The following is a 113,584-nucleotide window of genomic DNA, read 5'->3' as shown; positions in this document are numbered from 1 at the left end:
CCGGACGAGACGGAAGCGTTCCTCGTCCCACGCCGGGTCCACGATGAGGTTGATCGCGACGTTGATGCCGAGTCGGCGCGCCACCTCCAGGGCACGGAAGTTGTCGTCGGGGGTGACCCGCTTGCGGTAGAGGTCCAGTCCCTCGGCGTCGATGGCTTCCATGCCGAGGAACATGTACTTCAGACCCAGGCGGGTCCACCGCTGGAAGACCTCTTCGTTGCGCAGCAGGACGTCGCTGCGCGTCTCCAGGTAGTACCGCTTGCGGATTCTGCGGCGCTCCAGTTCCGCGGCGATGGCGTGCCCGTGCTCGGGCCGGATGAAGGCGACGTCGTCGACGATGAAGACGTTGGGCTCCTGGATGCTCGCCATCTCCGCCCCGGCCGCCTCCGGCGAGGCCTTGCGGTAGCTGCGGCCGTAGAAGGTCCAGGCGGAGCAGAACGAGCAGTCCCAGGGGCATCCCCGGGTGAACTCGATGGATGCGCACGGGTCGAGTTCCCCGATGAAGTACTTGCGCCGATGGCGCATCAAGTCCCGTGCGGGCACGGGACTGTCGATGCCGTGCAGCATCCGGGGTTCGGGTCCACGGCCCGCCGGCGTGACGATTCCCGGCACGGTGTCCAGACCGCCGTCCCGGACGGCCGCCAGCAACAGGGGCACGGCCGGTTCCCCCTCGCCGCGTACCACCGCGTCCACGGCTCCTTCGCTCTGCGCGAGGACGTCCTCGGCCACGAAGGACACGCTGTGACCGCCGAAGAAGACGAAGCACCCCGGGTCGGCGCGCTTGGCCGCATGGGCGATGGCGATCGCCTCCGGAATGTTGGCGAGGTAGTTCAGGGACACGCCGAGAGCGTCCGGCCGGAAGGAGGAGAACGTGCGGGCCAGTTCCTTCTCGCCGGTCACCTGGAGGTCCACGATTCTCACCTCGTGACCCGCGTCGCGGGCCGCGCCGGCCACCCTCTCCAGGCCGAGCGGCTCCAGGCGCAGGAAGATCTCCGAGTACATCAGGGCGCTGGGGTGGACGAGGAGCAGGCGCATGGTCACCTCGGGGTCCGGCTGGAGGGAGACGAGGGCGGAAACGCTGCCATCGGGCCGACGGGTGCCGGACAGGAGGCCGGAACGAACGGTGCCGCGTCCCCGGCCGACGGACGCCGAGGCCCGTCGGCACAGGTGCCGGCGCCGAGGGCCAAGGACTTGTGTTCGTCGGACTCGGTCATGTCGCTCCTTCATACGTCCCGGTCGGCGTGGGCGGTCCCATGCCACTCCGGGCCGGCACCGACCCCCGGTACGACAGGAGGGCACCAGTACCTCCACCATCGCAGCAGCCCACCGGCCACGTCCCGCTCAGTGCATACGGAAGGGTGACCCCGCCCGCGGGGCGTGCGGGCGTCCCGGCGTCGGACGCGGCGCGGCGGTCTGTATAGTCGCCCCGGTTCCGGAAGGAAGAGGGGAAATGGCCTCGGGTGGGGTACTGCGACGGCGGTCGGTTCCGGGGCGGCTTGCGACCGCTGCCCTCGCCTTGACGCTCCTGGGTGTGGTGAGCCGGCTGATCGGCATGGCGGCCGGCAGTGCCTTCCCTGAGGAGCCTGTGGTGGACCTGGGACATGCCGGTCCATGGGTGGCGTCGTACGCACGCGCTGCCGCCGCCGGATCGTGGGGGGCGGCACTGGTCTGCTTGTCGTTGGTCGGCGTCTGCGTGGCACACGGCTTCGCCGCCCAGGCTCTCGGCGCCCTGCGGCGGTTCGTTCGGCGGTCGGGAGGCCCCTCCTCCTGACGGGCCACCGCCGTCCCGCGTGGCGGAGGGATGGCCCGGCAATGCGCAGGAATCGTGCGGGCGGCGTCGGTCGGCGAAAGGCGCCGGGGCCGTGTCAGCGGCGCGCCACGGCCACTCCGGCCGCGCCGATGGCAGCCCCCAGTCCGACGACCGCGAGGACACGCAGGGTCCTCTCCTTCAGGGGCGGGGTCGGCGCCCGCAGTGCGTCCCGCTCACGCGGGCGGGCCCCGGCTTCCGCACCCTCGGCGCGGGCCAGTTTCATCACCTCGGCGACGTGCAGGGCCTGCCGCCCGGTGCCGGCGTCCTTGATCTGCGTCTTGCAGGAGAAGCCGTCGGCGACGACCAGACAGTCGTCGTCCGTGTCCCGGACGGCCGGCAGCAGGGCCTGTTCACCGCAGTCCATGGAAATGTCGTACTTGCCGTCCTCGAAGCCCCACGATCCGGCGAGTCCGCAGCACCCGCCCTGGAGGTTCTGCACCTGGAGGCCCATCTTCTCCAGCAGGTTCTGCTCGGGGTTCATCCCACCGGTCGCACGCTGATGGCAGTGGCCCCACAGCAGTGCCTTGCCGTCGAGCTTCGGTGGCTCGATGCCGAAGGTCTGGAAGAACTCCGGGAAGTGGTAGGCGTTGTGGGTCAGCCGCCGGGCGTCGTCGTCGTGGGGCAGCAGTTTGGGCAGCTCGTCCTTGAAGACGGCCAGACAGCTGGGCTCCATGCCGACGATCGGGGTGCCGGCCCTCAGGTGCGGGCGCAGCGTGTCCAGCACGCGGTGCAGGTAGCGCTCGGCGGCGTCCAGGAAGCCGTAGTCGTACAGCGGCCGTCCGCAGCAGATGTGGTCCTCGGGCATGACGACCCGCCAGCCCGCCGCCTCGATCGCCTCCACGCAGGCCACGCCGACGCCGGTGTGGAAGTAGTTGTTGAAGGTGTCCGGGAAGAGGACCATCGGACGACCGGAGGGGTTGGCGGTGCCGCCCCGCCGGGCGAACCACTCCTGGAGTGTCATCGGCGCGAAGCGCGGCAGCGGGCGGCGGCGGTCGATGCCCGCGGCCAGCTTCGCGAGGCGGGCGAGCCCCGGCGTGTGCGTGACGAGGTTGGCCACCTCCGGCACGCGGGAGGCGATCCTGGCCGCCTGGTCGATGAATCCGAACGCGTAGGCGTGGCGGGGGCGCCACCGGCGGGCCGACTTGTAGTGGTGGTGCAGGAACTCCGCCTTGTAGGTCGGCATGTCCACGTTGACGGGGCAGTCGTTGGTGCAGCCCTTGCAGGCCAGGCAGAGGTCGAGGGCGTCCTTCACCTCGTTGGACTGCCAGCCGTCGGTGATGACGTCGCCCTTGAGCATCTCGTACAAGAGCCGGGCCCGGCCGCGGGTGCTGTGCTTCTCCTCGCGGGTCACCTGGTAGCTGGGGCACATCGTCGTCTCGGCCTGCGGCACGCGGCACTTGCCGATGCCGACGCAGCGCAGCGTGGCGTGGGCGAAGTCGCCGCCGTCTTCTTGGTAGGCGAACTTCACCGGCTGCCGGGGCGGGTTGTAGTCGGTGCCGAGCTTGAGGTTCTCGTCCATCCGGTAGGCGTCGACCACCTTGCCGGGGCTCATCTTGCCCTGCGGGTCCCAGATCCGCTTGAACTCACGCATGGCCTGGACGAGTTCCGGACCGTACTGCTTCTCCAGCAGTTCGCCGCGCTGCTGACCGTCGCCGTGCTCGCCGGAGACCGAGCCGCCCATGTTCACGCACAGGTCGGCGGCCTCCTCCATGAACGCCCGGTAGGTGGCCAGGCCGTCGGCCGTGCGCAGGTCGAAGCTGAGCCTGCAGTGGATGCAGCCCTGGCCGAAGTGGCCGTACATGGCGCCGGTGATGCCGTGGCGGTCCATGACCTTGCGCAACTCGCGGACGTAGGTGCCGATGCGGTCGGGCGGCACCGCGGAGTCCTCCCAGCCGGGCCAGTGGTCCTTGCCGCCGGGCGGGAACGCGGTCGATCCGAGGCCGCTCTCGCGGATCGCCCACAGGTGTTCGCTGGTGCCGCCCTCCTGCTTGCTCCTGGCGATGCGGATACGGTCGCGTGCGTAGCCCTTGTCGTCGGTGAGCCACCGTGTGAAGCCCTCCGCCCGGCTGACGGACTCCTCGGCGGTGTCCGCGCCGAACTGCACCACCAGCCACGCTCCGCCCCCCGGGCGCGGCAGTTCCTCGATGTCCTCCGCGTTCATGTTCTCCAGCTGCTGGTCCCGGATCAGCAGGTCGTCGAGCGCTTCGAGGCCGATCGGCTTCCACCGTTCGATGAGTTCGGCGCAGTGTTCGGCGGCGTCGGCGAGGTCGTCGTACTCGACCACGACGGTGGTGCGCTGGAGCAGGCCGGGCGTGAGCATGAGCGTCGAGCGCAGCACGGTCGCGCAGGTGCTCTCGGTGCCGACCAGCGCGCGGGCGACGTTGAACCCGCGTTCGGGCAGGAGTTCGTCGAGGTTGTAGCCGGACACCCGGCGTGGCACCTGCTGTTCGGAGTGGAAACCGGCCCGGATGGCGTCGGCGTACGTGTCGCGCAGGTCGCGCAGTGCGGCGTAGATCTCGCCCTTGCGGCCTCCCTCGGCGATGATCTCGTCCAGGTGCTTCTCCTCGTCCACGCCGACCCAGAAGCGTTCGCCGTCGTAGGTGACGACCTCCAGGGCGTGCACGTTGTCGCTGGTGCGCGGGCCGGGGCCGTACAGCTGCGACTGCACCGAATGGATGCCGCAGGAGTTGTTGCCGATGTTGCCGCCGATCACGCAACGGGAGTGGGAGGAGGGGTCGGGGCCGAAGATCAGGTTGTGGCGGCCGGTGTGGCGGTTGAGGTCCTCGTTGATGACGCCCGGCTCGCAGGTGACCAGGCGGCGGGCGACGTCCGTCTCGCCGATGCCGGTGAGGTACTTCGAGTGGTCGATGACGACGGCTTCGTTCACCGTCTCGCCGGACAGGCTCGTACCGCCGCCGCGACTGAGGACGGGCGCGCCGAAACGGTGGCAGATCTTGTGCGCCGCCACCACGTCGTCGAGGGTGCGGGGCACGACGACCGCGATCGGGACCTGGCGGAAGTTGGAGGCGTCCTGGGCGTAGAGCGCGAGCGAGCCGGCGTCGAAGCGGACCTCGCCCTCGATCGCCTTGCGCAGGGCCTGTTCCAGTTTGCCCACCTCGACGGTGTGGCGGGCCCGCGGCGGTCCCGCGATCTCCGGATGCGTCCTCGCCGGGATGTCGCGCGTCGTGCGGCGTGTTGCCTTCGCCATCGGGTTCAGATCTCCTTCGTACGCCTGGTCAGACTGGTTGCGCCGCGTAGACACGGTGGGGCTCGGCGTCCGCCCACTTGATCTCCAGGCCGAGGCCCGGTCGCCCGGGGTCGGGCCGCAGGGTTCCCTCTTCGGGGGACAGGGTGCCGTCGAACAGCAGTCGCTCCACGCGCACGTGGTCGTGGAAGTACTCGAGGTGCCGCAGCCGGCGTACGGCGCAGAACGCGTGGGCGGAGAGCGCGGGGGCGCAGTGGGCGGACAGGTCGAGGTGGCGCGTCGCCGACAGGCCCGCCACCTCCAGCAGCCCCGTGATGCCGCCGCACCGGGTGACGTCCGCCTGGAGGCAGTCCACGGCGGGGGGTTCCACGAGATTGACGAAGTCACGCGCGGTGAAGGCGTATTCGCCCGCCGCGATCTCCAAGCGCTCCGGGCCGCGGTCACGGAGCATCCGCAGTCCTTCCAGGTCGGCCGAGCTGACGGGCTCCTCCAGCCACCGCACGTCCCACTCGTCATGGAACCTGCGCGCCCAGTACAGGGCTTCCTTGCGCGAGAGGGCTCCGTTGGCGTCCGTGAAGATCTCCGTTTCGTCACCGACCGCCTTGCGCAGGGCCGTCAAACGGTGCGGGTCCCGTTCGGGCTCGCGGGAGGTCTTGAGCTTCACCCGGGGGATGCCCTGGCCGACCCATCCGGCGAGTTGGTCGGTGAGCCGGTCGATCGGGTAGTTCGTGAAGCCTCCGCTGCCGTACACCGGTACCCGGTCGTGGTGGGCGGGCAGAAGGCGTACCAGCGGCAGGTCGAGCAGCCTCGCCTTGAGGTCCCACAGGGCTACGTCGACGGCGGAGACGGCCATGGCTCCGACACCCGGGCGGCCCGCGTTGCGGATCTGCACGCCCATGCGGTGCCACAGCGCGGGCGGCGCGGTGACCTCCTGCCCGTCCAGCAGCGGGGCCAGTTTGGACACCACGAAGGAGGCGACCGACACATCTCCGTAGGTGTAGCCCAGTCCGCTTCTCCCGCCCGCGTGCACCCGAACCAGGACCATGGTCGTGGAGTCCCACTCGAGCGTGCCGTCCTGTTCCCTGCCGTCGGGGCCGTCGGTGGGCACCTCGAAGGCGTGCACGTCGACCGCGTCGATCCGGCATCCGTCCAGGTCCGCCACGCCGGCAGGGGTACGGCGGGTCACGGCCGCCTGCCCGGCAGATGCTCGGCCAGCTCGGTGATCTTCTGACGCGCCCCCTTGACGGCGATGCCCACTCCCTCCGGGTCCCGCACGGCCGCCTTGGCGGCCTTCTTGCCCTGTGTCTTCTTGATGTGCGGCGGGATGGGCGCGATCTCGGCGTCGACCTTGAACTCCAGCACCACCGGCCGGTCGCTGGACAGCGCCTCGTCCCAGGCCTTGCCGATCTTCTTCGGCTTGTCGCAGTAGATGCCCTTCAGGCCGATGAGTTCGGCGTACTTGGCATACGGGATGTCCGGGATCTCCTGCGAGCCCCGGAACTTCGGATCACCGGCCATGGCGCGCTGTTCCCAGGTGACCTGGTTGAGGTCCTGGTTGTTGAACACGCAGAAGACGAACGGCGCCGGGCCGGACAGCCGGTCCAGGTACCGCTTGACGGTGATCATTTCGGCCATTCCGCTCATCTGGAACGCGCCGTCCCCGACGAAGGCGATGACCGGCCGGTCCGGGTGGGCGAACCGGGCGGCGATCGCGTAGGGGGTGCCCGGCCCCATCGTGGCCAGTGTTCCCGAGAGTGAGGCCTGCATGCCTTTGCGCAGCTTCAGGTGCCGAGCCCACCAGTTCGTGCCGGAGCCCGAGTCGGCGGTCAGGATGACACCGTCCGGCAAGCGGGGCGAGAGCTCCGCGGCCACGGCCTCGGGGTTGATGGTCCCTCCGAAATGCTGGCCGGCCCGTTTCCGGCAGAGGGCGTTCCACTCAATGACGTCCTTCTCGATCTTCTCCCGCCAGCCGCGGTCCTCCTTGCGGTGCAGCAGCGGCAGCAAGGCTTTGAGCGTCTCCTTGGAGTCCCCGACGAGGTGAGCGTCCATCGGGTAGCGGATGCCGATCATGCGCCCGTCGATGTCGATCTCCACACCTCGTGCCTGCCCTTCGTCCGGGAGCCACTCGGAGTACGGGAAGCTGCTGCCGATCATGAAGAGGGTGTCGCAGCCGCGGATCATGTCGTCGCTGGCCTTGCTGCCGAGCAGTCCGATGGGGCCGGTGACGAAGGGCAGGTCGTCGGGCAGCACCTCACGGCCGAGCAGGGCCTTGGCCACACCCGCGCCGAGCAGTTCGGCCACCTCCACGACCTCGCTCTCCGCGTGCGCCGCCCCTTGGCCGATGATCATGGCGATCTTGCTGCCGGCGTTCAGAATGCCCGCCGCCCTGCGCAGCTCCCCCTCGTCGGGCAACAGGCGCGGGCGGCTCCAGCCGACGCTGGAGAACACCGAGCCGTGCTTCTTCGGCGGCGAGGGCTGGGCGTCCTCCTCCTGGATGTCGTTCGGGAGGATGATCGTGGCGACCCCGCGCGTGGTGAGCGCGGTCTTGAAGGCCCGGTCGATGACGTGCCGGGCCTGCCCCGGGTGCACCACCATCTGGCAGAACTCGGACACATCAGCGAACAATTGCTGAAGGGCGATCTCCTGCTGGTAGTGCGTGCCGAGGGAGAGCCTCTTCTGCTGGCCCACCACGGCGACGACGGGCTGATGGTCCAGCTTGGCGTCGTACAGACCATTGAGGAGGTGAACGGCCCCCGGCCCCGACGTGGCGACGCAGCAGCCCACCTCACCGGTGAACTTCGCATGCGCGCACGCCATGAACGCGGCCATCTCCTCATGCCGCGCCTGAATGAACTCCGGCTCACCCTTGGCCCGGTCGAAAGCACCCAGCAGACCGTTGATCCCGTCGCCCGGATAGCCGTAGACCCGCCGCACACCCCACTCGGTCAGGCGGCGCAGCACGAAGTCGGCGACTTGGTTCATGACGTACTCCCTCCGGGCACCTCTGTGCCGTCACCAGTGGGTGACCCGTGCCCCGGACGCGTAAACGGTGGGCACCGGTCCACCACTCGCACGGACCGGAACGGTGCCCTCACCCCTCTCCCCCCTCCCCCCTCACTCCCCTGGCGGCCGGTATCTCGCGCCCCCCGCGCACGGCCTGTTTCATGGCGGCAGAGGCGGGTGACTCCACGGCGCGGAAAAGACAACACGGTCCTGCGAGGACGCGGTGACACGTCCGCGCGTCATTGGACGGCGGCGTCCGATGCGGCCTTGCGGGCAACCTGCTCACCGTTCGCCCGGCGTTCGGCGACGGCGCCTCATGTGCGCCGCCGCACGTCCTCGCCGGCCCGACCCCCACGAGGCCCATGCCCGCCACAACCGCCGTCCCGCTCCCGCACAGCGACACCACCGCCGCGTCGGAGCCGTTCTCGGACCGACTCGACGCGCTGCTGCGCGAACTCGCGCGGCAGCCCCCGGGACCGCGGCGAACCGTCCTGCGGGACCAGGTCATCCATATGCTGTTGCCGCTGGTCCGCCGGGTCTCACGCCGTTTCCGGCGCCATGGAGAGGACCTCGACGATCTCGTCCAGGTCGCCTCCGTCGGCTTGATCAAAGCCGTCGACGGTTATGATCCGGACCTGGGGCACGCCTTCCTCTCGTACGCGCTTCCCAAGCTGACGGGTGAGATCAGGCGGCATCTCCGTGACCGCACCACGGCCGTGCGTCTCCCCCGTTCCCTTCAGGAGGCGAGCGGGCCGGTCTTCCAGGCGGTCGAGGAACTCGAGCAGCGGCTCGGCGGCGGCTCGCCCACCCCTGAGCAGATCGCCGAGCACACCGGGATGGAACCGGACCGGGTGCTGTCCACCCTGCGGGCGCTGCACGAGTGCCGCCCACGATCCCTGGACGAACCGGCGAGGTCCGACCAGGAGTCGCCGCCGGCCTTCTTGATCGGCTCCGAGGACGCGGCACTCGGCCGTGTCGTCGACACCGTCGCGCTGGTGACCCAGATGAGACAGCTCCCGGAGCGGGACCGCCGAGTCCTCTACCTGCGCTTCTACCAGGAACGGACCCAGCAGCAGATCGCGGACGTCATCGGCGTCTCGCAGATGCAGGTCTCGCGGATTCTGCGGCGTTGTCTCGGTCGGCTCCGAGACGCTCTTCTGGCGCCCGAGTCCGAGCCGTGCCCGGCAGGCGAGGAGAAGGTGCGGCGGAGGCCGGTCCGCGACCGGGCCGCCCGGTCACCGGGCCGGCCCGGTGCCCGACTCCGCACGACCGAGCCGGACCGTCTCACGCGGTCCGGTGGCGCGGCGCGCCCGGCGGCTGCGGCGTCCACCCCTGCTGCTCCTGCGGCCTCCACTCCGGCTTCGGCTCCCACTCAGGTTCCGGCTACGGCGTCCACCCAGGCTTTGGCCTCCACCCGGGCTTCGGCTTCTGGTCCGGCGTCGGCGGCTCCGGGCCACCTCGGGTCCGTCAGAAGGCAGCCCGTTCACGTCGGCCGTCCCGGCGTCCTCCCCGCGCGCGTCGCGGCTGTCACCGGGCGCCGGATCCGGCGGCGATCGCGATCCGGGCACATGCCGTGGCTGGAGCCGTACCGGAGGAACGGTGTCGAGTCACAGCGGCGCGCGGGGCACCGGAAGCACCACGCGGCCGCCCGGGGAGTCCCCCGAGTCACGTCCACCGCCGGATCCACCGCTGCGCCCGTCCACAGTCGGTGCCCGGGCGGGGCGGGGCGTTCCCCTCCCCCGGTGCGCACGGCGCGAGCGATCCCCTGCCCGACACCCGCTCCAGGGAGGTAAACGACGTGCAGCACCTCGGCAAACGCACCTGGGTGATCCCGGAAGGCTTCATCCCCGGCTCCAGCACCGGACCGGAGGAGATGCTCAGCCACGAGACCGCGTGCATCCTCAACACCGGTGACGCGGACGCCCACGTGCAGATCACCGTCTTCTTCCCGGACCGTGAACCCGCCGGACCGTACGAGGTCACCGTGCCCGCCCGGCGTACGCTCCACCAGCGGTTCAACGAACTCGCCGGCGACGGCGAGGTGCCCGTCGGCGCGGACTACGCGTCCGTGCTGGTGAGCGACGTTCCGGTGGTCGTCCAGCACACCCGCCTGGACAGTCGGCAGCCGGCGAACGCCCTGCTGTCGACCATCGCGTACTGCGCGGACTGACCCCGTGAGCCGCGGAAACCTCCTGCTCGGCGGACGGCCATGACGGCGTGGTCGGCGGGCGGCGGTGGGCGGAATCCGGGCGGGCCCCTGCGCGATCGGGTCTTCTCGGGTGCCCGGCTGTTCCTGCTGTCGGCCCTGCTGCTGGCGGGAATCGGTGCCTGTGGGCGGCTCATCGGGTGGGTGGCGCTGACGACGACCATCGGCCCGACGGCCTACCTGCTCCTCGCCCACCCCGGCACTCTGGTGTCACGGTGGCGTGCCGCCGTCGTGGGCCACTCCTCGGCGGTCGGCATCGGACTGGCGTGTCTGGCCGCGTTCGGCCTGTGGCGGCACCCGTCGATCGTCGAGCGGCAGCAGGACACCGCCGCGCAGATCGGCGCGCAGGCCCTGGCGGTGGGACTGACGCTGTTCACGCTGCACCTGCTCGACGCCCACCATGCACCGGCGGCGGCCACGGCGCTTCTGATCACCTCCGGCATCTCCCGTCCGGGGCCGCCCCTGTACGGAATGCTGACCGGGCTGGCCCTGGTGCTCACGGTCGCTCCCCTGTTGTCCATGGCCACCTCCGGCCGGGCGGACGGCGCGGGATGAGACCAGAAAGGCAGGCAACGCATGAGTCGCGCGCGTAGGCGTGGCACCGCTCTGCGCCGAAGGCGGGCCGTGTTCCTGTCGGCCCCGGCTTTGCTGGGCGTACTGCTGGCCTCGTGCGATGGGCCACCGCCCGCCGACCGTCCGGAGGTGCTGGAGCAGGTCGAGTTTCCGTTCGACCGTGCCGTGCGCAAGGCGCTCGACGAGGTGCCCGAGAGCAAGCTGTTCTCCGTCGACGTGCGTCAGGTCTCCGGGCCGGACCCGGTGTGGCGGACCGAGGTCGCCACCGAGGACGGCACGCTGCACGTCGTGCGGGTGGACGCCACCCTGGGCAGAATGCTGGGTACCTTCGTGCCGCCCGAACAGCCGCCCGCCCGGAAGGCGCGGACCGCGGAACTGGTGAAGGCCGCGAAGGTGCTGCCGGAAGAGGCCGCCGAGCAGGTGGCCGCCACGGCGGTGGAGGACCCGCGCTACGGCAAGGTCACCGCCGTGGGGCTGACGAGGGGCAGGGAGGACCAGCCCGTCTGGTCGGTCGGTGTCACGACCATCCGTCCGGAACACACGCACATCTACCAGGTCGACGCCGTGACCGGCAAGGTGGTCCGCAGTCGGACGACCGAGCCCGGCCCGCCGCTTTCGGCCACGGCTTCGCCCATCGAATGAAGGTGACCGCGTCATGGTGTCCGAGCCCGTCGTCCGTGTCGTGTGGGGAGCCACACTCACGCTGTTCCCCGATGTTCTGCTGCACCGTCTGCTCCGGACACCGCCGGGCCGGACGGGCCGGACGGCCGTTCGCGCGCTGGGCGTGCGCCATGTCCTGCAGGGAGCCGCCCCCACCCGGGGCCTGCTGTCACCCGCCTGGAGGACGGCGCTCGACGCGTCGCACGCCGTGAGCATGGCCGGCCTGGCACTGCGCAGCGAACGCTGGCGCGGCGCGGCCCTCACCGACCTCTGCGTGGCCTGCGCGTTCACGCTGAGCTCGGTGCGCGGTGCCCGTGCCGGACGCGTCGGCGACCGGCACGGGTGATGCCGACGGTTTCCGGTCACCCCCGCCGGGACAGCCCCTGCTCCATGGCGGAACGAGCCCGAAAGCGATCACAGATGTCCGATGTGCCCTGCCCTCCCCACGTCCTGCGGGAGTATTCCGTGCTCGCGGACGGCGAGCGTGGCGCTGTGGTGGATCCGGAGGGCAGGGTCGTGTGGCTCTGCGCGCCGCGCTGGCACAGCGACGCGGTCTTCTCGGCGCTGATCGGGGGCTGCGGACACTTCGCGTGGACGCCCGTGGACCCCTGGCATGTCTGGGGCGGCGCGTACCAGGAGGGCACGCTCATCCGGGTGCACCGGTGGGTGAGCGCGGACTCCGTGATCGAGTGCCGTGACGCCCTGGCCATGCCGGCCTCGCCCGACCGTCTCGTCCTGCTCCGCAGGATGCGGGTCATCAGGGGTGCGGCGCGCACGCGGATGGAACTCGACCCGCGTCCCGGCTTCGGCACGGGGCACCTGCGGGAACCCCGTCTGGAAGACGGTGTCTGGACGGCGACGGGCGGCGGGCTGCGGATGCGGCTCCTGGGGGCCCCGCGAGCGACGTGGGATCCCCGGGCCGGGTTGCGCGGCGACTTTCGCCTGGAAAGCGGCGACCAGCACGACCTCGTGCTGGAGCTGTCCACCGCTGCTCCCACCGGGCAGCGGCTCGACCCGGACGAGCTCTGGGCCCGCACCGAGCAGGAGTGGCGACGCGCCGTCCCGGACTGCTCTGCTCTCGCCGCCCCACGCGACGCCCGGCACGCGTACGCGGTGCTGCGCGGGCTGACCAGCGGCTCGGGCGGCATGGTGGCCGCCGCGACCACGTCCCTGCCGGAGCGGGCCAACTCCGGGCGCAGCTACGACTACCGCTACACCTGGCTGCGAGACCAGTGCTACGCGGGCCTCGCCGTCGCCGCGCACGGGCCTCACGAGCTCCTGGACACCGCCGTGGAGTTCACCGCCGGCCGTATCCTCGCCGACGGTGACGGCGTGCACCCCGCCTACACGGTCACCGGGGAGCCGATGCCGAAGGAGAGCCCTCTGTCACTGCCCGGCTATCCGGGTGGTGCCGACCGGATCGGCAACGAGGCGGCCTCGCAGTTCCAGCTCGACACCTTCGGCGAGGCCCTGCAGTTGTTCGCGGCCGCCGCTCGCCACGACCGGCTGACCAAGGACGCGCTGGATGCGGTGCGCGTCGCGGTCGACGCCGTGGAGCGCCGGTGGCGGGAGCGGGATGCCGGCCTGTGGGAACTGGAGGAACGGTGGTGGACGCATTCGCGGCTCAGTGTGGTCTGCGGACTGCGCCGGATCGCGGACGTCCTGCCCGGCGCGCAGGGCCGGCGGGGGGCCGAGATCGCCGAGTCCGTCCTGGCCGAGACCCGCCGGCGCTGCCTGCACCCGGACGGGTACTGGCGCCGCGCGGCCGACGACGACGGCCCGGAGGCGGCTCTGCTGGTGCCGCTGGCACGCGGGTGCATGGCCCCCGACGATCCCAGTACCGGGCTCACCCGCGCCCGCATCGAGGAGCGGCTGGCCCGGGACGGCTATCTCTACCGCTTCGAGCACCCGGGAAAGCCGCTCGGCGAAGCCGAGGGTGCCTTCCTGCTGTGCGGGTTCCACATGGCGCTGGCCACGCACCACCTCGGTGACCGGGTCGGCGCCTTCCGCTGGTTCGAACGTACCCGGACGGCCTGTGGACCGCCCGGGCTGTTCGCGGAGGAGTACGACGTACGTCAGCGCCAGCTGCGCGGCAACCTGCCCCAGGCGTTCGTCCACGCCTTGCTGCTGGAGTGCGCCGTCCGGCTCAACGACGCCTCGACCCTGCCCTTGTGAGGCTGTTGCCGCAGTCCGGCGGCGAGCGCGGAGCCGACGCCGCCGGCCAGGGCCGCACCCAGTGCGATCGGCCTGCGGTGACGTGACAGCCACAACTGCACGCTGTGCTCGTGGGCCTCGTCGTCGAAGACGCCGTGCGCGCCGTGGTCGCTGCCGGCCGCGCTGTCGACGGGCTCCCAGAGGTTGACCGGGCGGGACGGGTCGACGGGGTCGTCCGTCTGCTGCGAGTCGTACGCCGTTCGTGCCAGGTAACGGTCCAGCAGTCCGGCGGCGAAGCGCTGTCCGAGCAGGGTGGCGACGGTGGAGCCGCCCACCCAGTGCTCGCGCCGCGCCGCGTGGTCGGCCGCGTAGAGGACGCCCCGGGCGGCGACCTCCGGCTGGTAGACGGGAGACACCGGCCGCGGGTGCCGGGACAACCGGGACAGTACCCAGCTGAACTGCGGGGTGTTCAGGCCCGGCAGCTGCACCATGGTGACGCGCACGCCACTGCGCTCGTGCAGCAGCTCGCACCGCAGGGACTCGGTGAAGCCCCGGATGGCGCTCTTGGCACCGCAGTAGACGGACTGCAGCGGGACACTGCGGTACGCCAGCGCCGAGCCGACCTGCACGATGGTGCCCCGGTCGCGCGGCATCATCCGGCGCAGGGCCGCCTGGGTGCCGTGCACGAAACCGAAGTAGGTCACCTCGGTGGCCCGCCGGAACTCCTCCGGCTTGACCTCGGGAATCGTGGCGAAGACGGTCGAGAAGGCGGCGTTCACCCACACGTCGATCGGGCCGAGTTCCGCCTCGACCCGTTCCGCCGCCGCGTCGACGGCCTCGGCGTCCGCGACGTCGACCACCAGGGGCAGCGCGCGGCCACCCGCTTCTCGCACGTCACGGGCGGCGCCCTCCAGTCCCTCCTCGCCGCGGGCGAGCAGCGCGACGGAGGCGCCGCGGGCGGCGAAGGCCCGGGCCGTGGCCCGGCCGACGCCGCCGCTCGCCCCCGTCACGACGACGACCTCGGTCTTACCGCGCTTGTCGGTCATGACTTCCCCCGGCCCGGCAGGTGCTCGGCGTACTGCGTCACCTTCTGGCGTACGCCCTTGGCCGTGATTCCCGCCCTCTCGGGGTCGTGCAGAGCGGCCTTGGCGGCCTTCTTGCCCTGCTCGGCCATGATGTGCGGCGGGATCGGGGCGATCTCCGCGTCGACCTTGAACTCGAGCACGACCGGGACCTCGGAGGCCAGCGCCTCGTCCCAGGCGGCACCGATGTTCGCCGGGTCGTCGCACACGATGCCCTTGAGGCCGATCAGCTGCGCGTAGGCCGCGTAGGGGATGTCGGGGATGGTCTGCGATCCGGGGTACTTGGGGTCACCGGACATGGCGCGCTGTTCCCAGGTGACCTGGTTGAGGTCCTGGTTGTTGAACACGCAGAAGACGAACGGCGGGGAGCCGGCCAGGCGGTCGAGGTACCGCTTGACGGTGATCATCTCGTTCATGCCGTTCATCTGGAAGGCCCCGTCGCCCACGAAGGCGATCACCGGGCGGTCCGGGTAGGCGAACCGCGCCGCGATGGCGTACGGCGTGCCCGGCCCCATCGTGGCCAGGGTGCCGGACAGCGAGGCTCGCATGCCTTCGCGGAGTTTGATGTTGCGGGCCCACCAGTTGGTGCCCGAGCCCGAGTCGGCGGTCAGGATGGCGTCGTCCGGCAGCCTCTTCGAGAGTTCGGACGCGACGGCCTGCGGATTGATGGTGCCGTCGAAGTGCTGGGCGGCCCACCGCTCACACAGGTCGTTCCATTCGACGACGTTCTTTTCGATCTTCTCCCGCCATGACCGGTCCTCCTTGCGTCGCAGCAGGGGGATGAGCGCCTTCAGGGTCTCCTTGGAGTCTCCCACCAGATGCGCTTCCATCGGGTAGCGGATGCCGATCATGCGCCCGTCGATGTCGATCTCCACACCTCGTGCCTGCCCTTCGTCCGGGAGCCACTCGGAGTACGGGAAGCTGCTGCCGATCATCAGCAGGGTGTCGCAGCCGCGGATCATGTCGTCGCTGGCCTTGCTGCCGAGCAGTCCGATGGGGCCGGTGACGAAGGGCAGGTCGTCGGGCAGCACCTCACGGCCGAGCAGGGCCTTGGCCACACCCGCGCCGAGCAGTTCTGCCACCTCGACCACCTCGGCCGACGCGCGGGCGGCGCCCTGCCCGACGAGCATGGCGACCTTGCTTCCCTCGTTGAGGATGTCGGCGGCCTTGCGCACCTCGTCCGGGTCGGGCAGGACGCGCGGGCGGCTCCAGCCGACGCTGGAGAACACCGAGCCGTGCTTCTTCGGCGGCGAGGGCTGGGCGTCCTCCTCCTGGATGTCGTTCGGGAGGATGATCGTGGCGACCCCGCGTGTGGTGAGCGCGGTCTTGAAGGCCCGGTCGATGACGTGCCGGGCCTGCCCCGGGTGCACCACCATCTGGCAGAACTCGGACACATCAGCAAACAGGCGTTCGAGATCCACCTCCTGCTGGTAGTGCGTGCCGAGGGAGAGCCTCTTCTGCTGGCCCACCACGGCGACGACGGGCTGATGGTCCAGCTTGGCGTCGTACAGACCATTGAGGAGGTGAACGGCCCCCGGCCCCGACGTGGCGACGCAGCAGCCCACCTCACCGGTGAACTTCGCATGCGCGCACGCCATGAACGCGGCCATCTCCTCATGCCGCGCCTGAATGAACTCCGGCTCACCCTTGGCCCGGTCGAAAGCACCCAGCAGACCGTTGATCCCGTCGCCCGGATAGCCGTAGACCCGCCGCACACCCCACTCGGTCAGGCGGCGCAGCACGTAGTCAGCGACTTGGTTCATGGACGTCTCCTGGTCGGTTCATGCGGACAGTGCGCCTCTGGGTCCCTCCCCCCATCCGCCCATAAACCAGCTCGTGCCGGGCTGTTTTAGCGCTTTCGGGGCATACACACAGGGCTCCTACTCCTCCTCGTGGCCGCTGCGGCTTTCGGACTCCTCCGTTTCGGTCTCCCGCTGTGTCTCGTCGCCGTGTGACGACGATTCCTGGGCCCGCTGGGCCAGACCCAGTTCCATCCCGGCCACCGCGCAGTAGACCACCGACACCAGGAAGGCGGTCACCGGCCAGGCGAGCACGCCCCGGACGAAGTGAGCGGTGCCCCAGGCCAGCATCACCGAAGAGCCCACGGAGGCCAGGCTGAGCGAGACGCCCAGCGCCGTGACGGTGCTCGGTTCCTTCTCCAGCGGCTTGCGGAAGCCTCTCGACGCCAGCAGTTCGAGCACGCTGAACGCGACGGCCGCGCCCAGGGCGAAGTAGACGAGATGCGCTGCTCCGGGCACCTTGGCCTCGACGTTCAGGAGGCCCAGGGCGACAGTGACCGAAACGGAGAATCCGTAGGCCTGCCCGTTGTTGCGGAGCGAGGCCCGCATCCCGTGCGCCAGGTACCGGACATGCATGTCGCTGGTCTCCTCATGAGGTGATCGACCGACGTGTACCGCCTCGGCCTGCTCATTCTGCGCACGAGGCCGACCCGTCACCGCGGAACCCGGCGTGCCGCACGGGCGAGTCGCTCGGCTTGGGCTCCCCGGCCACGCACGGGCTCGCGGTGCCGGCGCCGTCCCGGCCTACATCTTCTCCTTCCAGCCCTTGCGGACCAGCCAGGCATTGACCGGCCAGGCCGTGAAGAACCCGAACACCATCGACACCTGCATCAGCATCCAGTAGGTCGCCGTCGTCTTGGGAAGCCCGGGCGCGAAGAGCAGTTCCTGATAGATCCACATCCCCAGGAACAGGCCTACCTGGAAGGCGACGATGGACAGCGTGTCCGCCTTGACCGCGGCCCAGATCCCCTTCGCGCGGCCGATGTTCCGCATCGGCACAATGGTGAAGTACTGGAAGACCACGCCCAGGACCCAGGCGAAGGCGAAGTCGAGCGCGAAGTCGGCGTAGAGCGCCTTGCCCGCGATCGTCAGGCCGGTGGCGAACAACCCGGAATCCCCGGCTATTTTGCATAGGGCAAACGACGCGGGGCACTCGGGTCGTGCCGGAAGAACAGCCCGAGGTGCTCGCAAGCCCCGGCCATCGCCTCCGTCGCGCAGGAAGCGGGATATGCCATGTTCACGACCCAGACTCACCGGACGACCGAGGAAGAACTCGTGCGCCGGATGGCCACCTGTCCCCCGGGTCCGGAGCGGGTGGAACTGCGAGAGGCCGTGATCAGAGCCTTCCTTCCGGTCGCCCGGCGAATGGCACGTCGCTACGGCTCGCCGATCGACAGTCGCGAAGACCTCTACCAGGTGGCCTGTCTCGGTCTGGTCAAGGCGGTCGACCGCTTCGACCCCGAACGTGGTCACGCCTTCCTGTCGTACGCCGTTCCCACCATCGACGGGGAACTGAAACGGCACCTCCGTGACCACACGTGGGAAGTGCACGTCCCCCGCCGCGTGCAGGAAAAGCACCGCCGGGTCCGCCTCGCCCAGGAAGAGCTCAGCCGGGCCGGGCATTCCCAGGGTGACGGCCTCCGCGAGTTGCAGCGCGTGGCCGGCATCTCCGAGTCGGAGGTTCGGCTGGCGCTCCGGGCCGACCGGGCGCGCAACCCCGTCTCCATCGACGAGCAGCGCGGCCCGGTGCGGAGCGTGTCCCTGGCCGACACCCTGGGCGCCGACGACCCGGCCCTCGATCACGTCACCGATCTCGTCGCGTTGAGCTCCCTCATCACCGAACTGCCCGACCGCGAGCGTCGCGTACTGAAGCTCTACTACCTCGATGCGCACACCCAGCGGGAGGTCGCGGCGATCGTGGGTGTGTCCCAGATGCAGGTGTCCCGGTTGCTGAGCCGATCCTGTGCCTTTCTTCGGCGCGCCATGACGGAATGCTGAGCGGGCGGGTGGCGCCCTCGCCGCTGATCCGGCACCGTGCGGGAACTCCGGCGCTCAGATCACCGATCCTCCGGCCGATCGCCCCGGCGTCTCATGGGGAGACGAGGAAGCATGGCCTCCGGCGTCGTCCCCCGTCCGGCGTACGGTCTCGCCACCGCTTCGGTGGAGGAGGTTCCGCCTGCGAAAGGCCCCCGGCACCCGCCGGGCGCGGCGCCGCGCGGTGGCGAGCCGGTGGCAGCCCGCCCATGGTGAGTTCCGGTCGGCAGGGCACGGCACCCCCTGGAGGTAGCGCGATGTGGAAACGCAGGAAGGTCGCTCGCGCGCAGGCCGCGGCACCTTTGGAGTTGTGCGACCTGTGCGCCGCCACGTTCCCGCGGAGCGAGGCGGTGACCGGGTACGTCACCGACTCCTCGTCGGCACATCCGACCTGCGACTGGTTCGACGGCCTGCGCCGGGTGACGGCCTGCGGTGACCCGCACTTCGACGTCATCAGGGAGCGGTACCGGCATCGGCCCTTCGTGCGTGAGGAGCTCTGGGCAGCCAAGGTCACCCTCGCGCTGACCTGCGGTCCACCGGTTCTCAGCTGGGAGGAACTCGGCTGCCGTACCGGGCTCCAGGAAGCGGAACTGCGTAGCGCCATCGCCTGGCACAACGAGCGGCTCAGGCACCGGACCGATCCCTAGCCGGCGGCTCGCAGCACCTCCCTGCCTTTGCTCGCGCGGGTGAGCTTCGCGCCGCCTGCCCCCACCGCCGTTTCGGCGACGTGCGGCGGGGGGACCCATGCCAGGCTCGGAACGGACAGTGGCGGCTGAGCACGCAGTGCAGTCGCCGCAGTGGCTACAGGAGGGCGAAGACACGGTGCCCGTGGCTGACGACAACGGATCGCCCCGATCCGCCACGCGCGGCGAGCGGCTGGTGAGCGTGCTCGACAAACGCCTGCCGGTCGGCTCCGCGGGCAAGGAGTTCCTACGCAAGGCGTTCCCCGACCACTGGTCGTTCCTCCTGGGTGAGATCGCCCTGTACAGCCTTGTCGTCCTCGTGGTCACGGGTGTCTACCTGACCTTCTTCTTCGACCCCAGCATGGCGGAATCCCCGTACACCGGCTCCTACGTACCCCTACAGGGCGTGATGACGTCGGAGGCCTACGCCTCCGTCATGCACATCAGCTTCGACCTCCGCGGCGGTCTGCTGATCCGTCAGATGCACCACTGGGGTGCCCTGGTGTTCGTGGCCGCGATCGGCGTGCACCTGCTGCGCGTCTTCTTCACGGGCGCCTTCCGGCGACCGCGGGAAGTGAACTGGACGATCGGCGTGACCATGTTCCTGCTGGCGATGCTGGAGGGCTTCTGCGGTTACTCGCTCCCCGACGACCTGCTTTCGGGGACCGGCCTGCGCACGGCCCAGGGCATCATGCTGTCGATCCCGATCGTCGGGACCTACCTGTCGTTCTTCGTCTTCGGCGGCGAGTTCCCCGGTGACGAGATCATCCCGCGTCTGTACGTGGCCCACATCCTGCTGCTGCCCGGGGTGCTCCTGGCCCTCGTAGCCCTCCACCTGACGTTCGTCATCTACCACAAGCACACCCAGTGGGCCCGGCCCGGCCGCACCAATCGCAATGTGATCGGCAAGCCGTTCTTCCCGCAGTACACCGCCAAGTCCGTCGGCCTGCTGTTCACCGTCGGGGGTGTCCTCGCGCTGATGGGCGCCCTGATGCAGATCAACCCGATCTGGACGTTCGGTCCCTACCGGGCCGACAAGGTCTCGATCGACTCCCAGCCGGACTGGTACGTGGGCTTCCTGGAGGGCGCGCTGCGCCTGACACCCGCCGCGGAGACGAACGTGGCCGGGCACACCATCGTGTGGGACGTCTTCCTGCCCGGTGTGGTGCTGCCGACCGCCCTGTTCGTCATCCTCTACAGCTATCCGTTCTTCGAACGGTGGATCACCGGGCCGATGCCCGAGCAGCACCTGTGCGACCGCCCGCGCGATCAGCCCACCCGCACCGCCCTGGGTGTCGCCGCCGTGTCCGCCTACGCCATCCTGCTCCTGGCCGGCGGGCAGGACGTGATCGCGCTCGTCTTCCGCATCCCGCTGGAGGTGATCACCTACACCCTCCGCACCGCCCTCTTCCTGGTGCCGTTCCTGGCCTACCACGCCACGAAACGGGCCTGCCTGGGGCTGCAGGCCGCCGACCGCCGACGCCTGCTGGAAGGTCTGTCGACCGCCGAGGTACGGCAGAACACGGACGGTGGCTACCAGCAGGCACGCACACTGCTTCCGCCGGCCGAGGCCTATCGCATCCTCGTACGTGCCGAGCCACGGCCACGGGCACACGGTACGGAGGTCTGGCGCTGGTTCCGCAAGCACCGCCTCCGCAACGCGCTCAGCCGGTGGTACTTCGGCGAGCGGGTCGAGATGCCCGCCACAGCGTGGCAGCGGCGCCGCGTCGAAGCCGTACGGGCCGGCCCCGGCGAGGCGGACGAGACCGGCGAGTCGTGAGCGAGGAGTTCCGGGCCGGACGCACGAGACCGCCGCGCGCGGCAGGACCGGCGAGAACCCCGCCCGCGGCGATCCGCTGACCGATCCGCTGCCGGACGTCGTGCTGCCGGACGTCGCGGGAGCGGTGGGACACACCGGCGTCCCGCCCCGCCTGGGATTCTTCTCGGACGCCTCTGTCTGCATCGGCGGCAAGGCCCGCGAGGTGGCACGCCAGGAGTGGAACGCCATTCCGGCGAACGGCCTGGAACTGACCGGCGTGTCCTACGGCAGCGTTCGCAGGCTTGGCGTCAGCACCTGGCGGCCGGTGGCCTCCATCGGGCAGCGCAAGCCGCTGGGCGGGCGGGAACGGGCGTCGGGCACGAGGACGTCGACGTTCTCGCGGCCGCAGGAGCACTGGGCGCCTCGGTCTCCGACCCCGGCCCGGTCGGGCTTCCGCCCCGCGGGCGCACCGGCCGGGGCCCGGGGCGATCCCTTGTCGACGAGCACACCGAGGCACCGGATCAGCGGACGCCCGGGTCACCGCCGCGCACCGCGAGGGGCAGGGCGTCCACGGCCTGGCGCTCCTCCCGTTGGATCCACGACCAGGTGACGACCGCCGCGGCGATGGCGAGGGGCAGCATGCCGACGATCATGGCGAGGCCCTCGGCCTGGTGCCCCGACGCGATCACCCCAAGGGCGGGGATGTCCAGCAGCGGCGCGGCGAGGAACAGGTAGAGACATCGACCGGGATCACTGAGGCGGTGCCGGGTGCGGGCGATGGCGGGCACCCAGAACACGAAGGCGGCCAGGAGCAGGGCCGCTTCCGACACGACGGTGACGCCGGTGGGCAAGGGGAGCACCAGGTCGGCGAGGACCACCCACGCGTGCACCAGGACCAGCAGCGGCAGGGCGAGGCCCGGAGGCAGGCTCACCCACTGCCACAGTGGCGCCCGCCGGGTGAGCCGCACGACACCGGGCACCACGGCGGCTAGCACGAGGCCCGACACGGCCATCATGGCCACGGCCGACAGGTGCGTTCCGTGGGTCGAGTGGTCCATCGCGCTCACTCCTCCCGCGCCGTCGTACCGCGTACCGCCAGCGCCGCGGCCACCAGCAGCAAAGGGCCTGCCACGGCCAGCAGCCACCAGCCGTAGATGAAGGACAGGGCGACGAGCAGGAAGCCGAACGCGGCGGGGGCCACCGCGCCTGCCGAGCGGTCCGGCACCCGGTAGCGGACGTGCTGGTCGGGGCCCGTGCGGGAGGAGGCGAGCACGAGGAGGGCGGCCAGTTCCAGCACCACGACGACGCTGCCCCACAGCCAGTACACCATCGTGTTCTCGCCGTACACCACGAGCACGGTGAGGAGCAGGGCGTTGAGCAGACCCCAGCCGGCCACGACCACGAAGGACAGATGCCGCTTCACGACCGGCTCCCGTCTGCGGCGGCTTCCTGCTCCTCGCGCTGCCGCAGGTCCAGCAGGGGCGCGAAGCTGGTGATGGGCGGCACTGGATGCTCCGGGGTGAAGTTGAACCTGGGGGGCGGCGACGAGGTGGCCCATTCCAGGCTGTGGCCGCCCCACGGGTCGTCCGGCGCCTTCTCCGCGGTCCCCAGCGTCCGCCGGCGCAGGGTCCACAGCACGTTGACGGCGAACACGGCCATCGCGGCGGCGAGGAAGGCCGCGCCGATGCTGGACAGGAGGTTCATCCAGCCGAATCCCTCGAAGGCCGCGTAGGTGACGACCCGGCGCGGCATGCCGAGATAGCCGAGGGCGAACATCGGCAGGAAGGTCACATTGGTGCCGATCACCAGCAGCCAGAAGTGCAGCCGGGTCGCCCCGTGCGCCAGCATCACGCCGGTCACCTTCGGGAACCAGAAGTACACCCCGGCGAACAGCCCGAAGGCACTGCCCGCGAACAGCACGTAGTGCAGATGGGCCACCACGAAATAGCTGTCGGTCACGTGGTAGTCGATCACGGGTGTGCCGACCATGATGCCGGTGAGCCCGCCGATCAGGAACTGCGGGATGAACGCCAGGGCGAACAGCATCGGAGGAGCCAGTCGCAGCCGTCCGCCGACGATGGTGCCGATCATGGCGAAGTACTCCACGCCCGCGGGGACGAGCAGCGCGATGGAGGCCAGCGAGTAGTAGTCGTTGGTCGCCTGGCCGGTGGCGAACATGTGGTGGCCCCACACGCTCATCGACAGCGCGGCGAACACGAGCAGCGACAGCACCGTGCCCGTGTAGCCGAAGAAGCGGCGCCCGGAGAAGACCGCGAGTACCTCGGCCACCGCGGCCAGGTACGGGAAGAACATCACGTACACGACCGGATGACCGTAGAACCAGAACAGGTGCTGGTATCCGATGTTCCACACATTGTGGTCGAAGATCGACGGGTCGGCTCGCCCGGCCGCGAGCAGGACGAGCGCCGCCAGCAGTGCCGGGAAGGCGCCGATCACCATCAGGGAGCTGGCGATCATCGACCAGGAGAACACCGGGAGGCGCAGCATCGTCATGCCGTACGTGCGTTTGCGCAGCACGGTCCACAGCACGGTCCAGCCCATGATGATGGTGCCGGTGGTGGACAGGAACACTCCCGCGATCCACAGATCGGACCCCACGCCCGGCGAGTTGATGCTGTCGGCCATCGGCGGATAGGAGAACCACCCGTCGGCGTGGGCCCCGAGCGGGGTCGCGAAACCCGACAGCATGACCAGGGCGCCGAGCGCGTAGAGCCAGTAGCCCAGCAGTGTCGAGCGCGGCATGGCGATACCGGGGGCCCCGATCTGCAGGGGCACGAGGTACACGCCCATCCCGAGCGCGAACGGGGTGAACACCATGTAGATCATGCCGGAGCCGTGGATGGTGAACAGCTGGTTGAAGGTGTGGGTGCTCACCAGATGCTGCTCGGGCTGGGCCAGCTGGGCGCGCATGGTCAGGGCGAGGGTGCCCATGGCCATGAGCAGCACCAGAGCGGTGCCCATGGTCAGCACGCCGATGCGCTTGTGGTCGGTGCTCGTCACCCAGCCCAGCCATCCGCCCGAGGACACCGGCCGCCCGCCGGTGTCCTCCTTCGTCACGGCGGGCGAGACCGTCATGCGGCGGCCCCCTGTCCGCCGCCCTGCAGCCAGCGGTCGTACTCCTCGGGCGAGACGGCCTTCAGCCAGAAGTGCATCTTGTAGTGGAGCTGGCCGCAGAACTCGGCACACTTGCCCATCCAGCGGCCTTCCTCGTCCAGGGTGACGGTGAAGGTGTTCATGTGGTCGGGGAACGCGTCCATCTTGTAGCGCAGGTGCGGGATCCACATCGAGTGGATGACGTCACGGGAGGTCAGGTGGAACTCCACCGGGCGACCGGTCGGTACCACCACCGTCGGCAGGTCGTCTCCCTTGCACGTCCCGTCCACCTCGCGCGAGTCGGGCGCCTGGGGGTAGCTGAAGTTCCAGCACCACTGGAAGGCCGAGACGTCGACCCGCACGGGCCGCTCGGCCGTCTGACGGTGCTCCCGGTTGTTCTGCCAGGCGGTCCAGGCCACCAGGAACACGGCGAACGCGGCCAGGACGCCCACGTAGTAGGTCTCGAGCCGCGGGCGTTCGGCACGCGCGGAGGGGGTCACCCGTCGCCCTGCCCGGCGCATGATGAGCGCGTAGCCGAACAGGGCGGCGACCACGAGGAAGACCACGGCGGCGACGATCGACTCCAAGGCGAAGGTCTCGCCGAAGACATCACGTTGCTTCACTGAGCCACCATTTCGAATCATCGGCGGCGTTCCGTCGAACGCCTCTGCCCGGGCACGTCCACCGTTCGAGAACGAGGCCATGCGGACATTACGGACAAGTCGCTAAAGCTGCGAGCTGACACACCGCCCACGGGGGTGCCCCGGGCGTTCACGCCTGACACCCGGCCGACCGAGCGCTTCCACTCCGGGTGAGTGGCTTCGCAGGGCGCGGGTTCGCCGACCTCCCACCCCGGCCGCCGAGGGATCGGTGCCGCGCTCCGCGGGGAGGTCCCCCGGCGTGACGGTCACCACTCGCGGCGTCGCGGTCAGGCCCCGGCAGCCGTCGCGTCGCCTGACGCCGGCCTGGAACCGCCTCCGCCGGACGGCCCCCGGCCCCCCACCAAGTGCAAAATTTGCCTGATGCAATGAAGGAACCCGCTCAGTCTTGCGTACTTCCCTGTGATCGAACCGCCCTACCTCTGGAGGCACCATGGGCATATCCCGAGCCAAGGCCGGCAGCGTGTTCACCGTCGGCGCCCTGGGTCTGACCATCGCCGCGCTGGCCTACCCGGCGATGCTCGGAGTGGAGAACACGGCCACGTCGCCGGACCGGATCATCGCCAACACCCCTTACGGGCCCCTCACAGAGGCCGATCGCGACTTCGTGGCCAAGGTCCGCGCAGCCGGGTTGTGGGAACATCCGCTGGGCTTGCTGACGATGCAGCGGGGCACGACGCCGGAGATGAAGGAAGCCGGTGAGCACTTGGTCGTCGGTCACGGCCGACTGGACGCCACCTGCCGAAAGATCGCCCCGGAGCTGAACATCACCCTCCCGAACCAGGCCTCCCCCCAGCAGCAGCAGTTCGTGGCCACCGTGGACGGCAGCACCGGCAAGGAGTTCGACTCCCTGGCGGTGAACATCATGCGCGTCACCCACGGCCAGATCTTCCCCGTCATCGCCAAGATCCGCGCCAACACCAGGAACACCCTGGTACGCCAGCTTGCCGACCAGGCCAACGACACTGTGCTCGACCACATCACCGTCCTGGAGAAGACCGGGCTCGTCAATCATGAACAGGTCAATCTGCAGCAGACCAGCCCACCCAAGATGCCCGAGGAGCAGACAACCCCGCCGCCCCCGCAACCGGGGTCACCGGTCCTCACGCTGAAGATTCCCAAGGGCCTGGAGGACCTCCAGACGAACGCTCCGAGTGCTCCCACCCCCTCTCCGGCGGCCGAAGGCTGACGGAGAGCCGCAGCCTCGCAGGGCGGCGGCCCGGTGGTCGGGCTCCGGCCTTTTCGTCTCCGGCAGGTTCGGGTACTCCGTGAGCGTCGAATTTCGGACACCCCCTGCACAGGAGACAACCAGGAGATCCCATGGCTACGATCAGCCCCATCGATCTGCAGAAAGCCCTCAAAGGGGCCGACTACCCGGCCAGTCGCGACGATCTGGTGAATCTGGCCAAGGAGAACGGCGCGGAGGACACACTCGTCGAGAGGCTCGCCGACGCCGGGGAAACGCAGTTCGACGGCCCGAACGATGTCCAGAAAGCAGTCTTCGACAACGAGTAGCAGGCCCTGCCCGAACGTCATCGCGTAGCCCGTCCGCTCCATGAGCGTGGCGGGCTGCTTCGTATCGCGCAGGACCGGAGTCCGGTCCCTCTTCCGCGAGCCGGGGCGGCCGTCCTGCGGGGTGTGCCCAGTCTGTGGGGGGGCGGTGGGCTGTTCAGCCGGTGTAGCGGCGGGCCTTCGAGTGGCGCTGGGATTCCTCGAGCAGGCGCAGTCGCCTCTCGACGGCCGGCGGGAGGACGCGCCGTTCGCGCACGAGCCAGGGCAGGGCCGCCGCGGCCTCGGCGAATGCCAGCAGGCTCGCTGTGTCGCGTGGCACCGTCTGGGCCAGGTACAGGGTGCGGCGCAGCGCGGGCCGGGCCGGACGGCGCAGCCAGGTGAACCACAGGGTGTTGCGGATGCCGTGCCGCCGCCGCAGGGTCGGGTCCCGGACGGCCGACGGCTGATGGTGGACGGTCAGGCGGTCCGCGTAGGTCAGCCACCAGCCGTTCGTTGCCAGGTCGGCGGCGAGCAACTCCTCCTCACCGCCCAGCCACAGCCGGGGGTGGAAGCCGCCCGCCGTTCGGAAGGCGTCCGTGCGCAGGACCGTGGCGGCGGCCAGGAAGGAGCCGAGGGCCGGGCCGGGCAGCCAGCTCGGCCCGGGGATGGGTGACTCGCGCAGTTCCTTCACGATCGGATCCTCGGTCCTGCCGGGCTCGACGACGATCCGGGCTGTGACCGCGCCGAGCGCGGGGTGCCGGTCCAGGAGGTCGGCCGCGCCGCTCAGGGAGCCCGGCGACCACCAGGAGTCGTCGTCGCAGAAAGCGATGTAGGGCGTGCGGACATGGCCTACTGCGAGGTTGCGGCCGACGGCGCCGAGGTTGCGGTCCGGACGCAGCAGCCGTACCTCGGGGTGGCGGCGCAGAACCGCGTCGGCGGTGCCGTCGACGGAATGGTTGTCCGTGACGATCACCGGTGGTTTCTCGGGGAGTTCGGCGAGCCGGTCCAGGGTGTGGATGAGTTCCCGGCAGCGGTTGTGGGTGATGATCACGACGGTGGTGCGTTCGTCGGTCATACCGCGGCTCCCGTGGTGTCGTCCAGGATCCGGGCGGCGCGCTCGACGTGCGGGGGCAGGGGACGGCGAGCGCGCAGGGCGGCGGGCAGACGCACGAGGGCTTCGCGCAGGGCCCGGCGGGCCGCGGGGTCGTGCGGGGCGTCGGTGGCCAGGTCGCGGGTGCGGGCCAGGGCGAGTGGCAGCGGGCGCCGGAGCCAGGCGGTGAGGAGCGCGTTGCGACGGATGACGGCCGGGCGGCCGGTGCGCGGGCGGGGGTCGGGGTGGTGGTGGGCGACCACTTCGGGGCAGTGGGCGACGCCCCAGCCGCGGGCGGCCAGATCGTAGGCCAGGAGGGTTTCCTCGCCGCCGAAGAACAGCAACGGGTGGTAGCCGCCCGCGTCGAGGAAGGCGGCGCGGCGCACGACCGCGGCGCAGGCCAGGAAGCCGAGCACCTGCGTTCCGGGCAGATCGGCGGCTGGGCCGAGAGGCGAGAAGGCGAGGAGGTCGTTGAGGGGGTCGGGTGTTTCGTCCGGGCCGACGAGGGTGCTGGCGGAGAGCAGGCCGAGCCGCGGGTGGGCGTCGAGGAGCTTGACCGCGGTGTCCAGGGTGCCGGGAGCCCACCAGGAGTCGTCGTCGCTGAAGGCGACATAGGGCGTGTCAAGGGCGCGGACGCCGTGTGTCCGGGCGAGGGCACCCTGGTTGGCGGGCAGCGAGAGGACCCGGACCTCGGGGAAGTCGCGGGCGAGCACGGTGGAGGTGTCGTCGGTGGAGGCGTTGTCCACCACGACGATGTCCGGGCGCTCGGTGAGGGCCAGCAGATGGCGGAGGGTTACCGCCAGACGGGCGGAGCGATTGCGGGTGGCGATGACGACGCCTACGGCTGGGCGGTCCATGAGCGGCTCGCGAAGTGATAGGGGGCGGTGGGATACACGGCGTTGACGAACCTGTGGTGGTGGCCGGGTCTGCGGTTCACGATCACGGTCGCGGTGTGTGGGTGTGACGGTGGCCCTTCCATGTTTCGTCACGCGGGGGCGCTCTGTGCCGGTCGGAAGTCCGGCAAGGGCAGTGTGTCCGCCGCGGACAGTACTTCCTGCGGGGTGATCCGCAGCAGGGCCGGGTCGGGCCGGGTGCCGTGGGGGTCGCCGGGTGGGCCGGGATGCCACAGGGCGCGGTGGCGCGGGTCGTCGGGCGGACCCCAGCGGTCCGGCGGTACCGGGCCGAACAGGGTGACGGAGGGTGTGGCCTGGGCGACCGCCACGTGCGCGATGCCGGTGTCGCCGCTCACCACGGCGCGCGCCCGCGCGACGAGCGCGGCCAGCCGCGTGAAGGGCAGCCCGCCGGTGAACAGGTCGCCGTCCGGCAGTTCCGCCTCCCGGGCGAGCGCCGCCACCAGGTCGTCCTCCCCCGGCCCTCCCGTGACCACGACCCGGTGGCCGCGCTCGCGCAGGGCGGCGGCGACGGCCGCGTAGCGGTCGACGGGCCAGCGGCGCGAGACCGCCGCGGCACCCGGGTGCACTACCACCGCGCCCGGGGCCGGGGAAGGTTCTCCGGGCCGGGGCAGCAGCAGGTCGGACGGGTCGGCGGGGATGCCGTAGTAGGCCAGCAGCCGGCACCATCGCCGCCGTTCGTGCTCCTCCGCGTGCCACCGGGGGCCGTCGATCTCCGGCATGGCGGGGTGGGCGAAGGCGAACAGCCGCCCGGGCCGCAGGTCGTGCAGCAGCCGGTGGCTGGGCGGTCCGTTGCCGTGCAGATCGACGGCGATGTCCGGTGGCGGTCCGTCCCAGTCCAGGCCGCTCGGCACGGCGCGGCCGGGGGCGGAGGCGGGCAGCAGCCGGTCCACGGCGCCCGTCGCCGAGGCTACGGGCGCCAGTTCGGCGGGCGCGGCCAGGATCAGCTCGTGCCGGGGGAAGGCGCGGCGCAGAGCGCGCAGCGCGGGGACACCGGCCAGCAGGTCTCCCAGGCCCAGGGCCCGCAGCACCAGGATGCGCGGTGATCCGGTGGTCGCGTTCACGCGGCGCCTCCCTCCCCCGTCGCGCCCCGTGCCAGCAGAGCGGTGGAAGAGCGTCCGTCGAGGTAGGGCAGGAGGACCGTCTGGCCACCCCATTCCTCCAGCAACGTCGCCTCGGGTAGTTCCGCGCCGGTGTAGTCCCCGCCCTTGACCCACACGTCGGGGCGCAGGGCGTCGAGCAGGCGTTCGGGGGTCTCCTCGTCGAAGACCGCGACCGCGTCCACGCAGGCGAGGGCGTGCAGGACCCGGGCCCGGTCGGGCAGCGGGTTCACCGGCCGGCCCTCGCCCTTGCGGAGCCTCACGGAGGCGTCGGAGTTGACGCAGACGACCAGGCAGTCGCCGATCTCCCGGGCCGCTTGCAGAAGCCGGACGTGCCCGGCGTGCAGCAGGTCGAAGCAGCCGCCCGCGGCGACGACGGTGCCGCCGGCGGCGCGGACCCGGGCGACGACGTCGAAGGGGTCGGCTCCGGTGTGCGGGGGTCCGTGCCGGGAGGGCGCCCGGTCTGCGGCACCCGCGTCGTCACCGTCCTGGCCGGCGTCACCGGCGGTCTGCTCGGCGCTCGGCGGGGACCCGAGGGCTCCCGCTCCGCCGGCCGCCACGAAGGCGGTCGCCGCGGTGACCGCGCCCTCCACGGCCTCCTGCACCAGCGCGCCGTCGGCGAGCAGTCCGGCGGCGGTGGCGGCGAACCGGTCACCGGCGCCGCAGGCATCGCCACCGTCCATCCGGGGCGCGGGGACCAACAGCGGATGGTCTCCGTACGACAGCAGGGCACCGCGGGAGCCGAGGGTGACCGCGACGGCACTGACCCGCCAGCGCCGTACGAGCCGGGCGGCTTCGCGGGCGGTGTCCCGCAGGTCGTTGTCCCTCGTCCCCGGGTGGTCGCTTCCGGGGTCCGGCGGGCCCGCCGCGGTCTCGGTGGCCGATGCGAAGGTGCGGGCCTCCGAGCGTGCAGGGGCGACCAGGCGGGCGCCCGGCACCGGGGGGCCACCGCGCGGGTGGGGGTCCCAGACCAGGGGTGGCCGCTCGCCGAGGACGTCCCTGAGGGCGTCGACGGCGCCGCGGCCGTAGTCGGAGACCAGGACGGCGGCGGCCGAGCGGACGGCGGCACGGGCCTGCGACGTCGCGTCGAGAACCCGGCCGGTCCCCCGGTCCAGGCGCAGCACCGGCCGTCCCTGGGCCAGAATGCGCGTCTTCTCCGGCAGCGGGCCGGTCACGGGCAGCGCGATGATCCGGACCCGGGGTTCGAGGAGCCGTCGCAGCGCGCGGCCGGCCGGATCGTCGCCGACACCGGTGATCAGGATGACGTCCCGGCCGTCGAGTGCGGCGAACCACGCGGTGAGCGCGGCCCCGCCGGGGCGCAGTCGTTCCGCGCAGTCGGCGACGACGGGCACGGGCGCGTCGGGGGCCAGCCGCTCGGCGTGGCCCGTCAGATCGCGGTCCAGCAGGGCGTCACCGACGACCACGAGAGGTGCCTTGCCGTCCATGTGTCACCTCCTCCTGCCGTCGACGCGTTCCCCGGTGCCCCGGGCTCCCTCCGGGTGGGGCTCCCGGGCGCGGGCCGCGCCGTTCACCGGGGTCGGGCCCCCGCGCTGCCCGTCCAGGCGGCCACGCATCGGCCGCTGTGCCTCGCCCGCCTGGTCCACGGCCGCGTCGAAGGCCTCGCAGATCATGTGCACGGCGACCAGATGCAGTTCCTGCACGGTGGCCGTGGAGGCACCGGCCACGCACAGGGCCTGGTCGCTGCCCGCGCTGAGCGGGTTGGGCGCGGGGCCGGTGAGGGCCCACACCCGCATGCCGATCGCGCGCGCCGCGTCGGCGGCGGACAGCAGGTTGGCACTGGCGCCGGATGTGGACAGCAGGATCAGGATGTCGCCGGTACGGCCGTGGGCGCGGACCTGGCGTGCGAACACCTCGTCGACGCCGTAGTCGTTGGCGATGGCCGTGGTACTGGAGGTGTCGGCGTGCAGGGCGAGCGCGGAGAACGCCGGGCGGTCGTCGCGGTAACGGCCGACGAGCTCGGCGGTCAGGTGCTGGGCCTGGGCCGCGCTGCCGCCGTTGCCCGCGGCCAGCAGCCGCCCGCCGTCGCCGAGGACGGCGGCGAGTTGTTCGCCCCACCGCTGGGTGATCCCGGCCGAGGCCCGGAACTCGGTGAGGGCGGCGAGAAGCTCGTCGCAGTGTTCGGTGACCGGTGTCGCCCGGGCGTTCATGACGCCACCTCCGTGGGGACTTCGTGGCCGGCGAGGGCCTGGCGGTAGACCTGTTCGGTGCCGTCGGCGACGCGCTGCCAGGTGAAACGGCCCATGACCCGCTCACGGCCGGCACGTCCGTAGCGGCGGCGCAGACGGTCGCCGCCGAGGAGTTCGAGTGCGGCGGCGGCGATCGCGCCGGGGTCGGCGGGTGGGACCAGCCGTCCGGTGTCGTGGTCGGCGACCGTGTCCCGGTGGCCGCCGACGTCCGTGGCGATGACGGGGACACCGCAGGCCATCGCCTCCAGGGGAACGATGCCGAACGGTTCGTAGACCGGGGTGCACAGCACCAGGTCCGCACTGCGCATCAGGGCGGGCATCCGGTTGGGGTCCACCGCGCCGAGCAGCCGGACCCGGTCGCGCACGCCGGTCTCCCGGGCGAGGCCGAGCAGGCGCCGGGCCTCGGGATCGCCGGCCAGTTGTCCGTCCGGCGGACCGCCGGCCAGGAGGAGTTCGGTGTCGGGGATGTGGGCCAGGGCGCGGATCGCCAGGTCGTAGCCCTTCCTGGGGACGAGCCGGCCGCAGGACAGCAGCCGGTGCCGCTGCCGACGCGGGGGCGTGTCGATGGCGGTGTCCGCCGGGACCTGGCCGGTACCCGGGTCGAAGGGGCCGGTGTCCCGGCCGACCTGGCCGGTATCCGGGAGGAAAGGGCCGGTGTCCGGGCCGAGGTGGCCGGCACCCGGGCGGGAAAGGCCGGTGCCCGGGCCGAGGTGGCCGGCACCCGGGCGGGAAAGGCCGGTGCCCCGGCCGACGTCGCCGGAATCCGGGCGGAAGCTGTCGGTGTCGACTCCGCACGGCACCACGGACACCCGCTTCACGGGAACGCCCATCCGGGCGAGTTCCCTCACCTCGTCGGTGCAGGTGGCCAGGATGCGATCGCAGGCGCGGCCCAGGCGCCGCTCGGCAGCGATGCGCTCGGGCGGGCTGGTGTCCGCCGTGCCCTGGTGGCGCCGCTTGACGGTGCCGAGGGCGTGGAAGGTGTGAACGACCGGGACGCCGTGCGGGCGGGCACCGATCAGGGAGGCCGTACCGGACATCCAGAAGTGCGAGTGCACCACGTCCGGCCGCCACCGGCCCCACACCCGCGCGAGGTACGCGCCGAACGCGGGCATGTGCTCGTACAGCTCGTCCTTCGGGAGAGGCTCGGCCGGACCGGCGGGCACGTGTTCGACGACGGCGCCGCCGGGCAGCGGGACCCGGTCGGGCAGGTCCTGTGCGTCGCGCCGGGTGTAGACGGTGACGTCGTGTCCACGCCGTGCCAGTTCCTCGGTGAGGCGGGCCACGTACACGTTCTGGCCCCCGGCATCGGCGCCGCCGAGTGCGGCGAGCGGGCTCGCGTGCTCGGAGACCATGGCGATCCTCATCGGGTCACCTCCTTCAGCAGCCGCTCCCAGTCGTCCAGGAAGCGGGACAGTCCGTAGCGGGCGAGCGCTGCCGTGCGCGCCCGCTCGCCGGTCGTGCGCGCGTACCGCGGGTCGGCGATGAAGTCCCTTACGGCATCGGTCAGTACGTCGATCCTGGTGGACACCACTCCGGCACCCTCCGGTACGGCTTCGGTGGCCTCGGTGGTGGCCAGGGCGACCACGGGCATCCCGAGGTGCATGGCCTCCAGCAGGGACAGGCCCAGGGAGGTCCAGCGGACCGGGTGGACGTAGACGCGGCACTGGGCCATCGCCGCGTGCAGGTCCCGTTGTGCCAGTTCGTGGGAGCGGCAGCGGCCGGAGGGCAGGCCGAGGTGTCCGGCCAGGCCCTCGGTGCCCATGCCGAAGACGTCGAGCGGCGCGGCGTCGGCGAACTGCGGCAGCAGGTCCGTGCCTGTGGTGCGGCCACGCCGCACCGGTTCGTTGACGACCACGGCGGCGTGCGGGAGTTCCCCGGTGAACTGCGATCCGGGGTCGACGATGCCGTGCTCGATCACGGTGGCCGGGAGGTCGCCGTTGTCCCACATCAGGCGGTTGAAGTGGGTGACGTGGCACAGGGTGACGCCCGGCAGTCCGATGGCCGGGTGACGGGTGTCGGGGACCTGTCCGTGCGGGGCGTTGTGCTCCAGGTAGACGGCGGGGACGTCCCGTCCGGGCCTGCGTCCGAGCCACTGCTCGGCCAGGTCCGCCTCGTGCGGGCGCTGCAGGATCACGACGTCGACGTGGATCTCGCGCAACTGCTCGGGCGGGACTTCGATCACGCTGTCGGGCCAGTCGAAGGTGCGGGCGCGGCCGAGGCCGTCGGGCCCGCGGCCGGGCGTGACCGGAACGACGTAGGTGTGCGGGCCCTGCACGAACGCGGTCGTCCAGGAGCCGTGCACATGCCACAGCAGAATCCTCACGGCTGCCTTCCCTTCTTCTCCCCCGCGACTTTCTCCACCGCCGCGACCACGTCGTGCGCGGTCACGCTCTGCAGACACGGGTGGCCCGGCACGGGGCACTCCCGGGCCCTGCTGTCCGCGCAGGGGGCGTTCTGATCTCCCAGCAGGACGTAGGGCACGCCGTAGGGCCGCCACCGCTCGGCGGGGACGACCGGGGCGAACAGGCAGACCACGGGGGTCCCGACCGCGGCGGCCAGGTGGCTGGGGCCCGTGTTGCCGGTGACCACCGCCCGGGCGCCCGCCAGGACGCCGGCCAGTTCCGGGGCGCCGGTGCGACCGCCCAGGTCGATGGCGTCCTCCCCCGCGACGTAGGCGGTCAGGTCGCGCTCGTCGGGCCCGCCGGTCACCACGACCCGGTGGCCGGCCGCGGTCAGTTCGCGTACGGCCTGCCCACAGCGTTCCGGGCTCCACGCCCGGGCCGGGACACTGGCTCCGGGGTGCAGTACGACGTACTCGCCCGGGCCGGTCAGCCCGGTGGCGGCGGGGGGTGGCAGCACGCGCAGCCGCCCGTCGTCGGCCCGGGGGAAACCGGCGGCCTCGGCGAGGTCGAGCATCGCCTCTGCCTCGTGGGCGTGCGCTGCGCGGTGGTGGCGCACGTCCAGGAGCGAGCCGGGGTAGTCCTCGCTGTCCGCGGCGATGTGCGCCACCCCCGCCAGGCGCAGCAGCAGGGCGGTCGGCAGCGGCGACTGGTGGAATGAGGTGAGGATCAGCGCCGCGTCCGCGTCGAGGGAGTCGATCAGCAGCTCGACCTCACCGCGCCCGACGGGCGGGGGCGTCAGGCCCACCCAGGGGGCGTCCCAGACGAGAATGTCGTCGACGCCCGGCAGCAGCCGGGCGGCGGGTGCGCCGCGTGGCCCGCACAGCAGGGTGACCGAGTCGGCGCGGGCGGCCACGGCGCGGATCGCCGGGCCGGCGAGCAGGACGTCGCCGAAGCTGTCCAGACGGGTGACGAGAGCCTTCACCGTGGCCTCCGTGGGCTGCTGGGGGCGGCTTCGGCGGACTGCCGTGCGTGACGGTGACCGACGTGCGTCCCCGCGGTGGACACGACCGGCTGCTCCGGGCCGGCGAGTGGCCGCCCCGGGTCGGACGGCTGTTCGTGTGCGGTGCCCTGCCGTGCGGCACGACCGCGCCCCGTGTCGGCGGGATCGTGCTCCGGCCGTCCGGCCACGACGGCGCGTACCGCGCCGAGCAGGTCCGGGGCGACGTGCGGGGCGGCGGCCACCTCCTCGGGACGGGTGGTGGCGTTCGGCACCAGGATGCCGTGCGCGCCGGCGCGGCGGGCGGCCTCGACGTCGGCGCCGATGTCACCGATGACGACGGCGTCGGCCGGGTTCAGGCACAGCCGTCCGGCCGCCCACAGAATCAGACCGGGGGCGGGTTTGCGGCAGGGGCAGCCGTCGTCCGGGCCGTGCGGGCAGACGGCCCACACGTCCAGGGGGCCGAGGAGTTCGTCGACGCGGTGGTTGACGCGGCGTACGTCCCGCGCGGTGATCAGGCCGCGGGCCACCCCGGACTGGTTGCTGACGACCCCGGTCCGGATGCCGCGGGCGCGCAGCAGGTCGAGTGCCTCCCGCGCCCCTTCGACCGGCCGGACCTGTGCGGGGTCGCCGTTGTAGGGGACATCGTGGACGAGGGTGCCGTCACGGTCGAACAGCACGGCCCCGACCCGGCCCACGGACGGAACCGGGTCCGTGGGCGGGGCCTCGATCGTCGTGTCGCGGCGGTTCATGGCGCCACCTCCGGCCAGGGCCGGGCGGCCCGGTGCCGCCACTGTCCCCTCAGCCGCTGCCAGGTCGCGGCCGGCGGGATGAGGACGCTGGTGGCGATCATGGTGATCACCTCGTCGCGGGTGCGCGGCCCCGGCCCGACACGGGCCCAGGTGAACTCGCCGGTCCCCGCGAGCCAGCCGAGCGCCGCGACCGCGGCGGCCCGCCGGTGCCCGGACGCGGCGAGGGCGCAGGCCGCCGTACCGACGGCCGTCAGGGCGAGGTGGGCGCGGATGCGGCCGCGCGGTGCGGCGGCCCTGTCCCACCAATCGGACCCGTGCAGCCGCCGCATCAGGGCATCGTCGGCGTTGCCCCGCTGAGCGCGCAGGGACACCCAGCGGTCGGCGGGCCGCACGGGGTGCCGGGTGGTGCGCCGCCCCTGCCGCACGCGCCGGCCGGCGTCCAGCAGGCGCAGGGCGATGTCGGCGTCCTCGCGGAAGGCGCGGCGGAAACGTTCGTCGAAGCCGCCGACCTGCTTCAGGGCATCGGTGCGGTAGGCCATGTCGGCGGTGATCCACCGGGCCGTGGCCAGACCGGCGGTACCGCGCTCCCAGTCCGTGGGAGGCCGCTCGTCGGGCAGCGGCACGGTGATCACGCCCTGGACCCCGGCGGTGTCGGGGGTCGTGCCCGAGAGGTCCTCGGCGAGCTGGTCACGCCAGCGCGGGCCGACCTGGACGTCGTCGTCGAGGAAGGCGACCCAGGGCGCGTCCACCGTGTGCCAGCCGGTGTTGCGGGCGGCGGCGGGGCCGCGTCCGCCACTGGTCACAACCCGGGCGCGCCGCCGCAGATCGCCGAGGACGCCGAGCGCGTCCTCCAGCCCTGCGGGGCGGGGATCGGGCCGGTCGTCCACGATGACGATCTCGTCGGGTTCCGGTCCGGTCGCGGCGGCGAGGGCGGCCAGGCAGTCGGCGAGGGTGTCGCGGACGAGGGTGGGGATCACCACGGCGTAGCCGGTCATCAGCGTTCCCTCCCCCCGGCGAACACCGCCCTCCTGCGCACCGCGAACGGTCCGAGCGCGAGCAGGTCGACCGGTGCGGAGCCGAAGCACTCCAGCGCGTCGCGCGGGTCGTCGACCATGGGCCGGCCGGCGGTGTTGAGGCTGGTGTTGACGACGACGGGCAGGCCGGTGTGGCTTTCGAAAGCGCGCAGCATGCGGGCCACCAGCGGCTCCTGCCGCTCGTCGACGGTCTGGACGCGGGCGGTGCCGTCGACGTGCACCACGGCGGGGATCCGCTCGCGCCAGGCGCGGTGCACGTCGTGCACGAACAGCATGTAGGGGCTCGGCATCGGACCCTCGAAGACCTCCTGGGCCCGGTCCGCCAGAACCATCGGCGCGACCGGCCGGAACTCCTCACGGCCCTTGACCTTGTTGAGCCGCTCCAGGTTCTCCGCCCGCCCCGGGTGAGCCAGCAGGGAGCGGTGGCCGAGGGCACGCGGCCCGTACTCGCTGCGGCCCTGGAACCAGGCGACGACACCGTCCCGGGCCAGTTCCTCGGCGACCGTCTCGGCGATGTCGTCGGGCCGCTCGTACGGGACGGCCGCCTCCTCCAGCCATCGCCGCAGCTCCTCGTCGCTCCAGCCACGGCCGAGGTCGGCTCCGGGCATCGGCGCGACATGGCCCTGGCGCGCGGCCAGGTACAGGGCGCCGCCGAGCGCCGTCCCGGCGTCTCCGGCCGCGGGCTGCACCCAGACGTTCCGGTACGGTCCTCGGGCCGCGATCGCGGAGTTGGCCACGCAGTTCAGGGCCACGCCCCCGGCCATGGTGAGGGAGTCGCCGCCGGCCTCGCGGTGCAGCCAGTGGACCAGGTCGAGGAGCAGTTCCTCCAGCACGCTCTGGGTGCTGGCCGCCAGGTCGGCGTGGTCCTGGTTCCAGTCCTCGCCCTTGGCGCGGGCCGGAGCGAGGGCGGCCCAGTCGACGTCCCTGGCCCGGAAGCCGCCGTCTCCGGTGGCGTGCACCTGTTCGCGCAGCTCCGGCAGGAAGCGGGGTTTGCCGTAGGAGGCGAGGGCCATGACCTTGTACTCGTCGCTGCTGCGCAGGAAGCCGAGGTGCTCGGTGAGCTCCTCGTAGACCAGGCCGAGGGAGTCGGGCAGCGCCTGGCTCGCCAGCGTGTCGAGCCGTCCGCCGGTCAAGCGGCCGGCCAGGTGCGAGGCGGCCTCTCCGCGGCCGTCGAGGACGAGAACGGCGCTGTCGGGGTGCGGGGAGGCGGGGCCGGCGGAGTAGGCGTGGGCGACGTGGTGGGGGACGAAGACGACCTTCGCCGGATCGAGCCCGGGAAGGGCCTCGGCCAGGAATTCGGGGGCGCGGCGGGCGTACTCCAGGCGCAGCGGGTCCCAGGGGTCGGAGAGCCCCATGTGCGCGGCGGGCCGGGCGAGGGCCGGGTCGAAGGAGTAGCTGACGGCGTCGAGCTCCTCCGGGCGCAGCCCCGCGTGCTCAAGGCACCAGCGTGCCGAGAGTTCGGGCAGTTCCCACGCCGAGAACGGAAGGGGCCGTTTGCCGTGCTTGCGGCGGCTGAAACGCTCCTCCTCCGCGGCCGCGACGGTCCGGCCGTCGACGACCAGCGCGGCTGCGGGGTCATGGAAGAGGGCGTTGATTCCGAGGATGCGCATCCGGGCCGCTCCCTGCTGTTCGGCAAAGTAGATCTGCGTGCCTGTAAGTGGCCGGGGTGAAGCTGACTCAAACACCCGAAGTCAACTTAACTGGTCTCGTAGAGCGATATTTGCCTACTTTTAGACTGCTGTTGTCACCTGGGTCCGGGCGAACCAGTCGATGGTGCGCGCCAGCCCTTCGTTCCACGTCACCTGCGGTTTCCACTGGAGCCACTGCTGGGCCCGGCGGGTGTCGGGGCGGCGTCGGCACGGGTCGTCGGTCGGACGCTCGACGAATCCGACAGGCGACGAGGAGCCGGTGAGAGCGACGATGTGCCGGGCCAGCCGGAGCATGGTGATCTCGTCCGTGCCTCCGATGTTGACGGGCCCGGCCTCCCGTGAGGCGGCCAGTGCGAGCACTCCGTCGACGGTGTCGTCGACGTAGCACAGGGACCGCGTCTGGCCGCCGTCACCGGCCACGGTGAGCTGCTCGCCCCGCAGAGCCTGCGTGATGAAGGTGGGCACGGCACGGCCGTCACCGGTTCGCATGCGGGGACCGTAGGTGTTGAAGATGCGGACGATGGCCGTGTCGGTGCCGTGCACCGCACGATGAGCGGTGGTCAGCGCCTCCGCGAACCGCTTGGACTCGTCATAGACGCTGCGCGGCCCGATCGGGTTCACGTTGCCCCAGTAGTCCTCGTGCTGAGGGTGCTCCAGCGGGTCGCCGTACACCTCGGACGTGGAGGCGAGGACGAAGCGCGCGCCGTCCGCGCGGGCCCGTTGCAGGGCGTTGCGGGTCCCGGTGCTGCCCACGTCGAGGGTCTCCAGCGGAAGCCGCAGATAGTCGGCCGGGGAGGCCGGGCACGCGAAGTGCAGGACCAGGTCGAATCGGCCGGGCAGGCGGTGCAGGGACAGCGCGTCGGTGGCGTCGCCCAGGACGAGGCCGAAGCCCGGATACCGCTCCAGATGGTCCACGTTGCTCCGCGATCCCGTCGCCAGGTTGTCGAAGCACACGACCTCGGTGCCCGCTGCCAGCAACCGCTCGCACAAGTGGGACCCGAGGAAACCGGCCCCACCCGTGACCAGAGCCCGACGCCAGTTCTCTCCCTCCATGGAGACCTCCCTGTTCTCGCCTGCCACTCGGATGCCAGCGGTGAGTAACCCCGCGGGCGCCGGCGCACACTCGGGGAAGTCAGGTGGAGCCGTCGGTGAACAGGCCGGCGCACTGTTCGTCGTCGTCACCGGTCAGCAGCAGCACCTCGTCGCCCGCCCGGAGCTGCGTGGATCCGCTCACCGGGACCAGGCGGCCCTCCCGAACGACCACGCTGATCCATGTGTCCTCGCCGATGTCGAGCTCGTCCACCCTGCTTCCCTCGGCCGTGGAGTGCCGCTGGACCACATGGCGGGAGACACCCTCCGGCTTGTCCCGCAGCCGGACGCCGAGTGCCCACGGTTCCAGTTCCACGGACCGCATCGGAACCCGGCACCGCCGGGCCACCGTGGGCACCAGTGAGCCCTGGACGAGGACGGAGAAGACGACGACCACGAAGATCACGTCGTAGAGGCGGTCGGCGTCCGGGGCGCCGGAGCTGACGATGTAGCTGCCGAGCAGGACCGGCACGGCCCCCTTGAGCCCGGCGAAGGCCAGGAACACCCGTTCCCCCGGGGTCAGGGTCATGGGCCCCAGCACCACTGCCATGACCACCGGACGGACCAGGAGAGCGAGCACCACGGCCAGCGCCAGTCCGTCCACCCACGCCCCTTCCCTGGCGAAGGTCCACAACGGCACGGTCAGACCGAGCATCGTGAACGCGACGATCTCGCCGAGACTGCCCAGAGCGGTGTGGAAGCGTTCGACCTCCTTCTTGTACGGGGCGCGGACATCCCCCAGCAGCACACCGGCGAGGAAGACCGCCAGGAAGCCCGAGCCGTGCGCGACCACGGTCACCCCGTACACGGCGAACGCGCCTGCGAGCGTGCGCAGCGGGTACAGCCCCTCGGCGGGCAGCGGCACCTTCTGGATGAACCACTTCAGCGCCCAGCCGCCGGCGACGCCCATGACCCCGCCGATCGCCATCTCCTGCGCGAAGAGCACGGCGGTGTGACCGGCGGTGGTGAGAGCCGATCCGGACGAGGTGCCCAGCAGCCCGGCCATCAGGGCGATGCCGACGGGATCGTTGAGGCCCGACTCGCCGGGCATCAGCGTCCCTGTCCGGCCGGTGATCTTCCGGCGGCCGAGCACGGAGAAGACGACGGCGGGATCGGTCGGTGCCAGCGCCGTGCCCAGCAGCAAGGCCGGCCGCCAGTCGAGACCCAGCAGGTAGTGCGCGGCGGCGGCGAGCAGCCCGGCGGTGGCGAACGTGCCGAGCACGCCGATCGAGAGGGCGGCCCGGGCTTCCGGCTTGAAGCGCCGCCATCCGATCTCCATACCGCCCTGGAACAGCAGCACCACCAGGGCGACGGTCACCACGTCCTGCACGGTTCCCATGGAGAGCCGCCGCAGGGACGGGAAGACGTCGACCGCGACGGCCGCGACCACCAGGAAGAAGACCGGGGCCGGCACGCGCGTGCGTTCGCTCAGCCGGTTGGAGAGCACGGCCGCAAGGCCGGCCACCGCTACGACCAGGATGGCCAGCCCGAACGACCACGTGCCCTCCACCTGCTGAGTTCCTTCCTGTTCTGGTCCTCGTCCACAGGGCTCCGGGCCCCGTCATGGGCTGCCGTCATGGAGTGCCGGGCGTCGGCAGGCGGCGGAGCCGGCGTCAGCTCGCCGGCGGCGCTCGCCCGCCGGGCCGCTGGTGACGTGTCCGTGGAACGAGACCGGTGGCCGCCCGCACCGACGGCACCGAGCGGGAGCAGTGCGCGCCGGTCCGGGCGGCGCGGAGCGCTCAAGCCCGGCGCCCACGTCCGGAAGGGCCAACGCCAGGGTCTCGGCCGATGCGGTGGGAGGCGACCGGTTCCGGCCTGCTCTGCCGACGACCTTGCCGTACGCCTGGGCCGCGGATCCGCGCGAGGCGTTGCCGATCATGCTGAGGAGTTGCCGATCATGCTCCCGATGGGGCAGCTCGGACGAGTGGACGGCCTCGATCCGTACTACGGCGGCAGTGTGACCGGGTCCATGAGCAACCTTCCACCCGGGCCGTTGAGACGCGCGGGCAGCCGCGTCTCCCCCGCCGCCAGGGGTTGTCTCTGACCGGGGCGGGGTCAGACGGGCGCGACGGGCGGGTCAGGACCCCTTTCCGCGGCCGGTCAGGGCGTCCCTGACACGATCGACCATGCCCGCCCCGGGGGCCAGCAGCTTGTTGGCGGGCGGGGTGTCCGGAGCGGAGGGGTGCGGCCGGGTCGGTGCGGTCTTCTTGGCGTGGCGCACCTTGTCCCCCAGCTTCATCAGCTCCTCCTTTGACGTCGCCTCCCGCAGCCGGGGGAAGAGATTGTCCTCCTCGTCGCGGACGTGGGAGCGGATTTCGGTCATCAGTTCGCCGATGAGCCGGTCGAACTCCGGGTTGTCGGCGTCGACGCCTTCGAGTTCCTTCATGGTCCGTTCGGCGCCTGCATGGTCCTCGATCTCCTTGTCGGCGACGGTGTCGCCGTCCGGCAGGAACTCGCGCACCGCCGGGTACAGGTAGGCCTCCTCGGCCACCGAGTGCCGCACCAGCTCGATCACGGCCTGGTCCGCGTACTCCTTGCGCTGCTTCTCGCCAGGGGCCAGGGCCTCGATCTTCCCGAACAGTTCCTCGACTTCGCGGTGATCGGTCACCAGCTCCGCGATGACGTCTCCTCCATGACCCATGGTTCGGTCCTCTCTCGTTCTCCGACAGGGCAACGCCCGGTGGGTATCCCTGCCGTCTCGCAAGCAAACGAGCCGGCGGACATTCGGAGCGGTGGTGGCACGGCGTAGTCGAGTCGCCCGCTCGCCCAGGTCCGCGGGGTCGGCCCGGCCCCTGCTCCAGGGCAGGTCAGGGGTGCCGCCCCGGCTGGACCGCTCCCACCTCGAAGACGTCGCCGCACACCCGGAACGCGTTCGCCGGTGTGCGCAGCGCCCAGGTGGATCCCGGTGGGTAGGCCTGCACCTTCGCGGCGCGGCGCCAGCAGGGTTTGTCGGTCACCCCATCGGCGACCGCATGCAGTGGTGCGTAAGCGCTGGTACCGGGTTTCAGTGTGACGGCCAGGGCTTTCGGTCCCTCGGACCCGCTCCGCCGTCCCTCGCGCTCTGCGGGCCCGCCGATGCGACGGCCGTCGGAGTCGAGCAGGGTGACTCCCGGGTAGCCGCGGAGAGAGCACGGTCCGCCGAGGACTCGGGCGGACGGCACAGGGTCGGCTGTTCGTAAGGGAGTGTGTGCGGTGCGCGCGGTGTCTGAGGCGGAGCGCCGGTCCCGTGTCGATGCGGGTCTGCGAGCCGGACGAGCGTCCGGTGCGTCCGTCGGCGGCGCGGGCCTGGAGTCAGAGGGCCCAGGGGGCGAGCCGCCGTGCCTCATGTGCGTCCAGGAGCTTTCCCGACGCGAAAGCTCGAGATGCCCCAGTGCGAGGGCCCGGCCGCAGGGTTGTTCGTCCCCCTCTGCCCGGCGCGCGTCCTCCCCCGGTTCTCGCGGCACCGCTGGGGGCGCCTCATCTCGCCTGTGATCTGGCAGGGAAGGCATGCTTCGGCGGAGCGGCGTGTGCGGACGCGGCTTGGGTGAGGGGCGGGTCCGCGCGCCCCGTAGTGAGGGGCCGCGCTGCACGGTGTCGGGTAGCGGACGGCCCTGGTCGCGGCGTGGTGGCCGGGTATGACGCGAGAGTGACCGGGCCGGTGTCTGAACGGCGACGCGCGGGAGCCGATGCTGACGCGCGTTCGGTGCGGCGTCGCCGACGACGTTCACCGAGGGGCGCGCGTCTTGGGTCCGTGGGCCCGGTGCGTCCTCTTCGGGGGCTTCGGGGGCAAACCCCGAAGCCGGGTCCGCCAGCCCCACGCGCAGTTGACTCAGACAGTGCTTCAGCAGCCTGGACACGTGCATCTGGGAGACACCGACGGCCTCGGCGATCTGCTGCTGCGTCTGGTCGCGGAAGAACCGGAGATACAGGATGTGCTGTTCTCTCGTGGGAAGCCGACTCAGGGCGTGCAGTAGTGACAGGCGCTCCACCACGAGGTCCAGTCGCGGATCACTGTCACCGATCAGGTCGGCCAGGGCCGGGCCGGTCGTGTCTCCGCCCTCGGGGCTCGAGTCCAGGGAGCGTGGGTGCCGCGCACCTTCCGAGCGCATCGCCTCCCGTACGGCTTCCTCGGGCAGGTCGCAGGCTTCGGCGATCTGCGCAGGTGTCGGCGCATTCCCCGCTGTGCGTTGTTGCAGTTCCTCCCGCGCCCGCCAGACACGCTGCCGGACTTCCTGGACCGGGCGGGGCAGGCGCACCAGGGCGCTCCTGTCCCTCAGGTGGCGCTTCACTTCCCCGGTGATGGTGGGCACCGCGTAGGACAGGAAGGCGTGCCCCCGGTGGGGGTCGTAGCGGTCGATGGCCTTGACGAGTCCCAGACAAGCGACCTGGAAAAGGTCCTCCGGGTCCTCACTGCCGGTGATGCGGAACTTTCCGGCGATGCGACGGGCCAGGGGCATGAGCTGACCGGTGACCCGTTCGCGCGCCACCTGGCGCTCGGGCCCGGGGGGCAGCGTGGCGACGCCGCACACCAGTTCATCGATGTGCTCGGCGGAGGAGAGCACGTCGCTCTGCTCGATAGGTTCAGCGAGGATGCTGTCGGGCTTCATGCTGATCCTCTGACTGTTGGGGAGTGGTCGACCTCACGGGTCCCCCCACTTCTTTAGCCTATGCAAAGGTCATCGTGTGCGCTCGCCGCGCGACCCGCAGTCGGACAACCGCCGGATGGGTTCCGCGCACCGCGTAGTGACCCCGCCCAAAGGGGCCACGTCAGGATCTGCCCGCGCAGAGGCGGGCCGGCAAGCAGGATGTCGTGTATCGAGCCGGCCCACGCGCCACCGGTTTCGTGGCCCGGCCCTGGTGAAACCCGGCCCCTAGTACGGCCGCCCGCTCAACGGCAAAGCGGCACCCACGGCACACGACCTACTGTGAGGCGATGGAGCATGACCACCTCTGTGAAGGAAATGCTGGACACCTACCCCGCTGACCTGGGCGGTGTAGACCGCGAGGCAATGGTGCGGTGCATCCAGGAGTGCATCGCCTGCGCGCAGGCATGTACCGCATGTGCGGACGCCTGTCTGTCGGAGCGCATGGTCGAGGATCTGACCAAGTGCATCCGTACGAACTTGGACTGCGCGGACATCTGCAACACCACGGCATCGGTGCTCTCCCGTCACACCGGCTACGACGCGAACATCAGCCGAGCCGTGCTCCAGGCATGCGCCACCGCCTGCAAGGCCTGCGCGGAGGAGTGCGGTAGCCACGCGGACATGCACGATCACTGCCGGGTGTGCGCCGAAGCCTGCCGCAGCTGCGAACAGGCATGCAACGCACTGCTCGCCGAGCTCGGCTGAGGCCCCACGCCACCCGCTGCGACGGGGACAGGCGGCGGATGCGTCGCTCCTTCTCGGCGGCCGTCCGTCGGCGCATGGTCGCCGGGCTGCACCGGCCTGCCTTCGTTCACGAAAAGGAGCAGCCGCTGTCCATCCCTTCGGGGGCGCCGCGACACGCCGGGAATCCGAACACCGAGTGAGTCGCTTGCCGCAGCCAGAGGCGGCAGCCGACACCTGCCCGCGCTGGGTTGACTTCACAGCGCGGGCAGGTGCCGTTCCCGCAACGGACGGGGAAGATCTTGGTCGGCCACCGGCGAGCTGCGGCGATGCGCCCGTTCAGCGAAGGGCCATCACGCCGCGGGAAGCGAAGGGCCATCACGCCGCGGGAACGGATTTCCCTTCCCCGTGACCGTGGTAGCGCAGCAGGAGCATCGCGGCATCGTCGTGAGGCGGTCCGACGGAGTGCTGTGCAAGATCTTCACGCAGAGTCTTCAGGGCGCGGTACGCGTCCGGGTCGTCCAACAGGTGCGCCCGCTCACCGACGGGATAGAAGCGGCCCGCCTCGTCGCGGGCCTCGGTGACACCGTCGGTGTACAGCAGCAACTGCTCACCTGGGGCGAAGCCCACCCGATAGGGAGCCGGGCTCTCGCTCACTTGCGCACCGAGACCCAGCGGAAGCGCAAAAGCGAGCGGCTCCGGGAACTCGGCCGTGCCGTCCCCGCGGATGACCATAGGGGCCGGATGCCCGTAGTTGAGGAAGACCGCCTCACGCGCCGTTCCGATCTCGGCGAGGATCGCGGTGACGAACTTCTCCCCCTCCAGCTCCCGGGCCATGCTCCGCTCCAGGCGCTCACCCACCCCCGAGAGGTCGGGCTCGTCGTATGCCGCCTCCCGAAAGGCACCCAGCACCACGGCCGCTGTCTCCACTGCGACCAGGCCCTTGCCCTGGACGTCCCCGACGATGACTCGCACGCCGTACGGGGAGGCCACCACCTCGTACAGGTCTCCGCCGATCCGCGCCTCGGCGACCGCCGAGGTGTACGACACCGCCACGTGCAGTGGGCCCGCAGTCAGGGGTACGGGCCGCAAGAGCACCCGCTGGGCGACCTCCGCGATCGACCGCACGCTGGCCAGCTCCGCCTCCCGGCGCGACCGCGACACCGCGGCCGCGACGCCCACGCCGGTCACGCCGGCCACGGAGGCCAGCGCGGTGTAGCCCCTGCGCTCGTGAAACAGCCCGTCGTACAGGCCGAGCGCGACGCACAACACGAGGGCCGCGAGCCCGAACGCCGCCGTACGGCGCCACCCTCCGACCAGCCCGGCGAAGGCCGGCCCGAGGGACACCAGTGGCAGAAATCCGACACCGGGTCCGGCCAGGACGTCCACGACAGCCACCACCGCCATCACCACGACCGGCATGCAGGACAGCAGCGTCCAACTCGACGGCGTCTTCTGGTCGGTCATGCGGTACTCCTGCAGTGTCGCGGCCGTCGAGAGCCGCCGGACTTCCCTGCAGGCGCCCCTCCCCCACCTTTAGGCTATGCAACGGTGTGCTCCGGTGGACGACTCTCGCCCTGGGTCCTTTACCCAATCGAGTCCCAAGGCTGTCCTTTCCGATGCACGGAAGGCGGCCACGCCCGGCAGAGACACCGCACCCCGTCACCTCCGGCCCCTCACCGGTTGACACCGAGTGGCCCTGCGCTGCCAATCTACGTGCGGGGAGCGGGACTTGCCCCCCCTCATCGGCAATCAACTCCTTCTGCCGCACCACACCGGACGACCCTGCGAGCGCGAACACGCGGACAACGGCGAAAAGTCGTTCCACCCCGCAGGACAGAGCATCGCGAGACCCTCACCTTCGCAGTCTCGCCACCGCCGACGACTACGGCCGGCCCCTGCCCCTACACCAGCGATTGCGGAATTCCCCTCGAACACATACTGGCGATCTCTTTTTGCCCTGTGCAATGATCGGATCACGGGGCTGACCGACGGTCGGTCGGCACAGGACAACCCTCCAGCCGCCGGTCAGCCTCCTCGCACAGACAGTAGCCGCGAGCACGCAGCACTTCCCGGGGAGGAACAGGTGACGTGACCATCCCAGATCCGGACAGAGAAGGAACGCCGGACGACCCTGATGCCATGCCACCCATCAGCGACGAGATCTGGTTGCGATTTTTGACGGACGACGAGCGAGCCATTCGCGAGTCCGCCCTCGAAGAGCCCTCCGCACGGGAGCGGGCGCGCGCTCGGCATCCCAGCCGTCCCGACACCGGCCCAGCGGGCCGCTGCAGTCAACCTCCGGTCCACGCTCCGGCAGACGACGGGGTGGAGGCAGTCGGTGACCTGTGGCACCCCGACGATCCACAACCGACGTGGCGAGAACTCGACGGTCGTGGCAGGTTCCGCCGGTTCGGTCGGCTGATCGCCACGGCAGCGGCCATCGCTGTGGCCCTCGGGGCCTGGTCCTGGCTGTCCACCACAGCGGGCACACCGCGTACCGAACCGGGCGGCGGTACTGTCCAGGAACTGGAAACGGCGCCGAAGGCGGTGCCCACGCCAAGCCCGGCGCCGCCAGGCACTTTCGAGGGATCGCTGCAACAGTGATCACCGACGTGTGCCGGCGGGCAGGTGGGGCACGCGCTCGACCGGGGTCTCCCAGGCGAGCGTTGTGCGTGGGCGGCCGTTGAGCCGGCGGCGACAGCGTCCAAACCTCAGCGCGAAGCGTGGATGATGTGTCGCGCCCTCGGCCACGGCGGCGTGAGGTCGGTCGGATCTCAGTGGACCGCGGCCGTCACAAGGTCCGCTTCCGCCAGGAGGATGACGAGCTCAGCCAGGACGTGACGCGGCTGATGTCGGAAGAAGTGACGATGCCGGCCAGTCGGTCGCCTTCCAGTACGAGGGCGCGGTGGGCGGGATTGGCCTGCAACTCGGGAACCAGCCGGGCGAGCGGGTCGTCGGGGCGGGGAGTCGGCAGGTCGTCGACCGGCACCATCACGTGGGTGACGGGGATGGAGGGCCGTTCCTTCTCGGCGACCACGTCGGCGCCCTTGAAGGTGACCAGACCGGCCGCGACGTTGTCGGCGTCGACGACGGGGAAGGCCGAGTGCCGGTAGCGGAAACGGGGGTCGGCCAGGAACTCGCTGATCGTGGTGGCGGCCGGGACGGTCACGGGGTCGGGTGTCATCGCGTCCCTCACCGGGATTCCGCCCAGGAGTTCACGCAGCTTCGCCTGGCCGCCCTCCGCCGTGGCCACCGCGATGACGAACCAGCCGATGACCACCAGCCAGATGCCGCTGAAGACGGCTCCGACCAGAACGAGGTACAGGCCGAGAGCCACCAGCGTCCATCCCAGGAACCGTCCCGCAGCCGTGGCCACCACGGTGGCGCGTAGCGGGCTACCGGTTTTCCACCACACCGCCGCTCGCAACAGCCGGCCGCCGTCCAGGGGCGCGGCCGGCAGGGCGTTGAAGACGGCCAGCAGGATGTTGATCCCCGCTAGCCAGGCCAGCGCCGCCACCACGAGTTCGGCATCGGAGTACGCGGCCAGCAATCCGGCGGCCAGAGCGAACAGCCCGCCGAGCAGCAAGCTGACCAGCGGCCCCACCCCGGCTATGCGCAGCTCCGCTCCGGGCGTGGTCGCCTCGCTCCTGAGCCGCGCGAGTCCGCCGAGCAGCCACAGGGTGATGTCCTCGACGGCCACTCCGTTGCGACGGGCCACCAGCGCGTGGCTGATCTCATGAGCCAGCAGCGACAGCAGGAACAGCGCCGCGGTCACTCCTGACGCGAGCCAGTACTGCCATGCCGGACGGTCGGGCTGGGCCTCACGGAAGCTGCCGCTTGCCAGCCCGAACAGGATCAGGACGAAGATGACCAGGACGCTCCAGTGCACCCCCACCCGAATACCGGCCACACGGCCCAGTGAGAACGTCGCCCGCATAGCGGCCACCTCCCGGTTCGTCCCGCCGCCCGGTCGGTCCCACCTGGACTCCTCGGCCCCACCCGGCCCCCGGAAACGGCCGAGCCTCTGATGGCACCTGTGCGCGAGATGAGGACGTCAGTGCCCGAAGATGTGCCGACCGCGACGGCGGTGGCCTGATCGGGACGGGTGCCGTCCCTCTCGCTCATCTGTCGTCCAGTTGGCCGACGGGGATGCGGAGGTTTCATGCATGCGCCGATGATGCCGTTTTTGTCCGGCCGAGAGCATCGCCAGTCCGAGACAGAAGATCAGCGTCAGTGCCACGCCCGAGAGGAAGACTCCAGGCGGGGTCAGCGTCGCGATCTGGTTGCCGAAGATCTCCACCGTGTACTCGGGGCCGCCCGAGAAGTTCTCCACGACGGCGATGACCGCGAACGCGCCGGTGGCCAGCACGAGCAGAAGCGCCAGCAGAAGCATCGCTCTTACCTCCTCTGCCTCTTTGTCCCCTCCCCTTTGCCCCCTCCTCATGTCTTTGTGACGGATTACCCCCGAGTCAGGTGCCTGACACAGAATTTCGATACCGGCCACAGTCGGCGCCGGTTTGCGCGGCTGTCGGGCGGGCACCCCAGCCGCATGAGCACGCGGGACGAGAGAGCGTCCGGCGCGAGACATCGGCGAAGGCCCCGCCGGCTCCTCGCGGCACTCGTGGCCGCACCGTTGCTCGCGGGCTGCGTTCTGGTCGAGGACCGCGACGATCCGGGTGCGTCGCGGACTCTCCCGGGGGGCGCGCGCGAGGTACCGCTGCGGGTCATGGAGCAGGACGGCAGGACGCTGGCGTTCGTCCCGGTCAGTATCGAAGGCCGGGGGCCCTTCTCTTTCGCCCTGGACACCGGGGCCTCCACGAGCGTCGTCGGCGAGGAGGTCGCCGACCGGGTGGGCCTGGAACGCACCGGCGAGCGACGCTCGGTGAGCGGGGTCATCGGCACGGGGGAGGTTCCCGTCGCCCGGGTGGACCGGTGGGAGGTCGGCGAGATACGTCTCGACCCGGGTGAGGTCACGGTCATCGACCTGGGGCCTCCCAAGGGAAGCCAGGGCATTCAGGGCCTGCTCGGTTCGGATGTGCTCAGCGACTTCGGCTCGATCACCGTCGACTACGACGACGGCACCCTCACCCTCCCCGCCGAGTGACGGCGCCTACCGCCGCAGGGCCGTCCCCGTCCGCTCGACACCTGAACACGTCCGGAGAGATCCTGAACGAGTAGCCCGCACGGGTTGCCGTGCGGGGGAAGAGGAGCACCGAAATGGAATGGTGGAGCTGGCTCATCGTCGCGCTGGCGATCCTCGCCGCCGTCGCCGTCTGCGTCGCGGTGCTGCAGGCGCGGCGCCGGTCCGGTGGAGTGATAGCGCAGGGTCGCCGCCCTCCGGGCAAAGGGGGAGGACGGACGTCATGACCGTCTACATGCGAGCCGGCGAGATCGCCAAGAAGCCCGTGGTGACTCTGGCGGGAGACGACATCGGGCAGGTCAAGGACCTCGTCTTCGACTCCTCGACCGGCGACATCCGTTGCTTCACCCTCGCCGGCCGCGGCCTGCTGGCGGGTCCGCTCCACCGCGCCCTGCTCTGGAGGAACGTCCACGCCCTGGGACCGCACGCGGTCATGGTCCGCGACGAGAACGCACTGGAGGAGGACGACACCGCCGCCGGACCGGGCGAGGACGAGCGCGCCGGGGTCAACGTACTGGGTGTCGCGATCACGACCCGCAGCGGCACACGGCTGGGAGTCGTCACCGACGCTGTCATCGCGACCGGCCGGAATCCGGCGGTGACGGGATACGAGGTGGAAACCGCCGAGCGCCGACGTGTTCTCCTGCCCGTCGCCGGCCCCGTCACCGTCTCCGGTGAACGCATCCTCGTCCCCGACGCCACCGCGGAGCACAGCGCGGGGGACCTCGAAGGGTTCGGTGCCGCCGTGGAAGGGCTGCGCAACCACCCCCCGCACGAGCCGCAGGAGGACTGACCGATGCTGCTCAGCAAGGCTCAGGGCAGGGCCGTCGTGGACCTGACGACGGCCGAGACCCTCGGAACGCTCGCCGCGTGCACCGTCGCCCCTTCACCGTCGCGTATCGCCGGTCTGCGCCTGAAGACGCGGGGACGGGGACACCACGCTCTCCTCTGGGAAGACGTCCAGTCCTTCGGACCGGACGCGGTGTCCATCGAGGAGGCCGACCGCATCCGCGACGAGAAGGAGATGGACACCGGCGATCACGCCCACGCCGTGCACGACCCCGTCGGGAAGGCCGTTCTGACCGAAACGGGGTTCGAGATGGGCACGGTGATGGACGTCGAGTTCGACGAGCAGTCAGGACGCGTCTCCCGCCTGCTGACCGGGGATGAGCAGATCCCGGGCGACGACCTCATCGGAGTGGGCCGCTACGCGGTGGTGGTCACCGGCCCGCGGTGACGCGCGTCTTCCCGCTGTGGCCGTGGATCGTATGCGCCGTCCACGTGACGGTGGCGCCGGCCGTCGACCTGCTGGTGGACGCCCGCGCCGGCTGCTCCTCGGCTCAATGAGCAGTGAATGGCCGCACACGGCCCACCGCCCCGTCGCCGCGGCGGCCGGCGGCTAACCGCATCTCGGCGGAAGCGGCGGAAGCGGCGGAAGCGGCCTGAAGGCGGTGCATCTCCCTTCGGCCTCCGCATGGGCGCCTGCAGCCGCCGCCGTCTGTCCCGTTCCTCCGATCGGACCAACGGCTGAGGCACCACAGTGGTGGCGTGGCATGCCTGACAGCATCGGATGTGTGCCACCCGGACGCAGAAGGAATGGCATGAGACTTGCTTTGAGGACATCGAAGCGGTGGCGCGGGGCGGTCACGCTCATGGTGGTGGGCTGTCTCGCCGCTGTCTGGGGCGTTACCGGGTGCGGCGGTGAGGACAACGAATACAACCCCCCTGGCGCCAACGCGCGTGTCGGTCCGGTCCTGATTCGTTACGCCCATATCGCCGAGCCCCCGGACGGCCCGTGGGAGCCGGGGGACGACGCCCCCTTCTACGTTTGGTTGTTCAACCAAGGGGAGCGCACCGACAGGCTGCTCGGCGCGGAGACGACCGTCGCCCGGTCCGTCGACATCGTGAACGCCGATGGCGCCGAACGAGGGCCGGTCGCACTCCCCTCCGGCGAACTCGTCGAACTGGAGAGGGGGAGCACACACCTGTTGCTCAAAGATGTGCGCCGGCAGATCCGGGGCGGGGACTACGTGTGGATCACCCTCCGCTTCGAACGCGCCGGCGAGATCGCCCTGCAGGTGCACTCCCAGATCCCCACGTACGTCGACGACGACGCCACCGACGCACCGGGACTGACCTCCCCTTCACCGGAATGACGGTTGCGCCGGTGCGATGGCCGAGAGTCGGCACCGCGTCGGCGGCACCGGGGCAGGACCGGTGAAACCGAGGCGGCAACGACCGGCCCGGCGCGAGCCCGGCCGGGGGCGACACAGGGTAGCGATCATCGCTTGGTACGCCTTGGGGCTTTCGGGGCTGGCGCTGGCCGCGGTGTGGCTGGCTGTGCGGATCACCCCGTTGCAACCGGTGTCCGCGGCCGGCCAGACGGTGCGCGTGGGCGCCGCCCCGCTCGGCTGGACCCTGTCCGGCCCCGGCCGGCTCGATCTGTTCGGCCAGACGCTCCCGACAGGACCGCACTTCGAGGGGCCGATCAGGCCCCGGCTGGAGCTGACCCGCATCAAGGAGGACGCGGAGGTGGCTCGCCTGCTGCGGTCCGGCGATCACCAACGGCTCACCCTTGAGGTGGGACGGAAGCTGGCGTCGGGCTGGCTCCGCTACGGCGCCTGGGAGACCGGGGTGGCCGCCGGACTGGTTGCGCTTCCGCTGCTCGCCTGGACGGGCCTGCGCCGCATACCGCCCGGCAGGACCGTCCTGGTCCTGGCCACCGGCCTCGCCCTGGTCACCGCGGTCAACACCATTGGTCTCCACCTGCTGGCCTCGGACACCCCGCAGGTGCTGCGCGAGGTGCGGTCGCTGCGCGATCTCGTCGGCGCCAGCCCCTTGGCCCCGGTGCCCAGGGCCGAAGGCCCGCCCCTGGGCGAGGTGCGGGCGGTGGTCCTGGGAGACTCGACCGCCGCGGGCACCGGCAACCGCCCCCTGCCCGACCCCAGCGACCTCGACCGGGCATGTCAGCGCAGTGCGGACTCGTACCCCCAGGCGCTGGCCCGTGCCAACGACTGGAAGGTGCTCAACCTCGCCTGCTCCGGCGCCACGGTCCGCGACGGCGTCCTGGGTGTACAGATTCTCGGAGAACGGGTTGCCCCACCGCAGTTCGCCCAGGCCCAGCGAGCCACCGAGGCGTTCGCCGTCATGGTCGGTGTCGGGGCCAACGACGTGCGCTGGTCGGACCTGGTCCAGCTGTGCGCGATCTCTCCGTCGTGCGACGACCGCGCCTCAACGGCCTTTTTCCAGAACCGCCTCGCCCGCTTCGCCCTGGACTACCGCACGCTTCTGCGTCGCCTGGGCGCCCTCCCCCAGCACCCGACGGTGCTGGTCAACGAGTACTACGACCCCTTCGGCCCGGACGTCACCTGCCTGAGCGACGAAGGTCTCACCCGGCGCAAAGCAGAGGTGCTGAGCTCACGACTGGCCGCCCTCAACACCGTCCTGCGCCAGGGAGCCGAAGCCGCGGGCTTCACCACGGTGAAGCCCGACTTCGAGGGACACCGCCTGTGCAGTGCCCAGCCGTACGTCCAAGGGCCGGCGGACCGCGCCCCGCTGCACCCGACGGCCGCCGGAGCCCTGGCCATCGCCCTCTCCAACCAGCAAGCCCTCCCCGCAGACGCACACGGACCGCCCGCCTGGTCATCTTTTTCCCATTAAGCCCGACTGGCCTAGAGTTTGAAGGGATTGCACCGTTCACAAACCAGCTCTGAGAGCGGAAGGTGACCGCCATGCCGGAGACCACGGACCGCACCAGCGCCGACGCGGGGACGAGATCCCGCAACGAGGCGGGCGAGAAGGGGACGACGCTGAAAGGCCGCAGGGGTACCGATGCTCCTCCCGGGATCCGCGGGGACACCACAGTCGCGGACAAGGTCGTAGCCAAGATCGCGGGCATGGCAGCTCGCGAGATCCCCGAGATCCACAACCTCGGCGGAGGAGTGGCCAGGGCGTTCGGGGCCGTGAAAGAGCGGGTGCCCGGCGGAAGCGGCGACATCACCCGAGGCGTCAGCGTCGAGGTGGGCGAGCGTCAGGCGGCTGTTGACCTGGACGTCATCGTCGAGTACGGCGCCTCCATCGTCGACACCGCCGGGGACGTACGCGCCAACATCATCCAGGCGGTGGAGAACATGACCGGTCTGGAGGTCGTGGAGGTGAACATCGCCGTCCATGACGTCCATCTGCCCGACGAAGAGGAAGAAGAGTCCGAGGACGGCGGCGGGCGCGTCGCCTGATCGTCGCGCCCCTGACGCTGGAGGAGTGAGCCGCCGGGGCCCGAATCGAGCGGCCCCGAGCGGGAAGCAGGACCTGGGCCGGGACCAGGGCGACCTGGGTGCCGCCCACTTCGGTCACTTGACCGTGCGGGAGCGCGCCGCTTCGGGCACTCGGCCGGAGGCAAGGCCCTGCCGCCTGGAGGCCGGCCTCATGGCCGCTCGACTCTCCGGCAGGCGCCGACTTCGTCCGTTCCGGGGTCATGGCCTGGTCCGCCCGCGACCGCGCCGTCGAGGGCGGACGGTGAATCGAACCCCGTGGCACCGGAGCACGGGCCTCAGGGCTGGTCCTCCGTCGAAACCCGGTGTACCGCGAAAGAGCAGGCCGCGCAGAGGAGTCTGCGGGCGGGAGGATCATGGGTGGCCTTGCCCATCCCGACCACCTGGCGGACCTCCCTGTTCTCTTCGCGCACGTGTTCCGCGCACAACCCCGCACCGCACGAGACGCATACCGCTGCCGCCACGGTCGTACGGTCCGCGGCGAGACAGTCGTAGCACTGCATGACCCCTCCCGAATCCGACATTCATAGCATTTCAATCACCGTGTTCCGCGCCGCGCCGTCGGGAAACGGGCGTGCTCAGGGAGACCGGCGTCCAGCCGGGGGGCGCCCCCGGGCTCCTGCGCCTCAGTCGGCCGGCTGCAGCGGGAGCGTGGGCCAGTTGAGCAGGCGCGCTCCGAGAGTGGCGGTCTGCAGGGCGTAGCGCTGGTCGGGAACGTCGGGGTCGTACCCCGTCAGCGTGTGCACCCGGGCAAGCCGGTAGGTCACGGCACGAACGCTGAGTCCCAGTCGTCGGGCGGTGACGGTGTTGGCGCAGCCACTGTCGAAGTATGTGGTCAAGGTACGCAGCAGCGTCCCCGGGCCGCCGCGGGCTTCCTGGAGGCCGCCGAGCACTGTGTCCACGAGGTCGGTGATGGCCGCGCGGTCCCGGCCCAGAACCTGGAACACCAAGAGGTCTGACGCGTGGATCACGGGATGGTGAGCGCCGAGGCGGTCGGCGAGGTCGAAGGTCTCGTGCGCTTCACGGTAGGAACGCGCCACGCCGTTCGCCCCTGGCCGGGGACGGCTGACAGCGGTCCGGGGGTGCCGGGCAGCCGAACGCCGGACGTGTTCGGCGAAGCGCTCGATGACGGCCGTTCCGCTTCCCGAGGAGACGCAGACCAGTTCGCCGTCCTTCGCCGCGACCAGACTCTCGCACCCGTCGCGACCCGGGCACATGGCTTCCTCGACGTAACGGACGGCAGGGTCCGCGGCCGTGAAGCCGGGTTCGGCCCGCGCCACGGCGACGCGATGCGGTCCAGCGAGCCGGAAGCCCACCTCCTGGGCCCGTTCCGCCATACGGCCGAGATCGCCCGCGCCGCGGAGCAACTCGTCGAGGAAGGCGTGGCGTATCTCCTCCTCCCGCCTGATCGCCGACCTGTGCGTGGCCTCGTACGCCTCGGTGAGGATGACCACGACGTCGCGAACGGCCCGCAAAGCGTCCGCCGGGATCGCCGCGGCGGCGCGGGGTGGTCTCTCGGCCGCCGCCGAGTGACCACGCCACAAGGCGTCCAGGTACGTCTCGATGAGTCGGCGCAGCGGGGTGCCGTCGTCAGCGGCATGCTCCGCTTCCCGGCGCAGACGGGACCGCTCCTCGGCGTTCAGCTCACCGAACCGCACCAGGGCCCGGGCCAGCACCTCCTCGTGCGGCTGGCCGTTCCCCTCGTGCGGCTGTCCGTTCCCCGTGCCCTTGGCGCGGGGGTGGCTGCTGGTGGTCATCTCGCGTTCACCTCGTTCGTCCGCTTCCGCGGATCTCCTTGCATTTTGCCGCTGCCGGGAAGGAAGGGACAGCTCGGATGAAGTGAAGGGGTGTGGCCGGGCGGCTTCTGTCCGGCCGGCTCGTTGTCTTCGGCGACGAACGGGCATGCGGGCCATCAGGGTGCGGATCGCCGGGGGTGAGAGCCCTTTCGACTCCGTGCACCTTGCCGGAGGTCGGCAACCTGCATCGGCCCGAAACGGCCATCGTTGCACACGCGCGACAACGCGTTCGGCCCCACCGCGGGGGTATCCATTCGACGAGCGTCCGTGGCAGGGGACGCGACCGGTCAGGACGGGTGTCAGCGACAAGGGGGCCCCGTGGTATGCCCCGATTCCGCTCAGTGCCTTTGGTCCGGAGGGTCGTCGGGATCCTCCTGACAGCGCTTGCCTGCCTTCTGGCCGCCCCGGCCATGAGCACGGCCCAGTCCTCGACGGTGCTCGTCACACGGGTCGACGGCACGATCACCCCTGTCATCGCTGATCACCTCGGGGAGGGGCTGCGCGCGGCCGAGCGGGAAGGGCACACGGCCTATGTGATCGAGATGGACACCCCTGGGGGCCTGCTGCAGGCGACCCGGGAGATCGTGCAGGACTTCCTCGCCTCGGACGTCCCCGTCATCGTGTACGTCACCCCGTCGGGCGCCCGCGCGGCGTCCGCGGGTGCCTACCTCACGATGTCCGCGCACGTGGCCGCCATGGCCCCCGGGACCCATATCGGGGCCGGCACCCCCGTGACGGGCCAGGGCGAGGAGGCGGGCGAGAAGGTGGTCAACGACTCGGCCGCGTTCGCCGTGTCCATCGCCGAGCAACGGGACCGCAGCACCGACTTCGCCCGGGACATGGTCCGTGAGGGCACGTCGGTGTCCGATCGTGAGGCCGTCCGCACCGGCGTCGTGGACCTCGTGGCGTCCTCACGTGGGGCTCTGCTCGACGAGGTGGACGGCCGACGGGTCGTCGTGGGCGCGCAGGGCGCGGAGCACGAGGTCGTGCTGAACACGGCGGACGCCCGGGTCGAGACGCACGACCTCGGGTTCTTCGGTGAGGTCCGGCAACTGCTGGCCAGTCCGGAGCTGGCGTTCCTCTTCCTGTCGATCGGGACCCTGGCCGTGATCTATGAGCTGGCGAGCCCGGGCGTGGGCGTGGGCGGCGTCATCGGTGTGGTCCTGCTCGTGCTCGGCTTCGTGGCGCTGAGTGTGCTGCCCTTCAACGTCGCCGGTCTACTGCTGCTGTTCCTGGCCGCGGCCCTGTTCGCCGCGGAGGTGCTCACGCCCGGAGTCGGTGTCTTCGCCGCGGGCGGGGCCGTCGCCCTCGTCTTCGCCGGGATCCTGCTCTTCCGCGGTGAGCTCGGGGTCGATCCCGCCGTGCTGTGGCCCACCGCGGTGGCGGTCGGCGGTGGCGCGGTACTCGCCGGGCGGCTGGCCTGGCGAGCACGCAGGGCGCCCGCGACCACAGGGCACGAGGGCCTGCTGGGCCGCGTGGCCGTCGTGCGCCGGGTCGAGGGCGAGACCGGCCAGATGTTCCTCGACGGCGCCTGGTGGGCCGTCCGCGGGCGCACCGCCCCCGTCGCCGCAGGACAGCGCGTACGCGTCGTGGAAGTCGCGGGGCTCGAACTCCTCGTCGACGCCGATGACGGCGCCCGGAACGAACAGGAGGACAGACCATGGACACCGGATTGATCGGCATCATCATCGGCGCGGTCGTCCTGCTCATGCTGCTGATGGCCTCGGTGAAGATCGTGCCCGAGTACGAACGCGGGGTGATCTTCCGCCTCGGCCGGATCATCGGCGCCAAAGGGCCGGGCCTCTTCTTCATCATCCCCGTGGTGGACCGTATGGTCCGCGTCTCCCTGCGGACCATCACCATGGACATTCCCCCGCAGGACGTCATCACCAAGGACAACGTCACGGTACGGGTCAACGCCGTCACCTACTTCAACGTCGTCGACCCCAACCGCTCCGTCGTGGCCATCGAGGATCATGTCCAGGGCACCTCACAGATCGCCCAGACCACACTGCGCAGCATCCTCGGCCAAGTGGATCTCGACGAGCTGCTGATCAACCGGGACGAGATCAACCAGCGGCTCCAGCGCATCATCGACGGCGTCACCGACCCGTGGGGCGTCAAGGTCACCCTCGTCGAGGTCAAGGACGTCGAACTGCCCGAGGCCATGCGCCGCGCCATGGCCCGCCAGGCCGAAGCCGAACGCGACCGGCGCGCCAAGGTCATCCACGCGAAAGGCGAGTACGAGGCCGCCGAAACCCTCGCGGACGCGGCCGACCGCCTCGAAGGCCACCCGGCGGCCCTCCACCTGCGGATCCTGTCCACCATGGCGGAGATCTCCGCCGAACGGAACTCCACCCTGATCTTCCCGCTGCCGATGGAGATCTTCCGCCTCGTCGACATGCTCCGACAGCCGAAGGAGCCGTCCGGTGCCGACCCCGTCACACAAGGGCCGAGGTGACGAGCATGAACCCCGAGATGAACGACGGACGCATCATCGCGCAGCTCGAGAGGCGCCTCGCGCAGGACGATCCCTCGCTGGCCGCCCTCATGGACGCCCTCAACCAGCAGTTCCCCGACGAGCCCGGCGACAGGACCACCGACAGCCAGAAGGAAATTGGCAGCAAGCAGGAAACCGACAGCCAGGAGGGAACCGACAGCCAGGAGGGAACCGACAGCCAGGAGGAAGAGGACGAGCGGCACAGTCGGTGGCTGGTCGCCATCACCGTGTTCGTCATCATCGCCTTCCTGGGCCTCTTCATCACCGCGGTGCTCAACAGCAATCCACAGCGCACAGACAAGAACCCGGGCCCCCCGCAAGGGCTGGCTCCGGCCGCGGCCGTACTCGCTCAGCGGCGCTCGCTGCCCGAGTCCGAGCCGCGCCGACGACGCTCGGGCACGACTCTCGGACATCGGACCAGCGGCCGGCCGACGACGTGTCCGGGGGGACGTGGGCGCACGTTAGTCACCGAGTCGTGTCCACAGCGGCCGTCTTGACCGTTCTCCCGGGCCGCACGAAACAGGCGGTGTTCAAGCCCCTTGACAGCTTTTGCATAATGCAAAGGTACGGAAGGGGCAGCAATGCGCATGAGCCAGGCGGTCACAGACCACCAGCCCGCGAGGCGATGGACCGGGATCGCGCCGAGCGGTCTCCGGCCCCCGCGCACCCTGGATGGTCCGGGCTCCGCGCCCTGGGCCCTGATGGTCCTCGCCGTGGTCGTCGGCGCCGGGGCCGGCGGGGGCTCGGTCGTCTTCCGCTGGTGCATCGAGACCTTCACACGCCTCTTCTCCGGTCATGCCGACTACGCGGCCTCTCCCGGCTCCGGGAACCCGTACGTACCGTGGCTGGGCCCGTACTTCGTGCTCCTCGTCCCCGTCCTCGGCGGGCTGTTGTACGGACCGCTGGTGCACCGGTTCGCCAAGGAGGCACGGGGGCACGGCGTACCCGAGGTGATGCTGGCCGTCGCCCAGCGCGGAGGCCGGATCAGCCCCAAGGTCGCCGTCGTCAAGACGCTCGCCTCCGCGCTGACCATCGGATCGGGCGGCTCGGTGGGCCGTGAGGGGCCGATCGTGCAGATCGGCTCGGCACTCGGCTCGACGCTGGGCCGGGTGACGAAGGTGACCGAGGGCCGGATGAAGCTTCTGGTGGCCTGCGGCGCGGCGGGCGGCATCGCCGCCACCTTCAACGCCCCGCTGGCCGGCGTCTTCTTCGCCATGGAGCTGATCACGGGCACCTTCAGCACGGAGGCCTTCGGCGCGACGGTGCTGGCCAGCGTGACGGCAAGCGTGATCGGCAGGGCGGCCTTCGGGGACGTGGCCTTCCTGAGCCTGCCCGACTTCCACGTCGACCACCTCGTCCAGTACGGACTGTTCGCCCTGCTGGGCATCGTCGCCGCCGTGATCGGGGTGGGTTTCGCCCGGTTCCTGTACGCGGTCGAGGACGCCTGCGACTGGCTCTGGCGCGGTCCGGAGTGGCTGCGGCCGGCGGTCGGCGGACTGCTGCTCGGCCTGGTGCTGCTCGCCCTGCCGGAGATGTACGGCGTCGGCTACCCGGTGCTGGAGAAGGCCACCGGCGGCGGCTACGCAATCGGGTTCCTGCTGGTGCTGCTGGCGGGCAAGATGCTGGCAACGAGCCTGACCATCGGCATCGGCGGTTCCGGCGGGGTGTTCGCCCCCAGCCTGTTCATCGGGGCGATGCTGGGCGCCGCGTACGGCATCGGCGCACACGATCTGTTGCCCGGGACGGCCGGGGCGGTGGGCGCCTACGCGCTGGTAGGTATGGGCGCCGTCTTCGCCGGCGCCGCCCGCGCGCCGATCACCGCCGTGGTGATCCTCTTCGAGCTGACCGGCGCGTACTCGATCATCCTGCCGCTGATGCTGGCGATCGTGCTCGCCACCGCCACCAGCCGCCTGCTGTCGCACGAGACGGTGTACACACTGAAGCTGCGCCGGCGCGGTATCGATCTCGACGGCCCGGCGCCCGGGGCGCGCATCGGCTCCCAGCAGGTCGGCACCGTCATGGAGCCGCTTCCTTCACCCCTGCCGTCCTCCGCGTCACTCCCCGACGCCGCGCACCTGTTGAGCCTGTCCGGCCACGGCGCGCTGCCGGTGGTGGACGAGGCCGGAGCCTACGTCGGAGTGGTGACCGCCCAGGCCGTTGCCGAGGCCCTGGCCGAGCAACCGCAGGCCGCGCCCGCACGGGTCGGGCAGCTCGCCGAACCACCGGCAGCCGTCGTCGCGGACCAGCCCCTCGCACAGGCGCTGCACTCCCTGCTGTCGGCGGCGGGCACCGGGGTTCCGGTGCTCGACCGCGCCCATGGCGAGCCTGTCGGCTGGCTCAGTCACCAGAGCGCCCTGCGCGCGGTGCAGGCGCACGCCGCGACCGCCTGATGGCGCGCCCGACCGACGTCGGCTCAAGGGCTCCACGACGTACGCAGGGGGGCGGCTCCCGGCCGTCGGCTTCGGCTTCGGCTTCGGCTTCGGCTTCGGCTTCGATTCCATAACGGTAAAGAACATGGAATGGTTCCGCAGAGCAAAGCTTGCATAGGCTCAAGATGGGTGCCGGGCCGAGGGCCCGGCCCGAGCGACTTCAGAGCCGACCGCGAACGAACGTCCGGGGAGGTTTACCGCGTGACGCATACCGGCAGCGCGCCCCTCAGAGGGTTCCCGTCCGGAGGGCGGCGGCGCCTCCTTCGGGGGCGCAGACCCTTCACGAGGCGATCTCCACAAAGCCGGGCGCTTGTCGACTGCGGTCAGGGAAGACTTGGCCACTGACCCGACGGACAGGGGTGTGATCGCAGCCAGCACGAACAACTCTCGCACATTGGTTCTCACATTCCGGGGCTCGTGATCGAGCTGCATTGTCGCCGCTCGAGAACGTGGTCAAAAAGTTCAGGGTTCCGCACGTGAGGGAACTCGTGCCGCCGAGGGCAAAAGGCCTTTTCCAGACCCACCTAAGGGCTGAAATACCGTTCCTCCATTTCAAGCGGTCACGCGCCCTCAGCAGCCGCAGAAATTCGGGGCCTGCCACGTGACATCGCGGCGGGCATCGACCTCACGATGCGGTCCGTCACCCGTGAGGACCAGTTCGCACGGGACGTATCCGACGAGGTCATGAGGCTCGACCGGGTCGCGTCATCGAGTCCGGCCCACCGGGGAAGCTCCTCGGAGATCCGGGACGGAAGCGGACTCGTGAATTCCTCAAGACGGTTCGCCGAGCACTCGGCCGCCCCTTTATGCAGGACCACACGGCTCCGGTGGACTTCCTGCCGGAGTCGTGCAGCGCGCACCCATTCTCGGCCGGACGAGAATATGATCCCGCCCCTTTCCGTTCCCCATAAGAAGCGCGCCAAACGAGCGGATTGACGGATCGTTATCGCAGCGTAACGCGCCACAGTGATGCCCGAAATGCCGCCCCGCTATGCCCCTCTTTGGCTGGTTCCCGGCCGCCACCTGACATCGGGGACAAGAGTGTGGTGAGAGATTCATGCGCTGCGCATTTCAACTTCTCCATCTAGGTTTGTCACTCATGAAAGTCAGCAAGGAAACGGATTGGTCCTGCCAGGTATCGACGCTCGGCTCTCCCGATACTGCTGACGGTGCCGCGATATGGCGCATCGCTGGTGATACGGGGGTCCGCGACCTCGACTCCTCGTCCCCCTATCCGCTGTGGCGCCGCGACTTCTCCGGCACCTCCGTCGTGGCGCGTGACGGACATGGCCGCACCCTCGGATTCATCGCCGGACACCTACGGCCGGAGCACCCGCAGACCTCGGTCGCGCGGCGGGTGGCATTCGACGAGGACCTGTTCCCCAAGGGTCTCGGGCATGAGCCCCAGGTTCTGTACCGCAACAACCCGCCGACCCGGCCCAACTCCCCGAAGGACGTACCGCAGTGACTGTCACCCAGCCTTCCCTGTCCGTCTTCGAGACGCTGGAGTCCGAGGTCCGTAGCTACTGCCGCGGTTGGCCCGTCGTGTTCGACCGGGCCCAGGGCAGCCGGATGCACGACGAGGACGGTCGCGCCTACCTGGACTTCTTCTCCGGTGCCGGAGCGCTCAACTACGGACACAACAACCCGGTGCTCAAACGCGCCCTGCTGGACTATCTGGAACGCGACGGTGTCACGCACAGCCTGGACATGAGCACGACCGCGAAGCGGGCCTTCCTGGAGCGCTTCCAGGATCTCGTGCTGCGCCCACGCGGCCTGGCCCACAAGGTGATGTTCCCCGGCCCCACCGGCACCAACGCCGTGGAGGCCGCGCTGAAGCTGGCGCGCAAGGTCAAGGGCCGGGAAGCGATCGTCTCGTTCACCAACGCCTTCCACGGCATGTCCCTCGGCTCGCTGGCCGTGACCGGCAACTCCATGAAGCGTGCCGGCGCGGGGATTCCGCTGGTGCACGGCACCCCGATGCCGTTCGACAACTACTTCGACGGCCGTGTCCCCGACTTCCTGTGGTTCGAACGGCTGCTGGAGGACCAAGGGTCCGGGCTCAACCAGCCCGCCGCCGTGATCGTCGAGACGGTCCAGGGCGAGGGCGGTGTCAACGTGGCCCGCCCGGAGTGGCTTCGCGCTCTGGCGGACCTGTGCGAGCGGCGTGACATGCTGTTGATCGTCGACGACGTCCAGATGGGCTGCGGGCGGACAGGAACGTTCTTCTCGTTCGAGGAGGCCGGCGTCGTCCCCGACATCATCACCCTGTCCAAGTCCATCGGCGGCTACGGCCTGCCCATGGCCCTGACCCTCTTCAAGCCCGAACTCGACGTCTGGGAGCCCGGGGAGCACAACGGCACCTTCCGTGGCCACAACCCCGCGTTCGTCACGGCGACGGCAGCCCTGGACACGTACTGGGCCGACGGCGACAGCATGACGAAGCAGACGATCGCCCGCGGGGAGCAGACCGAGGCCGCCCTGCGCGAGATCGTCGCCGAGCACCCGGGTACCGGCGCCCGCCACCGGGGCCGGGGGCTGGTGTGGGGCCTGGAGTTCGACGACAAGGGGTGGGCGTCCCGGGCATGTGCCCGCGCCTTCGAACTGGGCCTGCTCGTCGAGACCTCGGGCCCGCAGGACGAGGTCCTCAAACTGCTGCCCGCGCTGACCGTCACCACCGACGAGCTCGACGAGGGCCTGCGCATTCTCGCCCGGGCCGTACGCCAGACCGCCTGACGAGAGACGAGGACACCATGATCGTGCGGTCGCTGACGGACGTCGGAGGCGGTGTCTTCGACCCGCCGGTCACCGGCCGTGAGGTGCACGACGAGAAGGGCGTCCACCCCTTGCCCACGGAAGGACCCTGACATGACCGACCTCTATCCGACCCGCGGTGCCGCCGAGGTGGTGACGCCCCGCCAGGACCCCGTGCTCTGGGGCGAGCCCTCCGAAGATCTGCGCGGCTTCGAACGGGACGGCTTCCTCACCGTGGATCAGTTGCTCACCCCGACCGAGGTACTGACCTACCGGGACGAACTGAAGCGGCTGATCGCCGATCCGGCAGTGATCAACGACGAGCGTGCCATCGCCGAACCCTCCTCCAAGGAGATCCGCTCGGTCTTCGAGGTCCATCGCATCAGTGAGGTCTTCGCCCGACTCGTCCGCGAGCCGAGGGTCGTGGACACCGCTCGGCGGATCCTCGGCTCCGACGTGTACGTGCACCAGAGCCGGGTCAACATCAAGCCGGGCTTCGGGGCCAGTGGCTTCTACTGGCACTCCGACTTCGAGACCTGGCACGCCGAGGACGGCCTGCCCCGGATGCGCACGGTCTCGGTGTCGATCGCGTTGACCGAGAACCGTGACACCAACGGCAGTCTGATGATCATGCCTGGCTCGCACCGGTCCTTTCTCGGCTGCGCCGGAGCCACGCCGAAGGACAACTACAAGCGTTCGCTGCGGATGCAGGAAGCGGGTACTCCCTCGCCCTCGGGGCTGACCGAGATGGCCCTCGAGCACGGCATCAAGCTCTTCACCGGCCCCGCCGGCTCGGCCACCTGGTTCGACTGCAACTGCATGCACGGATCCGGGGACAACATCACTCCCTACCCGCGCAGCAACGTCTTCATCGTCTTCAACAGCGTCGACAACCAAGCGGCGGAACCCTTCGCCGCGCCGGTGCGGCGACCGGAGTTCATCGCGGCCCGCGACTTCCTGCCGGTGAAGTAGCTTCTCCCCCGGCAGTGCCAGGGCATGGGGTTCGACACGGGCGACGGGCGGATGCCTTCCGGGCATGCGCGGCCTTTGGTCTTGCCTTCGGCCGGGCCGGGGGGCGCCACCGCCCGTGTCCGCGAGGCGCCCTCATCACGGCCGTGCGGATCGCATGCGTCGCCGTGGTCACACCGATGGCCGACAGGAACTGATCCGTACCGTGTGCCGTCGGGGCTACCCGTTCGTGGCCCCGACGAGGGCCGTCGCAGCTACCCCGTCGTGGCCCGGACGACGGCCGTCGGGGGCAGGCCGTCCGCGGATGGGGACGTCGACCAGCCCGGCCCACGGTCAGCGGTCCGATGTCGGCGGCACCTGTCCCCTATCGAGTGCCGTCGGGAGCGCCGTGCACGTCGACAGCCATCCGGGCCACACCGCGCACGGCCACCCGGCCCTCCTGTGGGCACCGCAGCCCCGGTGCCCGCAAACGGCCTGTTCCGTCGGCGACACCCCACGGGCACTTCGAGGCCTAGCGCTCTACGTGACTCGAACCGCTCCCGGCCAGGCAGCGAGGGTGCACCGGCTCCGCAGTCAGGAGATGTCCTCCAGGGCCAGATGGGTGGTCAGACCGGCTCGGTCGGCAGCGGCCCGGAGCACCGGGCTGGCGCTGGTGAACAGCACGTCGACATCAGCCAGGGGCAGGGTCTGGCGAAGGGCCAGCAACGTGTAGAGCCCTGGGGTGTCACAGAACGTGATCCCGGACAGGTTCAGCACCAGCAAGCGTGCGGTCGAGTGGGCGGCGAGTACGGTCAGATCCTCACGCAGTACCGGCGCGGTGTCGGCATCGAGATCTCCCGTGAGGTGCAACACCAGCCGCGGCGGAGGCCCTTCTCCGACCTCCCGATGGACGGACAGCCTCGACGACAACGCCGTCTCCTGGGGCTCTTGCAGCAAGGTCGACTCATCGCCACCCACCGGCGCGGCATCGGCTGTCTCGTCATCTTGCGGGGCGGGGTGAGGTGGTGGCATCGGCTTTCCGGGTCAGCTCGGCAACAGTTGCCGACCAGGCTTCCCGGCGCTCCAGGAAGCACCAGCAGCGCCTCCACGCGGTCATCTTTGCACAGGGCAAAGACCTCATCAACCTTCCGCGGAAAGTTTCGACCCACAGGGTCGACCCCTCTTCCAGGAAATCGCCCCACCGAACTCCCCGCCTCGCGGATCACGCCCCCACGCCCACGTCACACCGCCTGCGGAAGTGCCGACCGAAACCCGATCACCGGGGGCCGTCCCGTCGACGGGTGGACGGGACGGTCATCCGGTAGGAGCGCACGACCGCGACGACCGTCGCCGCGGCGAGAGCGGCCACCCACCCGGCGAGGCCCAGCAACGCACCCAACACCCCCACGCCCGACCCGACACCGCGCGGCGGCACCCGTCCCCGCGGGTCGTAGACGACGGCAAGGGCGTCGCCGGGGCGGGTGGCCTGCCCACATCCGCGCCAGACCCGTACCGTCAGAGGCACCCCGCGCTGGTCGGCCACGGAACAGAGATAGCGGCCACGGCCTCCCCGCTCCACCCCCGCATCCCGCACCGACGTCACCACCACGGACTGCACCCGCCCCTGTTCCGCCAGGACGACACCGGCGGCGGCCTGCGGCGCCTGCGCCGCCAGGCTCACCGCGAGCACGACGACGACGCCCACCAGCGCCCGGCCCGCCCGCACCACGATCAGGTGGACAGCGAGCGCGAGCGCACACACCAGGCCGACCGCGCCGTCGGTCAGCTCGGGACGCCCCGTCCAAGCGCCGAGGACAGACGTGCCGACGATGCCCAAGACGGCCGACAGGGCCACGAACACGCCCTCTGCGACCAGCCACCACGGCGGGAAGCCGACGAACTCGGCAGGCCCCCATACGGTGGCACGCACATGCGCCATCAGCTGGGGCTCGACCTCGCCTGGCGAGCGACGCCACCAGCGCATGCGTCACGCACCCTTCCCGTCCCTGTGCGGACTTCCCGTGCCTGTGCGGAGAACCGCGTTCGCACTTTTCTTGCATTATGCAAAACGCAGCGGAGTCCGTGAAGGGCGGGAAGGCCGGGCAGGTCCACCCTTGGACCAGCGCGGCTTTCGACCGGCGCGGGGCGAAGGCGGCCGGGTGGCTTACGCCTCGCGGACCGCTGCCGCGTCCGCTCCCCAACCGAGCGGATGCGGCTCCGGATCGTCCGCATCTGGAGCGGGCGGCTCCCCTCCCGCCTCGTTGAAGGCGCCCAACGCCTCGACGAGCGCCAGCCGCTGCGTCGGCCTGAGCCGTGCGACGATCCCGGCGATCTCCTCCCGTCGCCGGGCGGTGACCTCCTCGACGGTGCGCCGCCCCTCCTCGGTCAGCTGCAGCAGGGTCTCGCGGCGGTTGCCGGGGTTGGTCTGGCGGTCGGCGAGCCCGGCGGCGATGAGCCGGTCCACCATGCGCATGGCCGTCGAGGGTGCCACCTGGAGCAGGTCTGCCAGGGCGACCAGTTTGGTCGCCCCGCGGCTGGAGAGCACGACGAGCATCCGGAACTGCGCGAGGGTCACTCTCTCCTCGACCGCGGCGATCGAGCGGGCGGAGACGGCCACCAACAACCGGGACGCGGTCAGCACCGCTCGGGTGACCTCGTCGACATCGTCCATCGCCCCCGCTGGGGTCTCGTGCTGCGGCATACGTCCTTTGTATCGCGCCGAAGCACCTGCTCACTCACATGTCGCGAACAGATTTTCCCTTCTCATGACCATGGAAGGGTAGCCAGGGTATGGCGGCGTCGTCGTGCGGAGGTCCCGCGGTGTGCCGTAGGAGGTCCTCCCGCAGGGCTTCGAGGGCCGGCTGCGCGGCGGATCTCTGATCAGGAACGGCCGGTCGGCGAGAGGGTAGGGGCCCCTGCTCATCCGGGGCCTCACCGACATCGTCGGTGTACAGCAGGTGCCCGCCCGGCTGGACGTGGACCCGGCAGGGCTCGGGCCCCTCCGTACCGTGGACCCCACCCTGAGCGGCAGCGCATAGGCGGGTCGCCCCGGGAGCCGGCTTCCCCATCTGACGCCACATACTTAGACTATGCAATGGTTGAGGCCGAAGACCGGCACCTTTGACGACACTCCTGGAAGGCGACGATGCCCCACAGAGAGAGCCACGAGACCAGACCGCCACTCCCGACCGACTGGCGGCGCCTGGCCGCGCGGGCACCCCTCTTCCTTTTCCGTGTCGGGCTCGGGCCGGTTCTCGGCAAGCGGTTCCTCCTTCTGCACCACGTCGGACGCAGGACGGGCCTCGACCGCCACGTCGTCCTCGAGGTCGTGTCGCATGAGACCGTACCCCTCGGCTGGACCATCGCCTCCGGCTTCGGTCCCGGCTCGGACTGGTACCGCAACCTGCGCGCGCAGCCGAAGACCGTGGTCCAGGTCGGCAACCGCCATCACGCAGTCACCGCCCGCTTCCTCTCCCCCGACGACGGCGCCCGGATCATGGCGGACTACTCCCGTCGGCATCCCCGCACGGCCCGCCGCCTCTGCACGTTCATGGGCCTGCCCGCCGACGGTAGCGAGACGTCGTTTCGCGACGCCGGCCGGGCCATACCGTTCGTCCGCCTCGAAACCGCCGACGGGCCCCGCCCGCAGAGCCGCGGACGCGGGTGACGTCCTGGGCACACGGACTGGCGATCTTATTTTGCATTATGCAATGATTCCGTGGGGGCCGAGTCGGCGGTCGGTCGCCGTTTCGGCGCCCAGGAGTGAAGTCGGCACGATTGATGTGGCACGGAACAGCACACCGACCGTCGGCAGGCCCTCCCGAACCGGCCAGAAGGGGACGCGGCGGGCACCGCGCCTCCACCCGAGCCCACCGGCCCACAGGACCCGAGGGCGTCCGGCTGAAGTGCGCCACGCGGGGACTGCGGCCCGGCTCCTGAGTGGAGCCACATGAGGACTCCCGGCCCAAGGCCGGGGGAGGGTCCGTGCACACCTCGCGCCTTGGTGTGGACGGACCCTCTCGTGGTGCATGGCAGCAGATGAGAGGCCGCCTGGTGTGGTCCCGTTGCAGGCGGTTAGGGTGTTCGGAAGGCGTCAGCGGCCCGCCCGAAGCAGGCGCCGCACGCCAGGTGTGCCGGGAAGTCTGGTCGGCGTCGAAGGGGCACATGCCCTCATGCCGATGCCCCGGAGGTCCGTCTGATGGCTGCTGCCCCACGCGAGCGTTCCACCTTCCTCGGCCTTCTGCCGTGGCCGGAGCGGGCGGCGGTGGCCCAGGCCCTGCGGACGGAGACAGTCGGCGGACTGGTCCTGCTGGCCGCGGCTGTGGTGGCGCTGGCGTGGGCGAACACTCCATGGAGCGGCACCTACGAGAAGATCCGCGACTTCCACTTCGGCATCGGCGCGCTCGGCCTCGACCTGTCGGTGCAGCACTGGACCGCCGACGGTCTGCTCAGCGTCTTCTTCCTCGTCGCGGGTATCGAGCTGAAACGCGAGCTGGTCGTGGGCTCGCTGCGGACGCCCGCCACGGCCGCGCTGCCGGTCGTCGCAGCGCTGTGCGGCATGCTGGTGCCGGCTGCCGTGTACGCGGCGACCGCTGAGGTCGGCGGAGGCAGCCTGGAGGGCTGGGCCGTGCCCATGGCCACCGACATCGCCTTCGCCCTCGCGGTCCTGGCCGTCCTCAGCACCCACCTGCCCTCCGCCCTCCGCGCCTTCCTGCTCACCCTCGCCGTCGTCGACGACCTCGGCGCGATCCTCGTCATCGCGGTCTTCTTCCCCAGTGATCTGAACTTCCCCGCCCTCGGCGGAGCCGTCGCCGGACTGGTCGTCTTCTACATACTCCAGCGGTACCGCGTGCGCGGCTGGTGGTGGTACGTACCGCTCGGCATCACCATCTGGGCCCTGATGTACAACGGAGGCATCCACGCCACCGTCGCCGGGGTGGCCATGGGCCTCATCCTGCGCACCACCCTCGACAAGGGTGAGGACGCCTCCCCCGCCGAGCGGACCTCCCATCTGCTGCACCCGGTCTCGGCAGGAGTCGCCGTACCCCTCTTCGCTCTCTTCGCCGCCGGCGTCGCGGTCTCCACCAGGTCACTGGGCGAGGTGTTCACCCAACCGGAGCCCCTCGGCGTGATGCTCGGCCTGGTCGCCGGAAAGACCCTTGGCATCTTCGCGGGCACCTACCTCGCCGCGCGCTTCACCCGGGCCCGCCTCAACCCCGACCTGGCATGGGCCGATGTGTTCGCCCTCGCGGTGCTCGCCGGGATCGGTTTCACCGTCGCCCTGCTGATCGGCGAACTCGCCTTCCCCGACCCGGCCGCAGCCGAGCGCATCAAGGCCGCTGTGCTGCTCGCCTCCCTGATCGCCGCGGCCGTTGCGGCGCTGCTGGTCAAGCGCCGCAACGGGATCTACCGCCGCTTGTGGGAGGAAGAGACGCTGGATGAGGACGCCGACGGGATCCCCGACATCTACCAGCGGAGCAGCCCCGGCCGCGGCAACGTCACGGGCGACGGCTGATGAGGACGGCCCCGGGAGCACGGGCTCTCGCCGACCCTCGCCCCTTCGTGACCACGGACAGCCGGATTCCGCCCTACGCCGAGGGCGCCGGAGTGCGTACCGGGTACCTGTCAGCGCAGTGCAAGGAACGTGTAGGGTCCCCACTGGTGTGCCGGGAAGCCTGGTCGGCGATGTGAGGACAAGTCTCTTCGTCGAGCGGGGGTTTCGGTCATGGTTCTTGTCGTGGTCTTCGGGGTGGCGCTGCTGATCGCGGTGCTGCTGTCGGGGCTCGCCGCCCGGACCGTCCTGTCCACCTCGTTCCTCTTCCTGGTCGGCGGGGCGCTCGTCAGTGACGGCTTCCTCGGGCTGATCCACATCACGCCGGACAGCGACATCGTGTCCGTCACGGCCGATCTGGCGCTGTTCGCGGTGCTGTTCACCGACGGCATGCACGTCTCCTTCCCCAAGCTGCGGGAGAACTGGCGCAATCCGGCCCGCGCGCTCGCGCTGGGCATGCCGCTGGCGTTCGTCGGCATGGCGCTGATCACGCACTACCTGGTGGGGCTGGACTGGACGACGTCCTTCCTGGTCGGCGCCGTCCTCGCGCCCACCGACCCGGTGTTCGCCTCGGCGATCGTCGGGCGCAAGGAAGTCCCGTCAAAGCTGCGGCAGTTGCTGAACGTGGAGAGCGGTATCAACGACGGGCTCGCTCTGCCGGTGGTCCTCATCCTCATCGCCGCGGCCGGTCCGACCTCCGGGCACGCCGAGGCGTCCCCGGGGAAGATCGCGCTGGAGCTGGTCCTCGGGCTCGTCTTCGGCCTCGTACTCCCCTTCGTGGTGATCGAACTCGTCCGGTTCCGCCTGCTGGGCGCCGAGCCCAAGCTGCAGCCGTTGCTGCCCCTGGCGATCGGCGTGATTCTGTACGCGACCTGCCACCTCACACACGCCAACCCCTACCTCGCCGCGTTTTCCGCGGGTGCGGTGCTCACCGCCCGCTCGCCGGAGGCGAAGAAGGCGTTCGAGCCGCTCGGGGAGGCGCTGGCGGAGCTGGCCAAGTTCGCGGCGCTGCTGGTCTTCGGCGCACTGCTGACACCGCAGCTCTTCGGCGACCTGTCCTTCGGCGGCTACGTCGCGGTGGTTCTGGCCATCCTGCTGGTCCGGCCGGCCTCCCTGCTCTTGTCGCTGCTCGGCACCCGCTTCACCCGTCGGGAGAAGCTGGTCGCGGCCTGGTTCGGGCCGAAGGGCTTCGCGTCGGTGGTGTACGGGCTGCTCGTGCTGCAGGCCGGGATCCCGCATGGCGGGACGGCGTTCACACTCATCGCCGTGTGCATCGCCTTCTCGATCATCGCGCACAGCTCGACCGACGTGCCGATCGCCCGCATGTTCCGCGTCGAGGACCTCGCCGGAATCCCCGCAGGACGCGAGGACACCGACGAGCACTCCAAGGAGACCCCCGCAGACGCACGCCCATGACCTCGCCGAGCCATGACCGACGCGTGCTCGTCCACGCCGACGCACCGGAGACGGTCCCTCGGGGTGCGTGAACACCTGCCGCCGTTGACTGGTCCACAACCGGGAGGACGGCCCGAACGCCCAGACGATGCTCGGCAAACCCCTCCGAGGTCTCCGGCGTCCCGCCGCGGTCTGCGTTGATCCATGTCGGTGATGTGAGACGCCACCGGACGAACTCCCCGGCAGTTTCCAGCCGTACATCAATGCCCCACGGGCTCGTACGCCGTCGGACTCGCTCCGGTGCCCAGCCCCGCAGCGAGGCGATGGCCAGGGGCAGTGCGCATGCCGACCAGCCGATCAGCCAGATCCAAAGGAACACAGCTCACACTCCCGTACGGGAAGCCCGCCCGGCGGCGGAAGAACGTGCACGGCCACCCCCGGTGCGGCGTCGTCCAGCAGGGCGCCGTCGCACACGAGCCCGGGCGGTGTCAGGACCGCCCGGGCTCGTACGTCAGCACAGGGGCGACGTCAGCCGGTGATGTCGACCTTCCCGTTGGCCTCGCTGGGCACCGTGGTCGTGGGCTGGGACGCGCCGGTCCGCTGGGTGATGCCCTTCAGCAACTCGGCAAGGTCGACCCCGGTGGTGGAGCTGAGCAGCTCGACCCCCTGGGCGACGTTGTCGGCGACCGTACGCGAGAGCTGGCTCGCCCCGTCCGTCGAGATCACCGTCATCTTGTCGATCGCGCTGAGCGGCTCGGATGCCTTGGCGACGACCTGCGGCAGCACCTCGACGACCATCTGGAGCACGGCCGCGTCCCCGTACTGGGCGAACGCGTCGGCCTTCTTCCGCATCGCCTCGGCCTCGGCGGAACCCTTCGCGCCGATCGCGGCCGCCTCCGCCTCACCCTCGATGCGTACGGCGTCGGCGAGCGCGGCGCGGTGCGCCTTCTCGCCCTCACCGGTCAGCCGGGACCGCTGCGCGTCCGCCTCGGCCTCCTTGACCTGCGCGACCCGGCGGGCCTCGGCCTCCTGCTCGGCCTGGTAACGGGCGGCATCGGCGGGCTTGCGGACCTTGGTGTCCAGCTCGCGGTCGGTCAGCGCGGCCTGCCGCTGGGCGACCTTCTCCTGCTCGGCCAGCACCTCCTGCGACCGGGCCGCCTCGGCCAGCGGGCCCGCCGCCGCGGCACGCGCCGCCGCCTCGTCCGTCTCGGCCTTGATCTCCGCCGTCTTCAGGGCGAGGGTCCGCTGGGCGATCGCGATCTCCTCCTCGGCCTTCAGGCGGGCCTGCTCGGCTGCGCGGCGGGCCACCGCCTCGGCGATGTCGGCCTCCTGCTTGGCGCGGGCGGCCTCGGGCCGGCCCAGGTCCTCCAGGTAGGAACCCTCGGTGGTGATGTCCTGGATCTGGAAGGCGTCGAGGACCAGGCCCTGCCCGGACAGACTCGCCTCGGCCTCCTCCGCGACCTGCCCGGCGAATGCGGCACGGTCCCGGATGATGTCCTCCACCGACATCCGGCCCACGATGGAGCGCAGCGCGCCGGAGAGCACCTCCTGGGTGAAGCCGACGATGCCGTCCTGCTGCATCAGGAACCGCTGGGCGGCCGCGCGGATCGAGTCCTCGGTACCGCCGACCTTGACGATGGCGACGCCTTCGAGATTGGCCTTGACGCCGCGCAGCGTGACCGCGCCGCGCACCGCGATCGGGATGTGCCGGCTGGACAGGTCGAGGGTGAACTTCTGCTGCACGAACGGCACGACGAAGACTCCGCCACCGACCACGACCTTCTGACCGCTGTTGTCGGTGAACACCCGGCCGGTCTCCGGGTCGGTGGACTGCTTGCCGCGCCGGCCGGTGATGATGAACGCCTCGCTCGGGCCGGCCACCTTGTAGCGGGTGATCACGACGAGCCCGAGCAGGACAAGGAGTACCACGACTCCTGACACGGCGATGACGACTGAACTCATGATGTCTTCCCCTCAGCCCTCCCAGGGGACGGCAGATCGATGTGGGTTCATGTGGAGGTAAGGGCGCCGGTGTGTCGGCGCCTGCTGTGAGCTGCTGTGAGGCGGGGTCAGCGTTCGACCGGGCGTACGGAGACCGCTGTCTGCGACAGCGACTCCTCCACCCAGACCTCCGCGCCTCGCGACACCGGCATCGGACTCTTCGCCGCGAGCTTCACCGGCTGTCCGGAGCGGTACACCAGCACTTCGCCGTAGCCGCCGGCCGGAATGGACGTCACCACGGAACCCGCGGCCCCGATCAGATCGTCGCCGCGCGGGGCGGCACCGGAACGGTCGTTCAGCAGCGCGCGGCTCAGGCGGTACGCGAGCCAGCCCGTGGCGGCCCCGGCAGGCACCCCGATCGCGGTGGCGCCGACCGCGCCGAGCCCGGTGGCGCCCATGGCGATCGCGCCGGAGAAGCCGAGCATGGACAGGAACCCGGCGATGACCGGAAGCGACAGCCACCCCTCGAAGAGGCCGTCCAGCGCGTCGACGCCGTCGAAGAGACCCTCAAGGACACCGTCGAAGAGGAGGGACAGGCCGAGGAGTACGACTCCTGCGATGCCGAGACCCAGGAACCAGGCCACCCGCACTCACCGCCTCTCCTCACTGTCCTTCCGGTAACCGCATGTTCACATGCGGCGCCCGACAAAACACTGCCAGGGTCCGGCAATCTTCACGCTCACTTGATGCCGTTCTCTGCACAGCTCGTTGTCGACGGTCTGGCGCTACCCGCCGGTGGGGTGGCGCAGGACCGGCGACCGGCCCGAGTACGGTGCCCACCGGGCGGGCCTCCACCGGGCCGCCGACGGCGAAGGGGCGCAGGAGCAGCGCCGCCGGCAGCCGACACGCACCCGCACGCGCCCGGCGGCGGGCCGTGGCCGCGCCGGGCCGGGCCGCTGCGGGAGCGGTGACGCGCGACGGGTGCGCGCCACCTCACTCCTCCTGCGGCTTCGAGGCCGGGCGAGCCGCGTGGCGACCAACGGGGTTGGCCATGAGGTGGCGTGGATCGGCGGCGCGGTTGATCGCCGTCTCCACGGCCGCGATCCGGTCGGCGAGCAGCCCGAGGGTGGCGACCGCGCGGGTGACGGGGTCGTCGTCCGGTCCGCCCAGGGTCCGGGTGCGGACGTACGCCGCCTTCAGTTCGGCCCAGCGCTGCGCTTGTTCGTCCGTCAGGGTGCCGCGCAGTTCCGCCAGTTTCAGCAGGTTCGCCTCGGTTCCGGTGGTGAGGGTCTGGGCCTCGGCCGTGTAGTGGTCGTCGATCAGCGCGGCCAGCTCTCTGCCGTTCATGACGGGCTGGACCCGCTGGGCGATCTTGTTCATATTGCGGTACGAGCCCTGGAGCTGGAAGGGCGGTTCGGCGCGGGTGGCGTCCGACCGGCCGGCGGAGGCGATGTAGGCGGCGTTCACGGCCAGCACCGTCTCACGGGCCGCGAGCAGGTGGCGCAGGACCGCCAGGATCCGCTCCAGCTCGGCCGGGGCGTAGGGGTGGGTCAGCCGGTCGGTGCGGGACGTCGGGTCACCCTCGGCCAGGCGGATCAGCAGGCCGAGGTCTGCGCGGTCGCGGCCGGCGAGCGGGGCCAGTACCGGGTTGGCGGTGAGCGCGTTCTCGATGAAGCTGAGTGCGAAGGCGTTCTCCTTGCCGGTCAGGACGTCGCCCAGGTTCCACACGTCGGCGCGGTTGGCGAGCATGTCGGGGACGCGGAAGCGGCTGCCGGACTCGGTGTAGGGGTTGCCGGCCATGCACACGGCGAAGCGCTTGCCGCGCAGGTCGTAGGTGCGCGGCTCGCCGTCCCGTACGCCCTCGATGCGGCGGGTGGCGTCGCACAGCGGGATGAACTTCTGCAGCAGTTCGGGCGAGGTGTGCTGGATGTCGTCCAGGTACAGCAGCGTGTTGTTGCCCGCCTCCAGCGCGAAGTTGATCTTCTCGACCTCGTGGCGGGCGGTCGCGTTCGGGGCCTGTGCCGGGTCGAGGGAGGTCACCGCATGGCCGAGCGCGGGTCCGTTGACCTTGACCAGGATCAGGCCGAGGCGGTCGGCGACGTACTCCATGAGCGTCGTCTTGCCGTAGCCGGGCGGGGAGATGAGCAGCAGGAGGCCGCCGGTGTCGGTGCGCTTGGCCTCGCCCGTGGTGCCCAGTTGCTTGGCGAGGCTGTCGCCGACCAGCGGCAGGTACACCTCGTCGATCAGCTTGCCGCGCACGAACGCGGACATCACCGCCGGCCGGTACTCCTCCAGGCGGAGGCGGGTGCGTTCGGCGGCCACCAGCGCCGCACGGCGCCGCTGGTAGGCGCGATGGGCGGGGACTTCCTGGGTGCGGAACTCCTCGGTGCGGGCGAGGAATTCGTCGACGCGGATCGTGAGACTTCCGCCCCTGATGCGCGGGTGGGTGCCCAGCAGCCCGTCGACGCGGCGGGTCAGTGCGGCGCCGGACTCGTAGCGGGGCAGGTCCGCGCAGAGCTCGGCGGCCACCGCCTCGGCCAGGTCGCCAGGGGTGATCTCCGTGCCGGTCGTGGTGGTGTACGACGTCAGCCAGGCCTCCACCAGCTGCCTGCGTGCGGCCGGGTCGGTGAGGGCGGTGAGGTCGTCGTCGTAGGCCGACGTGCCCACCGCGCGGCGGAACGTGCCGAGCAGGGTGCGGGTGCCGGCGCTGATGACGAAGCCGTCGGGGCCGCTCGTCAGTTCCTCGAAGAGGTAGGCGGCCGCCGCTCGTGCGCCGGTCGCCTCCGCCAGTTCGGCCACGAGGTCGTCGATGGCGGGCGCGAGCCCGAACGTGTCCCGGGCGCGTGCCAGCGAGACCGCCCGTCGGGTCCAGCTCTCGCGCTCCTCGGCCGTCGTGCCGTGCGCCCAGAAGAGATGGGCGGTGGCGCGTGCGGCGGGCTCGTGGCGGAGCAGGCCGGCGCCCTCGTGCAGCGGCAGAAGTGCGGCGAGGATCGCGGTCGCGTCGTGGTCGTGGACGCCGCGCTGATAGCCCTCGTCGTACGCCGCCTCCGCCGCCTGCCGGACGACGGCGGGCAGGTCGGCCTCCGCGAGCGCGGCCGGGCCGTGTTCGTCCAGGAGACGGGCGGCGAGGTGCTCGGCACGGTAGACCTCCGGCGATTCGGACGGCAGCGGACGGTCCCAGTGCAGTCGGGTGGCGGCGAAGTCTGGGTCCGTGACCGGCGAGCGGTAGTCGGTGCCGGTGAGTGTGAAGGCGAGGGTGTCGCCGTGCGGGACGAGGGTGAGGTCGAGGGGCTGGGTGTTGACGGCGAAGTGGTGGGTGCCCAGGCGAAGGGTGCGGCCGTCGTCGGTGTACAGGTCGGTGCGGTCGCGCAGGGCCCGCAGCGCCTCCTGGCGGGCGGCCTTGAGGCGGCCGTGCACTTCCTCCGCCCTGACCTGGTCGCCGAGTGCGCGCAGCTCGTCGGCGATGCGCCGGACTTTCGCGGGCATCGGATCGGAGGTGAAGTACACGGCGATCGCGTCCGCGTCGGCGAGTGTGCCGGTGCGGCGGGCGATCGTCCGCAGGACGCGCCTCGCCGAGTCGGCCAGGCGCTCGGCGCGGCGGGCGCGGGCGTCGGCGAGGGTCTGCTTGCGTGCGGAGAACGTCTCGTGGACCTCGTCGCGCTTGTCGGCCAGTTCGCCGAGGAAGTCGTCGAACTCGGCGAACCTCGACTCCAGGTTCTCCACCCGCACCAGCATGCGGGCGAGTTGCTCGTCGCACTCCTCGGGGCTGTCGGCAGCGGCGAGTGCGCCGATGACGGCCTGACCGAGCAGGGCGAACTCGGCGCCGAACTCGGCGCGCCCCTCTCGGTCCAGGAGTACGCGGCGGCTGCCGTCGAGCGTGGCGCGGGCGCGGTTGACTCCGCCGAGGACTTCGGCGATCCGCTCCAGGACGGCCGTACGGACGGTGGCGTCGCCGATGTCGAGGCCGGCGACGACCTCGGTCACCGTGCGCAGCCCGTCGGCCAGCTCGTCGAGGCGGGCGGCGACGGGCGCGGCTTCGGCGACGGTGGCGATCGCCTCGGCGTCGGCGGCGATCTGCTCGATGTCGGCCCGCTGGTCGGCGAAGGCGTCCTCGCGGGCGAGGTGGGTGACGGCCCGCCGCCCGAAGGCGGCGAGGTCGGCCTCGGCATCGGCGGCGAGTTCGTCGATGCGGGCGGTGTCGGCGTACCGCATGTCCTTGAGGGTGAGCAGGTGTCCCTGGGCGTGGCGCAGTTCGGTCAGGCCGGTCACCCAGGCGGCCGCGCTGCGCGGGGTCTCGCCGCGCAGGCGCCGAACGACCGCCGCCACCCGTGCGGCGGCTTCGGCCAGCGCGTCGGCGGCCCGGCGGGTGAGTGCCTGGACGGTCTCGAACTCGGCCAGCACTTGTTCGGCGGTCGTCCGTACCTGGGTGAGCGGCTCGTGCAGATCGCCGAGTTCGGGCTCGCTCAGCCAGTGGTGGGCATCGGTGGCCCGGACGCAGGCGGCGGACAGTGCCTGGTACACCTCGCTCGTCGGGGTGGTGTCGGTGACGGCGCGGGTGATGGACAGGCAGTCGGAGATGCCACGGACGAGGTCGGCGTTACCCACCCGGGCCATGGGGTCTGCCCTGCCCGAACCGAGTTCAGAGGTCGGGGAAGGGCCGGTGCCTGGCGGCTGGGTGGCGGCGTGGGTGTCGGAGACGTACGGGGAGTTCCACAGCTGGACGGGGTGAACGCGCTGCGGTTCGTCGGTGTCGACGCGCAGGAGCACCAGTGTGCCGTCGGCGAAGAGGGCCCAGCCGTGGCAGGACAGCGGGCTGGCGACCTCCTTGCGGATCATGTTGTACGGCAACAGCAGACTGCGGCCGTCCGCGCGCGCGTGGAAGGTGAAGAGGACGTCCTCGCCGTTGGGCGAGCGGACCATCCTCTCGAACTCCAGTCCCTCGGTGTCGAGCCCGTCGAACGTCTTGTACCCGCCGGTGGCCAGGCAGTATCCGCCGGGGAAGACGATGCCCTGGTCCTCGGGCAGCCGACGGCACGCCTGCCCTGTGCCGTCGAGACGGACGACGCTCTTGGTGAGCGTGTTGAAGACCAGACAGCGGTGGACGTCCTCCTTGTAGGGGAGGACGTCCACCAGGATGAGGGCGCCCACGCGCGCGTACGCGATGTCCGCGTCAGCGAGGGACTGCAGCGGCTCGGCGACCGGCTCGGCATAGATCCCCTCGCCCGTCTCGGTGTTGTTCTCGGTCTTGACGGTCAGGGTGCCGCCGACGGTCCCGACGAAGATCTCGCCCTCGATGGAGACATGGGGGTGGCGCCCGAGGACGTGGTGCTCGCGGGTCGCCGGCGTCCATGCGAAGTCGTGGGAGGGCGGGAAGACGTGGTCGCGTTCGCCACGCGCGTCCAGGAAGGACGCGCGGCCGTCGTCGGACAGCGCCCAGCGCAGCACGCGGATGTCGCCGGCCTTCTCCCCCGTCCGGAAGACGGCCAGCAACTTGTCGTCGACGCGGCGGAGTTGCAGGAGGTGAGCCTGCCGGTAGTAGCGGTGGAGGGCGGCGAACTCCCGGACCAGCGCCGGATCGTCGAGCAGGCCCGGCACGGCGTCCTCGGGCAGCCGGTTCAGGTCGCGGTCGTACAGCGCGAAGACGTCGCCCACCGTCGTCTCCGCCTTGAGTGCGAGGAAGACGTTGCGGCCGAAGAGCAGCGTGTCGCCGACGCAGACGATGTCGCGGGGCACGCAGGTGTGCTCGGTGCGCAGCCGCTCGGTGCTCGTCAGCTCCAGCCGGGTGGAGCCGAACTCCTCGATCCGCCGGGCGTTGAGCGCCGTGGCGCGGCGGGCGAGCTCGGCGGCCTGCGCGGTGAGCCGGTCGCGCAGCACCTCGTACGTGCCGGTGTCCAGACCGGTGGTCATGGGGTCCCTCTCGGAGGTCGGGGAAACGTGGTCCGGAGCTGCCGTCCCCTGTGCGGCAGCTCCGGACCACGGGCCGGGGTCGGGCCGTGGCGGTGGGCCGGGTCCTGGCATGCCCGTCAGGACCCGGCGACGGTCAGGCCCTGACGCTGCCGTTGACAGCGCTCAGCGAGGTGTCGGCGAGACCCAGCTCGCCGGCCTTGTCCAGGAGTTGCCGGAACTGTCCGGCGTTTGCACCGCCGTTCTTCATGAGCTGCATCAGCAGGGCGGAGACGGTCAGGTTCTGCACGTCGGCGGTGGAGACCGAGCCGAGGACGCGGCTGAGGTCGTCGGTGAAGACGGAGGTGCCGTCCAGCCAGGGCTTCGCGAGCGCCTGGGCTGTTTCGGAGTGCTGGACGAACCCGTCGACGCTCTTGCCGAGTGCGATCGAGGACACGAGCCGGTCGAAGAAGACCGAGTCCCCGCCGACGATGTCGATGTCGGCGTTCTCCAGCCCGGTGGCAAGTACCGTTGCCTGTGCCTCGGCGACCTGGCGCTGCACGTCCAGCCCGGCGAGGCGGATGTCCTTCTCGGCCTCCAGGCGCAGCCGGTACTCCTCGTGACCACGGGACGCGTCGTCCAGGGCGGCCATCGCGGCGGCCTTCTCGGTGAGACCGGCGGCCTCGGCCTTCAGCTTCCCGCTGATGCCCTCCGCCTCGGCCAGCGCCTTGGCCCGCGCCCCGTCCGCTTCGGCACGCAGCCGGGCCTGGGTCGCCTCCGCCTCCGCGCGGCCGGCCTTCTCGATGACCTCGGCCTCCTTCTCGCGCACCCGTACGGCCGCGAGGCCCTCGGCGGCGACCTCGGCCTGGACGCCCTCGGCGAGCCGGAGCTTGGCCTGTGCGTCGAGGTCGGCGCTCTTCAACCGGGCCTCCGCCAGAGTGACTTCCTCGGCGGCACGGTGGACAGCGGCCTGCTCGGCGGCTTCGGCTGCCTTGATGTCCTTGACCAGCTTCTCCTGCGCCTCGGCCTCGGCGGCGATGATCACGGCCTGCCGACCGCGATCCGCCTCCTCCACGGCCCGCAGCTTCTTGATGGCCTCCTCCTGCTCGGCGACCGTACGGTCCACGGCGACCCGCTCGCGGATGACCTCGGCGATCTCCCGCTTCTCCGCCTCGACCTCCTTGGACGCGGCGATCTGCGTCAGCTGGGTCTCCCGCTCCCGCGCGATGACCTCGAGCTGCCGGTCCTTCTCGATGCGCTCGTTCTCGATGGCGATGACCCGCTCGCGGTTCTTCGCGGCGACGGCGACCTCGCGGGCCTGGTTCTCGCGCTGGATGCCGAGCTGCTCCTCCGTCTTGAGGAAGGCGCCCTGGGAACGCAGCCGCTCCTCCTCCGTCACCCGAGCCGTCTCGGCTTCCTCACGGGCCCGTACGGTGTCGATCTCCCGGCGCTGCTTGATCTCGGCGTCGGCCTGGCGGCGCTCCAGCTCCAGGATGGCCTCGCGGGCGTCGACGTTCTGCCGGGTGATCTCCTTCTCCTCGGTGCGCCGGGCCTCGTTGGTGCGCACGTGCTCCACGGCCGTCAGCTCGGTGATCTTCCGGATGCCCTGGGCGTCGAGGACGTTGGCGGGGTCGAGCTGGGAGAGCGGCGTCTGCTCCAGGTAGTCGATCGCCGCGTCCTCCAGGTGGTAGCCGTTGAGGTCGATGCCGATCAACTCGATGATCTTGTAGCGGAGTTCCTCGCGCTTGGTGTACAGGTCGGTGAAGTCCAGCTGCTTGCCGACCGTCTTCAGCGCCTCGGAGAACTTCGCGTGGAACAGCTCCTGGAGCGTGTCCCGGTCGCTGGCCCGCGCGGTGCCGACGGCCTGGGCGACCTTGATGACGTCCTCGACGGTCTTGTTGACCTTCACGAAGAACGAGATGCGGATGTCCGCGCGGATGTTGTCCCGGCAGATCAGCCCGTCCTTGCCGGCCCGGGTGATCTCGATGGTCTTCACCGAGATGTCCATCACCTCGGCCCTGTGCAGCACCGGCAGCACGACCTGCCCGGTGAAGGTCACGTCGACCTTGCGCAGCTTGGAGACGATCAGCGCCTTGCCCTGCTCCACCTTGCGGAACAGCTGGGAGACGACAGTGACGGCAACGAGGCAGACGGCGACGAGCACGCCGATGCCCACGAGCATGGCAATCATGGCATACGTCCTTGAGGCGTAAGGGAGTTGAGCGTGAGGAAGAAGGCCGAAGGGGGTGGGATCCGGGGACGTCGGGGCTCAGGCGGCGCGGTCCCGCGGCCGGTCCACGGCGGCACGGTGGGCAAGCCCATGGGGATCGCGGCTCCCCGTACTTCGCAGCCCGATGCCGCCGTCCGTGCGAGCCTCGCTCAGCACGGACAGCGCGGGTTCGTCCGGGACGAGGCGGTGCGACGGCCGCACGATCAGCCAGGCCGTGGCCCAAGCGACCGGCAGAGCGGGCACGACCACGCGCGGCAACCCGGTGAAAGGCCCCGGGGACGCGAGAACGGCGCCCACGGCGGCCGGGAACCAGAAGCGGACGGCCACGACGAGCGCAGCGGTCAGCGGGAGCGTGGGCAGGCCCGTGGCCGCCACCGGGCAGGTCCGCATCTCTTGATCCCCCTCTCCGCACACGACGCGCATCAGTCGTCCCCGACGGCGCACGGTCGTTCCGGGCGCGGTGCCGGACACCTGCCGGTGTCCGGCACCGCAACCATCTGCCATGCCCCCCGCGAGCCATGCTGCACGACGCGACCCCGGCCGCGCATTGCCGGTTCCCGGCAGTGTTCACTAAGGTCTGCATGCCGGTGTCCGCTAGCGGATCCGTCACCGACGCGTCAAAAATCCGGGGGGACGACATGACAGAGCGGGAACATCCCGAGCAGTATCTGGACGGTTACGCCGAGATCCTGACCGAGGTGTCGGCCACGGGGCGACGCCTCACCCGGGACGAGATCGCGTCCCGCCGGGCCCTGGGCGAGCAGGCCGCCGAGGCCGGCCACGGGCTGCGCGCCCTCGTCAGCGCGCATCTGACCACTGCCCGCACGGCCTGGCCGGGACCGTCCGGCTCCGCCGACGACGCGCTTGCCGCCGTGCAGCAGGTCATCGACGCCTTCGCCGAGGGCTACGAACGCGCCCAGTTGGTCGCCGTGCGTCAGGAGGAGGCCGCCCGCCGGGAGTTCATCGACGACCTCCTCTACGGCCGCAGCGACCTGGGCCGCCTCGCCGAGCGCGCCGAGCGCTTCGGGCTGCGCCTGTCCCACGCGCACGCCGTCGCCGTCGCGCAGGGCGCCGCCGCCTACGACGAGGGCGCCCCGGTGCCCCGGCAGGTGGAACGGGCGCTCATCTCCCGTTTCGGCGACCGCAGTGTCCTGCTCACCACCAAGGACGGCCGACTGCTGTGTATCGCCCCCGGCCACCAGGACGAGGTACTCGCCTACTTCGCCAAACAGGCGCACGCCGCCACCGACGGCGGCCGGGTCGCCATCGGCCGACCCCAACCCGGCCCCGGCGGCGTCGTCCAGTCCTACGAGGAAGCACTGGGCGTCCTCGAACTCGCCGAGCGCCTCGGCCTGGACGACCCGGTCCTGCGCTCCGCGGACCTGCTGGTCTATCCCGTCCTCACCCGCGACCGCCAGGCCATGGCCGACCTCGTCGCCGGCACTCTGGGCCCGCTCACCAGGGCCCGCGGCGGCGCGCAGCCCCTGCTGGCCACTCTCACCGCCTACTTCGACTCCGGCTGCGTCGCCGCCGAGGCCGCCCGCCGCCTCTCCCTCAGCGTGCGCGCCCTGACGTACCGCCTGGAACGCATCCACCAACTCACCGGCGCCAACCCCGCCGACCCGGCCCACCGTTACATGCTCCAGACCGCGGTGATCGGCGCACGACTGCTGGACTGGCCGGCCGGGGACGTCTGACACCGCCCGCCGTCACCGGCCCGGGGTGATGGCCGGCGAGGCGGGAAGGGGCCGCACCGCTGTCAGGCGCGGGCGAGGTCGGCGGCGCCGAATGAGACGTCGAACCGGTCGCACCAGATGCTCACGCTGCGGAAACCCGACGGGTCCACGTCAGCGGGCAGGGCGTAGTTCTGGCTTCCCTTGTTGCCCTTCAGCTTGCCGAGGCTGACGTACTTCCCGTCGTCGAAGACATGCCACCCTGCCTTGCCCTGCAGCACCTGCGCGTCGGTCAGCCAGACACGCAGGTCCGGTCCGTTGCTCGTGTCGAGGTTCTCCAGCCGGACGACATGGGAGCCGTCAGCCAGCCGTACGAGCTTCACCGTGCCCGATGTCGTGTGCTCGTGGCTGATCAGCTCGCCTTGTGCCAGCACCCGCGGACCGGTGGCCGGGGAAGGTGGCGCGGAAGTCTCCTCCGAGGGCGCCGCGGGAGGAGGAGTGGACACTGCCGCGACCTCGGGCAGGGCTTCTTGGACGGTCTCGTCCTGCCACAGCTTCCAGGGCTGGAACCAGTACAGCCCGAAGCCGACCGCACCGACCGCCACCACCACCATCACGATGACCCACGGCCCGGTCATTGTCTTCCGCACGCGCCCCATCCTCGCTCGCCTCCTGTGAATTTCGTGTCGAGCTCCCATTCAACTGGAACGGGTGGCCTTTCCAGCCCCGCGGCCGATGACGGAATCCTTACGTCGCACCACCGGCCACGGGGTCGGGAGCGGGCGGCGTCCCGTCTCCTCGTCGAGCGCTCCTGCCGGGGGCCGGCGATATGCGGATGGGTCCGCGGAGCGGGAGATCTCCAAGCGGTGGGCACCGGCGGTCACAGAAGCGCGCGCCGGGCACGTCGCAGTGCGCCTCGAACGCCTGCCAGCGTCCACAGCAGGGCGGGCCCGATCGCGACCTGCCGGGTAAGGCTTCAACGCGGTGTTCGAAGGCCATACTTGCTCGTGGGAGCGCCATGGCGGGGTGGCGCGACATGAGAGAGGCAGCAATGTGGTGAGCAGCGACAGCCGTGGAGTCGGGAAGGCCGAGGTCCGGATCAAATGGGACCCGAGTCCCTGGGATCAGCCGCCCCATCATCTCGACATCATCGCCGCCACCTACTCGGCGGACGCCCCCTTCGGGCGCCCGGTGTACGTCGTCCACTTCGACAGCCGCGCACCGGACGGCACCATCAACATGAGCCGGCACAGCCAGACCGGGCAGGGCTTCGGCTACGTCGAAGCGATGACCCTGGAACTCGATCGCCTGGCCTCGTCCTTCGCGCGGGTGGTGGTGGGTGTGGCGATCCACCAGAACAGCGGCCCCAAAACCTTCGGTGACCTGGCGAACGCCGGAGTTCTGGTTGTCGAGGGGTACAGGGAGTTGCTGAAGGACGACTTCGCCCAGCTCTCCGGATACACCGCGGCGACGGTCGCGGAGTTCACCAGGGACGCCTCCGGAACGTGGGAGTTCCACGAGAATCTCCGCGGGTTCGACAGCGACCCCGTGGTCTTCAGCGCCGAGATGGGCGGCACCCCGCACCCCTGACCACGCAGCGGCCTCGCTGCACGATGACCAAGGGTGTGCCGCGGTCCGTCCTGCGCAAGGGCTTCGAGTTCGTACCGACCGCCGAGGAGATCACAATCGCGGACCAGGAAGTTGATCACCTCACCGATGAGGTGGGTGCCGCTTGTGCGCAGCGACACCACCACAACGTGCGAGTCCGCTGCCGCAGCCATCTCCGTCCCCGCTGTCCCCGTGCTCCGTCACGCGCCGACCGGCCCGCCCAGCCCGGTGCCGTAGTCACTGTTGGCACACCTGTTGCGCCGGATGAGCAGCGGCACCTGCACCAGGTTGGCGCCCAGCGGGGCCACGCCCTCCCGGGTGCGGTCGGCCTGCGCCTGCTCCCGACGTTCGCGCAGTAGTCGTCGTAGGCCGGCAGTCCGATCGCGCCGATGCCACCCGCGGCGGCGGGAGCGGCGGCCGCGGCAAGGGCGAGAAGGGCGGCGCGGGACGAAAGATTCACAGGGAGATGCCCTTGTCGTGTGACCTCATCAGCTCGCATGACAAGAACGTTGTTCCGCCGTTCGCGGTGACTCGATGTCACCCGATCCGGCTGCGTGCCGTGCTGCGCTCGCCTGCCGACGTCCTCAGCCCGACGAGCAGTTGACTCGCCTGCGTCGGTACCCGTGACTCACGGCGTCAGACGTGCGCCCCCTCGGTCCCCGGCACCACCTGTACCGAGAGCGTGGTGCTCGCACCGTCAGCCAGGACCCTGATCTGTACCGCGCCCGGGCTGTCGCCGGCGATGAGCGGTACATCCGTGGTGCCCACACCGTCTGACGCCGTGGTAACTCGGACGGGTGAACCGCCATGGAAGTCGGTCCCGGTTCCTTCCCGGTCATCCACGAAGAAGCTCACCATCCGGCCCCCCGCGGCTCCCCCGTCGGACCGGGCCATCACCGAGAGAGAAGAGAACTCCTGGCCCTGCTCGACTTGCTGCCCGTCGCCGGAGATCACCATCAGCTCATCCATCACACTGCGCCCCCTCCATCAGGATGCCGCGCACGCATATACGGCAGATGTCCACACACCCTGGGTCTCCACCGAGATGCCCGGCAAACCAGGAGCACTCCTCAAGCGCACCACGGCCGCCTTGAGGCAGAGAGGTGACGGTGGCGATGGACCGGCAGGACTGATCCACCAGTCTCTTGGTGGCAGGACGCTCGCGCGGGGTACCAGTCGGTTCGTGTTCTTCGACTCCTGGAACGACCTCGCCCGAGTTCTCGTCATGGCCGGGCTTGCCTACCTGATCCTCATCATCACGGTACGCGCGTCAGGCAAACGTACGCTCGCGAAAATGAACGCCTTCGACCTGGTGGTCACCGTCGCGCTGGGATCGACCCTGGCCACCATCCTGCTCAACCGGCAGGTGGCCCTCGGGGAAGGGGTGCTGGCCCTCGTCTCCCTTGTGGCCCTGCAGTTCATCACCGCATGGACATCGGTCCGTTCCCGAAACGTTCGACGGCTGGTGAAAGCCCGGCCGACACTCCTCTTGCACGACGGCCGCATGCTCCATGAGGCGATGCGGCAGCAACGGGTCGCGCCGGACGAGGTATGCCAGGCCGTCCGGGCCCAGGGAATCGGTGCACTGGAGCTGGTGCACGCGGTGGTGCTGGAGACGGACGGCAGCTTCAGCGTGATCCCGAGCTCGCAAGCGGGTTCCAAGAACGCCCTGGACAACGTGGTGTAGCGATCGTCTCCTCGCCCCGGACGCCACCCAGGCGCATCCTGCCCGGTGGCCGAGAAGGGCGACTCGGCCTCCGCTCCGGCCGGCCGCTCAGTCCTGGGCGAACGCCCGGCCCTGACGGGAGTTCAGCCGACGGGCAGGACCTGAGGGCCGAGGGGCGAGCAGGACGCGCCCACGGTGCTCACGGGCGGTACGGGAATCGCGGAGGAATGTAGCCGGTCCCCCAGAAGGGGGCGTAGCCGTAGTGACCGTAGACCCGGTCGGAGTATTCGCGCTGGTCGAGGAGCTCCGGACTGTACTCGGGCGCGTCGACGACGTCGTCCCGCGTACGGTCGATGCGGACCTCCTCCCCCGTCACGTCGGCCACGGCGTCGACCGGGATGTAGCTCTTCTTCTCGCCGATACCGAGGAAGCCGCCGTACTCCATGAGCAGGAAGCGGACCTTGCGCTCCTCCTCGTCGATGATCAGGTCGCTCACCTTGCCGAGTTCGTTGCCGGAGCGGTCGGTCACCTTCCGGCCTCGCACGTCCTCGTCGGCGGAAGCGATCGTCTGCTGCGAATCGGAGAGCCTGGTCAGCACAGGAATGTCACCGGAGTCCATAAAGCCTCCCTTGGATTTCACGTCGTGCCGGTGTGGCCGGGCGGTCTTGCCCGGGAAAGCCACTTGGCCCCAGTTCCCTCCCACAAGCGCCCCATGCCTGTACCCCCCAGGGTCTGCCGCGAGGAGGAGTGGCTGACGTCCCTCGCACGCTGTACGGGTCATTCAGCGAGGTGGCGTCCTTCTTCGCAAGGACACGGTCGCGGTCGCGGCACAGATCGCGGCTGCTCCATGGGTCAGGTGTCTCGGAGGCGGTCGAGGCGGGCGATGACCGGACCCGCGGTGACCCCGTGCAGCACCACTGAGGCCAGCACGGTGAAGGTCACCACTGCCCACAGCTCCCGCTCCGGGAGCGCGAAACCCTGGTGGCCCAGGGCGTAGGCAAGGTAGTACAACGAGCCGATCCCCCGGACACCGTACGCCGCGACGACCCGGCGTTCCCGGCTCCCCAGGGAGCTTCCCAGCAGGCCGGCCCACCCCGACAGCGGCCGGATCACCAGCAGCACCGCGCATCCGGTGATGGCGCCCCACCACGTCAGAGCGGACAGGCCGCCCAGTGCGATGAAGCCGCCCAGCAGGAACAGCACGGTCGCGGTCAGCAGGCGCTCCACCTGCTCCATGAAGTCGTGCAGGACGTTGTGGTAGCCGTGGGATCGCTCAGCGGACCGGATGGCGCACGCGGTGACGAACACCGCCAGGAAGCCGTAACCCCCGGCACGTTCCGTCACCCCGTAGGCCAGGAAGGTGGCGCCCAGCGCGACGAAGCCCTCCCGGTGCTGGGACAGCCGCAGCACCCTCGATGGTGTCCGGAAGAACAGCCAGCCGAGCAACCGCCCCATCAGCAGCCCGCCCAGCACACCGACAGCGCACTTGTACGCGAGGTCCTGCGCGGCCCACGGACCGATCCACTCGGCCGACCAGCCGCTGCCCGCGACGGTGGCCAGCCCCACGGCCGCGTACGTCAGCGGAAACGCGAGTCCGTCGTTCAGGCCCGCCTCACTGGTGAGAGCGAACCGCACCTCGTCCTCATCGTGTTCGTCATCCGTGGGCTCACCCACCCGCACTTCCGCGGCGAGCACCGGATCGGTCGGCGCCAGGACGGCCCCCAACAGCAGCGCGGCGGCCGGCGGCCAGTCCAGCAACCACCAGGCCACCAGCGCCGTGATCAGGAACGTCAGCGGCATGGTGACACCCAGCAAGCGCCAGGTCGCGCCCCAGCGGTGCCACCCTACGGGCCGGTTGAGCGCCAGTCCCGCACCCATCAACGAGATGATCACCACGACTTCGGTGACATGCTCGGCCACCACCCGGTCACGCACCGGATCGATCACGGGCAGGGGCAGGGGCAGCAGGTACACGCCGATGCCGCACAGCAGGAAGACCAGCGGCACCGACAGCGGCCGTCCGGACAGGACCCGGGGCAGCACGGCCGCGAGCAACGCTCCGACCCCCAGCCACGCGAAAACCGCGTCCGCGCTCGTCACGGTACGACCCGCCCTTCTCGCCGCCGTCGATCACCGGGTGTGTCCCGCCGGGCGTCCCGGCCTCTTACCCCACATCCCACAGGTCATGAACGACAACGAGCTCCTGGACCGGCCGTCCCGCCCGCTGCACCCCTCTGAGTGATGCGGCCGGCCTTCGATGGGTACTGGTCACGCATGAACGCGTGGTCGCCGGTACCGCCGGCGGACTACCTGCCGATCAAGGACCACGGCCTGATCGGCGACGGCCGGGCGTGCGCCTTGGTGGGCCGCGACGGCACCGTCGACTTCATGTGCGTGCCCCGCTTCGACGCTCCGCCCCTGTTCTGCTCACTGCTGGACCGCCACCGCGGCGGGTCCTTCCTGCTGGCGCCGGACGGGCTACGGCTCAGCCGTCAGCACTACGTGGAGGACACCGGCGTCCTCGTGACAGAGCTGAGGGCGGACACCGGCCTCGTCGAGGTCACTGACGCCTTCCTCCTCCAGCCAGGTGCGCGGCTCGAGGTGGACGCCCCCGTCGACACAGGGGAACTGCTCCGGCACGCGCGGGTCACCCAGGGCTCCGTCGAGCTGAGGGTGGAGCCGAGACCACGCGGCCGAACCCAGGTCGAGCGTCAGAGCGACGGTTGGCGACTGACCTGCCCCCAGCAGTCCACGAAGCTCCACCTGACCATGTCCCGGCCCTTGCCCGGTCCCGCGTGCACAGTGCGCCTGAGCCAGGGGGACGACCTCTGGATCCGCCTGCGCTGGAGCGGACCACGGGCTGCCGGCTCCGGACGATCGGCCTCCCGGTGCCTCGACGACACCGTACGGGCGTGGCGCCGGTGGTCGGCCTTCGTGGTGACCGACACTCCCCGCCCGGACCTGGTGCGCCGCTCGGCCATCACCCTCAAGCTTCTGGACTACGCCGGGAACGGCGCCATCGTCGCCGCGCCGACCTCCTCACTGCCCGAGCGCATCGGAGGCGACCGGAACTGGGACTACCGCTACGCGTGGATCCGCGACGCCGCCTACACCGTGTTCGCCCTGCGCCGGATCGGCCTTCCCGACGAAGCCGGAGGCTTTCTCCACTGGGCATTGACCGCCGCCGGGCCGGACGGGCGACTGCGCGTGCTCTACGACGTGGACGGCCGGCCTCCGCCGCCGGAGGTGATCGACGCGGAGCTGGAAGGCTACGCCCGCTCCGCACCCGTACGGTGGGGAAACGCCGCCGCGGAACAGGTCCAGCACGACGTCTACGGAGAGCTCCTCGACTGCGCCTTCCAGTGGGCGGCCACCGGCCGGCCTTTGAGCGCCGGATTGTGGCACCGCCTGTCCGCCCTGGCAGAGCAGGCCCGCAGCGCCTGGCGGACACCGGATCACGGAATCTGGGAAGTGCGTACCCGGGCGCGCCCCTTCACGTATTCCGCAGCGATGTGCCAGGTCGCCCTGGACCGGGCCGCACGCCTCGCCACCCGCCTGAACCTGCCGGGCAACGCCGCCACATGGGCCGCGGAGGCCCGTCGCCTCGCCGGGCGGATCGTCCACGACGCCTGGGACGAACGCACCCGCTCCTTCACCGAGCACCTCGGTGCGACAGGTGGGCTGGACGCCTCGCTCCTCGCCCTCCCGCTCCGACGCGTCCTTCCCGCCGATCATCCCCGCATGATCGCCACGACGCAGGCGATCACCGAACGCCTCGGCGCGGGCGACGGCCTGCTCTACCGCTACCTGCCGCAGGAGTCCCCCGACGGACTGGACCAACCGGAAGGAGCCTTCCTGTTGTGCTCCTTCTGGCTCGTGGACAATCTCGCGGGCCAGGGCCGCACGGACGACGCCGCGGAGCTGTTCGAGAAGCTGTGCTCCTGCGCCAGCCCTCTCGGCCTGCTCGCCGAGGAGATCGACCCCCGCGACCACTCCTTCCTCGGCAACTTCCCCCAGGCACTCAGCCACGTCGGGCTGCTGTCGAGCGCCGCCGTCCTCGCCCGCACGGAGCGCGGCATACGCCCGGAACTCTCCACGCACGCATGGTTTCGGTGACGCGGCACCGAACGGCACCCCTGGAGCGTCCTGAGCAGCCCGCGCTGGTGAGCGCGGAGCCGTGCCACGCGGTGCCCGTGCGCCGGCCGGGTGTGGGTGCGCCGGCACCAGGGAGACAGCCCCCGTTCCATGGCCCAGACTCGTAGGAAGACTGCCGATCGACGATGCCGGAGAGGTCGGAACCGTGCATGACGTGCCGCTGTGGATGTGGGTGGCGTTCGCCGTCACTGTGCTGGTGTCATTGGCGGTCGATCTTCTCGCGCACCGGCAGGAACACGTCATCGGTTTCCGCGAGGCCGCCGCTTGGAGCGGCGTCTGGGTGGGCTTGGCGATCGTCTTCGGTGGCGTGGTGTTCGCGGTCGTCGGCACCAGCGCCGGAGTCGAGTACACGACCGCGTGGCTTCTGGAGAAGAGCCTGTCGGTCGACAACCTCTTCGTCTTCGCCTTGATCTTCGGCTACTTCAAGGTGCCGCGCGCCTACCAGCACCGCGTGCTGTTTCTCGGTGTCCTCGGCGCCCTGGTCTTCCGCGGCATCTTCCTCGCCGCCGGGGTGGCGGTGGTCAGCCGCTTCACCGCCGTCCTGTTCGTCTTCGCCGCGATCCTCTTCTACAGCACGTACAAAATCCTCAATGAGGAGGACGACAGCTTCGACCCCGGCAAGAGCATCGCCGTGAAGCTGCTACGCAAGGTCGTCCCGGTACGGGACGAGTACGCGGGGACCCACTTCTTCGTCAAGGAGGCCGGGAAACGCGTCGCCACGCCGCTGCTCGCCGTCGTCGCCGCCATCGAGGCCGCCGACATCGTCTTCGCCGTCGACAGCGTGCCCGCCGTCCTGGCCGTCAGCAGTGACGCCTTCATCGTCTACACCAGCAACGCCTTCGCCATCCTGGGACTGCGCGCCCTGTACTTCATGCTCGCCGGGCTGCTCGACCGCTTCCACTACCTCAGCAAGGGCCTGGCACTCATCCTCGCCTTCATCGGGGTCAAGCTCATCCTGCAGGCGTCCCACAAAACGATCAGTACCGCGATTCCGGAGATCCCCTCACTGGTCAGCCTCGCCGTCATCGTCACGGTTCTGGCCGTTTCCGTCGGGCTGAGCATGGCCCGGCCCTTGCCGTCCAACCCCGTTGATGACCGACTGCGGACCGAAGCCGACGCCATGCCCGCCTCCGCTCCGGTCGAGGATGCCTCTCAGACAGCCGACCGGGATCCACCGGGCCGTCACCACCGTCCTGCCGAGCCACCCGACACCTGATGGTCAAAGCGCATACCAAGAATCGGTAAATATGCCGTAAAATGGAGCTATGCGGATAAGTGAGCAGAAAAAGGCAACCGCGTCGGCCGGGTATGTCTGCCGCTTGTGCAAAGAGCCCGTAGGCGCCGTTGTGAAACGACACAAGACCATGGGCGTCTTCGTCCCCGTCTGGACCCCGGAGCCGTGCCGCAACCCGCTGTGTCGCGGGTACGTGCCCGAGCAGGAGCCGAGCAACCGGGCAGGCAGGGACACCGGGTTTCAGCCGAGGGCCAGGAGGGACGACTGATCTCGGGACGGACGCCGCGCTGTAGAGGCCGCCGCGCGCACCCAAGGCGGTGAGACCGATGCTGCTGCCCATCGTGGTGGGAGTCGACGGATCGGAAAGCAGCTTGCGCGCAATCGACTGGGCCGCGGACGAAGCGGCCCTGCACGGCTTGCCACTGCGCCTCGTGCACGCCTGCCTGTGGGAGCGCTATGAAGGGCCCGCCTTCACGGAGTCCGCAGGGGTTGCTTCCGAACGCTTGCTCGCGCGGGCCGTCGTCGACCGCGCCACCGAGCAGGCCCGGCAAGGTCACCCGGAAGTGCGGATCGATGTCGACATCGTTCCCGAGGACGCCGAAGCCGCCTTGTTGCGGGAGGCCCGACGCGCCACCGCCGTGGTGACAGGCTGCCGGGGAAGAGGGCCGATCACGGGTGCGCTGCTGGGCTCGGTCAGCCGTTCCCTGGCGACGCGCGCCCCCTGCACGGTCGTCGTCGTGCGCGCCCTCCAGGAGAACCGACAAGCAGCCAACGGATCCATCGTGGTCGGCGTGGACGACCACGCAAGCAGCACCGAGGCGATCCGCTTCGCCTTCCGCGAGGCCCGGGCGCGGCGCTCCGTCCTGGACGCCGTACGCGCCTGGCGTCGCCCCGCCCACAGGGCCCCGGCGCATCCACTGCTCGTCGGGAACCCCGCGCACGAACACGAGGATGAGGCGGCGGACCTGCTCGACCGCTCTCTGCGCGATGCGGAGCGCGAGCATCCCGACGTGCCGGTGCGCCGTGTCATCACCGAGGGCCCCGCCCACCACGTGCTGCTCACCCACTCGGCCACGGCCGACCTCCTCGTCCTCGGCGCCCCTCGACGGCACGGGCCCCTCGGGCTGCCCCTCGGGAGCGTGGCACACGCAGCGCTCCATCACGCCGACTGCCCGGTCGCGGTGGTACCCGAACGCTGAGCCGCGACCTCAAGAACGTCTCCGCTCCCACCTCGGCACCGGAAGCGGTACGCCGTCGTCGATCCGGCGCCCCGCACTGGAGAGGGGTGACGCCCGCGCCCGGCCCCCTCGACTCCGCAAGACAAGGGTCGGGGCGCCGGTCTGTCTGCACGCGCGTCCGCGCCCGGCTAGGTTGGGCCGCATGAGCAACCTTGACCGCGCCCCCGTACCGAGCGTGTGCGGCGGCCGCGGATTCGTCGTCGCCGAACCCGTCCGTGAGCTGCTGAGTCCTCGACGCGTACAGCTCGGGGAGTCGACCGAAGTGCGCCGGCTGCTGCCGAACCTCGGCCGACGCATGATCGCCGCATGGGCCTTTGTCGATCACTATGGGCCCGATGACATCGCCGACGAGCCCGGCATGCAGGTGCCGCCACACCCGCACATGGGTCTGCAGACGGTCAGTTGGCTGCACGACGGCGAGGTACTGCACCGCGACTCGACCGGCAGTCTGCAGACGATCCGGCCGCGCGAGCTCGGACTGATGACCTCCGGCCGGGCGATCAGTCACTCGGAGGAAAGTCCGCGCTCGCACGCCCGCTTCCTGCACGGCGCGCAGCTGTGGGTCGCGCTGCCGGACGCTCACCGCCACACCGAGCCGAATTTCGAGCATCATCCCGAGCTGCCCACCGTCACCGCACCCGGTCTGACGGCAACCGTGATCCTCGGCGACCTCGACGGCGCGACCTCACCCGGCACCGCGTACAGCCCGCTCGTGGGCGCCGATGTGAGCCTCGCCCGCGGCGCCGACGTCCGGCTGCCCCTGGTGCCCGACTTCGAGTACGGGGTGCTGTCGATGTCCGGCGAGGTGTACGTCGACGAGGTGCGCGTGCTGCCGGGCTCGATGCTCTATCTCGGCTGCGGCCGCAGCGAACTGCCGCTGCGCGCCGAGTCCGACGCCGGCGTGATGCTGCTGGGCGGCGAGCCCTTCGAAGAGGAACTGATCATGTGGTGGAACTTCGTGGGCCGGACACAGGCCGAGATCGAGCAGGCTCGCGCCGACTGGGCGACGGGCAGCCGGTTCGGCGAGGTGAAGGGGTACGACGGCGCACCCCTCGCCGCGCCCGAGCTGCCGTCGACGCCGCTCAAGCCGCGCGGTCGCGTCCGGTAGGACCTTGAACGCCCCCGCCGCATCGCCGCGGACGGGGGCGTTCAACGCAGGCAGCCCAAATAGTAGCCATGTACATAGTAGCCATGTACGGTATTCGACATGAGCAACGGTTCCGAAGGCGCCACGCCCGGGTTCCTGGTGTGGCGGCTGTCGATGAAGTGGCGGGTTGCGGTCGACCGTGCGGTGGCCCCGCTGGGGCTCACCCACGCGCAGTACTCGCTGGTGGCCTCGCTGCACGGCATGCAGCGCTCCGGTGAGCGGCCCAGCCAGCGCCGACTGGCCGACCACACCGGGCTGGAGCCGCTCTACGTGTCCAAGCTCGCCCGGGCGCTGGAGACCGCCGGCCTCCTGGAACGGACCCGGGACCCCCGCGACCCGCGCGCGGTGCAGCTCGCGCTCACCGAGCAGGGCCACGAGGTCACCCGGCGGGCGATCGAGGTCGTCCACGGGCTCCTCCAGCAACTCCTCGACCCACTCGGCGGCCTCGACAGCGCGCGCACCCGGGAGTTCACGCACGCACTCACGGCCCTGCTCGACGCACCGCTTGATCCCTTCAGCGAGAACGAGACGGAGCAGTCATGACCACCGCCACACCCCGCGTCGATCCCCGCGTCATCGCCCTGGCCCACTACGCCGGCCGCGCTCTCCTCGAGAACGTGCTGGCCCGGCAGGGCATCACCTTCCAGCAGTCCGTCACCCTGCGGCTGGCCGCCGTCGCCGACGGCCCGGTCCGGCGCGAGCAGCTCACCGACGGTGTCACCGGCGCCCTGAAGATCGGCGCGACCGAGGCACAGCAGGTGCTCGACGAGCTGGTCGCCGCGCGGCTGCTGACCCCCGACGGGCCGTCGGAGGTACGGATCACGGACGCCGGCCGCGAGCTGTACGCCACGACCTCCGGCGAGACGGCGCCCATCACGGCCCGGATCTATGACGGCATACCGGCGGAGGACCTGGCCGTCACGGGCCGGGTGCTGAGCCTGATCACCGGGCGGGCCGACGCGGAACTGGCGGCCCTGACCCGTCAGGGCCCGTCCGACCGGTGGAATACCGAACCGCCGGGCGCGGTTGTCGGCCCCGAAGGAGGCACCGAGTGAACACGACCCAGGACACCACGTACTACGCCCACGGAACCCCGGCCGAGCGCTGGGAGCGCGCGCAGCTGTTCTTCGACGCCAAGGACTACGCCGCCGCCGCGCGCGTCCTGGTCGGGCTGGTCGAGGAGGTGCCCGAGCAGACCGGGCCCCGGCTGCTCCTGGCGCGCTCCTACTACCACTCGGCCCAACTGCGGCGGGCCGAGGGCGAGCTGCGGACGATCGTCGAGCGGGACCCCGTGGAGTACTACGCCCGGCTGATGCTCGGCCGCACCCTGCAGCGGCAGAACCGGCACGAGGAGGCGGAGTCGCACTTGCGGATCGCCTCGGCGCTCGGCGGTGACTTCGGGCAGCGCTGACCCGCGCCGTGCATGAGGGTGCCCGGCTCCCCCGGAGCCGGGCACCCGCGTGCCGGCGGGGGGCCGCTACACGACCGGTGTCCCGTACGACCGCCGCCCCCGCCTGTAGGCGATCTCCCCCAGCAGGATGTCCGCGGCGAGGAAGGCCGCCAGCGGGATGCCGAACAACGGCAGGAAGTACCCGAGTACGGCGATGCCCGCCAGGAGCGGTACGAGGATTCGCGGCGGGACCTGCTGCCAGGCTCCGCGTGGCATCGGACGGCCGAAGGCGGTGCCGCGGCCGCGCTGCCACCACATGCGGTAGCCCCAGACGATCAGCAGGATCAGGGAGAGCGCGAGCAGTATCAGGGCGATCTGGTTGGCCAGACCGAACAGGATGCCGGTGTGCAGGTCGATGCCCCACCGGGTGAGCTTGGCGAGCACCGGATAGTCGGCGAACCGCACGACGTCCGTGACCTCGCCGTCGGCCGGGTCGATCGCGACGGCGTCCTGCTTCGAGGGCCAGCCGCGCTGCACCTGCTTCACGACGTACGCCGAGTCGGCGTCGGCGGGCGGCACGATCTCCACCGGGTCACCGAGTCCCTCGGACCGCGCCGCGGCGAGGACCTTGTCCAGTCCCACGCCGTGCGCGGCGTCACCCGCCTGCCCGGCGGCGGAGCCGTGCCCGGCGTGTTCACCGCCGGCCGCCGCGGACACCGACGGGGTGGCCTGGCCCAGGGAGGTGCGCAGCTCGTCGATGGTGGCTCCCGCGTAGGCCGACCAGGTCAGACCGGTCGCCGAGAGGAAGAAGAATCCGGCCGCCGCCCACACGCCGACACTGCCGTGCAGGCCGAGCGTGCGCCGCCGCCCCTTCGCACCCCGTACCTTGCGCAGGGCCCGGCGGCGGGAGAACCAGAGCACCAGTCCGCCCGCCGAGATGACCCACAGCCAGCTGGCCGCCAGCTCGCTGTACAGCCGCCCCGGCTCGCCCAGGTGCAGGTCACGGTGGAACTCGTCGATCCAGGTGCGCAGCGGCAGCGCGCCGGTCGAGCCGTACTGTTCGAGGGCGCCGCGCACCTTCGCGGTGTACGGGTCGACGAACACCGCGAGCGTGTGACCCTCGTCCACGCCCGGGACGCCGGACAGCATGACCCTGGTCGTCGCGTCGGCCTCGGGTGAGGGGCGTACGGCCGAGACCGTGCCCTCGGGGTGGGCCTTGCGGGCGGCGGACACCTGCTCACTGATCGGCAGCTTCTTCTCGCCCGCGGCGACGGTCAGTTCGTGGTCGTAGACGAGCTTCTCGACCTGGAACGAGCCGGCGTACAGCAGGCCGGTGACGGCGGCGACGAGGAGGAACGGCGCCACCAGCACCCCGGCGTAGAAGTGCAGGCGCAGGATCAGCGGGCGCAAGGGGGCCCAGCGGCTCTTCGACGGTGCCGGGGCGGCTGGCTGCGGAGCCTCGTCCGTGATGGTCGAGGGAGCGGTGGTCATCGGCGGGCTTCTCCGGGGGACGTCGTCTGGGCCGTCGCGGTGTGGGCGGCGGCCGTGGCGGTGCAGTAGTCGGGACGGCGGGGCGTTCGGTTCCCGGAGAACTCCTGTGACGTGCATCACATAAGGGTGGGGGGTGCCGTGCCATCCTGACGCGATGGGAACTCCGAGCGATCGCGCGCCCCTGGCCGAGCGGGTCGGGCAACTCCTCGACGGCGGCCTCCCCTTGACCATCGTCGCGGCCGGCGACCCGGTACTGCGGCATGCCGCCGAGCCGTACGACGGGCAGTTGGGGCCCGCCCTGCTGGCCCGGTTCGTCGAGGCCCTGCGGGTCACCATGCGGGCGGCGCCCGGGGTAGGTCTGGCGGCTCCGCAGGTCGGGGTGCCGCTCAGGATCGCGGTGCTCGAGGATCCCGCGCCGGTGCCGGAGGAGGTGCGTCTGGTGCGCGGGCGGGTGCCGCAGCCGTTCCGCGTGCTGGTCAATTCCGCCTATGAACCCGTCGGCGACGAGCGGGCCTCGTTCTTCGAGGGCTGCCTGAGCGTGCCGGGCTGGCAGGCGGTGGTGGCGCGGCCCGCTGTGGTGCGGCTGACCGGTCAGGACGAGCACGGGCGGGCGCTGGACGAGGTGTTCACGGGCTGGCCGGCCCGGATCGTGCAGCACGAGACGGACCACCTCGACGGCGTCCTGTACCTGGACCGCGCCGTCACGCGTTCGCTGTCGTCCAACCAGGCGATGGCGGAGCGCTGGGCCCAGCCGACACCGCAGGAGGCGGCGCGGGCGCTCGGCTTCGAGCTGCCGTGACGCGCTGACCGCCCGGCCGCCCCTCGAAGGCTTCGGTTCGGGTTCTCCCGCTGCCGGGGGCCGAGGCGGACCTGTGGGACGACGGCCACCGGGAACCGGTGGTGCCCGCGCACGCGCAGCGGGATCGTCGTCCCCGCCCGGCCCGGCCCGGACGGACCGGGGTCAGGCGTCGCGGTAGGCCTCCAGCAACCGCAGCCACACCTCGCTGATCGTGGGGTAGGACGGGACGGCGTGCCACAGGCGGCTGACCGGGACCTGCCCGGCGACCGCGATGGTGGCGGAGTGGATGAGTTCGCCGACGCCGGGGCCGACGAGGGTCACGCCGCGCAGGATCTCGTCCTCGAGGTCGACGACCATCCGGGCGCGGCCCTGGTAGCCGTCGGCGTACAGACCGGCCCCGGCGACGGTGGACAGGTCCACGTCGACGGCCTTCACCCGGTGGCCCGCCTGTTCCGCCTCGGCCAGGGACAGGCCCACGGCCGCGGCCTCCGGATCGGTGAAGACGACCTGGGGGACGGCGGTGTGGTCGGCGGTCGCGGTGTGCGCCCCCCAGGGCTCGGCCGGGAGGGCCTCCCCGCTCGCCCGTGCGGCGATGGCGGCACCGGCGATGCGGGCCTGGTACTTGCCCTGATGGGTGAGGAGGGCACGGTGGTTGACGTCGCCGACCGCGTACAGCCAGTCGTGGCCGGTCACGCGGAGGCTGTCGTCGACGGGCAGCCAGGAGCCGGGGCCGAGGCCGATCGTCTCCAGGCCTATGTCTTCGGTGCGCGGGGCGCGGCCGGTGGCGAAGAGGATCTCGTCGGCCTCGATGCGGTCGCCGGTGGCGGTGACGGCCACGACCGTCCCGTTCTCCCGGGTCACCGACTCCACGGACGTGCCCGTTCGGACGTCCGCGCCGGCCTCCGTGAGCGCCTCGGCGATCAGTTCCCCCGCGAAGGGCTCCATGCGCGGCAGCAGGCCCTTGCCGCGGACCAGCAGGGTGACCTTCGAGCCGAGGGCCTGCCAGACCGTGGCCATCTCGGTGGCGACCACTCCGCCGCCGATCACGATCAGCCGGCCGGGCACGGTCTTGGAGCTGGTGGCCTCCCGGCTGGTCCACGGCTTGACCGCGTCGAGCCCGGGCAGTCCGGGCAGCGCGGCGCGGCTGCCGGTGCAGACGGCGACGGCGTGCCGGGCGGTCAGGAGGCGCTCGCCGCCGTCCGGGCCGGTGACCGTCACCGCGCGGGGTCCGGTGAGGCGCCCGTGACCTCGGTACAGGTCGGCGCCGATGGAGTCGAGCCACCCGACCTGGCCGTCGTCCTTCCAGTTCGAGGTGTAGGAGTCGCGGTGGGCGAGGACCGCGGAGGCGTCGAGGGGGCCCTGCACCGACTGGCGCAGCCCCGGTACGCGGCGGGCGTCCGCGCGGGCGATGACCGGCCGCAGCAGGGCCTTGCTGGGCATGCACGCCCAGTAGGAGCACTCGCCGCCGACCAGCTCGCTCTCCACGACCGCGGTGGTCAGTCCGGCCGCGCGGGTGCGGTCGGCGACGTTCTCCCCCACGGGTCCGGCCCCGAGCACCACGACGTCGTACGCGTTGGTTTCCGATTCCGTCATGGGGTCAGTCTGGTGGGTGGTGTGCGCCCTGGCCACATGGGTAGGGGCGCGGAATACGTGTCCGGTCGGCCGTGTTGTGCCGACGGCTTACCCCACACCAGGAAGTAGGGAATGACGCCATGAGCAGCACCGTGGAGCTCACCAAGGAGAACTTCGACCAGACGGTCACGGACAACGAGTTCGTCCTGATCGACTTCTGGGCCGACTGGTGCGGGCCGTGCAAGCAGTTCGCCCCGGTCTACGAGAAGGCGGCGGGGGAGAACCCGGACCTGGTGTTCGGCAAGGTGGACACCGAGGCGCAGCCCGAGCTGGCCGCGGCCTTCGGTATCCAGTCCATCCCCACGCTGATGATCGTCCGGGACCAGGTCGCCGTGTTCGCCCAGCCGGGCGCCCTGCCCGAGGCCGCCCTGACGGACGTCATCGGGCAGGCCCGGAAGCTCGACATGGACGAGGTGCGCAAGGCGGTCGCCGAGCAGCAGGCCCAGGAAGGCCGGCAGGCGGGCTAGCGCCGCAGCAGGCAACGTTCGCCCCGCCGCGGCACTGGCGGACGCTCCTAGAAGGGATACGGGGCCACGTCTCCGCGTACCGTGGTCCAGCGCAGTTCGGTGAAGGCCTCCAGGTTGGCCTCCCCGCCGAAGCGGGCGCCGGTGCCGGAGGCGGCGACTCCGCCGAAGGGCGCCACGGCCTCGTCGTTCACGGTCTGGTCGTTGATGTGGACGATGCCGGTCGGAATGCGCTCGGCGAGGTCGAGACCGCGGGCCGGGTCCCTCGTGATGATGCCCAGGGAGAGACCGTACGGGCTCTGCGCGGCCAGCGCCGCCGCCTCGTCGGCGGTGGTGAAGGAGCGGACGGGTGCCACCGGGCCGAAGACCTCCTCCGTGTACGCGGGAGAGTGGTCGTCGACGTGGGCCAGGACCGTGGGCCGGTAGAAGAGCCTGTCGTGGGTGCCGCCGGCGGCGAGTTTGGCGCCCCCGCTCGTGCTGGCCTCGACCAGGCCGCTGATCTTGGTGAGCTGGGCCGAGTCGATGATGGGGCCCAGGTGGACCTGGTCCCGGTAGGGGTCGCCGACGGCGAGTGAGTCGGCCTTGGCGGCCAGCCGCTCGACGTACTCGTCGTACAGGGACGCGTGCACCAGGTGGCGTCCCGTGGTCATGCAGATCTGGCCCTGGTGGAAGAACGACCCCCAGGCGGCCGTGGAGATCACCGCGTCGAGGTCGGCGTCCTCCAGCACGATCATGGCCGAGTTGCCGCCCAGTTCGAGGTGGGCCCGCTTGAGGTGACGGCCGGCGGCCTCGCCCACGGCCCGTCCTGCGGCGGTGGAGCCGGTGAAGGAGATGATCGGCACGCGCGGGTCGGCGACCAGGGCCTGTCCGGCGTCCGGGCCGCCGGGCAGCACGTGCAGCAGGTCCTCCGGCAGGCCCGCGGCGGCGAAGACCGCGGCGAGGGACAGCCCTCCGCAGACGGCCGTGCGCGGGTCCGGCTTGAGCAGGACCGCGTTGCCCAGCGCCAGGGCCGGGGCGACGGAGCGGATGGAGAGGATCAGCGGGGCGTTGAACGGCGAGATCACGCCCACCACACCGGCCGGGACACGCCGCGTGTACGACAGGCGCGGCGCCTCGCTGGGCAGGACCTGGCCGGCCGGGCGGGAGGCCAGGGCGGCGGCCTCGTAGCACTCCTGGGCGGCGACGTGCAGCTCGAAGTCGGCCTTGCCCGGTACGGAGCCCGATTCGCGGACGAGCCATGCGCGCAGTTCGTCGGCGTGCTCGGTGAACAGGTCGCCCGCCTTGCGGAGCACGGCGGCGCGGGCGAAGTGCGGGGTGCGTGCCCATGCCTCCCGGGCGGTGGCCGCCCGTTCGGCGGCGGCCCCGACGTCCTCGGGCCCGGCGAGGGTGAGGGAGCCGAGGGCTTGGCCGGTGGCGGGCTCGGTGACGGTGTACCCGGGCCCCGTGAAACTGCGGGGCTGCCAGCTCTTGGTGTCGAGCAACGGCATGACGGCTCTCCGATCGATCGGTCACCGGCGGACGGGAGGGTCGATTCCCGTGTGTGCGCGGCCGGTTCGGCGGTCACATGGCGGGACGCGCCGCGCGGGCGCGGCGGAGTGCGCCGCGGCCCGGGTGGGAACGCGCCCCCGTTTTGTTGAGCATGCAACATCCTAGCCGTGCCGCGGGCCGAAAGCCGGTTCACCGGCCGCCCACCGGTCGTCGCGCCCCGTCGGCTCAGCTGGAATCGCGGTGCAGCACCGTCGCGCCGAGCACCTTGTGCGTCTCGGGCTCGGTCGTGGGCCTGCGCACCGTGCGGTCGACCAGCTCGGCGAGTTCAGGGCCGGAGGGCAGCTCCAGACGGACCGTACTCAGCCGGGGCCGCAGCAGCCGTCCGAGCACCAGGTCGTCGGCGCCGATCACGGCCGTCTCCTCGGGGATGCGGATGCCCTCGTCGAGCAGGGCCCGCATGAGCAGCATCGCGTACTCGTCGTTGTAGGTGAACACGGCGTCCAGACCAAGGCTTCGCCAGCGGGCGGCCAGGTGCGCCGCGGCCTGCTCGTCGTAGGCCAGGGGCAGTTCGGTCACCGTGGCGTCCGTGCCGCGCAGCGACTGGCGCACGCCGTCGAGGCGGGGTGCGGAGAACGCCTCGAGACCGCGGCCCTGCGGTACGACGACGCCGATCCGGCGGCGGCCGCGGTCGTAGAGGTGGGCGCCCGCGCTGTGGCCGACGACGTCGTGGTCCATCAGCAGGGCGTGCGCGCCCTCGATGGTCTCGGGGCCGAGGGTGACCACGGCCCGTGCCCCCGAGCGCTTGAGCACCGCCACCCCGCGCGGGCCCAGTCCGGAGCCGGGCACCAAGACGGCCACGGGCCGTAACTCGGCCCAGGCGCGGGCGGCTTCGTCGCCGTGCGGGCCGCCGGTGCCGTACTGCACCACCGTGTAGTCCAGACCGGCGAGCGAGCCTTGGATGTCGGCGAGGAACCGGCTGTAGAGCGGGCCGACGGGGAAGGTCGGCGCGGGGATCAGGACCATCCGGCTGTGCCCGGCCCGCAGGCTGCGGGCCGCCGCGTGCGGTACGTACCCGAGTTCCCTGGCGGCCTCGTGCACACGGCGGCGGGTGGGCTCGCTGATCCGTACGGCGCTGGTGTTGTTCAGGACGTAGGAGACGGTCGCGCGCGAGACGCCGGCCAGGCGGGCCACATCGGCGCTCGTGGGCACGGAGCGCGACGGTGCGGGGGACGGGGGCGCGGGCGTTTTCGGTATCTGCACCATGACGTACGGCATCTTGGCAGAAGCCCCAATGCGCCCTTCAGGCGGGGGAGTTGTGAGGGAGTCGTGAGCGGTCACGGGGCCCGTTCGCGGGCTCAGCCGCCTGCGGCCGTGCCCGTCACCCGATCGACGAGATCGACCCAGGCGTCCTCCAGGCGGGCCAGGGGCATCCCTGACTGCCTGGTCAGGTGGTGGACCAGGGCCGGGTCGAGCTGACCCATCAGGGTGTGGGACAGCAGTTCGCAGTCCGCTCCCGGGACGATCTGCCGCAGCAGCACGGTCACGTGGCGGTGGTGCACCCGGCGGGGCGGGGAGGTGAAGCGGCGGCCGGCGCCCGGCTCGGCGGCCAGCTGCAGCTCCAGTTCGTCGCTCGACCTGCGCAGCATCGCGCGGCCGAACGCCCGCAGCCGCTCCACCGGGGGCGCTCCGGGTCCGAGCGGCGGCGGGCCACTGAGGAACGCGGCCTGGAACTTCTTCTCGGAGTGGTCGAGCAGGGCGGTCAGCAGGCCGGTGCGGTCGCCGAACCGGCGGAAGACCGTGCCCTTGCCGACACAGGCCTCGGCGGCCACCGCCTCCATCGTGACGCCGCCCGCGCCGCGCTCCGCCACCAGCCGCGCGGCGGCCTCCAGCAGCCGGGCCCGGTTGCGCGCGGCGTCGGCCCGCAGGCACGGCTCGTCCGTCTCCAGGGCGGTGCCGAGCTGCAGCAGCTCGGGGTGGTCGACGGGCTCCTGGGGTGTCGGGGCGGGCTGCGGGACGGCGGGCATGAAACCAGCCTAAAGCATCGGGAACAAAACTGGACCGGGGTCCGGTTAGGATGCTAGAACATTAAACGGACCCCGGTCCGGATCTTTTCGGCCGTTCCAGAGCACTGTTTTCACTACGTGGGAGTCAGCATGTCTGTTCGTATCCTCGCTCTCGTCGGCAGCCTGCGCGCCGGCTCGCACAACCGCCAGCTCGCCGAGGCGGCCGTCAAGCTCGCTCCCGAGGGCGCCGAGGTGGACCTCTTCGAGGGCCTGGCCGAGATCCCGTTCTACAACGAGGACATCGACGTGGAGGGCAGCGTTCCGGCCACCGCCGTGAAGCTGCGCGCGGCCGCGAACGCCGCCGACGGCCTGCTCCTCTTCACCCCCGAGTACAACGGCACCATCCCGGCCGTCCTGAAGAACGCCATCGACTGGCTGTCCCGCCCGTACGGCGCCGGTGCCCTCAGCGGCAAGCCGGTCGTCGTGGTCGGCACCGCCTTCGGCCAGTACGGCGGCGTCTGGGCGCACGACGAGACCCGCAAGTCCGTGGGCGTGGCCGGCGGCAAGGTCCTGGAGGACGTCAAGCTGTCCATCCCCGGCTCGATGACCCGCTTCGCCGAGACGCACCCGGCCGACGACGCCGAGGTCGCCGAGCAGCTGACGGAGGTCATCGCCCGCCTGCACGGCCACGTCTCCTCGCCCGCCGCGGCCTGACCGTCCTCACCTCGCGCCCACGGAGGGGCCGCGGCCGGCAACGGCCCCGGCCCCTCCGCCATGCCGTCGGCAGGGTCTGCGCCGACGGTGACCTCGCTGTTCACCTTGCCCCCGGGGTCTCCGCCGGCTGAGGCCCGGACCGGCCGGTGTCCGGACCAGCTCGTACCCGGACCGGCTCATCCTCAGACGGGCCCGTCCCCGGACCGGCCCGTGCCCCTACGGTCGATACCCCGGACCGGCCCGTACCCAGACCGGCCGATGCCCGAACCCGCTCATCCTCAGACCGGCCCGTACCCAGACCGGCCGATGCCCGAACCCGCTCATCCTCAGACCGGCCCGTACCCAGACCGGCCCGTGCCCGGACCCGCTCATCCTCAGACCGGCCCGTACCCAGACCGGCCGATGCCCGGACCCGCTCATCCTCAGACCGGCCCCGCGCCCCCGGACCGGCCCGTGCCCCTACCGGCGGCTCAGGCCAGCGGCTCAGGCCGGCTGCGGCTCGCGTCCGGGCCGGTGGATCGGCGTGTCCGAGCCGGTGAGCGGTGCCCCCGTGCCGCCCTGTCGCGCCGCGATGATCTCCGCCGCGATGGACACGGCGGTCTCCTCGGGTGTGCGGGCCCCCAGGTCGAGGCCGATCGGCGACCTCAGCCGGGTCAGCTCGCTTTCGCTCACGCCCGCCTCGCGCAGCCGCCGGTTGCGGTCCTCGTGGGTGCGGCGGGAGCCCATGGCGCCGACGTACGCGACGGGCAGCCGCAGTGCCTCCGTGAGCAGCGGGATGTCGAACCTCGCGTCGTGCGTGAGCACGCACAGCACCGTGCGCCCGTCGGTCCCGGTGCGCCGGAGGTAGCGGTCGGGCCAGTCGACGACGATCTCGTCGGCCTCGGGGAAACGGGCCCGGGTCGCGAAGACGGGGCGGGCGTCGCACACGGTGACGTGGTACCCGAGGAACTTGCCCGCCCGGAGCAGGGCCGCCGCGAAGTCGATCGCCCCGAACACGATCATGCGGGGCGGCGGGACGGCCGACTCGACGAGCAGGGTGAGACCGCCGGGGCAGTGCGACCCGTCCTCGGAGAGCTCCACCGTGCCGGTGCGGCCCGTGTCGAGCAGTGCGCGGGCTCGGTCGGCCACCGTGCGCTCCAGGTCCGGGTCGGCGCCGAGCCCGTCGTCGCCGGAGCCGTCGGGGCGGACCAGCAGGGCCCGGCCGAGGAGGGCGGCCGGGCCCCGGACCACCCGGGCGAGGGCCACGGGCTCGCTCCGGGCGGCGGCCGCCAGTGCGGCCGACTCGACCGCACGTCCGCCCACGAACGGGGTGATCATGACGTCGATGGTCCCGCCGCAGGTCAACCCCACCGCGAAGGCGTCCTCGTCGCTGTAGCCGAACCGCTCGACGAGCACCTCGCCGTCCCCGAGGGCCTGAAGGCACAGGTCGTACACCGCTCCTTCCACACAGCCCCCGGAGACCGAGCCGACCGCCGTGCCGTCGGCGGAGACGGCGAGCGCGGCACCGGGAGGGCGAGGGGCGCTGCCTCCGACGCCGACGACCGTGGCGACGGCGAAGTCCCGGCCCTCCTCGATCCACGCGTGCAGGGGCCCCGCGAGATCAAGCATCGCCGCCCGCCAGCAGGACGCGGTCGGGCCGGATCGGCAGGTTGCGGTGGCGTACGCCGGTGGCGTGCCACACCGCGTTGGCGACCGCGGCGGCCGCGCCGACGATGCCGACTTCGCCGATGCCCTTGATGCCGACCGGGTCGTCCGGATCGGGGTCGTCCACCCAGTCGGCCTCGATGTGCGGTACGTCGGCGTGCGCGGCGACGTGGTAGCCGGCCAGGTCGGCTCCGTAGACGCCGCCACTCGCCCGGTCCCGGACCGCCTCCTCGTGCAGGGCCATGGAGATGCCCCAGGTCATGCCGCCGACGAACTGGCTGCGGGCGGTGAGCGGGTTGACGATGCGGCCGGCCGCGAAGATGCCCAGCATGCGGCGCACGCGGACCTCGCCGGTGGCCGGGTCGACGGCGACCTCGGCGAACTGCGCCCCGAAGGAGTGCCGCTCCTTCTGGGCGAGCGCGCCGACGGCCTCGGCGGTGTTCGACCGTACGGTGACGCCCTCCGGCGGGATGTCGGCGCCGGGTGCGAGACTCCGGCGCAGTTCCCCGGCGGCGGCCGTGACGGCCCAGCCCCAGGAGCGGGTGCCCGCCGAGCCGCCGGCGATCATCGCAGGGCCGAGGTCGCTGTCCCCGATCCGCACATGGACCCGGTCCGCGGGCACCTCCAGGGCGTCCGCGGCGACCAGGGTGAGCGCGGTCCTGGCGCCGGTGCCGATGTCCGCGGCGTTGATCCGCACCGTGAAGGTGCCGTCCGCCTGCGCGGTCACGGCCGCCGTGGACGGCATGGCCATCACGGGGAAGGAGGCCGCCGCGGTGCCCGTGCCGAGCAGCCAGCGGCCCTCCTTGCGCACACCGGCCCGCGGATCCCGCCCGTCCCAGCCGAACCTGCGGGCGCCCTCACGGAAGCAGGCGATCACGTTGCGGCCGCTGAACGGGAGCCCGGAGACGGGGCCCACCGCGGGTTCGTTGCGGACTCGCAGCTCGATGGGGTCGATGCCGCACCGCTCGGCGAGCTCGTCGAGCGCCGACTCCAGCGCGAACGAGCCCGGTGCCTCCCCCGGGGCGCGCATCCAGGTCGGGGTCGGGACGTCGAGCCTCACGAGCCGGTTGTGCGTGTGATGGGCGTCGGCGGCGTACATCGAACGGCTCGCCGCGGCGCCCGGCTCGACGAACTCGTGCACGGTCGAGGTCTGGTTCAGCGACCGGTGCTCCAGGGCGCGCAGCCGCCCGTCCGCATCGGCGCCGAGCCGGACCCGCTGGGCGGTGGGGCTGCGGTAGCCGGCGAGCGAGAACATCTGCCGGCGGGTCATGACGACCCTGACCGGGCGCTGCAGGACGGTCGCGGCCATCACCGCGGCCACCTGATGGGCGCGGGCGCCCTTGCTGCCGAAGCCGCCGCCGACGTGCTCGGACCGGACCCGCACCGAGCCGGGGTCGAGGGAGAAGAGCTTGGCGAGCTCGTCGGCGACCCAGCCGGTGCCCTGGTTGGAGTCGACGACCTCGAGCCGGCCGCCCTCCCACCGGGCCGCCGCCGCGTGCGGCTCCATCGGGTTGTGGTGTTCCTCGGGGGTGGTGTACCGCTCGTCCACCACGACCGCGGACGCCGTGAGTTCGGCCTCCAGGTCGCCCTTCTCCACCACGGCCGGGAGGTGCCCGTCGAGCGGGTACGCCTCGGCGTCGCGCTCGGCGGAGAACGCCACGTCGTGCGGCTCCTGGTCGTAGTGCACCACCAGGGCCTCGGCGGCCTCCCTGGCCTGTTCGGAGGACTCCGCGACGACCAGGGCCACCGGCCAGCCGGCGTGGGGCACCCGGTCGTGCTGGAAGAGGCCGACGCCCGGGTCCGGCGGGACGCCCAGGACGCCGATGTAACCGGTGTCGACGCGCGGGGCGTTGTGGTGGTGGAGCACGGTGAGGACACCTGGCATGCCGAGCACGGCCTCCGTGTCCAGGGCACGGATGCGGCCGCGGGCGACGGTGGACAGCACCAGCCAGCCGTGGGCGAGTGCGGCGAACGGGATCTCACCGGCGTAACGGGCCGCACCGGTGACCTTGTCGCGGCCGTCCACGCGTGTGTGCGCGGTGCCGACGGCTCCCCTGGTGGCGGTGGTCATCGGGCGGCCTCCTCGGCGAGTTCGCTCAGCACGGCCACGACGAGGTTGCGCATCAGGGTCACCTTGTATCCGTTGTCGGGCAGGGGCCGGGCGGCGGCCAGTTCGGCGTCCGCGGCGGCCGCGAAATGCGCCGCGTCGGCCGGCTCGCCCGCCAGGAGGCGTTCGGCCGCGCGAGCGCGCCAGGGGCGGGAGGCGACGGCGCCGAACGCCAGGCGCACGTCGTGCACGCGACCGTCCCGTACGTCGAGCGCGGCGGCGACGGAGCCGATGGCGAAGGCGTACGAGGCCCGCTCGCGCACCTTGCGGTAGCGGGAGTTGGCGGCTGTTCCGGTGGGCGGCAGGGTTACGCCGGTGATCAGTGCGCCCGTCGGCAGGGTGGTCTCCCGGTGCGGGGTCTCCCCCACCGGCAGATACAGGTCGGCAAGCGGCAACTCCCGCGGCCCGGCGGCGGTTTCGTAGGTCACGCGCGCGTCGAAGGCGGTCAGGGCCACGCCCATGTCCGACGGGTGGGTCGCCACGCAGTGGCCGGAGGCGCCCAGGATGGCGTGGTTGTGGTGCTCGCCCGCGATCGCTGGACAGCCGCTGCCGGGATCACGTTTGTTGCAGGGTGAGTTGATGTCGGCGAAGTAGCCGCAGCGGGTGCGCTGGAGCAGATTGCCGCCGACGGTGGCCATGTTGCGCAGTTGCCCGGAAGCGCCGGCCAGCACCGCTTGGGCGAGTGCGGGGTAGCGGCGCCGGACCTCCGGGTGGACGGCCAGGTCGGTGTTGGTGACGGTCGCCCCGATGCGCAGCCCGCCGTCCTCGGCCGGTTCGACGCGGTTCAAGGGTAGTTCGCGTATGTCCACGAGCCGGGCGGGCCGTTCGACGCCGGTCTTCATCAGGTCGACGAGGTTGGTGCCACCGCCCAGGAAGCGGGCCTGCCCGTCGCCGTCGAGCAGCGCCACGGCGCCGGAGACGTCGTACGCCCGTTGGTAGCCGAACTCCTTCATGCCGCGGCCCCCTTCGTCTCCTCGGCGGCCCGGGCCACGGCCTGGACGATCGACACATAGGCGCCGCAGCGGCACAGGTTGCCGCTCATGCGCTCCCGGATCTCCTCCGGGGTGAGCGGTGGTGGTCCCGCCTCGGGCCGGACGTCGCCGGTGACCGCGCTCGGCCAGCCGGCCGCGTGCTCCTCGATCACGGCGATGGCCGAACATATCTGCCCTGGTGTGCAGTAGCCGCACTGAAAACCGTCCAGGTCGAGGAACGCCTGCTGCACCGGGTGCAGTCGATCTCCGTCGGCCACACCTTCGATGGTGGTGATCTCGCGCCCTTCGGCGGCGACCGCCAACTGCAGGCAGGCCACGCTCCGGCGGCCGTCGACCAGGACGGTGCAGGCGCCGCACTGCCCCTGGTCGCAGCCCTTTTTGGTGCCGGTCATGTCGAGGTGCTCACGCAGGGCGTCGAGCAGGGTGGTGCGGTGGTCGACGGTCAGCGTGTACTTCTCGCCGTTGACGGACAGGGTGAGGTCGCTGGACGTCGATGGGGGCATGGGAGCCTTCTCTCTCACATCGCGAGGTCGGGGAGCACGGCGCTGCGGCCCAAAGCGCCGTCGCGCGGCCGTGCGGGATGCGGGCGGGCCGGTCCAGGGCGCGGGAGCCGTGGACTGTCCGTACGGACGGCACGCCGATACGATGAGGCAAGCGGACAGTTGTCCGTTACGGGAAAAACTAACGGACAACTGTCCGCTTAACAAGAACCGAGTTTCGGCCATGGATCACGAGGAGGGCGAGTGCGGCAGAACAGGGACGCTCCGCTGCGCTCGGACGCACAGCGCAACCGCGAGCGCATCCTGGCGGTGGCGCTGGACGAACTGACGCGTTCGGCGGACGCCCCGCTGAGCACGATCGCCAGGAAGGCGGGCGTCGGCCAGGGCACCTTCTACCGCCACTTCCCCACCCGTGAGGCACTCGTCCTGGAGATCTACCGGCACGAGATGCAGCAGGTGGCCGACACCGCGGCACCGCTGCTGGAGAGCCGGGAGCCCGACCGGGCGCTGCGCGAGTGGATGGACCGGCTGGCGCGGTTCGCCATGGCCAAGGCGGGCCTGGCCGACGCCATCCGCCAGGCCACCAGCGCTCCGGGGCAGCCGGCGAAGCCGGGACACGCCCCGGTGACCGAGGCGGCCGAACTCCTGCTGCGAGCCGCCGAGAAGGCGGGCACCATCCGGCCGGGGATCACCGCGGACGACCTCTTCCTCGCCATCGGCGGACTCTGGACGATGGACCCCCGCGGCGACTGGCAGCCACGCGCCACCCGTCTGCTGGACTTCGTCATGGACGCGCTGCGGGCGGGGGCGCCCGGCCGCTGACGTACTGGGGCGGGCCCGGCCGGCGACCTCCAGGGGGCGGGCCCGCCGGCCCCGCACAGGGTGCGGGCCCGGCCGGGTTGCGCAGGGGACGCGCCCGGCCGACAGGGCCGAGCCCTGAGGCCGTCCGGGCCTTTCAGGCGATCGCCGTGGGTGCCAGTTCGCGCAGTTCCTCGAGTGCCGCCGCCACCGCCGGCCGGGCATGCCCGCCGCCCCGGGTACAGGTCAGGAGCTTGCGGTGCGGGTTGCCCGTGCAGCGGACCCGGGTGATCGGCAGGTGCGGGGGCAGATGGGCCAGGCGCGGGATGAGGGCGACGCCGAGCCGGTGGGCCACGAGGTGGGCGCAGACGTTCCAGTCGAGGGCGTGATGGACGATGTCGGGGGTGAACCCGGCCGCGCCGCAGGCGGAGAGGACACGCGGACGGCAGGGACTGTCCTCCACCGGCGCGATCCACGCCTCCCGCGCCGCCTCCGCGAGATCGACCCGGGCCCGCCCGGCCAGCCCGTGCCCTTCCGGTACGACCAGGTCGAACGGGTCGTCGAGCAGCGGCCGCTGATCGAACCGCGCGTCGCTCAGCGGCGGGTTGTGCGGAGTCGTTTCGACGACCGCCAGGTCGGTCTCGCCCTCGAAGAGCAGGTCGAAGCTCTTCGGGACACCCACCTCGGTGATCCGGACGTCCAGCCGCGGATGCCGCTCCCCCAGCCGGGCCGCCATCGGCGCCAGCAGCACCGAGACGGCCACCGGGAAGCCGGTCACCCGGAGCACCCCGGAGGGCGCCCCGTGATCGGCCCGCAGATCCAGTTCGGCCTGGTCCCAGCGGGCCTGGATGGCATCGGCGTGCGCCAGCAGACTCTCGGCGGCAGGGGTGAGCCGCACCCCGCGCCCTTGCGGCTCCAGCAGGTCGACGCCCAGGTCCCGGGCGAGCTGGCGGATCTGCTGGGACGCGGCGGACGGCGTGAAGTGCAGGGCCCGGGCGGCCGCGGTGACCGTGCCGTAGTGGGCGACCGCCCTCAGGACGTGGAGCCGGCGCAGGTCGATCATAAAGGCCAGGCTTCACAGTGATGTACGGAAAGTCAACCTGGACGTGTACGGACCCGCGGACGCACTCTGGCTGTGTCGCGACATCCACCAGCCACGAGGGACGAGGAGCCAGACATGACCAGCACCGACGCCACCGCCTGCCCACACTGCGGCCGGCCCGACGGCGAGCCGTTCCGGGTGCTGTCGCGGCACACCACGGCGACGGGCCGCACGGAGTGGACACGCTGCGGATGCGGCTCACTCCAGGTCCGGGTCTCCGACGGCGGCCGCGGCACCCGTGTCGTCTCGCGCAGCGGGCCGGCACGGGTGCCGGCCCCCGCGCGGTCGGCCACGGCGAGCCGCTGCGGCCTCTGACCGGCGCACGCACGCCGGCCCCCGACGAGCCGCGGCTCGGGGCGCCCCCGGCCGCGTGCACTACGCCTCTCGGCTCACCAGCGGCACGGTCCATGACCTGCGTATCGTGGTGGCGCCGTCGCCTCTCGGCGGGGCCCGGACGCCTGTCGGCTCGCGGCGGATTCGCGCAGGGCGCTGATGTCTCGTTCGTCGCGGTGGCCCGGTACGCCGCCGTGACGCCACCCGCCGTACGGCGGGCAGCTTCCGCCGCCCGGCGGCGCCGGCGGGCGGGCCCCGAGCCGCGTCGCGCCGATGAAAGCCGCACGCCACCGGCATCGCCGCCCCGCGAAACCACCCGGCGGCGTGATCCGGATCGCGTCGGCGGCCCGCGCCGGTGTCCTGCCCCTGCGGCAGACTGTCCGAGCACCCTGCGTACACGATTCGGGAGCTTGAGGCATGAGCGTGCAGCGGTATCCCCTGGCCGGGGTCACGGTGGTCAGTCTGGAGCAGGCCGTGGCCGCGCCCTACGCCACCCGGCAGCTCGCCGACCTCGGTGCCCGGGTGATCAAGGTGGAACGGCCGGGCGGCGGCGACTTCGCCCGTCGGTACGACACGACCGTGCACGGCCTTTCCAGCTACTTCGTATGGCTCAACCGTTCCAAGGAGTCGCTCACCCTGGACCTGAAGGACCCCCGCGGCCACGAGATCCTGCACGACCTCCTCGACGGCGCCGACGTCTTCGTGCAGAACCTCGCCCCGGGCGCCGCCGCCCGGCTCGGTCTGGACGCCGCCACCGTCACCGACCGCCGCCCGAACCTGATCCCGTGCACGATATCCGGCTACGGCACCACCGGCCCCTGGGCCGACCGCAAGGCCTACGACCTGCTCGTGCAGTGCCAGACCGGGCTGGTGTCACTGACCGGGACCCCCGAGGGGACCGCCCGGACGGGGATCTCCGTGGCCGACATCGCCGCCGGGATGTACGCCTACAGCGGCGTCCTCACCGCCCTGTACACGCGCGCCACCACCGGCGAGGCCCACCCCGTGGAGGTGTCCCTGTTCGAGGCGCTCGCGGAGTGGATGGGCCAGCCCGCCTACTACACCCGGCACGGCGGCACCCAGCCCCCGCGCATCGGCACCCAGCACGCCACCATCGCGCCGTACGGGACGTACACCGCCGCCGACGGCCAGGAGGTGCTGTTCTCCATCCAGAACGAGCGGGAGTGGGCGGCCCTGTGCGCCGAGTTCCTCGGTCGGCCGGAGCTGGTCGACGATCCGCGCTTCGCCACCGGGTCCGACCGTGTCGCCCACCGGGAGGAGCTCGACGTCGTGGTCGCCGCGCGGTTCGCCCGTTCCGGGTCCGAGGAGATCCTCAAGGACCTGGAGCGCGTCGGCGTCGCCTGCGCGGGGGTCAACGACGTCGCCGCCTTCCTGGACCACCCCGTGCTGGCCGCCCGTGGCCGCTGGACCGAGGTCGGGGTACCGGGCGGCACCGTGGAGGCGCTGCTCCCGCCCGCCGACCTCGCCGACGTGCCCGCGCGCATGGACCCGGTTCCGGCGGTGGGCGAGCACACCGAGGCGATCCTCGCCGAACTGGGCCGCAGCGCGGACGAGGTGGCGGCCCTGCGCGCGGACGGAGTCGTCTGACGGGCGCCCGGTCCCGCGGGGAGGGTGCCTAGTCTAGTAGTGCTTGGTCAGGTTCGTATCGGTGTGGGTATGTCGTGGTGGCAGGTGGGGCAGACGCCGGTCCAGAGGGCGAGGAGTGTCTGCAGCTCACGCACGATCTGGTAGAGGCTCAGGCCGGCGCCGTGTCTTTTGGGGCTTTGGCCAGTCGTTGCAGGGTGCAGAAGGCATGGGCGACGGAGACGAGGGTGACGTGGTGGTGCCAGCCGTTC

Annotated in this window: 99 protein-coding genes (1 of these 99 cut by a window edge); 45 read left to right on the top strand and 54 right to left on the bottom strand. The window is 71.2% G+C overall.

Annotation, left to right across the window (positions count from 1 at the left end; translation table 11 throughout):
- The 4 genes from hpnR to ABTX62_RS06560 all read right to left on the bottom strand — a co-directional run.
- A protein-coding gene (gene hpnR, locus ABTX62_RS06575; RefSeq protein ID WP_352115138.1) for a hopanoid C-3 methylase HpnR crosses the window boundary here: on the bottom strand, window positions 1–1,035 show its 5' portion. It extends 459 nt beyond the left edge of the window; 1,035 of the gene's 1,494 nt are visible here — the first part of the coding sequence; the start codon lies at window positions 1,033–1,035; the stop codon falls past the left edge of the window.
- A gap of 830 nt (window positions 1,036–1,865) precedes the next feature.
- On the bottom strand, window positions 1,866–5,018 hold the full coding sequence (locus ABTX62_RS06570; RefSeq protein WP_352115137.1) for an FAD-binding and (Fe-S)-binding domain-containing protein: 3,153 nt from the start codon (window positions 5,016–5,018) through the stop codon (window positions 1,866–1,868).
- Window positions 5,019–5,046: 28 nt separating this feature from the next.
- Window positions 5,047–6,177 (bottom strand): enolase C-terminal domain-like protein, encoded by a 1,131-nt coding sequence (locus ABTX62_RS06565; RefSeq protein ID WP_352115136.1) that lies wholly within the window; start codon window positions 6,175–6,177, stop codon window positions 5,047–5,049.
- A gap of 20 nt (window positions 6,178–6,197) precedes the next feature.
- Complete coding sequence (locus ABTX62_RS06560) at window positions 6,198–7,997, bottom strand: thiamine pyrophosphate-requiring protein (RefSeq protein ID WP_352115135.1); 1,800 nt, start codon at window positions 7,995–7,997, stop codon at window positions 6,198–6,200.
- Between the two features lie 383 nt (window positions 7,998–8,380).
- Here ABTX62_RS06560 and ABTX62_RS06555 point away from each other — a divergent pair, with 383 nt between their 5' ends.
- The 6 genes from ABTX62_RS06555 to ABTX62_RS06530 all read left to right on the top strand — a co-directional run bounded on the left by ABTX62_RS06555 (window position 8,381) and on the right by ABTX62_RS06530 (window position 13,632).
- Window positions 8,381–9,811 (top strand): sigma-70 family RNA polymerase sigma factor, encoded by a 1,431-nt coding sequence (locus tag ABTX62_RS06555; RefSeq protein ID WP_352115134.1) that lies wholly within the window; start codon window positions 8,381–8,383, stop codon window positions 9,809–9,811.
- Between the two features lie 5 nt (window positions 9,812–9,816).
- A complete protein-coding gene (locus ABTX62_RS06550) occupies window positions 9,817–10,188 on the top strand; it encodes a sensory rhodopsin transducer (protein ID WP_352115133.1) in 372 nt (123 codons plus the stop codon).
- Window positions 10,189–10,227: 39 nt separating this feature from the next.
- Window positions 10,228–10,779 (top strand): HPP family protein, encoded by a 552-nt coding sequence (locus ABTX62_RS06545; RefSeq protein WP_352115132.1) that lies wholly within the window; start codon window positions 10,228–10,230, stop codon window positions 10,777–10,779.
- A 147-nt stretch (window positions 10,780–10,926) separates the two neighbouring features.
- Window positions 10,927–11,439, top strand: a complete 513-nt coding sequence (locus ABTX62_RS06540) for a PepSY domain-containing protein (RefSeq protein WP_352115131.1) — start codon at window positions 10,927–10,929, stop codon at window positions 11,437–11,439.
- Window positions 11,440–11,452: 13 nt separating this feature from the next.
- A complete protein-coding gene (locus ABTX62_RS06535; RefSeq protein WP_352115130.1) occupies window positions 11,453–11,803 on the top strand; it encodes a hypothetical protein in 351 nt (116 codons plus the stop codon).
- Window positions 11,804–11,877: 74 nt separating this feature from the next.
- Window positions 11,878–13,632 (top strand): glycoside hydrolase family 15 protein, encoded by a 1,755-nt coding sequence (locus tag ABTX62_RS06530; RefSeq protein ID WP_352115129.1) that lies wholly within the window; start codon window positions 11,878–11,880, stop codon window positions 13,630–13,632.
- Here ABTX62_RS06530 and ABTX62_RS06525 read toward each other — a convergent pair.
- The 4 genes from ABTX62_RS06525 to ABTX62_RS06510 form a co-directional block, all read right to left on the bottom strand.
- Complete coding sequence (locus tag ABTX62_RS06525) at window positions 13,533–14,657, bottom strand: SDR family oxidoreductase (protein WP_352115128.1); 1,125 nt, start codon at window positions 14,655–14,657, stop codon at window positions 13,533–13,535. The genes ABTX62_RS06530 and ABTX62_RS06525 overlap by 100 nt on opposite strands.
- A complete protein-coding gene (locus ABTX62_RS06520; RefSeq protein ID WP_352115127.1) occupies window positions 14,654–16,456 on the bottom strand; it encodes a thiamine pyrophosphate-requiring protein in 1,803 nt (600 codons plus the stop codon). Before ABTX62_RS06520 ends, ABTX62_RS06525 begins: the two co-directional genes overlap by 4 nt.
- 117 nt (window positions 16,457–16,573) lie before the next feature.
- On the bottom strand, window positions 16,574–17,068 hold the full coding sequence (locus ABTX62_RS06515; RefSeq protein ID WP_352115126.1) for a hypothetical protein: 495 nt from the start codon (window positions 17,066–17,068) through the stop codon (window positions 16,574–16,576).
- Between the two features lie 168 nt (window positions 17,069–17,236).
- On the bottom strand, window positions 17,237–17,746 hold the full coding sequence (locus ABTX62_RS06510) for a DUF4396 domain-containing protein (protein WP_352115125.1): 510 nt from the start codon (window positions 17,744–17,746) through the stop codon (window positions 17,237–17,239).
- Here ABTX62_RS06510 and ABTX62_RS06505 point away from each other — a divergent pair.
- From ABTX62_RS06505 to qcrB, 3 genes are all read left to right on the top strand, one after another.
- Entirely contained in the window at window positions 17,726–18,490 is a 765-nt protein-coding gene (locus ABTX62_RS06505) for a sigma-70 family RNA polymerase sigma factor (protein ID WP_352115124.1), read from the top strand. The genes ABTX62_RS06510 and ABTX62_RS06505 overlap by 21 nt on opposite strands.
- Window positions 18,491–18,783: 293 nt before the next feature.
- Entirely contained in the window at window positions 18,784–19,173 is a 390-nt protein-coding gene (locus ABTX62_RS06500; RefSeq protein ID WP_352115123.1) for a hypothetical protein, read from the top strand.
- Window positions 19,174–19,354: 181 nt separating this feature from the next.
- Window positions 19,355–20,989: a cytochrome bc1 complex cytochrome b subunit gene (gene qcrB / locus ABTX62_RS06495; RefSeq protein WP_352115122.1), complete on the top strand. Its 1,635-nt coding sequence runs from the start codon at window positions 19,355–19,357 to the stop codon at window positions 20,987–20,989.
- A gap of 500 nt (window positions 20,990–21,489) precedes the next feature.
- Here qcrB and ABTX62_RS06485 read toward each other — a convergent pair whose 3' ends face one another.
- Genes ABTX62_RS06485 through coxB form a run of 4 tightly spaced genes read right to left on the bottom strand, consistent with a single transcriptional unit; the run spans window position 21,490 to window position 24,705 of the window.
- Window positions 21,490–22,026, bottom strand: coding sequence for a hypothetical protein (locus ABTX62_RS06485; protein ID WP_352115121.1), 537 nt, complete (start codon window positions 22,024–22,026; stop codon window positions 21,490–21,492).
- Window positions 22,027–22,031: 5 nt separating this feature from the next.
- A complete protein-coding gene (locus ABTX62_RS06480; protein ID WP_352115120.1) occupies window positions 22,032–22,391 on the bottom strand; it encodes a hypothetical protein in 360 nt (119 codons plus the stop codon).
- On the bottom strand, window positions 22,388–24,064 hold the full coding sequence (locus ABTX62_RS06475; RefSeq protein ID WP_352115119.1) for a cytochrome c oxidase subunit I: 1,677 nt from the start codon (window positions 24,062–24,064) through the stop codon (window positions 22,388–22,390). Before ABTX62_RS06475 ends, ABTX62_RS06480 begins: the two co-directional genes overlap by 4 nt.
- Window positions 24,061–24,705 (bottom strand): cytochrome c oxidase subunit II, encoded by a 645-nt coding sequence (gene coxB, locus ABTX62_RS06470; RefSeq protein WP_352115118.1) that lies wholly within the window; start codon window positions 24,703–24,705, stop codon window positions 24,061–24,063. Before coxB ends, ABTX62_RS06475 begins: the two co-directional genes overlap by 4 nt.
- 469 nt (window positions 24,706–25,174) lie before the next feature.
- On the opposite strand from coxB, the gene ABTX62_RS06465 reads away from it, so the two are divergent.
- Complete coding sequence (locus tag ABTX62_RS06465; protein WP_352115117.1) at window positions 25,175–25,930, top strand: DUF4142 domain-containing protein; 756 nt, start codon at window positions 25,175–25,177, stop codon at window positions 25,928–25,930.
- 131 nt (window positions 25,931–26,061) lie between these two features.
- The gene (locus ABTX62_RS06460) at window positions 26,062–26,256 is read left to right on the top strand and encodes a DUF2795 domain-containing protein (RefSeq protein ID WP_352115116.1); all 195 of its coding nucleotides are present in this window, start codon (window positions 26,062–26,064) and stop codon (window positions 26,254–26,256) included.
- 154 nt (window positions 26,257–26,410) lie between these two features.
- Here ABTX62_RS06460 and ABTX62_RS06455 read toward each other — a convergent pair whose 3' ends face one another.
- The 15 genes from ABTX62_RS06455 to ABTX62_RS06385 form a co-directional block, all read right to left on the bottom strand.
- On the bottom strand, window positions 26,411–27,307 hold the full coding sequence (locus ABTX62_RS06455; RefSeq protein WP_352115115.1) for a glycosyltransferase family 2 protein: 897 nt from the start codon (window positions 27,305–27,307) through the stop codon (window positions 26,411–26,413).
- Window positions 27,304–28,179 (bottom strand): glycosyltransferase family 2 protein, encoded by an 876-nt coding sequence (locus ABTX62_RS06450; RefSeq protein WP_352115114.1) that lies wholly within the window; start codon window positions 28,177–28,179, stop codon window positions 27,304–27,306. Before ABTX62_RS06450 ends, ABTX62_RS06455 begins: the two co-directional genes overlap by 4 nt.
- Window positions 28,180–28,307: 128 nt before the next feature.
- Entirely contained in the window at window positions 28,308–29,297 is a 990-nt protein-coding gene (locus ABTX62_RS06445; protein ID WP_352115113.1) for a glycosyltransferase family 9 protein, read from the bottom strand.
- On the bottom strand, window positions 29,294–30,778 hold the full coding sequence (gene rfaE2 / locus ABTX62_RS06440; RefSeq protein WP_352115112.1) for a D-glycero-beta-D-manno-heptose 1-phosphate adenylyltransferase: 1,485 nt from the start codon (window positions 30,776–30,778) through the stop codon (window positions 29,294–29,296). The genes ABTX62_RS06445 and rfaE2 overlap by 4 nt, the downstream gene beginning before the upstream one ends.
- Before the next feature lie 3 nt (window positions 30,779–30,781).
- Window positions 30,782–31,501 carry a D-sedoheptulose-7-phosphate isomerase gene (locus tag ABTX62_RS06435; RefSeq protein ID WP_352115111.1) on the bottom strand — a complete coding sequence of 240 codons (720 nt, stop codon included), beginning with the start codon at window positions 31,499–31,501 and terminating at the stop codon, window positions 30,782–30,784.
- Window positions 31,498–32,904 carry a glycosyltransferase gene (locus ABTX62_RS06430; protein ID WP_352115110.1) on the bottom strand — a complete coding sequence of 469 codons (1,407 nt, stop codon included), beginning with the start codon at window positions 32,902–32,904 and terminating at the stop codon, window positions 31,498–31,500. Before ABTX62_RS06430 ends, ABTX62_RS06435 begins: the two co-directional genes overlap by 4 nt.
- A complete protein-coding gene (locus ABTX62_RS06425) occupies window positions 32,901–33,863 on the bottom strand; it encodes a glycosyltransferase (RefSeq protein ID WP_352115109.1) in 963 nt (320 codons plus the stop codon). The genes ABTX62_RS06430 and ABTX62_RS06425 overlap by 4 nt, the downstream gene beginning before the upstream one ends.
- The gene (locus tag ABTX62_RS06420) at window positions 33,860–34,864 is read right to left on the bottom strand and encodes a glycosyltransferase family 9 protein (RefSeq protein WP_352115108.1); all 1,005 of its coding nucleotides are present in this window, start codon (window positions 34,862–34,864) and stop codon (window positions 33,860–33,862) included. The genes ABTX62_RS06425 and ABTX62_RS06420 overlap by 4 nt, the downstream gene beginning before the upstream one ends.
- On the bottom strand, window positions 34,861–35,577 hold the full coding sequence (locus ABTX62_RS06415; protein WP_352115238.1) for a D-glycero-alpha-D-manno-heptose-1,7-bisphosphate 7-phosphatase: 717 nt from the start codon (window positions 35,575–35,577) through the stop codon (window positions 34,861–34,863). The genes ABTX62_RS06420 and ABTX62_RS06415 overlap by 4 nt, the downstream gene beginning before the upstream one ends.
- Window positions 35,578–35,627: 50 nt before the next feature.
- On the bottom strand, window positions 35,628–36,626 hold the full coding sequence (locus ABTX62_RS06410) for a glycosyltransferase family 2 protein (RefSeq protein WP_352115107.1): 999 nt from the start codon (window positions 36,624–36,626) through the stop codon (window positions 35,628–35,630).
- A complete protein-coding gene (locus tag ABTX62_RS06405; protein ID WP_352115106.1) occupies window positions 36,626–38,275 on the bottom strand; it encodes a carbamoyltransferase family protein in 1,650 nt (549 codons plus the stop codon). The genes ABTX62_RS06410 and ABTX62_RS06405 overlap by 1 nt, the downstream gene beginning before the upstream one ends.
- Before the next feature lie 120 nt (window positions 38,276–38,395).
- Window positions 38,396–39,367, bottom strand: a complete 972-nt coding sequence (locus tag ABTX62_RS06400; RefSeq protein ID WP_352115105.1) for an NAD-dependent epimerase/dehydratase family protein — start codon at window positions 39,365–39,367, stop codon at window positions 38,396–38,398.
- Between the two features lie 79 nt (window positions 39,368–39,446).
- The gene (locus tag ABTX62_RS06395) at window positions 39,447–40,913 is read right to left on the bottom strand and encodes a cation:proton antiporter domain-containing protein (protein WP_352115104.1); all 1,467 of its coding nucleotides are present in this window, start codon (window positions 40,911–40,913) and stop codon (window positions 39,447–39,449) included.
- Between the two features lie 567 nt (window positions 40,914–41,480).
- Window positions 41,481–42,044 carry a hemerythrin domain-containing protein gene (locus tag ABTX62_RS06390; protein WP_352115103.1) on the bottom strand — a complete coding sequence of 188 codons (564 nt, stop codon included), beginning with the start codon at window positions 42,042–42,044 and terminating at the stop codon, window positions 41,481–41,483.
- Between the two features lie 166 nt (window positions 42,045–42,210).
- A complete protein-coding gene (locus ABTX62_RS06385) occupies window positions 42,211–43,989 on the bottom strand; it encodes a SigB/SigF/SigG family RNA polymerase sigma factor (protein WP_352115102.1) in 1,779 nt (592 codons plus the stop codon).
- Window positions 43,990–44,322: 333 nt separating this feature from the next.
- Between ABTX62_RS06385 and ABTX62_RS06380 the strand changes: the two genes are divergently transcribed.
- Window positions 44,323–44,733 carry a four-helix bundle copper-binding protein gene (locus ABTX62_RS06380; protein ID WP_352115101.1) on the top strand — a complete coding sequence of 137 codons (411 nt, stop codon included), beginning with the start codon at window positions 44,323–44,325 and terminating at the stop codon, window positions 44,731–44,733.
- 354 nt (window positions 44,734–45,087) lie between these two features.
- On the opposite strand, the gene ABTX62_RS06375 is transcribed toward ABTX62_RS06380, so the two are convergent.
- A complete protein-coding gene (locus tag ABTX62_RS06375) occupies window positions 45,088–46,176 on the bottom strand; it encodes a PP2C family protein-serine/threonine phosphatase (RefSeq protein ID WP_352115100.1) in 1,089 nt (362 codons plus the stop codon).
- A 624-nt stretch (window positions 46,177–46,800) separates the two neighbouring features.
- Here ABTX62_RS06375 and ABTX62_RS06370 point away from each other — a divergent pair.
- Complete coding sequence (locus ABTX62_RS06370) at window positions 46,801–47,316, top strand: hypothetical protein (protein ID WP_352115099.1); 516 nt, start codon at window positions 46,801–46,803, stop codon at window positions 47,314–47,316.
- A gap of 187 nt (window positions 47,317–47,503) precedes the next feature.
- Here ABTX62_RS06370 and ABTX62_RS06365 read toward each other — a convergent pair whose 3' ends face one another.
- Together ABTX62_RS06365 and ABTX62_RS06360 are read right to left on the bottom strand one after the other, a co-directional pair.
- Complete coding sequence (locus ABTX62_RS06365; RefSeq protein WP_352115098.1) at window positions 47,504–48,649, bottom strand: site-2 protease family protein; 1,146 nt, start codon at window positions 48,647–48,649, stop codon at window positions 47,504–47,506.
- 117 nt (window positions 48,650–48,766) lie between these two features.
- Window positions 48,767–49,105, bottom strand: a complete 339-nt coding sequence (locus ABTX62_RS06360) for a hypothetical protein (protein ID WP_352115097.1) — start codon at window positions 49,103–49,105, stop codon at window positions 48,767–48,769.
- A gap of 228 nt (window positions 49,106–49,333) precedes the next feature.
- Here ABTX62_RS06360 and ABTX62_RS06355 point away from each other — a divergent pair, with 228 nt between their 5' ends.
- From ABTX62_RS06355 to ABTX62_RS06330, 6 genes are all read left to right on the top strand, one after another.
- Window positions 49,334–49,816 (top strand): retropepsin-like aspartic protease family protein, encoded by a 483-nt coding sequence (locus tag ABTX62_RS06355; protein WP_352115096.1) that lies wholly within the window; start codon window positions 49,334–49,336, stop codon window positions 49,814–49,816.
- A gap of 259 nt (window positions 49,817–50,075) precedes the next feature.
- Window positions 50,076–50,645, top strand: coding sequence for a PRC-barrel domain-containing protein (locus ABTX62_RS06350; RefSeq protein ID WP_352115095.1), 570 nt, complete (start codon window positions 50,076–50,078; stop codon window positions 50,643–50,645).
- 3 nt (window positions 50,646–50,648) lie between these two features.
- Complete coding sequence (locus ABTX62_RS06345; protein ID WP_352115094.1) at window positions 50,649–51,089, top strand: PRC-barrel domain-containing protein; 441 nt, start codon at window positions 50,649–50,651, stop codon at window positions 51,087–51,089.
- A 364-nt stretch (window positions 51,090–51,453) separates the two neighbouring features.
- The gene (locus ABTX62_RS06340; RefSeq protein WP_352115093.1) at window positions 51,454–52,008 is read left to right on the top strand and encodes a copper chaperone PCu(A)C; all 555 of its coding nucleotides are present in this window, start codon (window positions 51,454–51,456) and stop codon (window positions 52,006–52,008) included.
- A gap of 142 nt (window positions 52,009–52,150) precedes the next feature.
- The gene (locus tag ABTX62_RS06335; protein WP_352115092.1) at window positions 52,151–53,512 is read left to right on the top strand and encodes an SGNH/GDSL hydrolase family protein; all 1,362 of its coding nucleotides are present in this window, start codon (window positions 52,151–52,153) and stop codon (window positions 53,510–53,512) included.
- Between the two features lie 71 nt (window positions 53,513–53,583).
- Window positions 53,584–54,087, top strand: coding sequence for an Asp23/Gls24 family envelope stress response protein (locus ABTX62_RS06330; protein WP_352115091.1), 504 nt, complete (start codon window positions 53,584–53,586; stop codon window positions 54,085–54,087).
- Between the two features lie 314 nt (window positions 54,088–54,401).
- Here ABTX62_RS06330 and ABTX62_RS06325 read toward each other — a convergent pair whose 3' ends face one another.
- Together ABTX62_RS06325 and ABTX62_RS06320 are read right to left on the bottom strand one after the other, a co-directional pair.
- The gene (locus tag ABTX62_RS06325) at window positions 54,402–54,626 is read right to left on the bottom strand and encodes a DUF2180 family protein (protein ID WP_352115090.1); all 225 of its coding nucleotides are present in this window, start codon (window positions 54,624–54,626) and stop codon (window positions 54,402–54,404) included.
- Between the two features lie 123 nt (window positions 54,627–54,749).
- A complete protein-coding gene (locus ABTX62_RS06320) occupies window positions 54,750–55,880 on the bottom strand; it encodes a PucR family transcriptional regulator (RefSeq protein WP_352115089.1) in 1,131 nt (376 codons plus the stop codon).
- Between the two features lie 449 nt (window positions 55,881–56,329).
- Between ABTX62_RS06320 and ABTX62_RS06315 the strand changes: the two genes are divergently transcribed.
- The 7 genes from ABTX62_RS06315 to thpD all read left to right on the top strand — a co-directional run bounded on the left by ABTX62_RS06315 (window position 56,330) and on the right by thpD (window position 64,574).
- Window positions 56,330–57,595: an NfeD family protein gene (locus ABTX62_RS06315; RefSeq protein ID WP_352115088.1), complete on the top strand. Its 1,266-nt coding sequence runs from the start codon at window positions 56,330–56,332 to the stop codon at window positions 57,593–57,595.
- The gene (locus tag ABTX62_RS06310) at window positions 57,580–58,380 is read left to right on the top strand and encodes a slipin family protein (RefSeq protein ID WP_062930693.1); all 801 of its coding nucleotides are present in this window, start codon (window positions 57,580–57,582) and stop codon (window positions 58,378–58,380) included. The genes ABTX62_RS06315 and ABTX62_RS06310 overlap by 16 nt, the downstream gene beginning before the upstream one ends.
- A gap of 5 nt (window positions 58,381–58,385) precedes the next feature.
- The gene (locus ABTX62_RS06305) at window positions 58,386–58,916 is read left to right on the top strand and encodes a DUF3040 domain-containing protein (RefSeq protein WP_352115087.1); all 531 of its coding nucleotides are present in this window, start codon (window positions 58,386–58,388) and stop codon (window positions 58,914–58,916) included.
- Between the two features lie 204 nt (window positions 58,917–59,120).
- The gene (locus ABTX62_RS06300) at window positions 59,121–60,809 is read left to right on the top strand and encodes a chloride channel protein (protein ID WP_352115237.1); all 1,689 of its coding nucleotides are present in this window, start codon (window positions 59,121–59,123) and stop codon (window positions 60,807–60,809) included.
- A 1,138-nt stretch (window positions 60,810–61,947) separates the two neighbouring features.
- On the top strand, window positions 61,948–62,316 hold the full coding sequence (locus tag ABTX62_RS06295) for a GNAT family protein (protein WP_352115086.1): 369 nt from the start codon (window positions 61,948–61,950) through the stop codon (window positions 62,314–62,316).
- Complete coding sequence (gene ectB, locus ABTX62_RS06290; protein ID WP_352115085.1) at window positions 62,313–63,584, top strand: diaminobutyrate--2-oxoglutarate transaminase; 1,272 nt, start codon at window positions 62,313–62,315, stop codon at window positions 63,582–63,584. Before ABTX62_RS06295 ends, ectB begins: the two co-directional genes overlap by 4 nt.
- 132 nt (window positions 63,585–63,716) lie before the next feature.
- Window positions 63,717–64,574: an ectoine hydroxylase gene (thpD, locus tag ABTX62_RS06285; RefSeq protein WP_352115084.1), complete on the top strand. Its 858-nt coding sequence runs from the start codon at window positions 63,717–63,719 to the stop codon at window positions 64,572–64,574.
- A gap of 570 nt (window positions 64,575–65,144) precedes the next feature.
- Here thpD and ABTX62_RS06280 read toward each other — a convergent pair.
- The 3 genes from ABTX62_RS06280 to ABTX62_RS06270 all read right to left on the bottom strand — a co-directional run bounded on the left by ABTX62_RS06280 (window position 65,145) and on the right by ABTX62_RS06270 (window position 67,251).
- Window positions 65,145–65,507 (bottom strand): STAS domain-containing protein, encoded by a 363-nt coding sequence (locus ABTX62_RS06280; RefSeq protein ID WP_352115083.1) that lies wholly within the window; start codon window positions 65,505–65,507, stop codon window positions 65,145–65,147.
- A 319-nt stretch (window positions 65,508–65,826) separates the two neighbouring features.
- A complete protein-coding gene (locus ABTX62_RS06275) occupies window positions 65,827–66,534 on the bottom strand; it encodes a hypothetical protein (RefSeq protein WP_352115082.1) in 708 nt (235 codons plus the stop codon).
- Window positions 66,535–66,714: 180 nt separating this feature from the next.
- On the bottom strand, window positions 66,715–67,251 hold the full coding sequence (locus ABTX62_RS06270; RefSeq protein ID WP_352115081.1) for a MarR family winged helix-turn-helix transcriptional regulator: 537 nt from the start codon (window positions 67,249–67,251) through the stop codon (window positions 66,715–66,717).
- Window positions 67,252–67,695: 444 nt separating this feature from the next.
- On the opposite strand from ABTX62_RS06270, the gene ABTX62_RS06265 reads away from it, so the two are divergent.
- From ABTX62_RS06265 to ABTX62_RS06255, 3 genes are all read left to right on the top strand, one after another.
- Window positions 67,696–68,217, top strand: coding sequence for a nitroreductase family deazaflavin-dependent oxidoreductase (locus tag ABTX62_RS06265; protein ID WP_352115080.1), 522 nt, complete (start codon window positions 67,696–67,698; stop codon window positions 68,215–68,217).
- A 531-nt stretch (window positions 68,218–68,748) separates the two neighbouring features.
- Window positions 68,749–70,065 (top strand): Na+/H+ antiporter NhaA, encoded by a 1,317-nt coding sequence (nhaA, locus tag ABTX62_RS06260; protein ID WP_352115079.1) that lies wholly within the window; start codon window positions 68,749–68,751, stop codon window positions 70,063–70,065.
- A gap of 210 nt (window positions 70,066–70,275) precedes the next feature.
- The gene (locus ABTX62_RS06255; protein WP_352115078.1) at window positions 70,276–71,517 is read left to right on the top strand and encodes a cation:proton antiporter; all 1,242 of its coding nucleotides are present in this window, start codon (window positions 70,276–70,278) and stop codon (window positions 71,515–71,517) included.
- Between the two features lie 507 nt (window positions 71,518–72,024).
- On the opposite strand, the gene ABTX62_RS06250 is transcribed toward ABTX62_RS06255, so the two are convergent.
- From ABTX62_RS06250 to ABTX62_RS06230, 5 genes are all read right to left on the bottom strand, one after another.
- The gene (locus ABTX62_RS06250) at window positions 72,025–73,458 is read right to left on the bottom strand and encodes a flotillin family protein (protein ID WP_352115077.1); all 1,434 of its coding nucleotides are present in this window, start codon (window positions 73,456–73,458) and stop codon (window positions 72,025–72,027) included.
- A gap of 107 nt (window positions 73,459–73,565) precedes the next feature.
- Window positions 73,566–74,081: an NfeD C-terminal domain-containing protein gene (locus tag ABTX62_RS06245; RefSeq protein WP_352115236.1), complete on the bottom strand. Its 516-nt coding sequence runs from the start codon at window positions 74,079–74,081 to the stop codon at window positions 73,566–73,568.
- Window positions 74,082–74,430: 349 nt separating this feature from the next.
- Entirely contained in the window at window positions 74,431–79,344 is a 4,914-nt protein-coding gene (locus ABTX62_RS06240; protein ID WP_352115076.1) for a DNA repair ATPase, read from the bottom strand.
- 133 nt (window positions 79,345–79,477) lie between these two features.
- On the bottom strand, window positions 79,478–81,511 hold the full coding sequence (locus ABTX62_RS06235) for a flotillin family protein (RefSeq protein WP_352115075.1): 2,034 nt from the start codon (window positions 81,509–81,511) through the stop codon (window positions 79,478–79,480).
- A gap of 78 nt (window positions 81,512–81,589) precedes the next feature.
- On the bottom strand, window positions 81,590–81,940 hold the full coding sequence (locus ABTX62_RS06230; protein ID WP_352115074.1) for a hypothetical protein: 351 nt from the start codon (window positions 81,938–81,940) through the stop codon (window positions 81,590–81,592).
- Window positions 81,941–82,188: 248 nt separating this feature from the next.
- Between ABTX62_RS06230 and ABTX62_RS06225 the strand changes: the two genes are divergently transcribed.
- Window positions 82,189–83,247, top strand: coding sequence for a PucR family transcriptional regulator (locus tag ABTX62_RS06225; protein WP_352115073.1), 1,059 nt, complete (start codon window positions 82,189–82,191; stop codon window positions 83,245–83,247).
- A gap of 62 nt (window positions 83,248–83,309) precedes the next feature.
- On the opposite strand, the gene ABTX62_RS06220 is transcribed toward ABTX62_RS06225, so the two are convergent.
- Window positions 83,310–83,882: a DM13 domain-containing protein gene (locus ABTX62_RS06220; RefSeq protein ID WP_352115072.1), complete on the bottom strand. Its 573-nt coding sequence runs from the start codon at window positions 83,880–83,882 to the stop codon at window positions 83,310–83,312.
- A 397-nt stretch (window positions 83,883–84,279) separates the two neighbouring features.
- On the opposite strand from ABTX62_RS06220, the gene ABTX62_RS06215 reads away from it, so the two are divergent.
- Window positions 84,280–84,813, top strand: a complete 534-nt coding sequence (locus ABTX62_RS06215; RefSeq protein ID WP_502997910.1) for a TerD family protein — start codon at window positions 84,280–84,282, stop codon at window positions 84,811–84,813.
- Between the two features lie 654 nt (window positions 84,814–85,467).
- On the opposite strand, the gene ABTX62_RS06210 is transcribed toward ABTX62_RS06215, so the two are convergent.
- A complete protein-coding gene (locus tag ABTX62_RS06210) occupies window positions 85,468–85,800 on the bottom strand; it encodes a hypothetical protein (protein WP_352115070.1) in 333 nt (110 codons plus the stop codon).
- A 214-nt stretch (window positions 85,801–86,014) separates the two neighbouring features.
- Between ABTX62_RS06210 and ABTX62_RS06205 the strand changes: the two genes are divergently transcribed.
- Window positions 86,015–86,518 carry a DUF421 domain-containing protein gene (locus tag ABTX62_RS06205; RefSeq protein ID WP_352115069.1) on the top strand — a complete coding sequence of 168 codons (504 nt, stop codon included), beginning with the start codon at window positions 86,015–86,017 and terminating at the stop codon, window positions 86,516–86,518.
- 178 nt (window positions 86,519–86,696) lie between these two features.
- Here ABTX62_RS06205 and ABTX62_RS06200 read toward each other — a convergent pair whose 3' ends face one another.
- Together ABTX62_RS06200 and ABTX62_RS06195 are read right to left on the bottom strand one after the other, a co-directional pair.
- Entirely contained in the window at window positions 86,697–87,116 is a 420-nt protein-coding gene (locus ABTX62_RS06200) for a PRC-barrel domain-containing protein (RefSeq protein WP_352115068.1), read from the bottom strand.
- Window positions 87,117–87,349: 233 nt separating this feature from the next.
- Window positions 87,350–88,597 (bottom strand): cation:proton antiporter, encoded by a 1,248-nt coding sequence (locus ABTX62_RS06195; RefSeq protein WP_352115067.1) that lies wholly within the window; start codon window positions 88,595–88,597, stop codon window positions 87,350–87,352.
- A gap of 174 nt (window positions 88,598–88,771) precedes the next feature.
- On the opposite strand from ABTX62_RS06195, the gene ABTX62_RS06190 reads away from it, so the two are divergent.
- The 7 genes from ABTX62_RS06190 (at window position 88,772) to ABTX62_RS06160 (ending at window position 95,682) form a co-directional block, all read left to right on the top strand.
- A complete protein-coding gene (locus ABTX62_RS06190; RefSeq protein WP_352115066.1) occupies window positions 88,772–90,613 on the top strand; it encodes a glycoside hydrolase family 15 protein in 1,842 nt (613 codons plus the stop codon).
- Between the two features lie 184 nt (window positions 90,614–90,797).
- Window positions 90,798–91,868, top strand: coding sequence for a TerC family protein (locus ABTX62_RS06185; RefSeq protein ID WP_352115065.1), 1,071 nt, complete (start codon window positions 90,798–90,800; stop codon window positions 91,866–91,868).
- Window positions 91,869–92,212: 344 nt separating this feature from the next.
- On the top strand, window positions 92,213–93,085 hold the full coding sequence (locus ABTX62_RS06180) for a universal stress protein (RefSeq protein ID WP_352115064.1): 873 nt from the start codon (window positions 92,213–92,215) through the stop codon (window positions 93,083–93,085).
- Window positions 93,086–93,266: 181 nt separating this feature from the next.
- Complete coding sequence (locus ABTX62_RS06175; protein WP_352115063.1) at window positions 93,267–94,232, top strand: pirin family protein; 966 nt, start codon at window positions 93,267–93,269, stop codon at window positions 94,230–94,232.
- Between the two features lie 99 nt (window positions 94,233–94,331).
- Window positions 94,332–94,814 carry a MarR family winged helix-turn-helix transcriptional regulator gene (locus tag ABTX62_RS06170; protein WP_352115062.1) on the top strand — a complete coding sequence of 161 codons (483 nt, stop codon included), beginning with the start codon at window positions 94,332–94,334 and terminating at the stop codon, window positions 94,812–94,814.
- Window positions 94,811–95,326: a winged helix DNA-binding protein gene (locus ABTX62_RS06165; protein ID WP_352115061.1), complete on the top strand. Its 516-nt coding sequence runs from the start codon at window positions 94,811–94,813 to the stop codon at window positions 95,324–95,326. The genes ABTX62_RS06170 and ABTX62_RS06165 overlap by 4 nt, the downstream gene beginning before the upstream one ends.
- Entirely contained in the window at window positions 95,323–95,682 is a 360-nt protein-coding gene (locus ABTX62_RS06160; protein ID WP_283968527.1) for a tetratricopeptide repeat protein, read from the top strand. The genes ABTX62_RS06165 and ABTX62_RS06160 overlap by 4 nt, the downstream gene beginning before the upstream one ends.
- 66 nt (window positions 95,683–95,748) lie before the next feature.
- On the opposite strand, the gene ABTX62_RS06155 is transcribed toward ABTX62_RS06160, so the two are convergent.
- Entirely contained in the window at window positions 95,749–97,152 is a 1,404-nt protein-coding gene (locus ABTX62_RS06155; protein WP_352115060.1) for a PepSY-associated TM helix domain-containing protein, read from the bottom strand.
- 154 nt (window positions 97,153–97,306) lie between these two features.
- Here ABTX62_RS06155 and ABTX62_RS06150 point away from each other — a divergent pair, with 154 nt between their 5' ends.
- Complete coding sequence (locus tag ABTX62_RS06150) at window positions 97,307–97,951, top strand: peptide deformylase (protein ID WP_352115059.1); 645 nt, start codon at window positions 97,307–97,309, stop codon at window positions 97,949–97,951.
- A 162-nt stretch (window positions 97,952–98,113) separates the two neighbouring features.
- On the opposite strand, the gene ABTX62_RS06145 is transcribed toward ABTX62_RS06150, so the two are convergent.
- Window positions 98,114–99,544 carry a dihydrolipoyl dehydrogenase family protein gene (locus tag ABTX62_RS06145; RefSeq protein WP_352115058.1) on the bottom strand — a complete coding sequence of 477 codons (1,431 nt, stop codon included), beginning with the start codon at window positions 99,542–99,544 and terminating at the stop codon, window positions 98,114–98,116.
- Window positions 99,545–99,663: 119 nt separating this feature from the next.
- Between ABTX62_RS06145 and trxA the strand changes: the two genes are divergently transcribed.
- Entirely contained in the window at window positions 99,664–100,050 is a 387-nt protein-coding gene (gene trxA / locus ABTX62_RS06140) for a thioredoxin (protein WP_352115057.1), read from the top strand.
- A 47-nt stretch (window positions 100,051–100,097) separates the two neighbouring features.
- On the opposite strand, the gene ABTX62_RS06135 is transcribed toward trxA, so the two are convergent.
- The 3 genes from ABTX62_RS06135 to ABTX62_RS06125 all read right to left on the bottom strand — a co-directional run bounded on the left by ABTX62_RS06135 (window position 100,098) and on the right by ABTX62_RS06125 (window position 103,559).
- Window positions 100,098–101,534, bottom strand: coding sequence for a benzaldehyde dehydrogenase (locus tag ABTX62_RS06135; RefSeq protein ID WP_352115056.1), 1,437 nt, complete (start codon window positions 101,532–101,534; stop codon window positions 100,098–100,100).
- A gap of 226 nt (window positions 101,535–101,760) precedes the next feature.
- Window positions 101,761–102,810, bottom strand: coding sequence for a LacI family DNA-binding transcriptional regulator (locus ABTX62_RS06130; RefSeq protein WP_502997909.1), 1,050 nt, complete (start codon window positions 102,808–102,810; stop codon window positions 101,761–101,763).
- Between the two features lie 80 nt (window positions 102,811–102,890).
- The gene (locus tag ABTX62_RS06125; RefSeq protein ID WP_352115054.1) at window positions 102,891–103,559 is read right to left on the bottom strand and encodes a TetR/AcrR family transcriptional regulator; all 669 of its coding nucleotides are present in this window, start codon (window positions 103,557–103,559) and stop codon (window positions 102,891–102,893) included.
- 129 nt (window positions 103,560–103,688) lie between these two features.
- On the opposite strand from ABTX62_RS06125, the gene ABTX62_RS06120 reads away from it, so the two are divergent.
- Complete coding sequence (locus ABTX62_RS06120; protein WP_352115053.1) at window positions 103,689–104,252, top strand: NADPH-dependent FMN reductase; 564 nt, start codon at window positions 103,689–103,691, stop codon at window positions 104,250–104,252.
- Window positions 104,253–104,735: 483 nt separating this feature from the next.
- Here ABTX62_RS06120 and ABTX62_RS06115 read toward each other — a convergent pair whose 3' ends face one another.
- Genes ABTX62_RS06115 through ABTX62_RS06100 form a run of 4 tightly spaced genes read right to left on the bottom strand, consistent with a single transcriptional unit; the run spans window position 104,736 to window position 109,498 of the window.
- Entirely contained in the window at window positions 104,736–105,860 is a 1,125-nt protein-coding gene (locus tag ABTX62_RS06115; RefSeq protein WP_352115052.1) for an XdhC family protein, read from the bottom strand.
- A complete protein-coding gene (locus ABTX62_RS06110; protein ID WP_352115051.1) occupies window positions 105,853–107,967 on the bottom strand; it encodes a xanthine dehydrogenase family protein molybdopterin-binding subunit in 2,115 nt (704 codons plus the stop codon). Before ABTX62_RS06110 ends, ABTX62_RS06115 begins: the two co-directional genes overlap by 8 nt.
- Window positions 107,964–108,956, bottom strand: coding sequence for an FAD binding domain-containing protein (locus ABTX62_RS06105; RefSeq protein ID WP_352115050.1), 993 nt, complete (start codon window positions 108,954–108,956; stop codon window positions 107,964–107,966). The genes ABTX62_RS06110 and ABTX62_RS06105 overlap by 4 nt, the downstream gene beginning before the upstream one ends.
- On the bottom strand, window positions 108,953–109,498 hold the full coding sequence (locus tag ABTX62_RS06100) for a 2Fe-2S iron-sulfur cluster-binding protein (protein ID WP_352115049.1): 546 nt from the start codon (window positions 109,496–109,498) through the stop codon (window positions 108,953–108,955). Before ABTX62_RS06100 ends, ABTX62_RS06105 begins: the two co-directional genes overlap by 4 nt.
- A gap of 240 nt (window positions 109,499–109,738) precedes the next feature.
- Here ABTX62_RS06100 and ABTX62_RS06095 point away from each other — a divergent pair, with 240 nt between their 5' ends.
- Window positions 109,739–110,317 (top strand): TetR/AcrR family transcriptional regulator, encoded by a 579-nt coding sequence (locus ABTX62_RS06095; RefSeq protein WP_352115048.1) that lies wholly within the window; start codon window positions 109,739–109,741, stop codon window positions 110,315–110,317.
- 133 nt (window positions 110,318–110,450) lie between these two features.
- On the opposite strand, the gene ABTX62_RS06090 is transcribed toward ABTX62_RS06095, so the two are convergent.
- Complete coding sequence (locus ABTX62_RS06090; protein WP_352115047.1) at window positions 110,451–111,356, bottom strand: LysR family transcriptional regulator; 906 nt, start codon at window positions 111,354–111,356, stop codon at window positions 110,451–110,453.
- A 114-nt stretch (window positions 111,357–111,470) separates the two neighbouring features.
- On the opposite strand from ABTX62_RS06090, the gene ABTX62_RS06085 reads away from it, so the two are divergent.
- The gene (locus ABTX62_RS06085; RefSeq protein WP_352115046.1) at window positions 111,471–111,710 is read left to right on the top strand and encodes a hypothetical protein; all 240 of its coding nucleotides are present in this window, start codon (window positions 111,471–111,473) and stop codon (window positions 111,708–111,710) included.
- Between the two features lie 435 nt (window positions 111,711–112,145).
- Window positions 112,146–113,336, top strand: a complete 1,191-nt coding sequence (locus ABTX62_RS06080; RefSeq protein ID WP_352115045.1) for a CaiB/BaiF CoA transferase family protein — start codon at window positions 112,146–112,148, stop codon at window positions 113,334–113,336.
- Window positions 113,337–113,584 lie beyond the last annotated feature (248 nt).

It is taken from the genome of Streptomyces sp. NPDC096046, from assembly GCF_040303285.1.
Classification (GTDB): Bacteria; Actinomycetota; Actinomycetes; order Streptomycetales; family Streptomycetaceae; genus Streptomyces.
Note: the sequence above shows the minus strand (reverse complement) of the source record. Positions and strands in the feature narration are given on the sequence as shown.

What these genes read in the sequence shown, in the direction of transcription:
- ABTX62_RS06570 (WP_352115137.1), bottom strand. Translation starts at nt 5,018, where the DNA reads ATGGCGAAGGCAACACGCCGCACGACGCGCGACATCCCGGCGAGGACG.
- ABTX62_RS06560 (WP_352115135.1), bottom strand. Translation starts at nt 7,997, where the DNA reads ATGAACCAAGTCGCCGACTTCGTGCTGCGCCGCCTGACCGAGTGGGGT.
- ABTX62_RS06555 (WP_352115134.1), top strand. Translation starts at nt 8,381, where the DNA reads ATGCCCGCCACAACCGCCGTCCCGCTCCCGCACAGCGACACCACCGCC.
- ABTX62_RS06545 (WP_352115132.1), top strand. Translation starts at nt 10,228, where the DNA reads ATGACGGCGTGGTCGGCGGGCGGCGGTGGGCGGAATCCGGGCGGGCCC.
- ABTX62_RS06535 (WP_352115130.1), top strand. Translation starts at nt 11,453, where the DNA reads ATGGTGTCCGAGCCCGTCGTCCGTGTCGTGTGGGGAGCCACACTCACG.
- ABTX62_RS06530 (WP_352115129.1), top strand. Translation starts at nt 11,878, where the DNA reads ATGTCCGATGTGCCCTGCCCTCCCCACGTCCTGCGGGAGTATTCCGTG.
- ABTX62_RS06525 (WP_352115128.1), bottom strand. Translation starts at nt 14,657, where the DNA reads ATGACCGACAAGCGCGGTAAGACCGAGGTCGTCGTCGTGACGGGGGCG.
- ABTX62_RS06520 (WP_352115127.1), bottom strand. Translation starts at nt 16,456, where the DNA reads ATGAACCAAGTCGCTGACTACGTGCTGCGCCGCCTGACCGAGTGGGGT.
- ABTX62_RS06515 (WP_352115126.1), bottom strand. Translation starts at nt 17,068, where the DNA reads ATGCATGTCCGGTACCTGGCGCACGGGATGCGGGCCTCGCTCCGCAAC.
- ABTX62_RS06505 (WP_352115124.1), top strand. Translation starts at nt 17,726, where the DNA reads ATGTTCACGACCCAGACTCACCGGACGACCGAGGAAGAACTCGTGCGC.
- ABTX62_RS06500 (WP_352115123.1), top strand. Translation starts at nt 18,784, where the DNA reads ATGTGGAAACGCAGGAAGGTCGCTCGCGCGCAGGCCGCGGCACCTTTG.
- ABTX62_RS06485 (WP_352115121.1), bottom strand. Translation starts at nt 22,026, where the DNA reads ATGGACCACTCGACCCACGGAACGCACCTGTCGGCCGTGGCCATGATG.
- ABTX62_RS06475 (WP_352115119.1), bottom strand. Translation starts at nt 24,064, where the DNA reads ATGACGGTCTCGCCCGCCGTGACGAAGGAGGACACCGGCGGGCGGCCG.
- ABTX62_RS06465 (WP_352115117.1), top strand. Translation starts at nt 25,175, where the DNA reads ATGGGCATATCCCGAGCCAAGGCCGGCAGCGTGTTCACCGTCGGCGCC.
- ABTX62_RS06460 (WP_352115116.1), top strand. Translation starts at nt 26,062, where the DNA reads ATGGCTACGATCAGCCCCATCGATCTGCAGAAAGCCCTCAAAGGGGCC.
- ABTX62_RS06455 (WP_352115115.1), bottom strand. Translation starts at nt 27,307, where the DNA reads ATGACCGACGAACGCACCACCGTCGTGATCATCACCCACAACCGCTGC.
- ABTX62_RS06450 (WP_352115114.1), bottom strand. Translation starts at nt 28,179, where the DNA reads ATGGACCGCCCAGCCGTAGGCGTCGTCATCGCCACCCGCAATCGCTCC.
- rfaE2 (WP_352115112.1), bottom strand. Translation starts at nt 30,778, where the DNA reads ATGGACGGCAAGGCACCTCTCGTGGTCGTCGGTGACGCCCTGCTGGAC.
- ABTX62_RS06435 (WP_352115111.1), bottom strand. Translation starts at nt 31,501, where the DNA reads ATGAACGCCCGGGCGACACCGGTCACCGAACACTGCGACGAGCTTCTC.
- ABTX62_RS06430 (WP_352115110.1), bottom strand. Translation starts at nt 32,904, where the DNA reads ATGAGGATCGCCATGGTCTCCGAGCACGCGAGCCCGCTCGCCGCACTC.
- ABTX62_RS06410 (WP_352115107.1), bottom strand. Translation starts at nt 36,626, where the DNA reads ATGACCGGCTACGCCGTGGTGATCCCCACCCTCGTCCGCGACACCCTC.
- ABTX62_RS06405 (WP_352115106.1), bottom strand. Translation starts at nt 38,275, where the DNA reads ATGCGCATCCTCGGAATCAACGCCCTCTTCCATGACCCCGCAGCCGCG.
- ABTX62_RS06400 (WP_352115105.1), bottom strand. Translation starts at nt 39,367, where the DNA reads ATGGAGGGAGAGAACTGGCGTCGGGCTCTGGTCACGGGTGGGGCCGGT.
- ABTX62_RS06390 (WP_352115103.1), bottom strand. Translation starts at nt 42,044, where the DNA reads ATGGGTCATGGAGGAGACGTCATCGCGGAGCTGGTGACCGATCACCGC.
- ABTX62_RS06385 (WP_352115102.1), bottom strand. Translation starts at nt 43,989, where the DNA reads ATGAAGCCCGACAGCATCCTCGCTGAACCTATCGAGCAGAGCGACGTG.
- ABTX62_RS06380 (WP_352115101.1), top strand. Translation starts at nt 44,323, where the DNA reads ATGACCACCTCTGTGAAGGAAATGCTGGACACCTACCCCGCTGACCTG.
- ABTX62_RS06375 (WP_352115100.1), bottom strand. Translation starts at nt 46,176, where the DNA reads ATGACCGACCAGAAGACGCCGTCGAGTTGGACGCTGCTGTCCTGCATG.
- ABTX62_RS06365 (WP_352115098.1), bottom strand. Translation starts at nt 48,649, where the DNA reads ATGCGGGCGACGTTCTCACTGGGCCGTGTGGCCGGTATTCGGGTGGGG.
- ABTX62_RS06360 (WP_352115097.1), bottom strand. Translation starts at nt 49,105, where the DNA reads ATGCTTCTGCTGGCGCTTCTGCTCGTGCTGGCCACCGGCGCGTTCGCG.
- ABTX62_RS06350 (WP_352115095.1), top strand. Translation starts at nt 50,076, where the DNA reads ATGACCGTCTACATGCGAGCCGGCGAGATCGCCAAGAAGCCCGTGGTG.
- ABTX62_RS06345 (WP_352115094.1), top strand. Translation starts at nt 50,649, where the DNA reads ATGCTGCTCAGCAAGGCTCAGGGCAGGGCCGTCGTGGACCTGACGACG.
- ABTX62_RS06340 (WP_352115093.1), top strand. Translation starts at nt 51,454, where the DNA reads ATGAGACTTGCTTTGAGGACATCGAAGCGGTGGCGCGGGGCGGTCACG.
- ABTX62_RS06330 (WP_352115091.1), top strand. Translation starts at nt 53,584, where the DNA reads ATGCCGGAGACCACGGACCGCACCAGCGCCGACGCGGGGACGAGATCC.
- ABTX62_RS06325 (WP_352115090.1), bottom strand. Translation starts at nt 54,626, where the DNA reads ATGCAGTGCTACGACTGTCTCGCCGCGGACCGTACGACCGTGGCGGCA.
- ABTX62_RS06320 (WP_352115089.1), bottom strand. Translation starts at nt 55,880, where the DNA reads ATGACCACCAGCAGCCACCCCCGCGCCAAGGGCACGGGGAACGGACAG.
- ABTX62_RS06315 (WP_352115088.1), top strand. Translation starts at nt 56,330, where the DNA reads ATGAGCACGGCCCAGTCCTCGACGGTGCTCGTCACACGGGTCGACGGC.
- ABTX62_RS06310 (WP_062930693.1), top strand. Translation starts at nt 57,580, where the DNA reads ATGGACACCGGATTGATCGGCATCATCATCGGCGCGGTCGTCCTGCTC.
- ABTX62_RS06305 (WP_352115087.1), top strand. Translation starts at nt 58,386, where the DNA reads ATGAACCCCGAGATGAACGACGGACGCATCATCGCGCAGCTCGAGAGG.
- ABTX62_RS06300 (WP_352115237.1), top strand. Translation starts at nt 59,121, where the DNA reads ATGGTCCTCGCCGTGGTCGTCGGCGCCGGGGCCGGCGGGGGCTCGGTC.
- ABTX62_RS06295 (WP_352115086.1), top strand. Translation starts at nt 61,948, where the DNA reads ATGAAAGTCAGCAAGGAAACGGATTGGTCCTGCCAGGTATCGACGCTC.
- thpD (WP_352115084.1), top strand. Translation starts at nt 63,717, where the DNA reads ATGACCGACCTCTATCCGACCCGCGGTGCCGCCGAGGTGGTGACGCCC.
- ABTX62_RS06275 (WP_352115082.1), bottom strand. Translation starts at nt 66,534, where the DNA reads ATGCGCTGGTGGCGTCGCTCGCCAGGCGAGGTCGAGCCCCAGCTGATG.
- ABTX62_RS06270 (WP_352115081.1), bottom strand. Translation starts at nt 67,251, where the DNA reads ATGCCGCAGCACGAGACCCCAGCGGGGGCGATGGACGATGTCGACGAG.
- ABTX62_RS06265 (WP_352115080.1), top strand. Translation starts at nt 67,696, where the DNA reads ATGCCCCACAGAGAGAGCCACGAGACCAGACCGCCACTCCCGACCGAC.
- nhaA (WP_352115079.1), top strand. Translation starts at nt 68,749, where the DNA reads ATGGCTGCTGCCCCACGCGAGCGTTCCACCTTCCTCGGCCTTCTGCCG.
- ABTX62_RS06255 (WP_352115078.1), top strand. Translation starts at nt 70,276, where the DNA reads ATGGTTCTTGTCGTGGTCTTCGGGGTGGCGCTGCTGATCGCGGTGCTG.
- ABTX62_RS06250 (WP_352115077.1), bottom strand. Translation starts at nt 73,458, where the DNA reads ATGAGTTCAGTCGTCATCGCCGTGTCAGGAGTCGTGGTACTCCTTGTC.
- ABTX62_RS06240 (WP_352115076.1), bottom strand. Translation starts at nt 79,344, where the DNA reads ATGACCACCGGTCTGGACACCGGCACGTACGAGGTGCTGCGCGACCGG.
- ABTX62_RS06235 (WP_352115075.1), bottom strand. Translation starts at nt 81,511, where the DNA reads ATGATTGCCATGCTCGTGGGCATCGGCGTGCTCGTCGCCGTCTGCCTC.
- ABTX62_RS06230 (WP_352115074.1), bottom strand. Translation starts at nt 81,940, where the DNA reads ATGCGGACCTGCCCGGTGGCGGCCACGGGCCTGCCCACGCTCCCGCTG.
- ABTX62_RS06225 (WP_352115073.1), top strand. Translation starts at nt 82,189, where the DNA reads ATGACAGAGCGGGAACATCCCGAGCAGTATCTGGACGGTTACGCCGAG.
- ABTX62_RS06220 (WP_352115072.1), bottom strand. Translation starts at nt 83,882, where the DNA reads ATGGGGCGCGTGCGGAAGACAATGACCGGGCCGTGGGTCATCGTGATG.
- ABTX62_RS06210 (WP_352115070.1), bottom strand. Translation starts at nt 85,800, where the DNA reads ATGGATGAGCTGATGGTGATCTCCGGCGACGGGCAGCAAGTCGAGCAG.
- ABTX62_RS06200 (WP_352115068.1), bottom strand. Translation starts at nt 87,116, where the DNA reads ATGGACTCCGGTGACATTCCTGTGCTGACCAGGCTCTCCGATTCGCAG.
- ABTX62_RS06190 (WP_352115066.1), top strand. Translation starts at nt 88,772, where the DNA reads ATGAACGCGTGGTCGCCGGTACCGCCGGCGGACTACCTGCCGATCAAG.
- ABTX62_RS06180 (WP_352115064.1), top strand. Translation starts at nt 92,213, where the DNA reads ATGCTGCTGCCCATCGTGGTGGGAGTCGACGGATCGGAAAGCAGCTTG.
- ABTX62_RS06175 (WP_352115063.1), top strand. Translation starts at nt 93,267, where the DNA reads ATGAGCAACCTTGACCGCGCCCCCGTACCGAGCGTGTGCGGCGGCCGC.
- ABTX62_RS06170 (WP_352115062.1), top strand. Translation starts at nt 94,332, where the DNA reads ATGAGCAACGGTTCCGAAGGCGCCACGCCCGGGTTCCTGGTGTGGCGG.
- ABTX62_RS06165 (WP_352115061.1), top strand. Translation starts at nt 94,811, where the DNA reads ATGACCACCGCCACACCCCGCGTCGATCCCCGCGTCATCGCCCTGGCC.
- ABTX62_RS06155 (WP_352115060.1), bottom strand. Translation starts at nt 97,152, where the DNA reads ATGACCACCGCTCCCTCGACCATCACGGACGAGGCTCCGCAGCCAGCC.
- ABTX62_RS06150 (WP_352115059.1), top strand. Translation starts at nt 97,307, where the DNA reads ATGGGAACTCCGAGCGATCGCGCGCCCCTGGCCGAGCGGGTCGGGCAA.
- ABTX62_RS06145 (WP_352115058.1), bottom strand. Translation starts at nt 99,544, where the DNA reads ATGACGGAATCGGAAACCAACGCGTACGACGTCGTGGTGCTCGGGGCC.
- trxA (WP_352115057.1), top strand. Translation starts at nt 99,664, where the DNA reads ATGAGCAGCACCGTGGAGCTCACCAAGGAGAACTTCGACCAGACGGTC.
- ABTX62_RS06135 (WP_352115056.1), bottom strand. Translation starts at nt 101,534, where the DNA reads ATGCCGTTGCTCGACACCAAGAGCTGGCAGCCCCGCAGTTTCACGGGG.
- ABTX62_RS06130 (WP_502997909.1), bottom strand. Translation starts at nt 102,810, where the DNA reads ATGCCGTACGTCATGGTGCAGATACCGAAAACGCCCGCGCCCCCGTCC.
- ABTX62_RS06125 (WP_352115054.1), bottom strand. Translation starts at nt 103,559, where the DNA reads ATGCCCGCCGTCCCGCAGCCCGCCCCGACACCCCAGGAGCCCGTCGAC.
- ABTX62_RS06120 (WP_352115053.1), top strand. Translation starts at nt 103,689, where the DNA reads ATGTCTGTTCGTATCCTCGCTCTCGTCGGCAGCCTGCGCGCCGGCTCG.
- ABTX62_RS06115 (WP_352115052.1), bottom strand. Translation starts at nt 105,860, where the DNA reads ATGCTTGATCTCGCGGGGCCCCTGCACGCGTGGATCGAGGAGGGCCGG.
- ABTX62_RS06110 (WP_352115051.1), bottom strand. Translation starts at nt 107,967, where the DNA reads ATGACCACCGCCACCAGGGGAGCCGTCGGCACCGCGCACACACGCGTG.
- ABTX62_RS06105 (WP_352115050.1), bottom strand. Translation starts at nt 108,956, where the DNA reads ATGAAGGAGTTCGGCTACCAACGGGCGTACGACGTCTCCGGCGCCGTG.
- ABTX62_RS06100 (WP_352115049.1), bottom strand. Translation starts at nt 109,498, where the DNA reads ATGCCCCCATCGACGTCCAGCGACCTCACCCTGTCCGTCAACGGCGAG.
- ABTX62_RS06090 (WP_352115047.1), bottom strand. Translation starts at nt 111,356, where the DNA reads ATGATCGACCTGCGCCGGCTCCACGTCCTGAGGGCGGTCGCCCACTAC.
- ABTX62_RS06085 (WP_352115046.1), top strand. Translation starts at nt 111,471, where the DNA reads ATGACCAGCACCGACGCCACCGCCTGCCCACACTGCGGCCGGCCCGAC.
- ABTX62_RS06080 (WP_352115045.1), top strand. Translation starts at nt 112,146, where the DNA reads ATGAGCGTGCAGCGGTATCCCCTGGCCGGGGTCACGGTGGTCAGTCTG.